121 protein-coding genes and 3 tRNA genes (2 of these 124 only partly in view) are annotated in these 110,025 nt (G+C 61.5%); 69 read left to right on the forward strand and 55 right to left on the reverse strand.

Translation table 11 applies throughout. The annotated features are described in order from the left end of the window. The 5 genes from AB8A33_RS12115 to AB8A33_RS12135 form a co-directional block, all read right to left on the reverse strand. Positions 1-312 carry the beginning of a carbamoyltransferase C-terminal domain-containing protein gene (locus AB8A33_RS12115; protein WP_439092989.1) on the reverse strand. 1,749 nt of this gene lie to the left of the window's left edge, so only the first 312 of its 2,061 coding nucleotides appear in the window; its start codon is at positions 310-312; its stop codon lies beyond the left edge, outside the window. A gap of 159 nt (positions 313-471) precedes the next feature. Further along, positions 472-1,830, reverse strand: a complete 1,359-nt coding sequence (locus AB8A33_RS12120; protein WP_439092991.1) for a M23 family metallopeptidase — start codon at positions 1,828-1,830, stop codon at positions 472-474. A gap of 91 nt (positions 1,831-1,921) precedes the next feature. Beyond that, a complete protein-coding gene (locus AB8A33_RS12125; protein ID WP_439092992.1) occupies positions 1,922-2,716 on the reverse strand; it encodes a peroxiredoxin in 795 nt (264 codons plus the stop codon). A gap of 20 nt (positions 2,717-2,736) precedes the next feature. Then, the gene (locus tag AB8A33_RS12130; RefSeq protein ID WP_158005733.1) at positions 2,737-2,877 is read right to left on the reverse strand and encodes a hypothetical protein; all 141 of its coding nucleotides are present in this window, start codon (positions 2,875-2,877) and stop codon (positions 2,737-2,739) included. Positions 2,878-3,072: 195 nt separating this feature from the next. Beyond that, on the reverse strand, positions 3,073-3,633 hold the full coding sequence (locus AB8A33_RS12135) for a hypothetical protein (protein WP_439092993.1): 561 nt from the start codon (positions 3,631-3,633) through the stop codon (positions 3,073-3,075). Here AB8A33_RS12135 and AB8A33_RS12140 point away from each other — a divergent pair. Continuing rightward, positions 3,589-6,822: a YhdP family protein gene (locus tag AB8A33_RS12140; protein ID WP_439092994.1), complete on the forward strand. Its 3,234-nt coding sequence runs from the start codon at positions 3,589-3,591 to the stop codon at positions 6,820-6,822. The two genes, AB8A33_RS12135 and AB8A33_RS12140, sit on opposite strands and share 45 nt — an antisense overlap. Before the next feature lie 45 nt (positions 6,823-6,867). Here the strand turns inward: AB8A33_RS12140 and AB8A33_RS12145 are convergent, their stop codons facing one another. Continuing rightward, positions 6,868-7,611: an IclR family transcriptional regulator gene (locus AB8A33_RS12145; protein WP_439092995.1), complete on the reverse strand. Its 744-nt coding sequence runs from the start codon at positions 7,609-7,611 to the stop codon at positions 6,868-6,870. A gap of 238 nt (positions 7,612-7,849) precedes the next feature. Here AB8A33_RS12145 and AB8A33_RS12150 point away from each other — a divergent pair, with 238 nt between their 5' ends. Next, the gene (locus AB8A33_RS12150; RefSeq protein ID WP_439092997.1) at positions 7,850-9,073 is read left to right on the forward strand and encodes an ABC transporter substrate-binding protein; all 1,224 of its coding nucleotides are present in this window, start codon (positions 7,850-7,852) and stop codon (positions 9,071-9,073) included. A gap of 105 nt (positions 9,074-9,178) precedes the next feature. Next, positions 9,179-9,949 (forward strand): SDR family NAD(P)-dependent oxidoreductase, encoded by a 771-nt coding sequence (locus tag AB8A33_RS12155; RefSeq protein WP_439092999.1) that lies wholly within the window; start codon positions 9,179-9,181, stop codon positions 9,947-9,949. A gap of 75 nt (positions 9,950-10,024) precedes the next feature. Here AB8A33_RS12155 and AB8A33_RS12160 read toward each other — a convergent pair whose 3' ends face one another. The 5 genes from AB8A33_RS12160 to tyrS all read right to left on the reverse strand — a co-directional run bounded on the left by AB8A33_RS12160 (position 10,025) and on the right by tyrS (position 18,124). Continuing rightward, on the reverse strand, positions 10,025-11,719 hold the full coding sequence (locus AB8A33_RS12160) for a methyl-accepting chemotaxis protein (RefSeq protein ID WP_439071820.1): 1,695 nt from the start codon (positions 11,717-11,719) through the stop codon (positions 10,025-10,027). 171 nt (positions 11,720-11,890) lie between these two features. Beyond that, positions 11,891-13,585, reverse strand: coding sequence for a methyl-accepting chemotaxis protein (locus AB8A33_RS12165; RefSeq protein ID WP_439093000.1), 1,695 nt, complete (start codon positions 13,583-13,585; stop codon positions 11,891-11,893). A gap of 167 nt (positions 13,586-13,752) precedes the next feature. Beyond that, positions 13,753-15,447: a methyl-accepting chemotaxis protein gene (locus AB8A33_RS12170; RefSeq protein WP_439093002.1), complete on the reverse strand. Its 1,695-nt coding sequence runs from the start codon at positions 15,445-15,447 to the stop codon at positions 13,753-13,755. Positions 15,448-15,570: 123 nt separating this feature from the next. Continuing rightward, on the reverse strand, positions 15,571-16,788 hold the full coding sequence (locus AB8A33_RS12175) for an MFS transporter (RefSeq protein ID WP_439093003.1): 1,218 nt from the start codon (positions 16,786-16,788) through the stop codon (positions 15,571-15,573). 85 nt (positions 16,789-16,873) lie between these two features. Next, a complete protein-coding gene (gene tyrS / locus AB8A33_RS12180; RefSeq protein WP_092143456.1) occupies positions 16,874-18,124 on the reverse strand; it encodes a tyrosine--tRNA ligase in 1,251 nt (416 codons plus the stop codon). A gap of 157 nt (positions 18,125-18,281) precedes the next feature. Between tyrS and AB8A33_RS12185 the strand changes: the two genes are divergently transcribed. From AB8A33_RS12185 to AB8A33_RS12195, 3 genes are all read left to right on the forward strand, one after another. After that, positions 18,282-19,391, forward strand: coding sequence for an anhydro-N-acetylmuramic acid kinase (locus AB8A33_RS12185; RefSeq protein ID WP_439095919.1), 1,110 nt, complete (start codon positions 18,282-18,284; stop codon positions 19,389-19,391). 148 nt (positions 19,392-19,539) lie between these two features. Beyond that, on the forward strand, positions 19,540-19,704 hold the full coding sequence (locus AB8A33_RS12190; RefSeq protein ID WP_439093005.1) for a hypothetical protein: 165 nt from the start codon (positions 19,540-19,542) through the stop codon (positions 19,702-19,704). Then, complete coding sequence (locus AB8A33_RS12195; protein ID WP_439093007.1) at positions 19,701-21,224, forward strand: porin; 1,524 nt, start codon at positions 19,701-19,703, stop codon at positions 21,222-21,224. Before AB8A33_RS12190 ends, AB8A33_RS12195 begins: the two co-directional genes overlap by 4 nt. A gap of 107 nt (positions 21,225-21,331) precedes the next feature. Here the strand turns inward: AB8A33_RS12195 and AB8A33_RS12200 are convergent, their stop codons facing one another. Next, entirely contained in the window at positions 21,332-21,979 is a 648-nt protein-coding gene (locus AB8A33_RS12200; RefSeq protein WP_068736626.1) for an alpha/beta hydrolase, read from the reverse strand. A gap of 319 nt (positions 21,980-22,298) precedes the next feature. On the opposite strand from AB8A33_RS12200, the gene AB8A33_RS12205 reads away from it, so the two are divergent. The 8 genes from AB8A33_RS12205 to AB8A33_RS12240 all read left to right on the forward strand — a co-directional run bounded on the left by AB8A33_RS12205 (position 22,299) and on the right by AB8A33_RS12240 (position 30,065). Beyond that, positions 22,299-23,465, forward strand: coding sequence for a cysteine desulfurase family protein (locus AB8A33_RS12205; RefSeq protein WP_439095920.1), 1,167 nt, complete (start codon positions 22,299-22,301; stop codon positions 23,463-23,465). Between the two features lie 108 nt (positions 23,466-23,573). Beyond that, complete coding sequence (sufB, locus tag AB8A33_RS12210) at positions 23,574-25,055, forward strand: Fe-S cluster assembly protein SufB (RefSeq protein ID WP_371421650.1); 1,482 nt, start codon at positions 23,574-23,576, stop codon at positions 25,053-25,055. Positions 25,056-25,210: 155 nt separating this feature from the next. Further along, positions 25,211-25,969 carry a Fe-S cluster assembly ATPase SufC gene (sufC, locus tag AB8A33_RS12215; RefSeq protein ID WP_439093008.1) on the forward strand — a complete coding sequence of 253 codons (759 nt, stop codon included), beginning with the start codon at positions 25,211-25,213 and terminating at the stop codon, positions 25,967-25,969. An 11-nt stretch (positions 25,970-25,980) separates the two neighbouring features. After that, positions 25,981-27,300 carry a Fe-S cluster assembly protein SufD gene (gene sufD, locus AB8A33_RS12220; protein WP_439093010.1) on the forward strand — a complete coding sequence of 440 codons (1,320 nt, stop codon included), beginning with the start codon at positions 25,981-25,983 and terminating at the stop codon, positions 27,298-27,300. Then, on the forward strand, positions 27,297-28,541 hold the full coding sequence (locus AB8A33_RS12225) for a cysteine desulfurase (RefSeq protein ID WP_439093011.1): 1,245 nt from the start codon (positions 27,297-27,299) through the stop codon (positions 28,539-28,541). Before sufD ends, AB8A33_RS12225 begins: the two co-directional genes overlap by 4 nt. Then, entirely contained in the window at positions 28,538-28,939 is a 402-nt protein-coding gene (locus AB8A33_RS12230; RefSeq protein WP_439093013.1) for an SUF system Fe-S cluster assembly protein, read from the forward strand. The genes AB8A33_RS12225 and AB8A33_RS12230 overlap by 4 nt, the downstream gene beginning before the upstream one ends. Positions 28,940-29,001: 62 nt before the next feature. After that, complete coding sequence (locus tag AB8A33_RS12235; RefSeq protein ID WP_439093015.1) at positions 29,002-29,412, forward strand: HesB/IscA family protein; 411 nt, start codon at positions 29,002-29,004, stop codon at positions 29,410-29,412. A gap of 176 nt (positions 29,413-29,588) precedes the next feature. Next, positions 29,589-30,065 (forward strand): TfoX/Sxy family protein, encoded by a 477-nt coding sequence (locus tag AB8A33_RS12240; protein WP_439093016.1) that lies wholly within the window; start codon positions 29,589-29,591, stop codon positions 30,063-30,065. A gap of 134 nt (positions 30,066-30,199) precedes the next feature. On the opposite strand, the gene AB8A33_RS12245 is transcribed toward AB8A33_RS12240, so the two are convergent. The 5 genes from AB8A33_RS12245 to AB8A33_RS12265 all read right to left on the reverse strand — a co-directional run bounded on the left by AB8A33_RS12245 (position 30,200) and on the right by AB8A33_RS12265 (position 36,103). Further along, positions 30,200-31,267 (reverse strand): GGDEF domain-containing protein, encoded by a 1,068-nt coding sequence (locus AB8A33_RS12245; RefSeq protein ID WP_439093017.1) that lies wholly within the window; start codon positions 31,265-31,267, stop codon positions 30,200-30,202. 123 nt (positions 31,268-31,390) lie between these two features. Beyond that, positions 31,391-32,902 (reverse strand): DEAD/DEAH box helicase, encoded by a 1,512-nt coding sequence (locus tag AB8A33_RS12250; protein WP_439093018.1) that lies wholly within the window; start codon positions 32,900-32,902, stop codon positions 31,391-31,393. A gap of 377 nt (positions 32,903-33,279) precedes the next feature. After that, positions 33,280-34,656 (reverse strand): MFS transporter, encoded by a 1,377-nt coding sequence (locus AB8A33_RS12255; RefSeq protein WP_439093020.1) that lies wholly within the window; start codon positions 34,654-34,656, stop codon positions 33,280-33,282. A gap of 119 nt (positions 34,657-34,775) precedes the next feature. Continuing rightward, a complete protein-coding gene (locus tag AB8A33_RS12260; protein WP_439093021.1) occupies positions 34,776-35,390 on the reverse strand; it encodes a TetR/AcrR family transcriptional regulator in 615 nt (204 codons plus the stop codon). Between the two features lie 407 nt (positions 35,391-35,797). Next, the gene (locus AB8A33_RS12265; protein ID WP_439093023.1) at positions 35,798-36,103 is read right to left on the reverse strand and encodes a hypothetical protein; all 306 of its coding nucleotides are present in this window, start codon (positions 36,101-36,103) and stop codon (positions 35,798-35,800) included. 230 nt (positions 36,104-36,333) lie between these two features. Between AB8A33_RS12265 and AB8A33_RS12270 the strand changes: the two genes are divergently transcribed. From AB8A33_RS12270 to AB8A33_RS12280, 3 genes are all read left to right on the forward strand, one after another. Next, entirely contained in the window at positions 36,334-37,830 is a 1,497-nt protein-coding gene (locus AB8A33_RS12270; RefSeq protein WP_439093024.1) for a caspase family protein, read from the forward strand. Then, positions 37,827-38,228: a nuclear transport factor 2 family protein gene (locus AB8A33_RS12275; protein ID WP_439093026.1), complete on the forward strand. Its 402-nt coding sequence runs from the start codon at positions 37,827-37,829 to the stop codon at positions 38,226-38,228. The genes AB8A33_RS12270 and AB8A33_RS12275 overlap by 4 nt, the downstream gene beginning before the upstream one ends. A 73-nt stretch (positions 38,229-38,301) precedes the next feature. Beyond that, the gene (locus AB8A33_RS12280) at positions 38,302-39,534 is read left to right on the forward strand and encodes an FAD-dependent oxidoreductase (protein ID WP_439093028.1); all 1,233 of its coding nucleotides are present in this window, start codon (positions 38,302-38,304) and stop codon (positions 39,532-39,534) included. 6 nt (positions 39,535-39,540) lie between these two features. Here the strand turns inward: AB8A33_RS12280 and AB8A33_RS12285 are convergent, their stop codons facing one another. The 5 genes from AB8A33_RS12285 to AB8A33_RS12305 form a co-directional block, all read right to left on the reverse strand. Beyond that, positions 39,541-40,311 (reverse strand): SDR family NAD(P)-dependent oxidoreductase, encoded by a 771-nt coding sequence (locus AB8A33_RS12285; protein ID WP_439093029.1) that lies wholly within the window; start codon positions 40,309-40,311, stop codon positions 39,541-39,543. An 18-nt stretch (positions 40,312-40,329) separates the two neighbouring features. Next, positions 40,330-41,100: an SDR family NAD(P)-dependent oxidoreductase gene (locus tag AB8A33_RS12290; RefSeq protein WP_439093031.1), complete on the reverse strand. Its 771-nt coding sequence runs from the start codon at positions 41,098-41,100 to the stop codon at positions 40,330-40,332. A 90-nt stretch (positions 41,101-41,190) separates the two neighbouring features. Further along, entirely contained in the window at positions 41,191-41,382 is a 192-nt protein-coding gene (locus tag AB8A33_RS12295) for a hypothetical protein (protein ID WP_439093033.1), read from the reverse strand. Between the two features lie 78 nt (positions 41,383-41,460). After that, on the reverse strand, positions 41,461-43,509 hold the full coding sequence (gene parE, locus AB8A33_RS12300; RefSeq protein WP_439093035.1) for a DNA topoisomerase IV subunit B: 2,049 nt from the start codon (positions 43,507-43,509) through the stop codon (positions 41,461-41,463). 102 nt (positions 43,510-43,611) lie between these two features. Then, positions 43,612-43,992 carry a hypothetical protein gene (locus AB8A33_RS12305; RefSeq protein ID WP_439093037.1) on the reverse strand — a complete coding sequence of 127 codons (381 nt, stop codon included), beginning with the start codon at positions 43,990-43,992 and terminating at the stop codon, positions 43,612-43,614. Between the two features lie 343 nt (positions 43,993-44,335). Between AB8A33_RS12305 and AB8A33_RS12310 the strand changes: the two genes are divergently transcribed. The 5 genes from AB8A33_RS12310 (at position 44,336) to argC (ending at position 49,105) form a co-directional block, all read left to right on the forward strand. Further along, on the forward strand, positions 44,336-44,866 hold the full coding sequence (locus tag AB8A33_RS12310; protein ID WP_439093039.1) for a DedA family protein: 531 nt from the start codon (positions 44,336-44,338) through the stop codon (positions 44,864-44,866). 148 nt (positions 44,867-45,014) lie between these two features. Further along, a complete protein-coding gene (locus tag AB8A33_RS12315) occupies positions 45,015-46,004 on the forward strand; it encodes an MBL fold metallo-hydrolase (RefSeq protein WP_439093041.1) in 990 nt (329 codons plus the stop codon). Between the two features lie 145 nt (positions 46,005-46,149). After that, positions 46,150-47,139 carry an MBL fold metallo-hydrolase gene (locus AB8A33_RS12320; RefSeq protein WP_439093043.1) on the forward strand — a complete coding sequence of 330 codons (990 nt, stop codon included), beginning with the start codon at positions 46,150-46,152 and terminating at the stop codon, positions 47,137-47,139. A gap of 224 nt (positions 47,140-47,363) precedes the next feature. Continuing rightward, positions 47,364-48,047 (forward strand): FMN-binding negative transcriptional regulator, encoded by a 684-nt coding sequence (locus AB8A33_RS12325; protein ID WP_439093045.1) that lies wholly within the window; start codon positions 47,364-47,366, stop codon positions 48,045-48,047. Further along, positions 48,047-49,105, forward strand: a complete 1,059-nt coding sequence (gene argC, locus AB8A33_RS12330) for an N-acetyl-gamma-glutamyl-phosphate reductase (protein WP_439093047.1) — start codon at positions 48,047-48,049, stop codon at positions 49,103-49,105. The genes AB8A33_RS12325 and argC overlap by 1 nt, the downstream gene beginning before the upstream one ends. Positions 49,106-49,288: 183 nt before the next feature. Here the strand turns inward: argC and AB8A33_RS12335 are convergent, their stop codons facing one another. After that, on the reverse strand, positions 49,289-50,323 hold the full coding sequence (locus AB8A33_RS12335) for a glutamine synthetase beta-grasp domain-containing protein (RefSeq protein WP_439093049.1): 1,035 nt from the start codon (positions 50,321-50,323) through the stop codon (positions 49,289-49,291). Positions 50,324-50,826: 503 nt separating this feature from the next. Here AB8A33_RS12335 and AB8A33_RS12340 point away from each other — a divergent pair. Continuing rightward, a complete protein-coding gene (locus AB8A33_RS12340) occupies positions 50,827-51,027 on the forward strand; it encodes a DUF2735 domain-containing protein (protein WP_439093051.1) in 201 nt (66 codons plus the stop codon). A 113-nt stretch (positions 51,028-51,140) separates the two neighbouring features. On the opposite strand, the gene AB8A33_RS12345 is transcribed toward AB8A33_RS12340, so the two are convergent. The 3 genes from AB8A33_RS12345 to AB8A33_RS12355 all read right to left on the reverse strand — a co-directional run bounded on the left by AB8A33_RS12345 (position 51,141) and on the right by AB8A33_RS12355 (position 54,396). Next, positions 51,141-52,082 (reverse strand): glutaminase, encoded by a 942-nt coding sequence (locus AB8A33_RS12345; protein ID WP_439093053.1) that lies wholly within the window; start codon positions 52,080-52,082, stop codon positions 51,141-51,143. 24 nt (positions 52,083-52,106) lie between these two features. Then, a complete protein-coding gene (locus AB8A33_RS12350; protein WP_439093055.1) occupies positions 52,107-52,508 on the reverse strand; it encodes an MAPEG family protein in 402 nt (133 codons plus the stop codon). Positions 52,509-52,656: 148 nt separating this feature from the next. Beyond that, entirely contained in the window at positions 52,657-54,396 is a 1,740-nt protein-coding gene (locus AB8A33_RS12355; RefSeq protein WP_439095921.1) for a PHA/PHB synthase family protein, read from the reverse strand. A 339-nt stretch (positions 54,397-54,735) separates the two neighbouring features. On the opposite strand from AB8A33_RS12355, the gene AB8A33_RS12360 reads away from it, so the two are divergent. The 7 genes from AB8A33_RS12360 (at position 54,736) to recJ (ending at position 61,990) form a co-directional block, all read left to right on the forward strand. Next, entirely contained in the window at positions 54,736-55,056 is a 321-nt protein-coding gene (locus AB8A33_RS12360) for a hypothetical protein (protein ID WP_439063946.1), read from the forward strand. A 93-nt stretch (positions 55,057-55,149) separates the two neighbouring features. Next, the gene (locus tag AB8A33_RS12365; protein WP_439093057.1) at positions 55,150-56,370 is read left to right on the forward strand and encodes an LL-diaminopimelate aminotransferase; all 1,221 of its coding nucleotides are present in this window, start codon (positions 55,150-55,152) and stop codon (positions 56,368-56,370) included. A 76-nt stretch (positions 56,371-56,446) separates the two neighbouring features. Beyond that, positions 56,447-57,769: a homoserine dehydrogenase gene (locus AB8A33_RS12370; protein ID WP_439063945.1), complete on the forward strand. Its 1,323-nt coding sequence runs from the start codon at positions 56,447-56,449 to the stop codon at positions 57,767-57,769. A 74-nt stretch (positions 57,770-57,843) separates the two neighbouring features. Next, the gene (gene glpX / locus AB8A33_RS12375; RefSeq protein ID WP_439063944.1) at positions 57,844-58,842 is read left to right on the forward strand and encodes a class II fructose-bisphosphatase; all 999 of its coding nucleotides are present in this window, start codon (positions 57,844-57,846) and stop codon (positions 58,840-58,842) included. Positions 58,843-58,852: 10 nt separating this feature from the next. After that, positions 58,853-59,305 (forward strand): GNAT family N-acetyltransferase, encoded by a 453-nt coding sequence (locus AB8A33_RS12380; RefSeq protein ID WP_439063943.1) that lies wholly within the window; start codon positions 58,853-58,855, stop codon positions 59,303-59,305. 79 nt (positions 59,306-59,384) lie between these two features. Beyond that, complete coding sequence (locus AB8A33_RS12385) at positions 59,385-60,104, forward strand: haloacid dehalogenase type II (protein ID WP_439063942.1); 720 nt, start codon at positions 59,385-59,387, stop codon at positions 60,102-60,104. 47 nt (positions 60,105-60,151) lie between these two features. Beyond that, the gene (recJ, locus tag AB8A33_RS12390) at positions 60,152-61,990 is read left to right on the forward strand and encodes a single-stranded-DNA-specific exonuclease RecJ (RefSeq protein WP_439063941.1); all 1,839 of its coding nucleotides are present in this window, start codon (positions 60,152-60,154) and stop codon (positions 61,988-61,990) included. 44 nt (positions 61,991-62,034) lie between these two features. Here the strand turns inward: recJ and AB8A33_RS12395 are convergent, their stop codons facing one another. Then, positions 62,035-62,784 (reverse strand): GntR family transcriptional regulator, encoded by a 750-nt coding sequence (locus AB8A33_RS12395; protein ID WP_439063940.1) that lies wholly within the window; start codon positions 62,782-62,784, stop codon positions 62,035-62,037. A gap of 135 nt (positions 62,785-62,919) precedes the next feature. Between AB8A33_RS12395 and AB8A33_RS12400 the strand changes: the two genes are divergently transcribed. Genes AB8A33_RS12400 through AB8A33_RS12410 form a run of 3 tightly spaced genes read left to right on the forward strand, consistent with a single transcriptional unit; the run spans position 62,920 to position 66,678 of the window. Then, on the forward strand, positions 62,920-64,269 hold the full coding sequence (locus AB8A33_RS12400; RefSeq protein WP_439063939.1) for a class-II fumarase/aspartase family protein: 1,350 nt from the start codon (positions 62,920-62,922) through the stop codon (positions 64,267-64,269). Between the two features lie 30 nt (positions 64,270-64,299). Then, positions 64,300-65,280 carry a tripartite tricarboxylate transporter substrate-binding protein gene (locus tag AB8A33_RS12405; RefSeq protein ID WP_439093059.1) on the forward strand — a complete coding sequence of 327 codons (981 nt, stop codon included), beginning with the start codon at positions 64,300-64,302 and terminating at the stop codon, positions 65,278-65,280. Positions 65,281-65,289: 9 nt separating this feature from the next. Continuing rightward, the gene (locus tag AB8A33_RS12410; protein ID WP_439093061.1) at positions 65,290-66,678 is read left to right on the forward strand and encodes a class II fumarate hydratase; all 1,389 of its coding nucleotides are present in this window, start codon (positions 65,290-65,292) and stop codon (positions 66,676-66,678) included. Between the two features lie 9 nt (positions 66,679-66,687). Here the strand turns inward: AB8A33_RS12410 and AB8A33_RS12415 are convergent, their stop codons facing one another. Continuing rightward, the gene (locus AB8A33_RS12415; protein ID WP_439093063.1) at positions 66,688-67,917 is read right to left on the reverse strand and encodes a lytic murein transglycosylase; all 1,230 of its coding nucleotides are present in this window, start codon (positions 67,915-67,917) and stop codon (positions 66,688-66,690) included. 180 nt (positions 67,918-68,097) lie between these two features. Next, complete coding sequence (efp, locus tag AB8A33_RS12420; protein WP_068736546.1) at positions 68,098-68,664, reverse strand: elongation factor P; 567 nt, start codon at positions 68,662-68,664, stop codon at positions 68,098-68,100. Positions 68,665-68,802: 138 nt separating this feature from the next. Between efp and epmA the strand changes: the two genes are divergently transcribed. The 3 genes from epmA to AB8A33_RS12435 are packed head-to-tail and all read left to right on the forward strand — an operon-like array spanning position 68,803 to position 71,271. Further along, complete coding sequence (epmA, locus tag AB8A33_RS12425; protein WP_439093065.1) at positions 68,803-69,855, forward strand: EF-P lysine aminoacylase EpmA; 1,053 nt, start codon at positions 68,803-68,805, stop codon at positions 69,853-69,855. Continuing rightward, positions 69,852-70,952: a lysine-2,3-aminomutase-like protein gene (locus AB8A33_RS12430; protein ID WP_439093067.1), complete on the forward strand. Its 1,101-nt coding sequence runs from the start codon at positions 69,852-69,854 to the stop codon at positions 70,950-70,952. Before epmA ends, AB8A33_RS12430 begins: the two co-directional genes overlap by 4 nt. A gap of 40 nt (positions 70,953-70,992) precedes the next feature. Further along, positions 70,993-71,271 carry a hypothetical protein gene (locus AB8A33_RS12435; RefSeq protein WP_439093069.1) on the forward strand — a complete coding sequence of 93 codons (279 nt, stop codon included), beginning with the start codon at positions 70,993-70,995 and terminating at the stop codon, positions 71,269-71,271. 23 nt (positions 71,272-71,294) lie between these two features. Here AB8A33_RS12435 and AB8A33_RS12440 read toward each other — a convergent pair whose 3' ends face one another. Continuing rightward, positions 71,295-71,870: an HdeD family acid-resistance protein gene (locus AB8A33_RS12440; RefSeq protein ID WP_068736541.1), complete on the reverse strand. Its 576-nt coding sequence runs from the start codon at positions 71,868-71,870 to the stop codon at positions 71,295-71,297. Positions 71,871-71,993: 123 nt separating this feature from the next. Next, complete coding sequence (locus AB8A33_RS12445; RefSeq protein ID WP_439093072.1) at positions 71,994-73,019, reverse strand: PrsW family glutamic-type intramembrane protease; 1,026 nt, start codon at positions 73,017-73,019, stop codon at positions 71,994-71,996. A 157-nt stretch (positions 73,020-73,176) separates the two neighbouring features. Between AB8A33_RS12445 and AB8A33_RS12450 the strand changes: the two genes are divergently transcribed. Further along, positions 73,177-73,437, forward strand: coding sequence for a hypothetical protein (locus AB8A33_RS12450; protein WP_068736902.1), 261 nt, complete (start codon positions 73,177-73,179; stop codon positions 73,435-73,437). Between the two features lie 3 nt (positions 73,438-73,440). Here AB8A33_RS12450 and AB8A33_RS12455 read toward each other — a convergent pair whose 3' ends face one another. Continuing rightward, the gene (locus AB8A33_RS12455; protein WP_439093074.1) at positions 73,441-73,731 is read right to left on the reverse strand and encodes a hypothetical protein; all 291 of its coding nucleotides are present in this window, start codon (positions 73,729-73,731) and stop codon (positions 73,441-73,443) included. 198 nt (positions 73,732-73,929) lie between these two features. Here AB8A33_RS12455 and AB8A33_RS12460 point away from each other — a divergent pair, with 198 nt between their 5' ends. Then, positions 73,930-74,523: a DedA family protein gene (locus AB8A33_RS12460; RefSeq protein WP_439093076.1), complete on the forward strand. Its 594-nt coding sequence runs from the start codon at positions 73,930-73,932 to the stop codon at positions 74,521-74,523. A 25-nt stretch (positions 74,524-74,548) separates the two neighbouring features. Here the strand turns inward: AB8A33_RS12460 and AB8A33_RS12465 are convergent, their stop codons facing one another. From AB8A33_RS12465 to AB8A33_RS12480, 4 genes are all read right to left on the reverse strand, one after another. Further along, positions 74,549-74,926, reverse strand: a complete 378-nt coding sequence (locus AB8A33_RS12465; protein WP_439093078.1) for a hypothetical protein — start codon at positions 74,924-74,926, stop codon at positions 74,549-74,551. Between the two features lie 99 nt (positions 74,927-75,025). Next, complete coding sequence (locus tag AB8A33_RS12470) at positions 75,026-75,262, reverse strand: hypothetical protein (RefSeq protein ID WP_439093080.1); 237 nt, start codon at positions 75,260-75,262, stop codon at positions 75,026-75,028. 133 nt (positions 75,263-75,395) lie between these two features. After that, complete coding sequence (locus tag AB8A33_RS12475; RefSeq protein WP_439093082.1) at positions 75,396-75,863, reverse strand: hypothetical protein; 468 nt, start codon at positions 75,861-75,863, stop codon at positions 75,396-75,398. Between the two features lie 229 nt (positions 75,864-76,092). After that, positions 76,093-76,167, reverse strand: a tRNA-Glu gene (locus AB8A33_RS12480). A 328-nt stretch (positions 76,168-76,495) separates the two neighbouring features. Between AB8A33_RS12480 and AB8A33_RS12485 the strand changes: the two genes are divergently transcribed. Together AB8A33_RS12485 and AB8A33_RS12490 are read left to right on the forward strand one after the other, a co-directional pair. Then, positions 76,496-76,750, forward strand: a complete 255-nt coding sequence (locus AB8A33_RS12485; RefSeq protein ID WP_439093084.1) for a PilZ domain-containing protein — start codon at positions 76,496-76,498, stop codon at positions 76,748-76,750. Positions 76,751-76,762: 12 nt separating this feature from the next. Continuing rightward, complete coding sequence (locus tag AB8A33_RS12490) at positions 76,763-76,915, forward strand: hypothetical protein (RefSeq protein WP_158550335.1); 153 nt, start codon at positions 76,763-76,765, stop codon at positions 76,913-76,915. Between the two features lie 21 nt (positions 76,916-76,936). Here the strand turns inward: AB8A33_RS12490 and AB8A33_RS12495 are convergent, their stop codons facing one another. From AB8A33_RS12495 to AB8A33_RS12510, 4 genes are all read right to left on the reverse strand, one after another. Next, entirely contained in the window at positions 76,937-77,584 is a 648-nt protein-coding gene (locus AB8A33_RS12495) for a glutathione S-transferase family protein (RefSeq protein ID WP_439093085.1), read from the reverse strand. Positions 77,585-77,914: 330 nt separating this feature from the next. After that, on the reverse strand, positions 77,915-78,364 hold the full coding sequence (locus tag AB8A33_RS12500) for a VOC family protein (RefSeq protein WP_439093086.1): 450 nt from the start codon (positions 78,362-78,364) through the stop codon (positions 77,915-77,917). Between the two features lie 139 nt (positions 78,365-78,503). Further along, a complete protein-coding gene (locus AB8A33_RS12505; protein WP_439093087.1) occupies positions 78,504-78,722 on the reverse strand; it encodes a hypothetical protein in 219 nt (72 codons plus the stop codon). Positions 78,723-78,833: 111 nt separating this feature from the next. Beyond that, complete coding sequence (locus AB8A33_RS12510; RefSeq protein WP_439093088.1) at positions 78,834-79,355, reverse strand: PAS domain-containing protein; 522 nt, start codon at positions 79,353-79,355, stop codon at positions 78,834-78,836. 178 nt (positions 79,356-79,533) lie between these two features. On the opposite strand from AB8A33_RS12510, the gene AB8A33_RS12515 reads away from it, so the two are divergent. The 3 genes from AB8A33_RS12515 (at position 79,534) to AB8A33_RS12525 (ending at position 80,570) form a co-directional block, all read left to right on the forward strand. Then, positions 79,534-79,659 carry a hypothetical protein gene (locus AB8A33_RS12515; RefSeq protein ID WP_439093089.1) on the forward strand — a complete coding sequence of 42 codons (126 nt, stop codon included), beginning with the start codon at positions 79,534-79,536 and terminating at the stop codon, positions 79,657-79,659. Between the two features lie 208 nt (positions 79,660-79,867). Further along, positions 79,868-80,053, forward strand: coding sequence for a hypothetical protein (locus AB8A33_RS12520; protein ID WP_116662218.1), 186 nt, complete (start codon positions 79,868-79,870; stop codon positions 80,051-80,053). Between the two features lie 295 nt (positions 80,054-80,348). Next, a complete protein-coding gene (locus AB8A33_RS12525) occupies positions 80,349-80,570 on the forward strand; it encodes a hypothetical protein (RefSeq protein WP_439093090.1) in 222 nt (73 codons plus the stop codon). 32 nt (positions 80,571-80,602) lie between these two features. On the opposite strand, the gene AB8A33_RS12530 is transcribed toward AB8A33_RS12525, so the two are convergent. Continuing rightward, entirely contained in the window at positions 80,603-80,770 is a 168-nt protein-coding gene (locus AB8A33_RS12530; RefSeq protein WP_439093091.1) for a hypothetical protein, read from the reverse strand. 254 nt (positions 80,771-81,024) lie between these two features. On the opposite strand from AB8A33_RS12530, the gene AB8A33_RS12535 reads away from it, so the two are divergent. Next, positions 81,025-81,198, forward strand: coding sequence for a DUF3606 domain-containing protein (locus AB8A33_RS12535; protein ID WP_081422012.1), 174 nt, complete (start codon positions 81,025-81,027; stop codon positions 81,196-81,198). 104 nt (positions 81,199-81,302) lie between these two features. Here AB8A33_RS12535 and AB8A33_RS12540 read toward each other — a convergent pair whose 3' ends face one another. Then, positions 81,303-81,668, reverse strand: a complete 366-nt coding sequence (locus tag AB8A33_RS12540) for a PRC-barrel domain-containing protein (RefSeq protein ID WP_439093092.1) — start codon at positions 81,666-81,668, stop codon at positions 81,303-81,305. 97 nt (positions 81,669-81,765) lie between these two features. Continuing rightward, positions 81,766-82,017, reverse strand: a complete 252-nt coding sequence (locus AB8A33_RS12545; RefSeq protein ID WP_439093093.1) for a hypothetical protein — start codon at positions 82,015-82,017, stop codon at positions 81,766-81,768. A 246-nt stretch (positions 82,018-82,263) separates the two neighbouring features. On the opposite strand from AB8A33_RS12545, the gene AB8A33_RS12550 reads away from it, so the two are divergent. Then, the gene (locus tag AB8A33_RS12550) at positions 82,264-82,479 is read left to right on the forward strand and encodes a hypothetical protein (protein ID WP_439093094.1); all 216 of its coding nucleotides are present in this window, start codon (positions 82,264-82,266) and stop codon (positions 82,477-82,479) included. Further along, positions 82,476-82,796, forward strand: a complete 321-nt coding sequence (locus AB8A33_RS12555) for a hypothetical protein (protein WP_439093095.1) — start codon at positions 82,476-82,478, stop codon at positions 82,794-82,796. Before AB8A33_RS12550 ends, AB8A33_RS12555 begins: the two co-directional genes overlap by 4 nt. Before the next feature lie 126 nt (positions 82,797-82,922). Here the strand turns inward: AB8A33_RS12555 and AB8A33_RS12560 are convergent, their stop codons facing one another. After that, on the reverse strand, positions 82,923-83,108 hold the full coding sequence (locus tag AB8A33_RS12560) for a hypothetical protein (protein ID WP_139069921.1): 186 nt from the start codon (positions 83,106-83,108) through the stop codon (positions 82,923-82,925). A 223-nt stretch (positions 83,109-83,331) separates the two neighbouring features. Continuing rightward, a complete protein-coding gene (locus AB8A33_RS12565) occupies positions 83,332-83,571 on the reverse strand; it encodes a hypothetical protein (RefSeq protein WP_315842182.1) in 240 nt (79 codons plus the stop codon). Positions 83,572-83,781: 210 nt separating this feature from the next. On the opposite strand from AB8A33_RS12565, the gene AB8A33_RS12570 reads away from it, so the two are divergent. The 3 genes from AB8A33_RS12570 (at position 83,782) to AB8A33_RS12580 (ending at position 84,713) form a co-directional block, all read left to right on the forward strand. After that, positions 83,782-83,988 carry a hypothetical protein gene (locus tag AB8A33_RS12570; protein WP_089264246.1) on the forward strand — a complete coding sequence of 69 codons (207 nt, stop codon included), beginning with the start codon at positions 83,782-83,784 and terminating at the stop codon, positions 83,986-83,988. 162 nt (positions 83,989-84,150) lie between these two features. Then, on the forward strand, positions 84,151-84,399 hold the full coding sequence (locus AB8A33_RS12575) for a DUF6719 family protein (protein WP_139212548.1): 249 nt from the start codon (positions 84,151-84,153) through the stop codon (positions 84,397-84,399). Between the two features lie 116 nt (positions 84,400-84,515). After that, entirely contained in the window at positions 84,516-84,713 is a 198-nt protein-coding gene (locus tag AB8A33_RS12580; RefSeq protein ID WP_068736505.1) for a DUF3606 domain-containing protein, read from the forward strand. A 123-nt stretch (positions 84,714-84,836) separates the two neighbouring features. On the opposite strand, the gene AB8A33_RS12585 is transcribed toward AB8A33_RS12580, so the two are convergent. Continuing rightward, the gene (locus AB8A33_RS12585) at positions 84,837-85,310 is read right to left on the reverse strand and encodes a hypothetical protein (protein ID WP_439093096.1); all 474 of its coding nucleotides are present in this window, start codon (positions 85,308-85,310) and stop codon (positions 84,837-84,839) included. 144 nt (positions 85,311-85,454) lie between these two features. Here AB8A33_RS12585 and AB8A33_RS12590 point away from each other — a divergent pair, with 144 nt between their 5' ends. The 5 genes from AB8A33_RS12590 (at position 85,455) to AB8A33_RS12610 (ending at position 88,557) form a co-directional block, all read left to right on the forward strand. Next, positions 85,455-85,694, forward strand: coding sequence for a hypothetical protein (locus AB8A33_RS12590; RefSeq protein WP_439093097.1), 240 nt, complete (start codon positions 85,455-85,457; stop codon positions 85,692-85,694). Positions 85,695-86,034: 340 nt separating this feature from the next. Next, complete coding sequence (locus tag AB8A33_RS12595; protein ID WP_439095922.1) at positions 86,035-86,196, forward strand: H-NS family nucleoid-associated regulatory protein; 162 nt, start codon at positions 86,035-86,037, stop codon at positions 86,194-86,196. Between the two features lie 103 nt (positions 86,197-86,299). After that, positions 86,300-87,061 (forward strand): SIR2 family NAD-dependent protein deacylase, encoded by a 762-nt coding sequence (locus AB8A33_RS12600; RefSeq protein WP_439093098.1) that lies wholly within the window; start codon positions 86,300-86,302, stop codon positions 87,059-87,061. 193 nt (positions 87,062-87,254) lie between these two features. Then, a complete protein-coding gene (locus AB8A33_RS12605; RefSeq protein WP_439093099.1) occupies positions 87,255-87,914 on the forward strand; it encodes a cold-shock protein in 660 nt (219 codons plus the stop codon). 202 nt (positions 87,915-88,116) lie between these two features. Further along, the gene (locus AB8A33_RS12610) at positions 88,117-88,557 is read left to right on the forward strand and encodes a DUF192 domain-containing protein (protein WP_439095923.1); all 441 of its coding nucleotides are present in this window, start codon (positions 88,117-88,119) and stop codon (positions 88,555-88,557) included. A gap of 21 nt (positions 88,558-88,578) precedes the next feature. On the opposite strand, the gene AB8A33_RS12615 is transcribed toward AB8A33_RS12610, so the two are convergent. Both AB8A33_RS12615 and AB8A33_RS12620 read right to left on the reverse strand, forming a co-directional pair. After that, a tRNA-Pro gene (locus tag AB8A33_RS12615) sits at positions 88,579-88,655 on the reverse strand. 91 nt (positions 88,656-88,746) lie between these two features. Continuing rightward, on the reverse strand, positions 88,747-89,931 hold the full coding sequence (locus AB8A33_RS12620) for an OpgC domain-containing protein (protein ID WP_439093100.1): 1,185 nt from the start codon (positions 89,929-89,931) through the stop codon (positions 88,747-88,749). Between the two features lie 263 nt (positions 89,932-90,194). Between AB8A33_RS12620 and AB8A33_RS12625 the strand changes: the two genes are divergently transcribed. From AB8A33_RS12625 to AB8A33_RS12640, 4 genes are all read left to right on the forward strand, one after another. Continuing rightward, a complete protein-coding gene (locus AB8A33_RS12625; protein WP_089264254.1) occupies positions 90,195-90,500 on the forward strand; it encodes an ETC complex I subunit in 306 nt (101 codons plus the stop codon). Positions 90,501-90,666: 166 nt separating this feature from the next. Continuing rightward, positions 90,667-92,271, forward strand: coding sequence for a carboxyl transferase domain-containing protein (locus tag AB8A33_RS12630; protein ID WP_439093101.1), 1,605 nt, complete (start codon positions 90,667-90,669; stop codon positions 92,269-92,271). Positions 92,272-92,273: 2 nt separating this feature from the next. Continuing rightward, complete coding sequence (locus AB8A33_RS12635; protein WP_439093102.1) at positions 92,274-94,286, forward strand: acetyl/propionyl/methylcrotonyl-CoA carboxylase subunit alpha; 2,013 nt, start codon at positions 92,274-92,276, stop codon at positions 94,284-94,286. Positions 94,287-94,318: 32 nt separating this feature from the next. After that, complete coding sequence (locus tag AB8A33_RS12640) at positions 94,319-95,215, forward strand: hydroxymethylglutaryl-CoA lyase (RefSeq protein ID WP_439058422.1); 897 nt, start codon at positions 94,319-94,321, stop codon at positions 95,213-95,215. Between the two features lie 27 nt (positions 95,216-95,242). Here AB8A33_RS12640 and dctP read toward each other — a convergent pair whose 3' ends face one another. After that, positions 95,243-96,265, reverse strand: coding sequence for a TRAP transporter substrate-binding protein DctP (gene dctP / locus AB8A33_RS12645; RefSeq protein ID WP_439093103.1), 1,023 nt, complete (start codon positions 96,263-96,265; stop codon positions 95,243-95,245). A 252-nt stretch (positions 96,266-96,517) separates the two neighbouring features. On the opposite strand from dctP, the gene AB8A33_RS12650 reads away from it, so the two are divergent. Then, positions 96,518-96,760 (forward strand): pentapeptide MXKDX repeat protein, encoded by a 243-nt coding sequence (locus AB8A33_RS12650; RefSeq protein ID WP_439093104.1) that lies wholly within the window; start codon positions 96,518-96,520, stop codon positions 96,758-96,760. 126 nt (positions 96,761-96,886) lie between these two features. After that, positions 96,887-97,375, forward strand: a complete 489-nt coding sequence (locus AB8A33_RS12655) for a cupin domain-containing protein (RefSeq protein ID WP_175368972.1) — start codon at positions 96,887-96,889, stop codon at positions 97,373-97,375. A 57-nt stretch (positions 97,376-97,432) separates the two neighbouring features. Here the strand turns inward: AB8A33_RS12655 and AB8A33_RS12660 are convergent, their stop codons facing one another. Next, complete coding sequence (locus AB8A33_RS12660; protein ID WP_089264260.1) at positions 97,433-97,774, reverse strand: DUF6481 family protein; 342 nt, start codon at positions 97,772-97,774, stop codon at positions 97,433-97,435. A gap of 308 nt (positions 97,775-98,082) precedes the next feature. Between AB8A33_RS12660 and AB8A33_RS12665 the strand changes: the two genes are divergently transcribed. The 3 genes from AB8A33_RS12665 (at position 98,083) to AB8A33_RS12675 (ending at position 99,198) form a co-directional block, all read left to right on the forward strand. After that, on the forward strand, positions 98,083-98,244 hold the full coding sequence (locus AB8A33_RS12665) for a hypothetical protein (protein WP_439093105.1): 162 nt from the start codon (positions 98,083-98,085) through the stop codon (positions 98,242-98,244). Between the two features lie 137 nt (positions 98,245-98,381). Beyond that, positions 98,382-98,561: a hypothetical protein gene (locus AB8A33_RS12670; protein WP_439093106.1), complete on the forward strand. Its 180-nt coding sequence runs from the start codon at positions 98,382-98,384 to the stop codon at positions 98,559-98,561. Between the two features lie 136 nt (positions 98,562-98,697). Further along, positions 98,698-99,198, forward strand: coding sequence for an FKBP-type peptidyl-prolyl cis-trans isomerase (locus AB8A33_RS12675; protein WP_439093107.1), 501 nt, complete (start codon positions 98,698-98,700; stop codon positions 99,196-99,198). A gap of 15 nt (positions 99,199-99,213) precedes the next feature. On the opposite strand, the gene AB8A33_RS12680 is transcribed toward AB8A33_RS12675, so the two are convergent. Together AB8A33_RS12680 and AB8A33_RS12685 are read right to left on the reverse strand one after the other, a co-directional pair. Then, entirely contained in the window at positions 99,214-100,221 is a 1,008-nt protein-coding gene (locus AB8A33_RS12680) for a TRAP transporter substrate-binding protein (RefSeq protein WP_439093108.1), read from the reverse strand. A 53-nt stretch (positions 100,222-100,274) separates the two neighbouring features. Beyond that, positions 100,275-101,168 (reverse strand): FkbM family methyltransferase, encoded by an 894-nt coding sequence (locus tag AB8A33_RS12685; protein WP_439093109.1) that lies wholly within the window; start codon positions 101,166-101,168, stop codon positions 100,275-100,277. 117 nt (positions 101,169-101,285) lie between these two features. On the opposite strand from AB8A33_RS12685, the gene AB8A33_RS12690 reads away from it, so the two are divergent. Beyond that, positions 101,286-101,429, forward strand: a complete 144-nt coding sequence (locus AB8A33_RS12690) for a hypothetical protein (protein WP_439093110.1) — start codon at positions 101,286-101,288, stop codon at positions 101,427-101,429. A 6-nt stretch (positions 101,430-101,435) separates the two neighbouring features. Here the strand turns inward: AB8A33_RS12690 and AB8A33_RS12695 are convergent, their stop codons facing one another. Further along, the gene (locus AB8A33_RS12695; protein WP_439093111.1) at positions 101,436-101,864 is read right to left on the reverse strand and encodes a DUF1801 domain-containing protein; all 429 of its coding nucleotides are present in this window, start codon (positions 101,862-101,864) and stop codon (positions 101,436-101,438) included. 398 nt (positions 101,865-102,262) lie between these two features. On the opposite strand from AB8A33_RS12695, the gene AB8A33_RS12700 reads away from it, so the two are divergent. The 4 genes from AB8A33_RS12700 to AB8A33_RS12715 are packed head-to-tail and all read left to right on the forward strand — an operon-like array spanning position 102,263 to position 107,304. Beyond that, positions 102,263-103,351: a hypothetical protein gene (locus tag AB8A33_RS12700; protein ID WP_439093112.1), complete on the forward strand. Its 1,089-nt coding sequence runs from the start codon at positions 102,263-102,265 to the stop codon at positions 103,349-103,351. A gap of 40 nt (positions 103,352-103,391) precedes the next feature. After that, positions 103,392-106,166, forward strand: a complete 2,775-nt coding sequence (locus AB8A33_RS12705) for a xanthine dehydrogenase family protein molybdopterin-binding subunit (RefSeq protein WP_439093113.1) — start codon at positions 103,392-103,394, stop codon at positions 106,164-106,166. Beyond that, positions 106,163-106,693, forward strand: coding sequence for a (2Fe-2S)-binding protein (locus AB8A33_RS12710; protein WP_439093114.1), 531 nt, complete (start codon positions 106,163-106,165; stop codon positions 106,691-106,693). The genes AB8A33_RS12705 and AB8A33_RS12710 overlap by 4 nt, the downstream gene beginning before the upstream one ends. Continuing rightward, positions 106,690-107,304 carry an Isoquinoline 1-oxidoreductase subunit gene (locus tag AB8A33_RS12715; protein WP_439093115.1) on the forward strand — a complete coding sequence of 205 codons (615 nt, stop codon included), beginning with the start codon at positions 106,690-106,692 and terminating at the stop codon, positions 107,302-107,304. Before AB8A33_RS12710 ends, AB8A33_RS12715 begins: the two co-directional genes overlap by 4 nt. Before the next feature lie 1,194 nt (positions 107,305-108,498). Here the strand turns inward: AB8A33_RS12715 and AB8A33_RS12720 are convergent. Next, a tRNA-Arg gene (locus AB8A33_RS12720) sits at positions 108,499-108,575 on the reverse strand. Between the two features lie 270 nt (positions 108,576-108,845). Continuing rightward, a complete protein-coding gene (locus AB8A33_RS12725; protein WP_439093116.1) occupies positions 108,846-109,199 on the reverse strand; it encodes a hypothetical protein in 354 nt (117 codons plus the stop codon). Positions 109,200-109,707: 508 nt separating this feature from the next. On the opposite strand from AB8A33_RS12725, the gene AB8A33_RS12730 reads away from it, so the two are divergent. Continuing rightward, positions 109,708-110,025 carry the 5' end (the start) of an alpha-2-macroglobulin family protein gene (locus AB8A33_RS12730; protein WP_439093117.1) on the forward strand. The gene runs 4,902 nt beyond the window's last position, so the window shows 318 of its 5,220 coding nt (coding positions 1-318); the start codon lies at positions 109,708-109,710; the stop codon falls past the right edge of the window.

Genomic DNA, 110,025 nt, shown 5'->3' on the forward strand with positions numbered 1-110,025 from the left:
CGTCAACCATGCATCGATATCGGCGACGTCACGGCCCATTGCCTGCAGCGTCGCGCGCATCGCATCGAGTGCTGCGCGCGGATATTGCGTGGTGTGTTTGTCGCCCGAGAAACGCTCTTCTTCGTTGTTGATGATGAGGCGCGGACCGTGAGCCTGCGTGACTTCAACCAGCGCCACGCCGGAATTGTGCGTGCCGGGCAGTCCGAGGCCGGCGAGTAGAACTGTTTCGCCGCGCGCCAGCTTGGCGCGGAGCTCCGAGATGCGACGGACCGTGAAATGGGAGTCGTTGGCGTGAAAACCTGCGAGCGTCATCACCCAGGTCGCGACCCGACGTGTGGCGCGGAAGCAGAACCGGCCGAGGCGGGGGAAACGGGGACCAATGCGTCGGGGGGATTTCAACGGGCTGCCTCGGATTGACGGAGACCCGCTTCAACCACAGTCGGGGCAGGGCAACAATGCCCGGCATCCGGCTCAACCGGCGTTGAGGCGGACGCCGGCGCGGAGAAATTTCTGCGGATCGACGGCTTCGCCATCGATACGGGTTTCATAATGCAGATGCGGGCCGGTGGAGCGGCCGGTCGAACCCACCAGGCCGATGACCTGGCCAATCTTGATGACATCGCCGACCTTGACGTTGATCGCGGACATATGGCCGTAGCGGGTCGACAAGCCGTTGCCGTGGTCGATCTCGACCATGCGGCCATAGCCGCCGGCATAGGCCGCGGAGACGACGCGGCCATTGGCCGTGGCACGGATCGGATCGCCGGTGGCGCCGCGGAAATCGAGGCCGGTATGCATCGCAGGACGGCCGAGGAACGGATCGCTGCGTACGCCGAAACCTGAGGTGAACTCGACCTCGCCGACGACGGGCTTGCGATAGGGCACCAGAGCCATCGTGCGGTTCAGCTTGTCCATCTGCGCACGGGTTACGTGGATGCGATAAAGCTGGCGTTCGAACGGATCGGCGCTCGATGACAGTTTGACCGGCACGAACGGGCCACCCATCGGCGCGCGCGGTGTGGCGGATTCGAGTTTCGCCATATTGAGCCCGAGGTCCGAAATCGCGCCACGCATGCGACGAACCTTGGAGTCCATGGATTCTTCGGCCGCGGCGAGTGTCGCAATCTGGCGGCTCTCGACCTGATCGAGCGAGGCCTGCAGGCGACCGATCACATTGTCGACGCCGCCGAGTTTGGCGAACTGGTTCGGTTGCTGGGCGGTGAGAGCAGGGGTGCGGGACTCAAGCCGCGCCTCGCGATCCGGCGGTGCCACGAAGGTCACAGTGTCGCTGATCGGCGATGGCTTGGGGATCGATGTCGTAGGCTCGATCGCGGCTCCACGGGGCGGCGGCTTGCCGATCGAACCTGTAACAGACAGATCGGGCATGGCGCCGAGCGCCGTGGCACGCGACTCCAACGTGGTCTGCCGGCGCATGACCTGATCGAGCTTCTGGTCGAATTGCTCCTGGTCCAGCATCTGGCGGCTGGTGGTGCGGTCGATCTTGGCGCGGAGTTCGGCGATGCGATCTTCGTAGGCGTATTGCATGTCAGCCTGACGCGCGATGAGCTTGGTCAGCACGTCGTCGCGAAAGGCAAAGTAAGTGGCTGTGGCCGCAGACCATGCCCCCAGCACGGTCACCGTACCGACGACGATCCAGAACACCACAGGCCCGATGCGGACCTGCTTGCCGCGATGGGCGATCGTGTAATCGCTTTGATTGGGTTTGGAGGCGGGCGCCTTGACCGGCCCGACGCGGCGCGCCTGTGGCCGTCCATGGTCGTGTGCGTGGTGCTGAGGATACTCGGCATATTGGGTAGGGCGGTTCGACATCAGCACTCCTGATGCCAGCCGGAGACTCGTCGGCTGGCTCAACGGAGGCGATTTGAGCCCTTCATGGTTAATTTTGAGCAAATGACATTGATCAAATCCGACGTGCCTCTTCGAACACCGCGTCTGCGTGCCCGTCCACTTTGACGCCGCGCCAGATCTTCGCGACGTTGCCTTTTGCATCGATCAAAACCGTGGTGCGAAGAACGCCTTCGAAGATTTTGCCGTACATCGATTTTTCGCCCCAGGCGCCATAGGATTTCAGCATTGTCTGTGCGGCGTCGGAGAGTAGCGGGACACCCAGAGCGAATCTGTCGCGGAATGACTCCTGCGCTTTCAGCGGATCGGCCGAGACGCCTAGCACGGCGGTGTTTGCAGCCTGAAAGTCGGCGGACAACCGGGTGAAGTCGATGGCTTCTTTGGTGCAGCCGGGCGTGCTGGCACGGGGGTAGAAGAAGATCACCAGCTTCTGGCCGGCATAGTCCGACAGCGAGACCGTGGCGCCACCATCGCGGGGCAACTGGAAGGCCGGAGCCTTGGCCCCCTCGGCTGCGACACGAGGCGCCGGTGCGATTTTCTCGGGAGTTGCTTTCGGTGCCGCCACGGAGGGCGGCGCAGGCTTCGCAACTGCTTTGGGCGACGCCTTCGCGGCGATCGTCTTAGTCGCTGGAGCCTTTTTGGCGACAGGAGCCTTCGCGACTTTGGCGGCTGGCTTGGCTAGCGCCTTGGACACGGCTTTCGCCACAGGCTTGGCTTGCTTGGCGGCAGCCTTCTTGGCTGGGGACTTTGCCGCAGCCTTGGCAGGCTTCTTCGCCTTTGAGGGAGAAGCAGTCTTGGCCGTTTTCTTGGCGGCGGCCTTGGCGGGTTTCTTGCTGGCTTTCTTGGCCATGGATGTTCCTTTCTTCGCGTTCAGCGGTTCAATTGGGCGGCGCGCCCGACGAGGCGCTTGGCCGCAGTTTCCAGCGTCAGTCCGGCTTTCGCGCCCGATGCGTTTTCTGCCACTGTACAGATGGCCCGTTTCGAGGGATTCTTGCGCGATTTCTTGGACATACGCCTTCCTTTCGTCGCTTTCGGCGGCTCAGTGTGATGACATTGCAAAGCACCGACGACCGGGTGGCGGCACGTTGCAGTGCAAATGCGCTGGCCCAAATATGCTGGTCTCGGAGTATGGTTACAAAGGATTCGACGCAACACACGTTCCGTGCGCCATAGGGGCGCCGCAACGACCGCACGACGAGTTATAATTCAAACCGAGGATTGGCAGCGATGCCGGCAGAAGAGCGCTCGTCGGTTGTCGATGCGCGCAGGGCCGGTGACGATCATTCTCATAGTCAGCGCCAGCACCGAGAGGCAATGGCCAGAAATAAGCCGCCACAAGCGTATCGACCGCGCGCCGATGACGAGTCCTTGCAATGGGATGATGCCGATTGGGATCATCAGCATGACGAGGCCGGGCATCACCGTGCACGCCGCTTGCTGTCCAAGAAAGATAGTGGCTGGCACCGTTTCGGCGATCGGCTCGTTGCGGTTCGCGATTGGCTGTCCGGCGGTCGATGGGTCAAGCGGATTGCGGCTATCCTCGGCATCCTTCTGATTATTTTTGGCGTTTGCTTTGGCGCCTTGTGGGTCCGGCTGGGCGCAGGCCCGATCAATTTCGACATGGCCACACCGTGGCTGGTCGACGCGATCCAGGACAATATCGGGCAGGGTAATACGGTCGAAGTTGGCGGCACGCAGATCGAACGCGCCGGGCGGGTCCGGATGGCTGTGCGGATCCGCGACATCGTCGTCCGCGATCGTGAACACGCCGTCGTGGCCAGTGCCCCGAAGGCCGAAGTCCGGCTCTCCGCAGCTGCCATGATGATGGGCCGCTTGCGCGCCGAAAGCCTCAACCTGGTCGATGTCGTGCTGGCTGTGCGCATTACGCCGGATGGGCAGGTGACCGTGTCGACGGGCGAGAATGCTCGCCCGATCGCGACGGGTGTCGCGTCGCCACGCACACCAGGGTCGTGGCTCGGTCCGGGCAGGCAACCGGAGCTGACCTTCCCGCGGCAGCCGCAGCCGCCGGTGGTCCAGATTCCGCAGCCCCCTGCCGACAAACGCGAGGCATCCACCGGCTTGCTGGCGGGTCTCGATTGGCTCGACAGCCTGACCCTGTCGGGTCTTGATGGACAGAACCTCAACGAGATCGGTCTGAAGAACGGCAAGCTGGTGGTTGATGACCAGCAGCGCGGCAATACGTGGGACTTCAACAATATCAGCCTGACCCTGCGCCGACCGAGCGGCGGCGGCGTCATGATGACCATCGGCGAGGGCGGCAAGGCGCCATGGACACTCGGCGTCACGGTCGGTGCGCCAGCCAATGGCGTGCGTGCGGTCAGTCTGCGTGCCGACAAGGTCTCGACCCGGAATATCCTGCTTGCGCTGCGCATGAAGGATCTCACTTACAGCGCCGATCTACCGCTGACCGGTGAGTTGAGAGGCGAAATCGGGCGCGACGGCCTCCCGACCTATTTCCGCGGCAAGCTCACAGCAGGCGCGGGCAATATCATCGATAACGATACGCCGGATTATCCGATGCCGATCGATCAGGCGGAGGTGAGCGTCGAGTGGGATGCTGGCCGCCGTGTGCTGCTGGCGCCGTTCAAGTTCGTGTCCGGTGAAAACCGCGTCACTTCGCTTGCCCATGTCGAGCCCCCTAATGGCGCGACCGACTCGTGGCAGGCAGGGATCAGCGGCGGCACCATCGTATTGGGCGGAGGTCCGGGCGAAGCGCCGCTGATCTTCAACAGTATCGACATCGGCTTGCGTTTCGATTCCGACAACCGCCGCGTTTTGCTGACGCGGGCGAATATCAGCAACGGCGAGATCGGCGTTGCTGGCACCGGCAGCATTGACTACGCGGGCGAGCCGCGCATGACCCTCGGCTTTGCAGGAACGCCGATGTCCGCTTCGGCGCTCAAGCGCATGTGGCCGATCCTGATCGTGCCGGAAGTGCGCGAATGGGTCACCGAACGTATCGAGGGCGGGCAGCTTCAGAGCATCGAGATCGGGGTCAATTCGCCGACCAAGAACCTGACACGGCGCGGGCCGCCGATTCCCGATGAGGGGCTGTCGGTGAAGATCCTCGCCAATGGCGTGGCGTTGCGTCCGGTGGACGGCATGCCGGTGATCCGCGACGGCGATCTGCGAGCGCGCGTCACGGGACGGACCGCGACCGTGACCATCGGTCAGGCAAACTCCGAGACGGCGGCCGGACGCAAGCTCAATCTCAGCGATATCGTGTTTGAAGTTCCGGATATGGCACCGAAGCCATCGCCGGCTCGCGTGCGCTTCAAGCTGGAGGGACCGGTGGCGGCCGTGGCTGATGTCCTCAACTCCAACCGTCTGAGCGAAGTCACCGGCAACATGCTCGACCCGGCAGCCACCAAGGGCAATGTGACCGCGCAGGTCGCCATGGGCATGCCTATCCAGCACGAACTGACCAAGGCCGATACGACCTACAACATCACCGCGGATTTGATGGCATTTTCTGCGGACAAACTGGTGATGAATCAGAAGCTCGAAGCCAATTCGCTGAAGGTCACAGCGAACAATCAGGGCTATCAGGTCAAGGGTGACGTCAAGATCAACGGGCAGGCGGCATCGCTCGACTATCGCAAACCAACCGATGGCGATGCCGATGTGCGTCTCAACGCGACACTCGACGATGCAAGCCGCGCGCGGCTCGGTGTGGACCTCGGACCGGCGGTGGTCGGCAATCTCCCGATTAAGGTTGTCGGCAAGATCGGCTCCGGGGACCGTGACAGCAAGCTCGGGGTCGACGCCGATCTGACGCCGTTGAAGCTCGACAACATCCTGCCGGGCTGGATGAAGCTACCCGGCAAGAGCGCTCGCGCTGTCTTCAACGTCGTGAAGAAGGGCGACACAACCCGTCTGGAAGACATCGTCGTCGATGGCGGTGGGGCTTCGATCAAGGGCTCCGTCGAAGTTGATCAGAACGGTGACCTCGTCGGTGTGAACTTCCCGACTTATTCACCGTCCGAAGGCGACAAGACGTCATTGAAGGCTGACCGTAGTCCGGATGGCGTATTGAAAGTCACAATGCGTGGCGACGTGTTCGACGGTCGCGGCTTCCTGAAATCGGCAATTTCCGGCAAGGATGGGGATCCCAAGAGCAAAACCAAATCGGTCGACTTCGATATTGATGTGAAGCTCGGCGCTGTTGCCGGTTACTACGGCGAGGCCGTTCGCAGCGTCGATGCCAAGATTTCGCGGCGCAACGGTACGATCCAGAAATTCTCCCTGAGCGGAAAGCTTGGGCGCGACACGCCGCTGACAGGCGATATGCGCGGACGCTCCCAGGGTGCCGGCCGTGATGTCATTTATATCGAAACCAACGATGCCGGCGCCTTCCTCCGCGCGACCGACACCTATTCCAAGATGTCGGGGGGCCAGCTCGCACTGGCGATGGATCCGCCGTCGTCGGACACCCGTGCCAAGGAAGGCCTGATCAACATCCGCGACTTCAACGTCAAAGGCGAGGCGCAACTGGCCAGTGTTGCCGGAGGCGGGCAGAACGCGGCGCAGAGCAGCGTCGCCTTCTCGCGACTACGTGCCGAATTCACGCGACAGAACGGTCAGCTCACCATTCGGGATGGCGTCGTCAAAGGCCCGACCGTCGGCGCGACCATCGAAGGCAGTATCGACTACCCGCTCAATCAGGTGCGCATGAGTGGCACCTTCGTGCCAATGTATGGGCTGAACAACATGTTCGGCCAGATCCCGATCGTCGGACTGTTTCTCGGTGGCGGCAGCAATGAAGGCTTGATCGGCGTCACTTATGAAGTCGTCGGTACGCCCGGTGCGCCGGTGCTGCGCGTCAATCCGATCTCGGCCATGGCACCGGGTGTGTTCCGCAAGATCTTTGAATTCGGCACCGGCAAGCAGAACAATTCGATCGAATTCCCGAACCAGAACAACAACAGCAACTAACGACGTTTGTGGCTCAAGCGCAGTGCTCGCCGCATTGTGCGGGGCTTAGTTTGACGCGAGTTCGGATGCGAAGCGCTGCATCAGATGCTGGATGATGGCGGCCGTTTCGGGACGTCGCGTCAGGCAACGCGATGTCGGACCGGCAACCACCAGCGACAATCGGCGATGTTGCACCGGCAAGGGCACGGCGACGCCCGCGAGGTCAGCGATATATTCCGATGAACTCTGCTGATAGCCGCGCTCAGCCGCCTCTCTGAGTTCGTCTTCGATCGCCTCTGCCGTCGTCGGCGTGGTGTGGGAGAAGGCTTCGAACTTGATCTTGCGATAGATCGCCTTGCGTTCCTCGGGCGAATGCTGCTCGAGAATGGCGCGGCCGACCGAACTCGCATGGACCGGTACGCGGTCGCCGATCTGGGCGAAGTAGCGCACCGAATGCGTGGACTCGACGACATCCAGAAAGATCGCAGACGTTCCGGCGAGGGCGGCGATGGCCGTCGTCTCGCCGGTTTGGTCGGCAATCTCGGTGACCAGTGCATGGGCCGCGTCCGGGAGCGGCTCGGCATCCGCAACAGTGCGGGCGAGAGTGAGCCAGCGCGGGCTGGGATAGTAGCCGTTGCGCGCACGGGGCTCATAGAGCCACCCCTTGTCGGCGATGGTGCCGACGAGATTGAACGTGCTCGAGCGCGGCCAGCCGAGGTCATCCGAAATTTCGGCCAGCGTCGCAGGGCGTTTGCGCCGAGCGAAATACTCCATCAGTTCCAAGACGTTCGCAGCTTGTCTGACCAGCATTGAAATTCTCGTTCTTCCATTTGGGCACGCCACGAATGGCGAACTGTCCGCGTTTCCGCACGGTCTGGTTGGCCTCTGTATCGCTGAAATGGCTTTGAAAGCCATCCACATCGGCAACGCTGGTCTTGACTTACAATTCACATATAGGTCTTATAAATTCATAAACAAGAATTATTCACGTGATCGTCGGTTGGCGCCTTGCCAGGGTGAATCGCGGAATTTGTCAGGGGAGGAATAAATGACCATTCGTAATGCTCTTGCCGTGTCCGTCGTGGCGCTGTCGCTTGGGCCGTTGTCCGCGCCGATGGCTTCAGCGCAGACGCCGGTGAAGCTTGGCGTTCTCGCCGATATGTCAGGTATTTTCTCGGATATCGGGGGCATGGGTTCGTTCGATGCCACCAGGATGGCCGTTGAGGATTTCAACAAGCTTCCGGGCGCCGACAAGTTCAAGGTCGAGGTGATCCAGGGCGATCCGCAGAACAAGCCGGACATCGCCCGCAACATTGCGCGCAAGTGGTACGAGACCGAAGGCGTCGATGTCCTCGTGGATATTCCGACCAGCGCCACCTCGCTGGCTGTCGCGCCGCTCACGGCGGAGCTCAACAAGGTTGCGCTGTTCACGGCATCCGGCACGTCGGATCTGACGGGCAAGGCCTGCACCCCGAACTCGGTGCATTGGACCTATGACACCTGGGCGCTGGCGCACGGCACGGCAGACGCCATGACCAAGGCCGGCGGCAAGAGCTGGTTCTTCCTTACTGTCGACTTCGCGCTGGGCGCTTCGCTGGAGCGTGATGCTACAGCCGTCATCAATGCCAATGGCGGCAAGGTGCTCGGCGGCATCAAGCACCCGACCGACTCCAACGACTTTGCATCCTATCTCCTACAGGCCCAGGCCTCCAAAGCGGAGGTCATCGCGCTGGCGAATGCCGGAGGCGACACCGTCAAGGCGATCAAGCAGGCGTCTGAATTCGGCATCGTGCAAGCGGGCCAGAAGCTCGCCGGCATGCTGATGTTCATCTCGGACATCCACTCGCTGGGCCTCAATACGGCGCAAGGCCTGCAGCTCACTGAGGGCTTTTACTGGGATCTGAACGAGCAGACCCGCACCTTTGGCGAGCGTTTCGCCAAGCGCAATAACGGCCGCTATCCCAGCATGAACCAGGCGGGCGCCTATTCGGCGTCGCTCACCTATCTGAAGGCGGTCGCCAAAGTTGGCTCGCCGAAGGATGGCGCCGCGGTCGTGAAGGCGATCCGCGAGATGGGCACGTTCGACGATCCACTGTTCGGCAAGACCACGTTGCGCGAAGATGGCCGCGTGCTGCACGACATGTATCTGCTGCAGGTCAAGAAGCCCGCTGAATCGAAGAAGCCGTACGATTACTACAATGTTCTGGCGACGATCCCGGCCGATACCGCATTCCGTCCGCTCAAGGACGGCGGCTGCCCGCTGATCAAGTAACGGCTGCAACAACGAACGATGAGAACGCGCAGATGTCGGTGACCCCGCGCTGCGCGTTTTTCATCGTCTGAACTGCAATTTCAAAACCACTATAAGGACAACAGAATGCGTCTCGCCAATAAACTCGCCGCCGTCACCGCTGCTGCATCGGGCATGGGACGCGCCGGCGTGGAACTGTTCCTCAAGGAAGGCGCCAGGGTCGCCGCCATTGACGTCAATACGGACGCGCTGGCGCAGCTCAAATCCGACATGAAGAAGCTGGGTTATGAGCTCACCACCATCCAGGCCGATCTGTCGAAGACCGAACAGATGAAGAGTTCAATTAACGACGCGGCTGCAGCGCTCGGTGGCATCGATATCCTGTGGGCCCATGCCGGCACGCCCGGCCCGGCAGGCGTCGAGAATCTCGATCTCGCGGCCTACGAATTCGCGATGTCGCTCAATGTCACCTCCGCCACGCTGGCGGCCGGCGAAGTCATCAAGCACATGCGCAAGCGTGGCGGCGGTTCGGTGATTTTCACCTCGTCGGTGTCGGGCATCGTCGGTTCGATGATGAGCCCGATCTATTCGGCTGCTAAGTTCGCTGTGGTCGGCCTCACCAAGTCGCTGGCGCAGGCGTTCGCTCCCGATCAGGTCCGCGTCAACGTGATCTGCCCGGGTCTTGCAGATACGCCGATGAAGCTCGGCTTCACCGGCCGCTCGGGCGTTGCAGCGGAAGCTGCGGTCAACGAGGCTAAGCTGTTGGCGGCGGTGCCCATGGGCCGCCTCTGCAAGGCCGAGGATGTAGCGCATGCCGCGCTGTGGCTCGCGTCCGACGATGCCTCCTTCATCACGGGCGTTGCGTTGCCGGTGGACGGCGGCTTCACCGCGCGCTGATCGGCAGTCATTCCCAAAATAGCGAAGGGCGCGGTCATCGCTGACCGCGCCCTTCGTGCTTGAGGGATATCTGCGTCAGGCGGCGCGAACGCCGGCGAGGAAGGTTTTGACTTCGCCGGACAGTTGTTCGGCCTGTTTCGACAGGCCGGTTGCCGCACTCAGCACCATGCCCGCAGCGTTGCCGGTCTCGTGTGCTGCCGAGCTGACACCGCCGATATTGGTGGTGACGTTCTGGGTCGCCTGCGCCGTCTGCGTCACGTTGCGAGCAATTTCGGCAGTCGCCGTACCTTGCTCCTCAATGGCAGAGCCGATCGTGGTGGCGATGGCGCTGACTTCTTCGATCGTGGCAGTGATGCCCTGAATTGCGTCGACGGCTTCTTTGGTTGCGCTCTGGATCTGGGCGATCCGGGTGCTGATCTCCTTGGTGGCATCGGCGGTCTGGCCGGCCAGGCTCTTTACCTCGGTGGCGACCACAGCGAAGCCGCGGCCGGCATCGCCGGCACGTGCGGCTTCGATGGTGGCGTTCAAGGCGAGGAGGTTGGTCTGGGCGGCGATGGTCTGGATCAGCTCGACCACATGTTCGATCTGCTGCGCGCCATCGGCCAGGGCCCGTACGATGGTGTCGGTGCGCCGGGCACTGTCCACGGCATGCGTCGTGATTTTTGCGGATTGCGCCATTTGACGGGCGATCTCGCTGATCGACGACGACAGTTCCTCGGCGGCAGATGCGACCGTCTGGACGCGGGTGCTGGCTTCAGTTGCGGCCGAACTCACCATCGTGGCCTGCTGGTTGGTGCGGTCGGCCGTCCCCGTCATGGACTGTGCGGTGGCTTCCAACTCGGTCGAACCCGATGCCATCAGCCCGACAAGCTGGCCGACGGATGCGTCGAAGCGATTGGCGAGGGCGATCAGGGCATCGCGCTTCTCGGTTTCGCTCATCTGCTTGAGCTTGGCCTGCTCGGCTTCGAGAGACCGCGCCGTCAGTGACGTCTGCCGAAGCATTTCCAGCGTCTCCGCCATGCGGCCGATTTCGTCACCGCGATCGGTCTCCTCAACCTTCGCGTCGAGCGCGCCGTTGGCGATGTCATGCATGCGTGACTGCAACCGGCGAAGTGCGCCCAGAATGTCGCTGGAAATCAGCCAGGACAGCAGTGCCATCAAGGCGAGCACGCCGGCACCGATGGCGCCGAGGCGCATCAGCAGGGCGTTCATGTCGGCATCGAGGTCGTCGACATAGACGCCGATGCTGATGACGACGTTCCACGGCGCGAATTTGCGGGCGAATACGACTTTCGGTCGGGGCTCATCCTGGCCGGGACGCGGATACAGATAGGTCGCGGTCGCACCTTCAGGCTTGCTGTTGGCGGCGGCGATGACGGCGGATGCGATCAGGACGCCATTGGAATCCTTGCCGTTGGTGATGGTGCCTTCGAGCTTCGGCAGCGTGCCGTGAACCATCACGGTGGAGTCGGCGCGATAGGCGAGCACGTAGCCCTGTCCCTTGTCGAACAACATGCGCCTGCTGCGCAGGCGAAGCTGATCTTCAGCTTCCGGCAGCTTCATCCTGCCGGCTTCAACCTCGTCCTGCAGCGATTGTGCGAGCCCGGTGACGAGATCAACGGCGGTGCGGAGCTGCAAAATCCGATCCTCCATCATCCGCTTCTGGCTAAGCGAAGCGGCGACCGCGATGACCGCGCAGACCGCAATGGCGGAGACCGCGACCATGCTGACGAGCTTGGTGCGGATGGTGAAGTTACTGAGCAGACTCATCTGGACCTCGGCATGAGAGTGACCAGACAATAATACCGCCAACCTGCTTACCAATGGTAAATCACGGGTTGCACTGCGTACCTTTCGGCATGCGCTGCTTCGGTCAGGTCCTGAAATGAAAAAGGCGCAGTCATTGCTGACCGCGCCTGACATTCAATGGGGTCGTCGTGCTTAGGCGGCGCGCACGCCCGCTAGGAAGGTGGTGACTTCGCCTGACAGTTGCTCGGCTTGTTTCGACAGACCGGTTGCTGCACTCAACACCATGCCGGCGGCATTGCCAGTCTCATGCGCTGCCGAGCTGACACCGCCGATATTGGTGGTGACGTCCCGCGTGGCCTGCGCCGTCTGGGTGACGTTGCGGGCGATCTCCGCCGTTGCAGCGCCTTGTTCTTCGATGGCCGAGCCGATCGTGGTGGCGATGGCGCTGACTTCTTCGATGGTGGCGGTGATGCCCTGGATTGCATCGACCGCTTCCCTGGTAGCACTCTGGATCTGCGCGATGCGGGTGCTGATTTCCTTGGTTGCGTCAGCGGTCTGGCCGGCCAGACTTTTCACTTCGGTCGCCACGACGGCGAAGCCACGGCCCGCATCGCCGGCGCGGGCGGCTTCGATCGTGGCATTCAGCGCCAGCAGGTTGGTCTGGCCGGCAATCGTCGAGATCAGTTCGACCACATGCTCGATCTGTTGTGCGCCGTCAGCAAGGGCGCGAACGATGGTGTCGGTGCGGCGGGCGCTATCGACGGCGTGGGTCGTGATCTTGGCCGACTGCGCCATCTGACGCGCGATCTCGGCGATTGACGATGACAGTTCTTCGGCGGCCGCGGCCACAGTCTGGACGCGGGTGCTGGCCTGCGAGGCAGCGGTGCTGACGATGCCGGCCTGGTCATTGGTGCGGGCGGCTGTGCCGCTCATCGACTGCGCGGTGGCTTCGAGCTCGGTGGAGCCCGATGCCATCAGGCCAACCAGCTGACCGACCGAGGAGTCGAAACGATCGGCGAGGGCGATCAGCGTATCGCGCTTCTCGGCTTCGCTCATCTGCTTCAGCTTGGCTTGTTCGGCTTCCAGCGTTCGTGCCGTGAGCGAGGTTTGGCGCAGCATCTCCAGCGTCTCGGCCATGCGACCGATTTCGTCGCCGCGGTCGGTTTCGCCGACTTTCTCGTCCAGCGCGCCATTGGCAATCGCATGCATACGGGCCTGCAAGCGGCGCAGTGCGCCGAGGATATCGCTAGCGATCAGCCAGGACAGCAGCGCCATCACGGCGAGCACGCCAGCGCCGACAGAACCAAGGCGAACAAGCAGGGCGTTCACGTCGGCATCCAGGTCGTCGACATAGAGCCCGATGCTGAAGGTGACGTCCCAAGGTGCATAGTAGCGTGCGAAGACCATCTTGGGGACAGGTTCTGTCTGACCCGGTCGCGGATAGTAGTAGAAGGTGCTGCCGCCGGTCGGCGTCTGACGCGCGGCTTCGATGACTGCCCTGGACATCACGACGCCATTCGAGTCCTTGGCGCCCCTGTTCGTGTCTTCGAGTTTGGGGTTACCGCCATTCACAAACTGGACGCCGTCAGATCTGTAAGCGAGGAGATAGCCCTGCTTGTTGCCGAAGGTCATGTTGCGCGCCAGCGCGCGATAGCGCAGCTGGGCATCGGCGAGGCTGGTCTTTCCGGCGGTGACGTCTTCCTGCACGGCATCTGCCAGGGTCACCATCAGCTCGGCCGCGGTCTTGAGCTGCTCCATGCGATCCTGCTGCATGCGCTTCTGGCTGAGCGAAGCGGCAACGGCAATAACGGCGCAGACCGAAGCGACGGACACCAGCACCATACTGGTGAGCTTGGTGCGGATGGTGAAGTAACTGAGCAGACTCATCTGGACCTCTGAATGTGGCTAGCCGGACGATAATACCGTAAATCTGCTTACCAATGGTGAATCACAAGTTGCGACGCGGGGCTGCGTGTATCGCTTGGGCAGGCGCTGAAAGCAGAAAGGCGCGGCCATTGCTGACCGCGCCTTCATGCAAGGGATGTTCGTCGCGCCTAGGCGGCGCGCACGCCAGCGAGGAACGTTGTGACTTCGCCTGACAGTTGCTCGGCTTGTTTCGACAGACCGGAAGCAGCGTTGAGCACCATGCCGGCAGCGTCGCCGGTCTCGTGCGCGGCCGCAGTGACGCCACCGATGTTGGTAGTGACGTCCTGCGTCGCTTGCGCCGTCTGGGTGACGTTGCGGGCGATCTCTGCGGTCGCTGCGCCTTGCTCCTCAATGGCGGAGCCGATCGTGGTGGCAATGGCGCTGACCTCTTCGATCGTCGCGGTGATACCCTGGATCGCGTCGACCGCTTCCCTGGTAGCACTCTGGATCTGCGCGATGCGGGTGCTGATCTCCTTGGTTGCGTCAGCGGTCTGACCGGCGAGGCTCTTTACTTCGGTCGCGACGACGGCGAAGCCACGGCCTGCATCACCGGCGCGGGCGGCTTCGATGGTCGCGTTCAGCGCCAGCAAGTTGGTCTGGCCGGCGATGGTGGAGATCAGTTCGACGACGTGCTCGATCTGTTGAGCACCGTCGGCGAGGGCACGCACAATGGTGTCGGTGCGGCGGGCGCTGTCGACGGCGTGGGTGGTGATCTTGGCCGACTGCGCCATCTGACGCGCGATCTCGCCGATTGACGATGACAGTTCCTCGGCGGCGGCGGCGACCGTCTGCACGCGGGTGCTGGCCTGCGAGGCAGCGGTACTGACGATGCCGGCTTGGTCATTGGTGCGGGCCGCGGTGCCGCTCATCGACTGTGCAGTGGCTTCGAGCTCGGTGGAGCCCGATGCCATCAGGCTAACCAGCTGACCGACCGTGGAGTCGAAGCGATCGGCGAGGGCAATCAGCGCGTCGCGCTTCTCGGCTTCGCTCATCTGCTTCAGCTTGGCCTGCTCGGCTTCGAGGGAGCGGGCGGTCAGCGAGGTTTGGCGCAGCATTTCCAGCGTTTCCGCCATGCGCCCGATTTCGTCGCCGCGATCGGTCTCGCCGACATTCTGGTCGAGCGAGCCATTGGCGATCTCATGCATGCGGGCCTGCAGGCGGCGCAGCGCACCGAGAATGTCGCTGGCGATCAGAAAGGACAGCAGCGCCATGACGCCGAGCACGCCAGCGCCGAGCGAACCCAGCCGGACCAGCAGAGCGTTCACGTCGGCATCGAGATCGTCAACATAGAGGCCGGAGCTGAGCGTGGCGTCCCACGGCGCGAAGTGGCGCGCATAGACCATTTTGGCGGTGGGCTCGGTTTGGCCCGGCCGTGGATAGAGATAATAGGTCATGCCGCCGGTCGCGCTCTGCTTGCCGGCGTCGATGATCGCTTTCGAGATCAGGACACCATTGGAGTCTTTGGCGCCAGTGTTCTTGTCTTCGAGTTTAGGATTGCCGGCATTGACGAGGATGACGCCGTCGGGGCGGTAGGCAACAAGATAACCCTGCTTGTTGCCGAACGTCATATTGCGCGCGCGCATACGAAACTGCATCTGTGCGTCGGCGAGGCTGAGTTTCCCGGCCGCCACTTCCTCCTGCAGGCTTTCGGCCATGCCGAGCATCAGGTCGGTCGCCGTGTGAAGCTGCTCCATGCGGTCCTGCTGCATGCGCTTCTGGCTTAGCGACGCGGCCACTGCGATGACGGCGCAGATGGACGCTGCGGACACCAACACCATGCTGGTGAGCTTGGTGCGGATGGTGAAACGGCTAAGCAAACTCATATTGACCTCTAGTCGGTGCAAAACTGGCAAAAAAATACCAGCGAGTCGCTTACCAATCGTGAAAGTTGACAAACTCAGATAGATCGTTCGCTGTGCGAACTGTTGCGCCGAGAGGTTTGGGCGCTATTGGCGCAATGCTGGGACGACGAGAAACGGGATCATGCCGATCACGACGCTGATCAAGGCAAAGGCAAGCAGCGAGTTGTAGCTCTGGGTCCAGTCATGCAGCAGGCCGCCGGTCCATGAACCGAGCGCAGATCCAAGCCCGCTGCCGAAGGTGATCGTCCCATAGATCGTGCCGACCCGCTTGCCGCGGAAGATCTTCATCGCGGTCGCTGTCAGCAGCGGTCCACGCGAGCCGATCATGCTGCCGAAGCAGACAACGAAGCCAGTAAGCAGCGCATAGTTCGGATACCACTGCAGGAGCCAGAGCATGACGATACCGAGGAGCGACAGGCTGTAGCTGAACAGAATGGACGGTCGTCGACCGATCACGCCGTCAAGCCAACTGACGCCGAGCATGCCGAACAGCAGCACCACGCCGCTAAAGCCCCAGGCGGTCGCCGCCTGCAGCGGCGGGAAACCGACATCGATCAGATAGGCAACGACCTGCGGCGAGATCGCATACATGCCGATGGCGGTGAAGAAGAAGGTCCCGAACAAGGCCCAGAATGCGTGGTGGCGCATGGCGCTGATCAGGGTCCAGCCTTCGTCGATGAGCGTCTCGCTTGTCTGCCGTTTCTCGAGATGCGGTGAGCCCGCGCCGAACCTGCGCCACGGCAGAAACAGCAAGGGTATCAGCAGCGCCAGGACGCTAAAGCCGAAGATGCGATAGGCGCCACGCCATTCGACGTGATCGATCAGCAACTGGGCGATAGGCAGCATCAACAACACGCCAGCTCCGGTCGCCGAATACACGACGGACATCGCGGTCGGCAGCCGCTTGCCGAACCAGCGTCCGAGCAGCAGGGAGTTAGGCACATTGCCGATACAGGCTATCGCGAAACCCAGGCAGAGACCGAGCGCGAGCTGAAATTGCCAGAGTTTCTCTGCATAGGCTGCTGCGAGCAGCGAGCCACCAAGCAGGGCGATGCCGGTCAGGAACACGGTGCGCGGACCGGAGCGGTCGAACAACCGTCCGACTAGCGGTCCCGCAAGGCCGACGCAGAGCGCGATGAGCGAATAGATCGAGACGACCTCGGCGCGGTCCCAGCCGAAGGATTGCGAGATCGGGAGCAGAAAGACCGTGAAGCTTTCCTGCAGGCCGCGTCCCAGCACGGACAAGGTGAAACAGACACCGAGAACAGTCAGTCCGGTGCGTTGGGACGTCTTCAAATCCATCTGGCTTCTTCTTCACGGCGTTTGCGACAGCTACGCCATGGAGCGCGTTTCGCAGTGCATGAACAAGTGCGCTAGACGAATGTGGCTATGCAGGCTTGAGCAGGATGTGCCGCTTCTTTCCGAGCGAGAGCTTGATGACACCTTCCGTCAGCAGTGCGGGGGTCAGCATCATCTTCTCGTCGGTCACCGCAACATCGTTGACGCGCAAGCCGCCGCCTTTGATCTGCCGCCGCGCTTCGCCGTTCGACGCGACGAAACCGGCATTGACGAAGGCCGCGAGGACACCGACGCCTGCTTCAAGTTCAGCTTGCGGAATATTGACGGTCGGCAAGCTGTCGGCGAGCGCGCCTTCCTCGAAGGTCTTGCGTGCCGTCTCCGCAGCGGCATTTGCTGCATCGCGGCCGTGCACCACGGCCGTCGCTTCGGTGGCGAGAATCTTCTTCGCCTCGTTGATCTCCGAACCGCCCAAGGCCGCGAGCTTGGCGATTTCGTCGAGTGGCAGACGCGTGAAGACCTTGAGGAAACGGCCGACGTCTGCGTCTTCGGTGTTGCGGAAATACTGCCAGAAATCATAGGGGCTGAAGAGGTCGCCATTGAGCCAGACGGCACCGGAGGCCGATTTGCCCATCTTCTCGCCGGACGACTTCGTCAGCAGCGGCGTGGTCAGCGCATAGAGCTGCGGACCGCCCATGCGATGGCTGAGATCGACGCCGTTGATGATGTTGCCCCACTGGTCGGAGCCGCCCATCTGGAGCAGCGTGCCATAGCGGCGGTTGAGCTCGACGAAGTCGTAGCCCTGCATGATCATGTAGTTGAATTCCAGAAACGACAGCGACTGGTCGCGATCGAGGCGCAGCTTCACGCTATCGAAGGACAGCATGCGATTGACCGAGAAGTGGCGGCCGACGTCGCGCAGGAATTCGACATAGTTCAGCTTCAGGAGCCAATCGGCATTGTTGACCATCAGTGCGTCGGTCGGGCCGTCGCCATAGGTCAGCATCTTGCCGAAGATCTTCTTGATGCCTTCGATATTCTCCGCGATTTTCTCGACCGTCAGCAATTGTCGCTGGTCGTCCCGGAACGATGGGTCGCCGACCATGGAGGTGCCGCCACCCATCAGCGTGATCGGGCGATGGCCGGTCTGCTGAAACCAGTACAACATGGTCACCGAGATCAGATTGCCGATATGCAGACTGGTCGCCGTGGCGTCATAGCCCACGTAAGCCGTGACCGGTCCCTTGCAGCAGGCGGCATCCAGCGCCTCGGCATCGGAGACCTGGTGAATCAGGCCGCGGCTCTGCAGGACGTTGAGAAAATCGGACTTGTAGGTGGTCATCGGTTTACGGCTCGGTTGGGATAATTTTACGCTGTCTCAATGGATTGGCGGCAAGGTGGGAGGCGTGCTGGCCGCCCCAAAGTGCCTGTGGCATTATAAGATTGGGCGCTTCGACACAAGTTTTGACCGGAAATGAGGGCTTTGCCGCGTGCCTGATATGCTGACCGCGATCGGACTAATGAGCGGAACCTCGCTGGACGGGGTCGATGTCGCCCTGATTGAGACTGACGGCGAACGGGTCGGGTCGTTTGGCCCGTCGGGGTATCGGCCATACAGCGAGGCTGAGCGTGCCGTGTTGCGCCAGGCGCTGGCCGAGGCCGTGCAACTGAGTCGGCGCGATATCAGGCCGGGCAGTCTGGCCGAGGCGGAGCGGGTGGTGACATCGGCCCATGCCGAGGCCATCGAGGCGTTTCTGACCGATCACGGCATCGCACGAGACAGCATCGACATCGTCGGCTTTCACGGACAGACGGTGCTGCATCGTCCCGTCGATCGACTCACCGTACAGATTGGCGACGCGGCGAGGCTGGCCGGGATGGTCGGCCTGCCGGTGATCCACGACTTGCGCGCGGCTGACGTGGCTGCGGGCGGGCAGGGAGCGCCGCTGGTGCCGGTCTATCACCGTGCGTTGGCGCAGGGACTGCATCGCGACGGGCCCATTGCCGTGGTCAATATCGGCGGCGTGTCCAACGTGACTTACATTGATGGCGATATCGCGTTGATTGCCTGCGACACCGGTCCGGGCAATGCGCTGCTCGATGATTTCGTGTTGCGCGCAACGGGGCAGCCGTTCGATGCGGATGGCGCATTGGCGGCGCAGGGCCGCGTCGATGATGCGTGGATCGCGAAGGGATTGCAGAATCCGTTCTTTGCGGCCGCACCGCCAAAATCGCTCGATCGCAATCACTTTACGGCACTGGTGCTGGAAGACGTTACGCCAGCGGACGGCGCAGCGACCTTAACGGCGTTCACCGCTGCGACCATCGCCAGCGTTGCGCCGCTGTTGCCTAAGCCGCCGCTTAGCTGGGTGATTACCGGCGGCGGCGCACGCAATCCGACGATGCTGAATATGCTGCGGCAGCGATTGCCGGCTGCGACAGTCGAGAGCGTAGATGTGCTGGGTTGGTCCACCGATGCGATGGAGGCGCAGGCTTTTGCATTTCTGGCAGTGCGTTCGCTCTTGGGCTTGCCGTTGAGTTATCCGGCAACAACCGGCGTGCCGGCGCCGATGACAGGCGGCGTGAAAGCGGACTATCTCGCGAGCTAGTGCGAAGTTCGCCGTAGCTAGGGCGATTCGACTCACCCACGAATCAAGTTGATCGCGACCAACGGCGTCGATGCTTGTGGTCGTCGCCACTGACACGGATGCGTGATGGCATCACCAGATCTCGTGATCAGTTCGGTACGGAAATGCCGTGGCTTTGGCGATTCTGTTGCCGAAAGCACACAGCCGCAAAATGATGCTGCGACAATCGACCGCGCTCATTGTTTCGCAACATGATCTTCCACAACTCTGCCTCATGAATGGCACGCCCGGGGCAATCGCGCGTGCCGATACGATCGGTCTGGAGGCGACATGACCATGATGAAGCAAATGATCCTTGGCTCGGCAGCGGCGTTGCTGGCAGCGAGCACCGCCCAAGCGGCGGACCTTCCGGTGAAGGCCAAGGCTGTCGAATATGTGAAGATCTGCTCGATCTACGGTGCCGGCTTCTACTACATTCCGGGCACCGACACTTGCATCAAGATCGGCGGCGCGATCCGCCTCGATACCACCTTTAACGGTGGCCCGTACGACGCGCCGTTCTGGCAAGGCGGTGCCGGCGGCAACAATCTCTGGACCAAGGACTATTACCTAACCCGCGAGCGTATCAACATCACGACCGACACGCGCACGGCGACCGAATACGGTATGGTTCGTACCTATGCGAACATGCAGCTCGATTTCACGCAGAACCGCGACAGTATCGCTGGCGGCTTCACGGAAGTAGACTTTGCATTCATCCAGTTCGCGGGTTTTACCTTCGGTAAGGCCGTCTCGAATTTCGATCCGCAATGGGCTCTCACCAAGCCCTGGATTTCGTCGGGCTTCCTTGCGGGCTCGAGCAATACGACCGGCATTCCGCAGATCGCCTACACAGCCGAATTCGGCAACGGCTTCTCGGGCACCATCGCGCTGGAGAATGCATCGCCCTATCGCAATGCCGGCCTCTACAACACCTCGACCTTTATCGTCGCGCCGGGCGCGGGGTCGTTCACCGGTGCCTTCTACGGCAACAATTCGAACACGTTCTTTGGCAACGCCACGGGCGGCAACCATATTCCCGATGTCGTTGGCAACCTCCGACTCGATCAGAAGTGGGGTTCGCTGCATTTCGCGACGGCCATGCATACGTCGACGGCCGGCTTCTACGGGGCAAATGAATCCTTCGGGCATCCTGACGATGTCTACGGCTTTGCCGTCAGCGGTGCGGTGGAATTCAAGGTCTTGCCAACCGGTGCAAACGACAGCCTGAAGATCGAAGCGTCCTATGCCAAGGGCGCTGCGCGTTACGCCTTCACCGGCGGTTCGCTCGAAACGTCCGGCGGCGGCCGTTTTGCCAAATTCAATGGCAACACGGTTGGCTTCGGCTATGTGCTCGATGGTGTGTATTCGCCGGGAAGCTCGATCCAGCAGAGCGATGCCTGGGAAGTGAGTGCCTTCTATGAGCATTACTGGAACACGGCATGGCGCACCTCGGTGTTCGGCAACTACAGCCATATCTCCTATGGCGATGCCGGCAACGCGATGCTCGCCGCGGCATTCAGCCCGGCCGGCGGCCGCCTGGGAACGAGTAGCTCGTCCAATCCGGGCTCTACGGCTGGCAGCATTACTGGCACGACCAACAATTTCGATTTCGGGATAGCTCAGGTCGGCACGCGAACTGCATGGACCCCCGTCCAGAACCTGACCCTGTCGGCTGAATTCACCTATAGCCGCTTCGATCAGAATCTCGACGGCACCTATACCGGCACGGCAACGGGCAAGCCCAATCAGGCCTACCAGATCAAGGATCAGAATCTTTACAACGGCTCGGTCCAGATCCTACGCTCGTTCTGATCCCGATCAGGACCTAAAACTGAAACTGAAAGCCCTCGGCCAGATCTGGCCGAGGGCTTTTTTGTTGGCAGATATGAAGCGACCGTCGCGAGGCCGATCGACGCCTCTCAGCGCACGTTGGCGAGGCGCATGTCGAGATAGCCGGTCACGGATTCCATCAGCGGCTCAAGCTTGTTGTCGAAGAAGTGGTTCGCGCCGGGAATGATGTGCTGATCGATTACAATACCCTTCTGGGTCTTCAACTTCTCGACGAGCGTGTTGACGTCCTTCGGCGGCACGACCGCGTCCTTCTCGCCGTGTACGATCAGACCCGATGACGGGCAGGGTGCGAGGAACGAGAAATCATACAGATTGGCTGGCGGTGCGATCGAAATGAAGCCTTCGACCTCGGGGCGGCGCATCAGGAGCTGCATGCCGATCCAAGCGCCAAACGAAAAGCCGGCGACCCAGCAGGCGCGCGCTTCAGGATTGATGGTCTGTGCCCAGTCGAGCGCTGCTGCCGCGTCCGACAATTCACCGGTGCCGTGGTCGAACGAGCCCTGGCTGCGACCCACGCCGCGGAAATTGAAGCGCAGTACCGAGAAGCCGCGATGCACGAAGGCGTAATAGCACTGATAGACGATCTGGTGGTTCATGGTGCCCGCGAATTGCGGATGCGGATGCAGCACCATGGCGATCGGCGCGTTCTTCTGCTTGGCCGGATGATAACGGCCTTCGATACGGCCTGCGGGACCGGTGAAAATAACTTCGGGCATAGTGATCCTTAGGTCCCGTTCTTGGCGTGATCAGCCGGTTTCGCGCAGGGCTCGGCGAGAATGGCTCGGAGGGGACCCTGCGAGGGAAGGGGCGATCGGGCACCGTCAGGTTGATGGCGGGCGGCGCCGGGTGAAGTTGAGGCCGCGTTCTACCATGAGCGCAGGGGCGAAAAGCAAGCATATTGAACGCGTCGACGGCTCCGACGCGCGTTGCGGTGGGCGCATTTGGCGAGCAATTGGGCTAAGAGTGACGGCGCGCAGCACTGGAAAACGTCCAACGCGACCATCAAGGCTCCAAGCCCTTCAAGGTAAAGCAGAATTGGCCAAAGACCGGGTCTATCTCGACTGGAATGCGACAACACCGCTGCGCCCGGAGGCGCGGGCAGCGATGGTGGCCGCGTGGGATTTGGCTGGTAACCCGTCATCGGTTCATACCGAGGGCCGCCAGGCCCGCAGGATCATCGAGGATGCCCGTGCGATGGTCGCGGGCGCGGTGGGTGTAGATTCGCGAAACGTCGTGTTCACCTCGGGCGGAACTGAGGCCAATGTACTGGCGCTGACGCCTGGATTGGTGCGCAATCCGGGCGTGCCGGTGCGGCGGCTGATCGTATCAGCGGTGGAGCACGCCTCGGTGCTGGCGGGCGGCCGCTTCGCTGCGGAAGACTTGCAGGTGCTGGGTGTGGACCGCGATGGCATCGTGAGGCCTGACGATTTGCGGGTGCTGCTGGCTGATGGGAAGCCCGCGCTGGTTTCCGTAATGCTGGCCAATAATGAAACCGGCGCCCTTCAACCGATTCCTGAGCTTGCCGGCATGGTGCATGACGCGGGTGGCTTGTTGCACGTCGATGCGGTGCAGGCGCTCGGAAAGATAACTATAAATATCAGTCAATTGAATGCAGATCTTCTATCAATTTCTGCGCATAAAATTGGCGGCCCGAAGGGCGTTGGCGCGCTGGTCATGGCCAACGGTGTCGCCGGGCTTGAGGCATTGCTCCGCGGCGGCGGGCAGGAACTAGGGCGTCGGGCGGGTACCGAGAATGTGCCCGGAATCGCCGGCTTCGGCGCCGCAGTAACGGCCGCTATGGCGTCGCTGGAGGACATGAATAGGGTCGAAAAACTGCGTCAGCGGCTTGAGGCGGGCTTGCAGCAATCCAGCAACGGGCTTGTGTTCGCCCAAGATGTGCCGCGTCTGCCCAATACGGTTCTGTTCGGTGCCCCCGGATTGCGCGCTGAGACCGCCGTGATTGGATTTGATCTCGAAGGTATCGCAGTATCGTCTGGTTCGGCCTGTTCTTCTGGTAAGGTGCAGCCGTCTCACGTGCTCGAAGCCATGGGTTTCGGGCCGGAGCTGACCCGGAGTGCCGTGCGTCTCAGTCTGGGCTGGTCCAGCACCGAAGCGGACGTTGATCGGTGTCTGGAGGCTTGGCGAAAGCTCTCGGGTACACTACTTAAACATAGCGATGAAACAGAGCTTGAACGGTTCTAAGAGGGGTGATTTCCCCACGGGAACATCGTAAAGAACCCTGACAAGTTTTGAGTTTCACGTTTCTGGATTGATCCACCGCGGTCCTTGAAACCGCGAGCGGAGGATAAAATGGCTGCCGTACAGGAGACAGTCGATCGGGTTCGCCAGATCGACGTCGATCAATATCGTTATGGATTCGAGACCATCATCGAATCCGAGAAGGCTCCAAAGGGCCTCTCCGAAGACACCGTCCGTTACATCTCCGCTAAAAAGAACGAGCCAGCCTGGATGCTGGAATGGCGTCTTGAGGCGTATCGCCGCTGGCTGACCATGGAAGAGCCGAAGTGGGCGCGGGTGGAGTATCCGAAGATCGACTTCCAGGATCTCTATTACTATTCGGCGCCGAAGCCGAAGAAGACGATCGGCTCGATCGACGAGATCGATCCCGAAATTCTCGAGACCTACAAGAAGCTCGGCATTCCGCTCCGTGAGATCGAGGCGCTGGAAGGCGTCGTTCGTCCCGAGGGTGAGCGCAGGATCGCCGTCGACGCCGTGTTCGATTCGGTGTCGGTCGCGACCACGTTCCAGAAAGAGCTGAAGCAGGCTGGCGTGATCTTCATGCCGATCTCGGAAGCCATCCGCGAACATCCCGATCTGGTGAAGCAGTATCTCGGCACGGTCGTGCCGACCTCGGATAACTTCTACGCCACGCTGAACTCGGCCGTGTTCTCCGACGGTTCGTTCGTCTATGTGCCGCCGGGCGTGCGTTGCCCGATGGAACTGTCGACCTATTTCCGCATCAACGAGCGCAATACCGGTCAGTTCGAACGGACGCTGATCATCGCCGACAAGGGCGCTTACGTCAGCTATCTCGAAGGCTGTACAGCGCCGCAGCGCGACGAGAACCAGCTACACGCGGCTGTCGTCGAGCTGGTCACGCTGGATGACGCCGAGATCAAGTATTCGACCGTGCAGAACTGGTACCCCGGCAATTCCGAGGGCAAGGGCGGCATCTACAATTTCGTCACCAAGCGTGGCGACTGCCGCGGCGACAATTCCAAGATCTCCTGGACCCAGGTGGAGACCGGTTCGGCGATCACCTGGAAATATCCGTCCTGCATCCTGCGCGGCGACAATTCGCGCGGCGAGTTCTACTCGATCGCGATTTCGAACGGCTATCAGCAGGTCGATAGCGGCACCAAGATGATCCATCTCGGCAAGAACACCACGAGCCGGATCATCTCCAAAGGCATCGCCGCCGGCAAGTCGCAGAACACCTATCGCGGCCTCGTCACCGCGCATCGCAAGGCGACGAACGCACGTAACTTCACGGCCTGTGACTCGCTGCTGATTGGCGATCAGTGCGGCGCGCATACCGTGCCGTATATCGAGGCGAAAAACGCCTCGACGCTGTTCGAGCACGAGGCGACCACCTCGAAGATCTCCGAAGACGTGCTGTTCTACTGCATCCAGCGTGGCCTGAGCCAGGAAGAGGCCGTCGGCCTCGTGGTCAATGGTTTCGTGAAGGACGTGTTGCAGCAGCTGCCGATGGAATTCGCAGTGGAAGCGCAGAAGCTGATTTCGATCTCGCTCGAGGGATCGGTGGGCTAAGTCCCGCCATCGCGGATGCCCGCACAGCGGCGCTTCCAGGATGTCGGCAAAATTGAAAACCATCCTTAGAGGCTCGCCACGATTGGTGAGCACTCCTGCCTGAACCCGAGTGCGTTCAGGCGAGGGTGACGATGATGATCAAAGGATAAAGACTGATGACTGCATTGCTTGAAGTGAAGGACCTGCAGGTTCGTGTCGAGGATCGCGAGATTCTCCATGGGCTGACGATGACCGTGAATGGCGGCGAAGTGCATGCCATCATGGGACCGAACGGTTCGGGCAAATCCACGCTCAGCCACGTCATCGCCGGCAAGCCCGGTTATGAGGTGACCGGCGGCGAGATCCTGTTCAAGGGCGAAGACCTGCTGGAAATGGAGCCAGATGAGCGCGCCGCCAAGGGCGTGTTCCTGGCGTTCCAGTATCCCGTGGAAATTCCCGGCGTGACGACAATGAACTTCCTGCGCACCGCGGTGAATGCGCAGCGCAAGGCGCGCGGCGAATCCGAATATCTGGTGCCGGACTTCCTCAGGAAGGTTCGTGAAGTTGCTGCTTCGCTGAACATCCCGATGGATATGCTGAAGCGCGGCGTCAATGTTGGCTTCTCCGGCGGTGAGAAGAAGCGCAATGAAGTGTTGCAGATGGCACTGTTCCAGCCGAGCCTGTGCATCCTCGACGAGATGGACTCCGGTCTGGACATCGACGCGCTGCGCGTCGCGGCTGACGGCGTCAACGCGCTGCGCAGCCCGGATCGCGCCATGGTCGTGATCACGCATTATCAGCGCCTGCTGAACTACATCGTGCCTGATGTGGTGCATGTGATGTCACAGGGCCGCGTCGTGAAGTCGGGCGGCAAGGAACTGGCGCTCGAACTCGAGGCGACCGGCTACGCGCAGTATGAAGAAGTGGCAGCCTGAGTGAGACAATCATGAATGTAGCTCTCGCAAAGACGACAACGGGCGCGGTGCTGGACGGCACGTTCGCTGCCGCGCGCGGCCGGCTGCCGGGCGTCGGCACGGTGGCCGAAACGCGCCAGCAGGCGTTTGACGATTTCGCCCGCACGGGCCTGCCGACCCGGCGCATCGAAGAGTGGAAATATACCGACCTGCGCAAGCTGCTCGGCGACGTGGCGCCTTTGGCACCCGCGCCAGATCAGGCTGCGCTGGCCCAGGCTGCAAAGCTGGTCGAGACGCTTGGCACGGGCGATACGCAGAAGCTCGTCATCGTCGACGGTGTCTTTGCGGCGGGTCTTTCCGATCTGACATCGGGTGGCGGCGTAACCGTGCACGCGCTCAGCGCCATGCTCGACGATGCCACCAGTGCCACGCGAGCTGACCTGTTGCGCTCGCGTATTGTCGATCCGATGATCGCGCTGAATGCCGCTTTTGCGACCGATGGCATGTTGATCGATATCGCCGACGATGCCGCTCCGGCCCGGCCGCTGCACATCGTGCATGTGGCGACGCGCCCGAGCGTGGCCGCCTTCACGCGGTCGCTTGTTCGCATCGGCAATCGTGCGCGTGTGACGCTGGTCGAAAGCTTTATCGCGACAGAGGCTGCGAAGTCCTATCAGGCCCATGACGCTGTCGTGATCTGGATCGGTGACGATTCCGATCTGCAGCATGTGCGCGTGATGGAAGACGCCGGCGACGCCGCGAATATCGCAACGGCCATTGTCACAGTCGGCGCGCGGACCAAGTTCAACACGTTCAGCCTGACCACTGGCGGTGGCGTCAGCCGCTATCAGAGCTTCATCACGCTGGCTGGTGTGGATTCGGAGTTGTCGACCAACAGCGTTCATCTGCTGCGCGACAAGCAGCATGGCGACTGCACCTTCGTGATCGAGCACGCGGCGCCGAATTGCCTCAGCCGAGAGCTGTTCCGCGCCGTGCTCGACGATCGCGCGCATTCGGTGTTTCAGGGCCGCATCAACGTCCATCAGATCGCGCAGAAGACCGACGGCAAGATGATGTCACGGGCACTGCTGCTGTCCGACGAGGCGGAGATCGACAACAAGCCTGAGCTCGAGATATTCGCTGACGACGTGCAGTGCGGCCATGGCGCGACCATAGGCGCGCTGGATGACAGTCTGCTATTCTATCTGCGGGCTCGCGGCCTGCCGGAAAAGGCTGCGCAGGCGCTGCTGATCCAGGCCTTCGTTGGTGAAGCGCTGGAGTCGATCGTGAATGACGATCTGCGCGACGTCGCGATATTGGCAGCGGAGCGCTGGCTGGAGACGCGCGCATGACATTGCATCCCGCAGTCTCGAACGGGTCGTACGACGTCGCTCGCGTCCGCGAGGATTTTCCGGCGCTCGGGATGAAGGTCTATGGCAAGCCGCTGGTCTATCTCGACAACGCGGCATCGGCGCAGAAGCCCTATGCCGTGCTGGATCGCATGACCGAGGCTTACAAGTCCGAATATGCCAATGTGCATCGCGGGTTGCACTATCTCGCCAATGCGGCAACCGAGGCCTATGAGGGCGCGCGCATCAAGGTGCAACATTTCCTCAACGCCAAGCGGCCAGAAGAGATCATCTTCACCCGCAACGCTACCGACGCGCTCAATCTGGTGGCGTCCTCCTGGGGTGAGAACATCAAGGCTGGCGACGAGATCGTGCTCTCGATCATGGAGCACCACTCCAACATCGTACCGTGGCACTTCCTGAGGGAGCGGCAGGGGGCCGTCATCAAATGGGCGCCGGTCGATGACGAAGGCAATTTCCTGATCGACGAATTCGAGAAGCTGCTGACCGACCGCACCAAGATCGTCGCCATCACCCATATGTCCAACGCGCTCGGCACACTGGTGCCGGTCAAAGAGGTCGTGAAGCTTGCGCATGCGCGCGGCATTCCGGTTGTGGTGGACGGCAGCCAGGCTGCCGTGCATCTGCCGGTGGACGTGCAGGACATCGACGCCGACTTCTACATCTTCACCGGCCACAAGCTGTATGGGCCGACCGGGATCGGCGTGCTGTACGGCAAATACGATCACCTCGTTGCGATGCGGCCCTACGCCGGCGGCGGTGAGATGATCCGCGAAGTGTCCAGGGAGTGGGTCACCTATGGCGATCCGCCGCACAAGTTCGAGGCCGGTACTCCGGCCATCGTCGAGGCCATCGGTCTCGGTGCGGCCATCGATTACGTCAATTCGATTGGCAAGGAGCGGATTGCCGCCCATGAGCACGACCTCCTGACCTATGCCCAGGACCGGCTGCGCGAGATCAATTCGCTGAAAATCTTCGGCACCGCCAAAACCAAGGGTCCGGTGATCTCGTTCGAGATCAAGGGCGCCCACGCTCACGACATCGCCACCGTGATCGACCGGCAGGGCGTCGCTGTCCGTGCAGGAACCCACTGCGTGATGCCGCTTCTGGAGCGATTCAATGTGACGGCCACGTGCCGCGCATCATTCGGAATGTATAATACCCGCGAGGAGGTTGACCACCTCGCACAGGCGCTGATCAAGGCACGGGAGTTGTTTGCATGAGTGACATTGCAGAAGCCAAAACGCCGGACGCCACCCCCGAGGCTGAGAAGCTCTCTCACATGCAGACCACCTCGGCGCTCGATCCCGCCGAAACCGAACGTTTAGGCACCGAGATCGTCGCCGCGCTGAAGACCGTGTTCGACCCGGAAATTCCGGCTGACATCTACGAGCTCGGCCTGATCTACAAGGTCGACATCAAGGACGATCGCTCAGTCCAGGTCGAGATGACGCTGACGACGCCGAACTGTCCCGCCGCCGAAGAGCTTCCGACCATGGTGGAGAATGCCGTGGCCAGCGTGCCCGGCGTTGGCTTGGTCAAGGTCGAGATCGTCTGGGAGCCGACCTGGACGCCGGACCGGATGACCGACGAGGCACGTCTCGTTCTGAATATGTGGTGAGCGTCGCGTCTCGTTCTCAATATCGCCGTTGGCGGCCTTGAACCGCCCAAGGGACTGAACACATGACTGAGATGACCCCGAACCCGACCATACCGGCTGCGAAGCCGAAGCCGCGTCCCCGTCCGCAGGTGATGCGCCTGACCGATGCTGCCGCAACGCGGATCCGGCAACTGACAGAGCGTGCGGATTCCGAGATCGTCGGCCTGCGTGTCGGCATCAAGAACGGCGGCTGTGCCGGCCAGTCCTACACCGTCGAATATGCCCATGACATCAAGCCAACCGACGAAATCGTCGAAGATAAGGGCGTGAAGATCCTGGTCGATCCCAAGGCCGTGCTGTTCCTGCTCGGCACCGAGATGGACTACAAGACCGACCGCATGCAGGCCCAGTTCGTGTTCAACAACCCGAACCAGATCTCGGCCTGCGGCTGCGGCGAGTCCGTGCAACTGACGCCGGCGAAGATCGACGGCTGAGAGCTGTCATTTCATAACTAGAACGCTGTCATGCCCGGGCTTGTCCCGGGCATCCATCTTTGGGCTCCGTGAAAGCGAAGAAAGTTGGACGGCCGGGACCAAGCCCGGCCATGACTTAGGGAGGGGGTGTTGCGTCACAGCTTCCATGCGCGCCTTCCTGGCCCTACACTTCTTCGATGGACCGCGATTTCCTCAGTGAACTTTTCGCCGGCTTTGGCTCGGTGACGATCCGGCGGATGTTTTCCGGCTTTGGCATTTCCGCCGATGGCATCAACTTCGCGCTGGTGCTGCGCGGCGCGATTTATCTGCGCGCCGACGAGAACTCGATCCCGCGTTTCGAGAGCGAAGGCTCAAATTGTTTTCAGTACGAGATGCGCGGCAAGCTGCGGATGATCGGATCTTACTGGCAGCTGCCAGAACGGCTTTACGACGATCCCGATGAAGTCACCGAATGGGCGAGGGTCGCGCATGCCGCAGCGATCCGAGCGTCGCTGGCAAAAGCAGGCAAGAAGCGGGCAACGAAGAAAGCGACGAAGGCTAAGGTCGTGAAGAAGACCGCGGCGAAAAAGAAGGCCGCCAAGAAGGCTGCGGTTAAGAAGGTCGCCAGCAAGAAAGCCGGTAAAGCCGCAAAGAAGCGCAAATCCGCATCCTGAGGAGCCGTTGCGCGGCGTCTTCCTTGCGAATGGTGAAGCCATTCGCTGGGGATGGCCACGGGCGCCGGCGCGCGACCTCATGGTTCGAGACGCGCGAAGACGCGCTCCTCACCATGAGGACGGAGTGCGGGGCATCACGCCACCTGAAATTGCAGCTCTGCCGAATATTCCGGATCGACTTCGCAGATCACGCGGTTGCGGCCGCTGCGCTTCGCTGCATAGAGACAGGCATCGGCACGGCCAATGAGCGATTCCATATCGTCGCCGATCTGCAGCATCGAGACGCCGACGGAAATCGTGACGCGTCCCAGGATTTCGCCAGTCGATTTTTTCTTCAGCTCCTTTGACATCACGGCGCGGCGGATGTGATCGGCCACGGTGAGCGCCTGACGCAGCGGCGTGTTCGGCAGCACCACGGCGAATTCCTCGCCGCCATAGCGCGCGGTGATATCCTGGCCCTTGATGGTCTGCTTCAATGACTGGCCGACAAGACGCAGCACCTGATCGCCGGTGAGATGGCCGTAATTGTCGTTGAAGGACTTGAAGTGATCGATGTCGAGCATCAGGAGCGACAAAGGTTCGCCGCGCTTCACCGCGGTATCGATTGCTGCCATCAGCGCACGGTCGAAATATTTGCGGTTGCCGAGCGCGGTGAGGGGATCGGTCAGACTCTCGGCGCGGATCGCCTCGAGGCTCTGTTGCAGCGTGTAGACCTCGCTCTTCGAGGACAGTAGCCGTTCTTCCAGCGCCTTGTTCGTGTCGTGTACTTCACGGGTGGATTTGACGAGACTCTCGATCACGGCTTTCACCGCAGCAGGATCGTGCGCCCGCGACAAATCCTTGCTGGCGCCATCCAGACTGGCATTGAAGTTCGTGGTCATGCCCAGCGCATCGGTGATCAGCGCCATCACGTCGTCGATCTCGCCGATGACGCGGGCGCCCACCTGATCGATGCGATCGGTGGTCCGAATCTGCGAGAGATAGGTGTCGTGGATCAGGTCGAGATCGGCTTCGGTCAGGCGGCCATTGCGGGCCAGCGTCTCATTGATGACCTTGTTGAGCGCCGAATTGTAGCCAGTCGCATAGACGTACCAGATCTCATAGTTGCGCGGAATCGCCGTCTGGCGCAGCGATCGGATTTGGCCCAGCGCGACTTCGGCAAAGGCCAAAGTCCGCTCTTGTTCGTCCAGGATTCCGGTCACGTTCTGTGCCCTCGCGGATGGCGGGTATGCGCCGTCCTCTGAAATGCAAATTTGTTAAAAATATCGCATTCAGATTAGGGGACGAGAGTGAACGGCAAGTAAACGTTCCTGGCGCTATACTACCTATGCGCGTGCCCGGACCGGACGCAACAGGAAGGCTGGCAGGTGCGAATGATCCGCCGGCTCGTTGTCTTCGCGGCGCGGACGTGGCGCTTCGGCGCGGCCGATGGAAGGGGGGCGCTGCGCCTGCGGGGCTGCCGCCGCCACGACCGGTGCTGCCAAAGCGGCTTCCGCGGGTTGCGGCTGCGGGCTGCGCTCGCCGCCTTCCGAACGACCACCTTCACGGCGCGGGCCACGCTCACGGCGCGGTTTACGATCACGTCCGCCTTCGCGGGGCTGATCGTTGCGGCTGCCGCGCGGATGTTCGGCATTGGCTTCGCGATTGCCGGTCCGGTTGCGCGACTGGCGCGACGCCTCAGCGGTTTCGCCTTCGACAGGCTCGGAGATCGCTATGGAGCTTTCGACCTTGGGGATCGACTGGCCGATCAGTTTTTCGATCGCCAGCATGGACTTCTGGTCGGATGGGCACACCAGCGAAATCGCGGAGCCGGTGCGGCCGGCGCGGCCGGTACGGCCGATGCGGTGCACGTAGTCGTCGGAATGATGCGGTACGTCGAAATTATAGACGTGGCTGACGGCAGGAATATCGAGGCCGCGGGCGGCGACGTCGGAAGCCACCAGGATCGGCAGCTCGCCCTTGCGGAACTGGTCTAGCGCGGCCGTGCGGGCCGACTGCTCCATGTCACCATGCAGGGCGCCGACACTGAAACCGTGCTTCTGGAGCGACTTGGCGAGCAACGCGACTTCACGCTTGCGGTTGCAGAAGATGATCGCATTCTTGAGGTCGGTGGCTTCGCGAAGAAGGGCCCGGAGCACTTCGCGCTTCTCGTGCGGCTCGCGGCCGACGGCCACTTGCGACTGGGTCACGGTGACAGCGGTGGAGGCGGGCTTGGAGACTTCGATCTTCACCGGATTATGCAGGAAGGTCTCGGTGACGCGGCGGATTTCGGCGGGCATGGTCGCCGTAAAAAAGAGGGTCTGACGGGTAAACGGCACCAGCTTGCAGATGCGTTCGATGTCGGGGATGAAGCCCATGTCCAGCATGCGGTCGGCTTCGTCGATGACCAGCAATTCGACGCCGGTGAGCAGCAGTCCGCCGCGTTCGGTATGGTCGAGCAGGCGCCCCGGCGTGGCGATCAAGACGTCAACGCCGCGGGTCAATTTGGTATCTTGGTCGCCGAACGAGACGCCGCCGATCAGCAGCGCCACGTTGAGTTTCTGGCCGACGCCGTATTTGTCGAACTGCTCTTTGACCTGTGCGGCGAGTTCGCGGGTCGGTTCGAGAATGAGCGTGCGGGGCATGCGGGCGCGGGCTCGGCCCTTTTCCAGCATGGTCATCATCGGGAGAACGAAGGCAGCGGTTTTGCCGGTGCCGGTCTGGGCGATGCCGAGCACGTCTTTACGCGCCAGCACATGAGGAATCGCCTGTTCCTGAATGGGGGTTGGGGTGGTGTAACCGGTGGCCGCAACGGCGGCGAGAACCTTGTCGGACAGGCCGAGATTGGAAAAGGACATTGAGCCTCTGTATGGGGGCATGATCTGATCCGGTATCCGGATGATCACAGTTCGGAATCACGCCTCAGGTGGAAACCGCCGCTTGGATTCTCGGAGAATACTGCAGCGCTTATCCCCGGAGCGGCACGCAAACATGCACGGAGATCGCTGGGCGCTGACAGGCGGCTTACTCAAGATATCGCGCTTCGATACCGGGCCGCGTCGAGCCGGAACATAGGCTGGAATCGGCCAAAGTCAATCCGCCACACCCTGGAACATCCCAAAAAGCTTAATGTTTTAGCGGAAAAGGGCCAAAACCGGGATATTGGCGGGGGCTTGGGGCCCCGCCGGACGGCCGCTACCCGACGTCGCGTGTGACGTCGATGCAACGCTGACCGCTAGTCGACCGGCCTGCGTTCGCGGCCGGGTGGACCGGCAATGGCGATGAGCGCGCCGCTCAGCAACAGCGCGGTCGAGATCACAGTGAACATCGCGATCGCACCGTAGCTGCCGAGCAGCGGCAGCAGCGCGATCGGTACCAGCGCCGATACGACGCGGCCGAGGCCCCATGCGCCAGCGGTGGCCGAGGCACGCAGATGCGTCGGCAGCAGCTCGACAGCGTAGAGGCTAAGCACGGCGCTGTAGACGGCACTGGCGAGGTTGAACACGATTCCGGTGACGATGAGTGGCGTCAGCACCGTGCTGACAGCAAAAGTCAGCCCGGTTGCGATCATCACCACGGCACAGGCGACCAGAGCGAGGCGCCGCGGGATACGATCGACGAAGGTCGATGCCGCCGCGATGCCGATCGATGGACCGAACATTGTGAGTCCAGCGAACAGCAAGGACTCGCTGACATGAAATCCCTTCTGCACCATTACAGCGGCGCTGAGCAGCGGGAAACCGATCGTGGCCCAGGGCCCGAGTACATAGAGCGCGGCAAGGAGTGCCGTGCGGCGCAGGCTGATCCGATCGCGGGCGAGTGCCCGGAAACCGCTGGATCCCACGGCTACAGTTTCAGGAGCGGAGATCGCTGGCGGTGACGGCTGACCCGCGGATGCCTCGAAGCGGCGGCAGACGGCATCGGCCTCGGCGTCGCGTCCGATCGATGCGAGCCAGCGCGGCGATTCCGGCACCAGAAAGAATAGCAGGGCTGTCAGGGTCGAGCACGCGCTGCCGAAGATCAAGGCCCAGCGCCAGCCTTCGATGCCCCATGGCGCGATGGGCGTCAGCCAGCGGATCATCAGGATGATCGCCGGTGCGCCGAGAAAGGCCAGCGCGCCGCACAGCATCATCAAAAGGCCGCGCCGCCGGGGCGGCAGCAGGTCTGACAGATAGGCTGATGTCAAAGGCGGGTAGCCGCCGATGGCGAGGCCGGAGATGAAGCGGAAGGCCGTCATGGTTGCCACATCGCGACTGGCGGCGACGGCCAGCGAACTTAGCGCCAGGACGGCAAGCGCGCTCTGCAGCGCGATCTGGCGGCCATAGCGATCCGCAATCCAGCCGAACACAGGCGCACCAACGGCGCCGCCGGCAAAGACCGATGCCAATAACAGGGAGAGCTCGCCGCGCGAGATGCTGTAAGGCGGTGCGAGGAAGATGCCGGAAAAGGCGTTGCTGAGCGCCACTTCGGCAATGTCAGCGAACAGGCCGAAGGCACAGAGCGCGAATATGCCGAGGTGAAGCGGTGAGACCGGCAGCCCGTCCAGGCGTGCCGCAATAGTCGGCACGGCTGCGCTCGCTGGCGCCCCGTGCGTCCGCACCTGGTCGTTCATCTGAAGCCCCGCATCTCACAGCGGCAACGCGATGCGCGTCATCCGCAGCCCGCGCGGACCATATGTCGATGCAACGCGATGAGTCGAGAGGAGGGTATGTGGCGGCGAACCGCAGCGCCTCAGATCTGCGTCGGCGTTGCCGCGCAGCCATACAGGATCATCTCGCAGGTCTGGCGATAGCGCGCCGAGAAGTCATTCGCTGCGATCGGAGGGAGTGCCTGGTTGACAGCCCGTCCTCCGTCGGCCAGCGCCTGCGCGATCTGTGCGGCCGTAAAACGGCCGGTCAGGATCAGCAGCTTGTTATAGTGGAAATCGACGATCAGCTTTTCCAGCTCGGCCTGGAAGGTGATGGCGGACTCGATCATGAGATCGCGGCAGCGCCGAAAGGCTTCCGCATTGAGTTCGACGGTATGCGGTGAGAATGTCAGCATCCGGCGGGTTTCGCCGTATCTCAGGTCGATGATCGTTGCGAAGATGTCGAGTGCGCTGCCGCCGCTTTCCCGGATCTTCTGGCCGGCCTCAAGCGCCTGCGCGATCGCGACTTCATTGCGATGGCCGATCGAGGCACGAAATGCCTCTTCCTTGTTGCTGAAATAGTAATAGAGCGCGCGTTGCGTGAAGCCGCATTCTCTGGCGAGACCGACCATCGACAGACCGGCATAGCCGTGGTCGAGAAATGCCTTGTTGACCCGAAGCAGCAACTCGTGCCCGGGCGTAATCATCTTCTTTGCCATTGGTCGTCAGATATCCAGTCGTAGCAGGCTTCGGGCGGGTGATTAAAACTGCCTGAAATCTTACAGTCTAAAAAATCCCATCCTCAAATCGCCAAGCTACGGAGGGAACGCAAAGTTCCTGAGGCGCGCTTCCTGACGTTGGTCGCCTGTAGCAGGAGTAGCAATTTGATTAGCTAGCTCCCCGGATCTCGTCCGAACCTTATGATATGTCGCTTAGCATAGTTCAGGGCAAACATGTCGAGGATTAGCCCTGTATTCTTTATCCACAAGATCGCGAGATTGAGCGCGCTGTCTGTCGCCGACCTCGTTGGTACCTCCGCCGACCATGCATGGTCGGCGTTTATCCGTACAACTTTACCGAATCAGGCCTATCGGCTGGCGTCCGAGGACATGATACCGGCGCTGGATCACTTGCCGTAGGTGCCAAGTTGCATGCCGAGATTCTGCATCACGAAAACATTCATGCGCAGATGCACCTCGCTACCGCTCTGCAGGCGGGCGTCGATCTCATAGGTCGCCGGGTCGACCTGGCGAATAGCAATGATTTGGGTGATGGCCAACACGTCCGGTGTGGTCTGCGCCGGTTTGGCGGCCACCTGTGCGTGTTTTGGTTTGGCGGCCGGTGCAGCCTTGGCTGCAGGAGCGGGGGCTGCATCCTGGGCGAGTGCGATGGTAGGAAGCAGCAGTGCGGCTGCGAGGACCAGTGACTTCACGTCGATCTCCTGACTTTGATTTGGCTCGGGCTAATGGAGATTAAGGCAGAATTTGTGGCAGCGGCGCCGTAATGTGAGGGCAGATGATCTACTTGTGTGGGCAAGACAAAATTACCTGTAACGGCTAGACCTCCGTTTGAACCGGCCGCCGTTTTGCCTCGACCAAGGCAGACAATCACGCGGTCGAGCCACCATAGAGATAAATGCTCTGGCGGGGCGGGGATAGAACAATGCGACGGTTTTTGATCCTGCTGGCGCTGGCGGCGGCAGCACTTTCGGCGGCGCCGGCTTTTGCCGCGAAACGCGTGGCACTGGTGATTGGCAACAACGACTACCGCAACGTGCCGAAGCTGCAGAAGGCCGTGAACGATGCCCGCAGCATCGGCGATGCCCTCAAGAGTCTCGGCTTCAGCGTCATGGTGGCCGAGAACCAGACCCGGCAGGCCTTCAGTCAGTCGTTGCTCGCTTTCGATTCGACGATCGAAAAAGGCGACACAGCTTTTTTCTTTTTTGCTGGCCACGGCTTCGAGATCGCCGGCCAGAATTTCCTGCTGCCGACGGACGTTCCTGCCGCCACCGAGGGTCAGGAAGAACTGGTGCGCGACTCCGCAATCCTCGCTGACCGTATCGTGACGCGCCTGCAGATGCGCGGTGCGCGGACGTCGATTCTGGTGTTCGATGCCTGTCGTAACAATCCATTCGAGCGCGCTGGCACCCGCGCGGTAGCCGGCAGCGGCGGCCTCGCCCCGATGACGACGCTTCCGGAAGGCGTCTTCTCGATCTTCTCTGCAGGGCCGCGGCAGACCGCACTGGATCGTTTGTCGAACAACGACACCGATCCGAATTCGGTTTTCACGCGCGCATTCATCAAGGAGTTGCAGGAGCCATCGCTGAACCTCGTGCAGGTCGCGCAGCGCACCCGGCGGACCGTCAGCGAGATGGCAGAGACCGTGAAACACCGCCAGGTGCCGGTGTATTTCGACCAGATGGTCGATGACGTCTTTCTCAATGGTGTGGCGCTTAAGCAGGCCGATGCGCGGCCGGCCGAACCGCTGCAGCAGGTCGCTGCGCTGCCGCCTGTCAACGTTCCGCAACTGCCGCCGGCCAACGATGCGGTGAATGCACCGATCGCCAGCTTCTCGCGCCACAATGGCGGCTGGACCGTGATGTTCTCGATCGCCGATCCGACGCTGGGAATCTCCTGGCGGATGGGCGAGGCGGGTAGCTTCCGCGAGACCGGCTTCATGGACACGCTCGATCCGCGCACGCGCAAGCGGATGCCGAATCCGGCGATCCAGCTCGATGCCGATGCTGCGGCGGCGACGATCTATCTGCGTTACGTCGATGCGAATGGCGAGATGCAGGGACCGTTTCCGATCCGCTTCGATCCGGAAGCTGCGCTGGTTCGCGATCAGCGCAAGATTCTCGACATGACGGCGGGGAGCTGGCTTGCTTTCGGCGGCTACAACACACCGTTGATGTACTATACGCACCTGATGTCGTATCGCTGTGCCATTCGCGAAGCCCGCGTGGGTGTCGATAGTGCTATGCCGGACAAGGTTCTGAAATTCCCGCCTTGCGATCTGCTCGACCCGATCGCGACACCAGCTGGCGCCGAGCCTTACATCAAGATCCCTGCGGCCACGAAGTTCGTTTCAGTCGAATTGACCTTCCGCGACGGCAGCGTATCGGAAATCAAGAGCTTTCGACGTTCTGGAAATCGATGAGCATGATCGACACCGCCGCGCGAACCAAAGTCATCGCCGACATCAAAGAGCTCGAAGAACGCCGCCGCGTCGCGATGCTCGCGGCAGATGTTGCGACGCTGGACAAGCTGTTCGCCGAGCAGATGGTTTACACGCATTCCAATGCGGCGACCGACAACAAGGCAGAGTATCTCGACAAGCTTGGTGAACGGCATTTCGACTATCGCAAACTCGCATTCCTTGATCAGGAAATTCGGCTCGCCGGTGACGCGGCGCTGGTGACGGGCCGCATGACCGGTGAGGTGGTCATTGCCGGGGCTTTGAGAAAGCTGAACGGCCAGACGACGGTGGTATGGATCAAGCAGGATGCTCGCTGGCAGTTGCTGGCTTTCCAGAGCACGCCGATCCCCGCAGTCTAGAGGCGCTGCGTTTTCCGTTGACGGAAACCCGCCGTCTCGCTCAAGTTGCAATCTGAAGCTTGAGGAGAAGCGAATGACTGCAGGCGCGAACGAGACCTCGCTGACTACGCGCTGCTGCATCGTTGGCGGCGGCCCTGCCGGGATGATGCTCGGCTATCTGCTCGGCCGCGCCGGCATCGACACGATTGTCCTTGAGAAACACGCCGATTTCTTTCGCGATTTCCGCGGCGACACCGTGCATCCATCGACGCTGCAGGTGATGGACGAGCTTGGCCTGATCGACGACTTCCTTAAGATCAAGCACGACCGCATTCAGAAAATGGACGGGTTCTTCGGAACGCATAAGCTACGTATCGCTGACATCAGCCGCACCAGCGCGAAATATCCGTTCATCGCCTTCATGCCGCAGTGGGACTTCCTCAATTTCCTGCGCGACAAGGCGCAACGCTATCCGCATCTCAAGGTGATGATGAACACCGAGGCGACCGATCTCATCTGGTCGGGCGAGCAGGTGGCTGGCGTCAAGGCCATCACGGAGCAGGGGCCGGTCGAGATCCATGCCGATCTGACCGTGGCCTGCGATGGCCGGCATTCGATCGTGCGACCGGCGGCGAAGCTGGAGGTCGAAGACATCGGCGCGCCCATGGACATCTTGTGGTTTCGCGTTGCCAAGGGGGCGGAGACCGAGAGCGTGTTCGCGCGGCTTGAGCCTGGCAAGATGATGGTGACCATCGACCGCGGCGATTACTGGCAGTGCGCTTATGTGATCGCCAAAGGACGCTATGAGGAGATCAAGGCGCGCGGGCTGGATGCTTTCCGTGCCGAGACGGCACGTCTGGCGCCGACCCTGGGCGCGCATATCGGTGATCTCAAGAGCTGGGACGACGTCAAGCTACTGACCGTGGCGATCAATCGGCTGAAGCGTTGGACCCGGCCGGGGCTGTTGTGCATTGGCGACGCCGCGCATGCGATGTCGCCGGTTGGCGGCGTCGGTGTGAACATTGCGATTCAGGATGCAGTCGCGACTGCTAACCTGCTGGCGGAGAAGCTTGCGAAGGGACCAGTGACCGAGGACGATCTCGACGCCGTACGGCGCCGCCGCGAATTCCCAATGCGCGCGACACAGGGCATGCAGGTCGTGATGCAGAACAACATTATCAGCCGGGCGCTGGCTTCCGGTGGTCAGCCGTTGACGCCGCCGCTGATCATGCGTCTCGTCAGCGCGTTTCCACCGCTGCAGGGACTGACCGCGCGCTTCCTGGCGATTGGCGTACGACCCGAGCACGTGCAGTCGCCGGAAGCGTAGGAGAGGCTATCCCTGCACCGAGAAGCCGCCGTCCACGGGGATTGCCGTTCCGGTGACGAAGTCCGACGCGCGCGACGACAGGAACACCGCAATGCCCGCGAAATCACCCGATGCGCCCCAGCGGCCGGCGGGCGTTCGTGCCAGCACCTTATCGTGGAGACCATCGATTTCACGGCGCGCATTCTGTGTCAGTTCGGTATCGATCCAGCCCGGCAGAACGGCGTTGCACTGAATATTGTGAGGTGCCCAGGCGACGGCGCAGGAGCGGGTGAACTGCACGATACCGCCTTTGCTGGCGGCATAGGCCGGCGCGAAAGACGCGCCGAAGATCGACAGCATCGACCCGATATTGATGATCTTGCCGCCGCCCGCGGCCTTCATCGCCGGATGCGCCGCCTGCGAACAGACGAAGGCGCTGGTGAGATTGGTCTTGATCACGCTGTCCCATTCGTCGAGTGCGATCTCGTGCGGCGGCTTGCGGATGTTAATGCCGGCATTGTTGATGAGGATATCGATCCGGCCGAGTTCTGTCAGCACGCGTGCGATCATTCCATCGACAGCGGTCTTGTCGGTCACATCGGCCGCAATGGCGACCGCCCTGGCGCCGCTCTTGGTCAACTCCGCGACGGCATCGTTGGACTTGGTCTGGTTGCGTCCGACCACGGCGATGGCGGCGCCGGCCTGCGCCAGACCCCGCGCCATGCCGAGCCCGATGCCGCCATTGCCGCCGGTGACGATGGCCACTTTGCCGGAGAGATCGAACAGTCCTGCAGTCATGGTGTTGTCCTCATTGCATCAGCCTTGAATTGAAAAGCCGCCATCGACCGTGAGCGCGGCACCGTTGACGAAGTCGGAAGCTGCGCTGGCCAAGAACACGGCCGCGCCCGCAAGATCATCAGGCCTGCCCCAGCGCTGCGCCGGTACACGCCCGAGAATGCGATCGTGCAGTTCGGGTCGGATGTCCTTGGCGCGCTTGGTCAGGTCGGTGTCGATCCAGCCGGGGAGAATGGCGTTGGACTGGATGTTGTCTGCAGCCCAGGCAGTCGCCAACGCGCGGGTGAATTGCAGGATGCCGCCCTTGCTTGATGCGTAGTTCGCCGCGCCGCCGGCGCCGAGCGTGGCCAACACCGAGGCGATATTGATGATCTTGCCGCGGCCGGCGGCTTTCATCGCCGGGTAGACAGCCTGTGCACAGATGAAAGGCGCGGTCATGTTGACGTCGATGACCTTCTGCCAGTCCGCCAGCGCCATCTCTTCGATTGGCGCGGACAGGCTGATGCCGGCGTTGTTGACGAGGATGTCGATGCGGCCAAACGCATTCAACGTCGCGGACACCATCTGCGCGATCGAGCTGGGATCGGTAACATCGGTCGTTAGCGCGAGCACCGGATGTCCGGACGTCTCCAGTTCGGCTTTTGCCGAAGCGGCATTATCGCGGTTGCGATCGGCGATCACGACGGTAGCACCGGCAGTCGCCAGCCCGCGTGCCATGCCGAGGCCAATGCCGGTGTTGCCGCCGGTAACGATGGCGACCCTGCCGGTGAGATCGAAAGGATTGCTGGTCAAGATGTCCGCCCTGCATGATTGTTCCTGACGCGTTCTGTGGCGCGTCTGGGACGGATCATCGCAAGACTGGCGGCAAGATGGAAGAGGGCGTCAGCGCCGCACGAGCGCCAGTCCCATCAGTCCGACGCCAAGCGCGGCGAGAGCAGCGCCGTAATAGGCCCACTGAATCTGGCTGATCATGAAGCTCGATTTTGGCCAGTTCACGAGGCCGGTGCCCTGACCGATCCAGAGCGTGCCGATCAGGAAAGCGAGAATGCCGAGGGTGAGGAATGGTGCGCGCATGAAGGTAGATACGCGCATCGTCGCCGATAGTTTCAACGTCCGTGCGGGCATCGCGTGGAGGCGATGCCCACTGAAATTTCAGACGTCCAGAAGCTCTTCGTTGGCGAATTCCGCCTTGTCCGAGATGAACGCAAAGCGCGCTTCTGCCTTGGTGCCCATCAGGCGCTCAACGGAATCAGCAGTGCCGTCGCGGTCTTCCGGCAGCAGCTGCACGCGTAGCAAAGTGCGGCGCGCCGGGTCCATGGTGGTTTCTTTCAGCTGCGCCGGCATCATTTCGCCGAGGCCTTTGAAGCGGCCGACATCGACCTTGGCATTGGCGTTGAACTCGCTCTTCAGCAATGCATCCTTGTGTGCGTCGTCGCGCGCATAGACGGTCTTGCTGCCATGGGTGAGGCGGTAGAGCGGCGGCACCGCGAGATACAGATGCCCTTCATCGATCATCTTTGGCATCTGCCGGTAGAAGAAGGTGATCAGCAGTGACGCAATGTGGGCGCCGTCGACGTCGGCGTCGGTCATGATGATGATGCGCGAATAGCGCAGGTCTTCTTCGCGGTAATGCGCGCCGGTGCCGGCGCCGATTGCCTGCATGAGGTCTGATATCTGCGCGTTGGCCGTCAGCTTTTCCTTGGTCGCCGAGGCGACGTTGAGGATCTTGCCGCGCAGCGGCAGGATCGCCTGGTTCTTGCGATCCCGCGCCTGCTTGGCGCTGCCGCCTGCCGAGTCGCCCTCAACGATGAACAGCTCGGAACCCTCGGTCGCGGTATTGGTGCAGTCGGCCAGCTTGCCGGGCAGGCGCAGCTTCTTCACCGCGGTCTTGCGCGAGGTCTCCTTTTCGGCACGGCGGCGCAGACGTTCGTCGGCGCGCTCCAGCACGAATTCGAGCAGCTTGTTGGCCTGTACCGGATTGCCGGACAGCCAGTGATCGAACGGATCCTTGATGGCCTGTTCGACAATCTTCTGGGCCTCGGCGGTGGCGAGGCGATCCTTGGTCTGGCCCTGGAATTCCGGCTCGCGCACGAATACCGAGAGCATCACGGCGGCGCCGACCATCACGTCTTCCGAGGTGATGGTGCCGGAGCGCTTGCCCTGGCCGACGCGTTCGGCGTGGTCCTTCAACCCGCGCAGCATCGCGCTGCGCATGCCGGCTTCATGGGTGCCGCCATCGGGCGTCGGCACGGTGTTGGTATAGGACGACATGAAGCCGTCAGCGTCGGCAGTCCAGGCGACAGCCCATTCGCAGGCGCCATGGGCGCCGTTGCGGCCAGACTTGCCGGAGAAGATTTCCGGATGCACCAGCGTATCGGCATGGATCGCCGCGGCGAGATAGTCCTTGAGGCCGCCGGGGAAGTGGAATTCGTCCTCGGCCGGAGTGTCCTCGAGGCCCTTGAGCAGTTCCGGATCGCACTTCCAGCGGATCTTCACGCCGCCAAACAGATAGGCCTTGGAGCGCGCCATCTTGAACAGACGCTGCGGCTTGAAGGCTGCCTTGGCGCCGAAGATGTCGGTATCCGGCTTGAAGCGCACGCGGGTGCCGCGGCGGTTATGAACCTTGCCGAGATCCTCAAGCTTGCCTTGGGGAATGCCGCGGGCGAACGTCATCTTGTAGAGCTGCTGGTTGCGCGCGACCTCGACCTCGAGCAGCGAGGAGAGGGCGTTGACCACGGAGACACCGACGCCGTGCAAACCGCCCGAGGTCTCGTAGACCTTGGAGTCGAATTTGCCGCCGGCATGCAGCGTGCACATGATGACTTCGAGGGCGGACTTCTTCGGATGTTTCGGATGCGGATCGACCGGGATGCCGCGGCCGTTGTCCGACACCGACAGGAAGCCGTCGGCGGTGAGTTCCACCTCGATGAAGGTCGCATGGCCAGCCAGCGCCTCGTCCATCGAGTTGTCGATCACTTCGGCGAACAGGTGATGCAGCGCCTTTTCGTCGGTGCCGCCGATATACATGCCCGGGCGACGCCGGACCGGTTCGAGGCCTTCGAGGACCTCGATGTCCGCGGCCGTATAGCCGTCTTCAGCATTGGCGGAGCGAGTGGACGCCTTCGGTGCCGCAGCCGATTTTGGCGCGCTGGCGCCGCCAAAAAGATCGACTTTCGCGTTTGATTTCTGTGCCTTGGCCATATGTCTTAAAGTCTTGTCTCGGGTGGCGTCGCGCGGGGCGCGGCGAATCGTTGCTGTGACTATGCCACGTTCAGGTTGGCAATGTGGCTGCGACCTCGGGGCTCATGCGGCCATGCCGGAGCGCTCGGTGCGTAGCACAATCACGACGAACAGGGCCATGGCCGCGAGCATGATCAGTGAACCGATGATCGGAATGGCCATATATGCATGGTTGGCGAGCAGGGTGATGCCGATGCCGACGGGGAACATGATGCCGCCAACGATGTGCATCGTGCCTTGGACCTTGGCCAGCAGCGAGCGTCCGGCCACGGGAATCAGGCGGTAATACAAACCGAACAGGAAGAGCAGCACACCGCCAACGAGGTTGAGATGCGCATGCGCGGGGCTCAGCAGGAAGTCCTGGCGAATGCCCATTACGATGCCGGCGACCATGCCGATCAGCAATACCAGCGCGCTCACGCACATCATCAGCGATCCGATCATCTTCAGTCCTTTGCGTATTTTGATTGTCGAACCCGACAGTAAGCGGACCCACAGCGGTAAAATCGCCATCGGGGAGATGGTCTGTAATCTTGGTCACCGGAGTCGGCGCAAGGTTCAGGAGTACCGTGAGGTTTTTTGCTCGCATGTCTGGTGGCGGTCGGTCGGAGCATCCATTGCGTGTGGAGAAGGCCGCCGTTGGACTCATTGGGCGCCGCATCGAACCCTCAGATGTTGTGACTTGATGTGATCGGTGCAGCCGGATTACCTGTGACGGGCGTTTGAAGGTTAAAGCGGTTCGCGGCCGATCAGGCCGGTGCCAGAACCGCAAAGGAACACTCTCCATATGGAAGGCTGGATGCACGCGTTGATCGAATTCGTGCGCCAGAACCAGGTCTGGGCGGCGCCGATCGTTCTCCTGCTAGCCTTCGGGGAATCGCTCGCCTTCATCTCGCTGCTGCTGCCCGCCTGGGGCGCGCTGGTGGCGATCGGCGCACTGGTCGGCGCGAGCGGGATCAGCTTCTGGCCGGTGTTAATTGCCGGCGCTCTCGGCGCGGCGCTCGGCGACTGGCTCTCTTACTGGTTCGGCTTCAAATACAAGGACCAAGTGGCGCAGATCTGGCCGCTCTCCAAATTTCCCGACCTGCTTCCGCGTGGCGAAGCCTTCGTCAGGAAGTGGGGTGTGCCCAGCATCTATATCGGCCGATTCTTCGGCCCGTTGCGGGCCTCGGTGCCGCTGGCAGCCGGCATTTTCGAAATGCCCTATTGGCGTTTTCAGGTCGCCAACTTCACCTCGGCCTTTATCTGGTCGGGCGTACTTCTCCTGTTTGGCGATGGCTTGTCGATGACCGTGGAATGGCTCTGGAAGCTGAAGTAGTCCGGCGGGGAATAACCGCCGCACCCGGGTGTTCAACGGGCTGACATGTCGCGGTGTCTGAATGCCGCGACATCTCGCAGAAGTCATCGAACGCTGGTAAATAGTTCCGCCAGCCCCCGCCTGTCACTGCTTCACCCCGGAGAACATCATGGACTTGTCACGCCGCCACGCCCTTGCCGGAGCCGCCGCGCTCGCCGCATCTCCATTGCTTACCGCAGGCTCCGCCAAAGCGTCTGCTCCACCTGCCGACAAGCAGGCACCGAGCTTCTATCGCTACAAGGTCGGCGATGCCCAAGTGAATGCGATCTCCGACGGCGCCAACACCTTTCCGCTGGCCGACACTTTCGTGCTCAACGCCAAGAAGGATGAGGTCAACGCCGCGCTCGACAAGGCCTTCCTGCCGAAGGACAAGATGACCATCCATTTCGCGCCGCTCGTGATTAACACTGGTGGCAAGCTGGTGGTGATCGATACCGGTAACGGCCCCGGAGCGCTCGCTGCCACCAAGGGCAATGTCGGCCAGTTCGCCAACAACATGGCCGCCGCGGGTATCGACGCCAAGGCGATCGACATGGTGGTGATCTCGCATTTCCACGGCGATCACGTGAACGGGCTTCTCGCTGCCGATGGCACGCCGGCTTTTCCGAATGCCGAAGTCCTCGTCCCGGCCGCTGAGTGGAAGTACTGGAACGACGACGGCGAACTGGCCAAGGCTGCCAATGACCGCATGAAGGGTCTGTTTGCCAGCAACCGCAAGCTCTTCAACGATGGGCTGAAGAAGAAGGTCACGCCCTATGAGTGGGGCAAGGACGTCGCGCCAGGCCTGCTAGCCGTGGAGTCGGTCGGCCATACGCCGGGCCACACTTCGTTCGTGCTGTCGTCCGGCAGCGACAAGCTGTTCATTCAGTCCGACGTCACCAATCATCCGTCGCTGTTCGTCACCAATCCCGGCTGGCATCTGATGTTCGACCAGGACCCGGCGCAGGCGGAAACCACGCGTCGCAAGGTCTATGACATGCTAGTGGCCGAGAAGATGCGTGTGCAGGGCTTCCACTATCCATTCCCGGCCAATGGCTTCGTCGAGAAAGACGGCAGCGGTTATCGATTGGTGCCGGCCCCATGGAGCCCGGTGATCTAAACGAAGCCTGGCAATTTCCCGGCCTGCGCTGCAGCGCAGGCCGGCTGGCCTCGCAAAGACCCATCGCCTCCGCCGGCGCGTCGTGCCAGTCTCTGCGCCGGAATCGCGCCAACAGCGACCACGCAAAGCGACGGGAGAAGACCTCATGGATTTGTCACGACGGCATGCACTGGCCGGCGCCGCCGCGCTCGCCGCATCTCCATTACTCGCCACAGGCTCTGCCAGGGCCTCAGCTCCGCCGGCGGACAAGCAGGTGCCAAGCTTCTATCGCTACAAGGTCGGTGATATCCAGGTGAACGCCATCTCCGATGGCGCGGCGACGTTTCCGCTGGCCGATACCTATATTTCCAACGCCAAACGCGATGATATCAATGCCGCGCTTGCCAGGGCATTTCTGCCGACAAACCAGATTACCAACTTCTATGCGCCATTGGTGATCAACACCGGCGGCAAGCTGGTGGTGATCGACACCGGCAACGGGCCGGGCGCCTTTGCGGCAACCAAGGGCAATGTCGGGCAGTTCACCACCAACATGATGGCGGCGGGGATCGATCCAAAGATGATCGACATGGTCGTGATCTCGCACTTCCACGGCGATCATGTGAACGGCCTGCTGACGGCGGACGGCGTGCTGGCGTTTCCTAATGCCGAAGTGCTGGTGCCAGCGACCGAGTGGAAGTTCTGGATGGACGATGGCGAGATGAGCCGTGCCACCGGCGATCGCATGACCGGTCTGTTCAAGAACAACCGGCGGGTGTTCGAGGCCGGGTTGAAGAAGAAGGTTACGCCCTATGAATGGGGCAAGGACGTCGCGCCGGGGTTACTGCCTGTCGCCTCGATCGGGCACACGCCGGGCCACACGTCCTATGTGCTGTCGTCCGGATCGGACAAAATCTTCATCCAGTCGGACGTCACCAACCTTCCGGCGCTATTCGCCGCCAATCCCGGCTGGCACGTGAATTTTGATCAGGACCCGGTGCAGGCCGAAGCTACCCGCCGCAAGGTCTATGACATGCTGGTCGCCGACAGAATGCGCGTGCAGGGCTTCCACTATCCGTTCCCGGCTAACGGTTTTGTCGAAAAGGACGGCAACGGCTACCGCGTCGTGCCCGCGCCGTGGAGCCCAGTTCTCTGAGGTCTGTGTTCTGACGATCTTGACGGATCGCGGACGCGGCCCTATGACCGCGTCCATGATCAAGACAGCGACCAGCATCATCGCCCGCCGCCGCATTCTCGCGGCAGGTGGAGATATGCGCGCTTAAGCGTTTTTGATCTCTCACTGCCGCCGGATCCGGTCCGCGGCAGTCCCCCTGAAGCATGATCTGATCCGACGGCCCCTCACAAGAGCAGGAGCCCGTCATGTATACCCCGCCAAAATTCCAGCCCGACCGCGCCAAAGCTCTGGCGTTCGCCGAGGCGCGCGGATTCGGCACGGCCTGTGCGTGGAACGGCCGCAAGCCGATCGCCTCGGCACTGCCGTTCTGTCTCGATTATGGCAATGACGGCACGCCTCGTGTGGCCTTTCACGTGGCGCGGCATAATCCGCTGGTCAAACTGGCAGACGGTGCGTCGCCATGGGTCATGGCGGTGAACGGCGCGGATGCCTATGTGTCGGCCGATTGGTATGCCTCGCCGGACCAGGTGCCCACCTGGCTCTATCAGGCGGTGCATCTGACGGGGACCGTACGGCTGTTGCCGGATGGGGAGCTTGGCTCCCACCTTGACGCGCTCAGCACAAGGTTCGAAAGCTGGCTCGCGCCGAAGCCGATCTGGACGTCGGCAAAGATGACGGCCGGACGGCTGGAGGCGATGAAGAAGGCGATTGTCGGTCTGGTGATGTCGGTGGAAGAGGTCGAAGGCAGCTTCAAACTGAACCAGCACAAGTCCGATGTGGATCATGTAGCTGTCGCGACTGCGTTGGGGCAGCAGCCCGATGCCGGCGCCCGGTTGCTGGCCAAAGAGATGCAGGCACTGCGTCCGCATGTGTTCGCGGATGATGTGTCACAATTGAATGTTATGGCGAGTCTCGAAGGAACGATGTGATGAGCACGAAGAAGAAAATCGGCATTCTCGGCGCGTCCGGTTACACCGGTGCCGAACTGGTGCGGCTGCTGCTGCGCCATCCCAAGGTCGAGCTCGTGCTGCTGACGGCCGACCGGCGCGCCGGGCAGGCGATGGGCGATGTGTTCCCGCAATTCGCGCCCTATGAGCTGCCGACGCTCGTGAGCATCGACTCGGTCGATTGGACGACCATCGGCCTCGATCTGGTGTTCTGCGCGCTTCCGCACGCGACCACGCAGAAGGTGCTGCAGGATCTTCTGGACAAGGCGCCGGAGACCAAAGTGGTCGATCTCTCTGCCGACTTCCGGCTCGAGGACGCTGCTGCCTATGCCAAGTGGTACGGCCACGAGCATCATGCGCTGGAGCTGCAGAAGGAAGCCGTCTACGGCCTCGTCGAGCTTTATCGGCGTGACATCAAAAAGGCGCGGCTCATCGCCAATCCCGGCTGCTACACATCATGCGCGATCCTGCCGCTGGTGCCGCTGCTGAAGGCGCGCGCCATCGAGACCGATGAGATCGTGATCGACGCCAAGTCCGGCATGACCGGAGCAGGGCGTTCCGCCAAGGAAGAGATGCTGTTCTCCGAAGTGTCCGAAGGCTTCAACGCCTATGGTGTCGGCCATCACCGGCACATGGCAGAACTCGATCAGGAGTTCTCCAAGGCTGCCGGCAAGGAGGTGGTCGTGAGCTTCACGCCGCATCTGCTGCCGCAGAACCGCGGCATTCTCTCGACCATCTATGTGCGGGGGCGGCGCGGCAAGACGGCGCAGGATCTCCACGAGGTGCTTGTGAAGCAGTATGAGAAGGAGCCGTTCGTACACATCCTGCCATTTGGCAAGACGCCGCATTCGCGGCATGTGCGCGGCTCTAACATGACCTTCATCGGCGTTGCCGCTGACCGTATCCCGGGCCGCGCTATCATCGTCTCGACGCTCGACAACCTCACCAAGGGCGCGTCGGGGCAGGCGGTGCAGAACATGAATCTGGTGCTCGGTTTTGTCGAGACGCTCGGCATCGATCAGCCGGCGATGTTCCCGTAAGCTGAAATCTTAGTGTTGTACTCCGTCATGCCCGGCCTCGTGCCGGGCATCCACGTCTTGGCGATAAGAACGAAGACGTGGATTGACCGGGACAGGCCTGGCCATGACGGCAAGGGGCGTTAGCCAAAACAAAACGGCCCGAACTTTCGTTCGGGCCGTTCGTCATTCAGATGCAGGCGCAGCTTACGCGGCGGCCTTCTTGTCGGCTGGCACTTCGGAGATCGTCTTCAGGATCTGCGAAGCGATCTGGTAGGGGTCGCCCTGGGAGTTCGGACGGCGGTCTTCCAGATAGCCCTTGTACTCGTTCTTCACGAAGGAGTGCGGGACGCGGATCGAGGCGCCGCGGTCCGCGATACCGTAAGAGAACTTGTTCCACGGAGCGGTCTCGTGCTTGCCGGTCAGACGCTTGTCGTTGTCCGGGCCGTAGACGTTGATGTGGTCCATCAGGTTCTTGTCGAACTGGGCCATCAGAGCTTCGAAGTAAGCCTTGCCGCCGACCGTACGCATGTATTCGGTCGAGAAGTTGGCGTGCATGCCGGAGCCGTTCCAGTCGGTATCGCCGAGCGGCTTGCAGTGGAATTCGATGTCGATGCCATACTTTTCCGTCAGACGGAGCAGCAGGTAGCGCGCGATCCACATTTCGTCAGCGGCTTTCTTGGAGCCCTTGCCGAAGATCTGGAATTCCCACTGGCCCTTCGCCACTTCGGCGTTGATGCCTTCGTGGTTGATGCCGGCTTCGAGGCAGAGGTCGAGATGTTCTTCGACGATCTCGCGGGCAATTGAACCGACGTTCTTGAAGCCGACGCCGGTGTAGTAGGGGCCCTGCGGCGCGGGATAGCCATCCTCGGGGAAGCCGAGCGGACGGCCGTTCTCGTAGAAGAAGTATTCCTGTTCGAAACCGAACCATGCGCCGGCATCGTCGAGAATGGTGGCGCGCTTGTTGGTCGAGTGCGGGGTGACGCCATCCGGCATCATGACTTCGCACATCACCAGAGCGCCGTTCTCACGGGCAGCGTCCGGATAGATCGCAACCGGCTTCAGCACGCAATCGGAGCTGTGGCCTTCGGCCTGCATGGTCGACGAACCATCGAAGCCCCACAGCGGGAGCTGTTCGAGGGTCGGGAAATCTTCGAATTCCTTGATCTGCGTCTTGCCACGCAGGTTCGGAACCGGCGTGTAACCGTCGAGCCAAATATACTCGAGCTTATACTTTGTCATGCGGGTCTCTCATGAGTTGGCGATGCGTAGGGCGTGAACCCTGAGCTTGCTGGCGCGCGGATGCGGGATCCGCCCGCCAGCGGCGCTGCATATAAAGCACGTAGTATGCCAACTTGCCGCGGTGCAACGTTTTTGTGACGAAAAGTGCGGCGCGTCCCCAACCGGGCTGCCATTCGCTTTCGGGAGAGGGCATCGGAGGTCGGGAATCGGTCAGGATTCGTGAATTTTTCAGAGGAATTCGGCCGCGCGCTAAAACACCGGCTGCCCAATTCCCTTGCAGGCGATTTTTGACCGGAACTTTTCTGCCTTTCAGACGCTCAAATGAGAGGTCAGGCGCCGCGTAGGCGGCTTCAAAACCTGCGCGCCCAAAGCGCACGTCCACCGAGTGCGCATATTGTAGCCATTTGGATGCTTCTTACGAGGCAGTCGGCACAAAAGAAGGGCGCCTCTGTTACAATGATGATCCAAAAGGAAAAAACAGATCAGAGGAAGGAAGAGAAGCGATGCCGACATCTCAAACGCATCACCCCCATACCGCTAAAATCTACCAATTCCCAGTTGGTGGCCGTGCATCGGTCGGCCCGCGGGGACGGCTCAGCAAGCCGTTGGACCTGCGTGCCTCGACCGTGAAAACCGTGGCCGACTATGACAGCTGGTACCACGAGGCTGCCATCCAGGAAGCCAAGCGGACCTACGAACATTGACGGTGCCTGGCCGGAAGCAAGGTTTACCGCCCCGGGCGCGGTTCATCGACGACGATCAAGGGCTGAAACAGCGATGTTTCAGCCCTTTTTCATGACCGGAAACCGGGTCGGCATCAGGTCCCGAAAATCGACCAGCCGAGCCGTTTGGTGAGTTCTTCGAGGGCGATGCGACCGAGATGCGAATTGCCGTGATGATCGAGGCCGGGCGCCCAGACGGCGATTGAAGCCTTGCCGGGCGCGACCGCGATAATGCCGCCGCCGACGCCGCTCTTGCCGGGTAGGCCGACGCGATAGGCGAATTCACCGGAGCCGTCGTAGTGTCCGCAGGTCAGCATCAGCGCGTTGATACGGCGCGCACGCTCCGACGACACCACCGAGAGCCCGGTCGACGGATTGCGGCCGGAATAAGCGAGGTAGCGCGTCGCCATGGCGAGCTGCCGGCACGACATCGCGATGGCGCAGTGATGGAAATAGACGCCGAGCGTGAAGTCGACGGGATTTTGGACGACGCCGAACGACTTCATGTAATTGGCCAGCGCAGTGTTGCGAAAGCCGGTGCGCTTCTCGGAGGCCGCGACCGCCTCGTCGATCACGATGCTGTCGTCGCCAGCCAGAAACTGCATGAAGCGCAGGATTTCGCCGATTGCCTCGCGCGGCTGATGGCCGGACAGGATGACATCAGTGACGGCGATAGCGCCGGCATTGATGAAGGGGTTACGCGGCACGCCGCGCTCGCGTTCGAGCTGGACGATGGAGTTGAATGGATTGCCCGACGGCTCGCGGCCGACATGCTTCCACAACCGGTCGCCGACCATGCCAAGCGCCAAGGTTAGCGTGAAAACCTTCGAGATACTCTGGATCGAGAACGGCACATCGGCATCGCCGCCGGTCGCCACCTGGCCATCCGCATCGATGACCACGAGCCCGAACTGGTTAGGATTGATGCCGGCGAGCTCCGGAATATAGCTCGCAACCTCGCCGCGGTCGGTGCGCTGCGCCATCTCGTCGGCGATTTCGGTGACGATTCTTTGCAGGTCTGGCGCGGGGTGACTCATTGCGTTGGACTAGCGTACCCGGCCTCAAACCGGAATACGCAGGATCGCGACCGCGAGCACGGCCTGAGCGAAGAAACCAACGAGGAAGGCCAGCGTGCGGAAGATGGGGAGACCCAGTGTGTAAACGACCAGATGCACGACGCGCGACCAGAAATAGACGGCGCAGGCCAGAACAGTGGTCGGGGTCGAAACGTCCGCAGCGTTCAGGATCAGCACCAGCGGCGCGAAGACGATGAGGTTCTCGACCGCGTTGTCATGGGCGAACAGTAGCCGGTTGGCCCAGTCGGCCAAAGGCTTGTCATTACGCGACGGGTTGGCCATCGCGCCGGTAACGCCGCGGACCATGATGCGGTTCAGCACATAGGGCACCCAGAGCAGGCCGGTGAGAATCACGGTCAGCGTCAGCCAGAACAATTCGCGCGTCATCCGGGTATCCTTTCGGTCGAAATTTCCGCGGAAAACGCGGAGATGGTCATGCAAAACACGCGCGCCGCAAGCCGTATGCGATGCGCGTTGGCTGAAACCATAGACGTTTGCTGTGACAACGCCAACCGAGCGCGAAGCACGCGAGCCGCTACGCCCGCACCCGCACATAACTGCCGGGGGCGTCTTCCAGTGGGGGGAAGGCGTCGGTGCCGACCTGACGGGCCAGAACCTCTTCGCCATCGATGCCGGAGAGCCATTCACGCCAGTTCGGCCACCATGAGCCAGCATGTTCCTGCGCGGTCTTCATCCAGTCGGCGAGATTGGTGGCGTGGGCGTTGTCGTTGGTCCAGTACTGGTACTTGCCGGAGGCCGGTGGATTCACCACACCGGCGATATGGCCGGAGCCGGACAGCACGTATTTCACCGGGCCGCCGAAGAATTGCGAGCCGTACAGCACCGATTGCGCCGGTGCGATGTGATCCTCGCGGGTGGCGAGATTGTAGACAGGCACCTTGACCTTCGAGAGATCAAGCCGGGTGTTGTCGAGGATCATGTTGCCGGTCGAGAGCTTGTTCTCGAGATAGCAGTTGCGCAGATAGAACGAATGGTTCGCCGCCGGCATCCGCGTCGCATCCGAATTCCAGTGCAGCAAATCGAAGGCCGAAGGCGGCTTGCCCTTGAGGTAGTTGTTGACCACGTAGGACCAGATCAGGTCGTTGGATCGCAGCATGTTGAAGGCCATGGCCATCTTGCTGCCTTCCAGCACACCCGCCGCCTGCATGTCCTTTTCCAGAGCCGAGATCTGATCCTCATCGACGAAGACCATGAGGTCGCCGGCATGGGTGAAGTCGACCTGCGCGGCCAGGAACGTCGCCGAGGCCACGCGGACGCGGCGCTTCTCGGCGAGCCAGGCCAGCGTCGAGGCGAGCAGGGTGCCGCCGACGCAATAGCCGATGGTGTGGACCGTCATCTCGCCGGTGACCTGCTCGATCACGTCCATCGCGGTCAGCGGGCCTTCCTTCATATAGTCATCGAAGGTCTTGGCGCCGAGCCGCTTGTCGGGGTTGACCCAGGAGATCACGAACACCGAGACACCCTGGTCGACGGCCCACTTGATGAAGGATTTCTCGGGCTTGAGATCGAGGATGTAAAACTTGTTGATCCAAGGCGGCACGATCAGCAGCGGCGTGCGCAGCACGTTCTCGGTTGCCGGCTGATACTGGATCAGCTGCATCACCTCGTTCTGGAAAATCACTTTGCCCGGCGTCGTCGCCATGTTGACGCCGACTTCGAGATTCTTCGGGTCGGACTGGCGAATGCGGATCGAGCCGCGGCCGGCCTCGATGTCTTCGGCCAGCATGGTCATGCCACGCATCAGGTTGCTGCCATTCGACGCGACCGTCTCGCGCAGCACTTCCGGATTGGTCAGCACGAAGTTCGACGGCGCCATCGCATTGGTGATCTGCTGGACGTAGAACTCCGCTTTCTTGCGGGTATGCGCATCGAGCCCCTCGGCATTCTTGACGAGGTCGTGGGCCCATTGCGTGGTCAGCAGATAGGCCTGCATGACGAAATCGAAGAACTGGTTCGATTTCCATTCGGGATCGCTGAAGCGCTTGTCGCGCGGCGGTGCCTCGATAGCGGGCGAGCTGGTTTCGCCGACCATCCGGCGCATCGCCGAGCCCCAGAGGTCGAGATAGGCCTTGCCGAGTTTCATCTGCAATTCGGCGGCGCGCTTGTCGTCGGACAGCCAGTAGTTGGCGACGATGCTGAATGTCTTGATCAGTTCGGTCAGCTCGTTCGGCGGCTTGTCGACGGTCTCGCCAGTCTGGCGTGGCTGCAGATAGGCGGCCAGCGCCTTGCCGCCATTCTCCATCGCCTTGGCCATGTTGAGCGCAAAAGCTTCGGGATTGAACGGCTTGTCGGTCTTGTCGCCCGAGGTCTTGTTTTCAGCAGCTTTGGCTTCGGCGGCAACTTCGGTCATGGCGCAACAACAGCTTCATTCCAGTCGGGCAACGGTACGTCACCACGCAAATCGATGATGGCACAGTTCGCGGGTTGCCGCAGGATTCGATGTGCTGCACCGCGTCAAACGTCTTGCTTCGGTCATATTGAAGATCCAAGCCTGCATCATGTTCCCCCGGCGTTAATCGTTTGTGACCAGATTGATCGGATGGTGCGCTGCAATGGGGATGAAATCGATTCTAATGCGATGTAGGGTTGTGGCGTGACGCGTAGAGGCACATTCAGGGTGATCGACGGTCGCAGCGCGCGGGCAGTGGCAACCGCCGCCCTGCTGGCGCTGGGCCTTGGCTTGCCGCTTGGCGGCTGCGCCTCGTCGATTGCCGACATGCCCATGGTGGGGACGCCGGCGGGCGCTCCGGCACGTCCGGCCGAGGTGGGCACCTATCTGCCGGTTCACGACCTGCCGACCACCCGCGAAGGCACCGCCATGGCGCCGGCGGACCAGGCCAAGATGCAGGCCGAACTGACTGCCGCCCGCGATCGCCAGGCCGTCGTGCTGCCGGCCAAACCGGCGGCCAAATAGTCAAAACTGCCCGTCGTGACTGGTGTCACCGGGCTTCCGTGATAAAAAGAAACGATTCAACCGCGCGCTGAAGCGGTTTTGGAGCCCGATCCCATGGAAGAATTCTACCGCATCCGCCGACTGCCGCCCTATGTGTTCGAACAGGTCAACCGGGCCAAGGCCGCCGCGCGGAACGCTGGCGCCGATATCATCGACCTCGGCATGGGCAATCCGGATCTGGCGACCCCGCCGCATGTGATCGAGAAGCTCAAGGAGACCTTGGGCAAGCCGCGCACCGACCGCTATTCTGCCTCGAAGGGCATCACCGGCCTCCGCAAGGCCCAGGCCGGCTATTACGAGCGCCGCTTTGGCGTGAAGCTCAATCCCGACACTCAGGTGGTGGCGACGCTGGGCTCCAAGGAAGGCTTCGCGAACGTCGCCCAGGCGATCACCGCGCCCGGCGACGTCGTGCTGTGCCCGAATCCAAGCTATCCGATTCATGCCTTCGGCTTCCTGATGGCTGGCGGCGTGATCCGCTCGGTGCCGTCCGAGCCGACGCCGGACTTCTTCGCCGCCGTCGAGCGCGCCATCATCCATTCGATCCCGAAACCGATCGCGCTGATCGTCTGCTATCCGTCGAACCCGACGGCGCAGGTGGCAACCCTCGATTTCTACAAGGACCTCGTGGCCTTCGCGAAGAAGCACGAGATCTACATTCTTTCGGACCTCGCTTATGCGGAGGTCTATTTCGACGACAAGAACCCGCCGCCCTCAGTGCTGCAGGTACCGGGCGCGATGGACGTCACCGTCGAGTTCAACTCGATGTCGAAGACCTTCTCGATGGCCGGCTGGCGCATGGGCTTTGCGGTCGGCAACGAGCGCATCATTGCCGCGCTGACGCGGGTGAAATCCTATCTCGACTACGGCGCGTTTACGCCCGTGCAGGTCGCGGCGACTGCCGCGCTGAACGGTCCGGACGACTGCATTCGCGAGATGCGTGATGTCTATCGCAAGCGCCGCGACGCGATGGTGGAATCCTTCGGCCGCGCTGGCTGGGACATTCCGCCGCCCTCGGCGTCGATGTTCGCCTGGGCGCCGTTGCCGGAGAAATTCCGCGAGGTCGGCAGCATGCAGTTTGCAACGCTTCTCGTTGAAAAGTCCGGTGTGGTTGTATCTCCCGGCGTCGCCTTCGGCGAGCATGGCGAAGGCTATGTCCGCATTGCGATGGTCGAGAACGAACAACGTATTCGCCAGGCTGCCCGCGGCATTCGCCGCTTCCTTGAAAGCGGTCTCGAAACGTTGCACAACGTGGTTCCTCTCGCCAACCGGCGATAGGCGTGATCCCGAAAGCCGGCAACCGGTTTTCGGACCGGTCATCGCTCAACAAGAATTCCGACAGGTCTGAAGCTTAATGGTCGCACCCCTCAAAGTGGGTATCGCGGGACTCGGCACCGTTGGTGCCGAAGTCGTCCGTCTCATCGAACAGCAGAACTCGATTTTGGCCGCGCGCTGCGGTCGTGGCGTCAAGGTGGTTGCTGTCACCGCGCGCTCCAAGATCAAGAAGCGCGGCGTCGATCTGCGCGGCATCGACTGGATGAAGGATCCGCTGGCGGTTGCTCAGCATCCGGATGTCGAGTGCTTCGTCGAATTGATGGGCGGTGTCGGTGATCCCGCTCTGTCATCGATCGAGGCGGCGCTCGGCGCCGGCAAGTCGGTCGTAACCGCGAACAAGGCACTGATCGCCAAGCATGGTCTGAAGCTCGCGGCATCGGCTGAGAAGCACGGCGGCGCGCTGAATTATGAGGCCGCCGTCGCGGGCGCCATTCCGATCATCAAGACGATCCGCGAAGGTCTCGCCGGCACCGATATCAATCGCGTCTACGGTATTCTCAACGGCACCTGCAACTACATCCTGTCCCGGATGGAGCTGGAGGGCCTGTCCTTCGAGGAATGCCTTAAAGACGCGCAGCGGCTTGGCTACGCCGAAGCCGAGCCGTCCTTCGACGTCGATGGCCACGACACCGCGCAGAAGCTGGCCATTCTCGCCAGCCTCGCATTCGGGACCAAGGTCGCGCAGAGCGCTGTTTCGGTCGAGGGCATTTCGTCCATCGCGGCTGAAGATCTGCGCGCCGCTGCAGAACTCGGCTATCGCGTGAAGCTGCTGGGCGTCGCCATGCGCACCGCGACCGGCATCGAACAGCGCGTGCATCCAACCATGGTGCCGCTGTCGTCCTCCATTGCGCAGGTCATGGGCGTCACCAACGCTGTCACCGTCGACGGTGCCGGCATCGCGCCGATTACGCTGGTCGGTCCGGGCGCTGGCGGCGCTGCGACGGCGTCTGCTGTTCTCGCTGATATCGCCGACGTCGCACGTAACGTGCGCACGTTGCCGTTCGGGCGACCAGTTGCGAAACTCAAGACCACCACCAAGGCGCCGATGGAGCGCCATGAAGGTGGTTATTATATCCGCCTGATGGCGCGCGATCTCGCCGGCACAGCTGCGCGCATCGCGACCCGTCTGGCCGAGCAGAAGATCTCGCTGGAGTCGATCGTGCAGCGCCATCCGAATGGCGGCATCGAGCCGGTCGGCAAGAGCACGAAATCGTCACCTGTGCCTGTTATCCTGATCACCTATGCGACCGCTGAAGACGCGATGCGCCGCGCCCTCCAGGCCGTACAGAGCGACAAGGTGATATCGGGCAAGCCGCAAGTTATCCGGATCGAGAAGAACTAAATCCACGCGTTGAGAGTTGTATGGGATCATCGATCCCTAGGGGTCGTCAGACCCGCCGTAGAAGGAGCCCGCCCATGTCGACCCATATTACCGTCCCACCGCAGCAACTGCTCGAGCGCATTCTGACGCTGGAGATCGTTCGCGTGACCGAGCGCGCGGCAGTGTCGGCTGCGCGGCTGCGTGGTCATGGGCAGGAAAAGGCGGCGGATCAGGCAGCGGTCGATGCGATGCGCCGCGAACTCAACAAGATGCCGATCGATGGCACCATCGTGATCGGCGAGGGCGAGCGCGACGAAGCGCCGATGCTCTATATCGGCGAAAAGGTCGGCATCAATGCGGGCCCCAAGGTCGATATTGCCGTCGATCCGCTCGAAGGCACGACGCTGTGCGCCAAGGACATGCCGGGCTCGATCGCCACCATGGCGATGGCCGACGGCGGCACGCTGCTGCACGCGCCCGACGTCTATATGGACAAGATCGCAATTGGTCCGGGCTACGCCAAGAACGTGATCGACATCGACGCATCGCCGGAAGAGAACATCAAGCGCCTCGCCAAGGCCAAGGGCGTACCGGTGTCGGCGATCACAGCCCTCGTGCTTGAGCGGCCGCGGCACGAAGCATTGATTGCAGCGATCCGCTCGACCGGGGCGGCGCTGCGTCTCATTCCGGACGGCGACGTCGCCGGCGTCATCCACACCACCGATCCCGCCAAATCCGGCATCGACATCTATCTCGGCATTGGCGGAGCACCGGAAGGCGTGCTGGCAGCTGCAGCACTGCGCTGCATCGGTGGCCAGATGCAGACTCGCCTGATCCTCGATACCGACGAGAAGCGCGAGCGTGCGGCGAAGATGGGCGTCACCGATCCGAAGATGATCTATGGCATCGAGGACATGGCGAAGGGCGACTGCCTGTTTGCCGCCACCGGCGTCACCGACGGCGCATTGCTGTCGGGCGTCAAGTTCCGCGGCGACGTCATCGAGACCGAGACCATCGTGATGCGTTCGGTCACAGGCACCGTGCGCATCATCAAGGGCGAGCATCGCCAGCTCGAAAAATTCCACCTGGATTGAGTTCGGTCACATGGCGAAGGCGAATGTTGAGATCCGCCCGGTTGGCCCCGACGAACGGGCCGCCTGGGAGCCGCTGTGGCAGGGCTATCTGACCTTTTACAAGGCGACGCTGCCACAGGTCGCGACGGACACGGCGTGGAAGCGTTTCCATGACGCAAACGAGCAGATGTTCCTGCTCGGCGCCTATGTGGATGGCAAGCTCACCGGCATCGTGCAGTTCCTGTATCACCGCTCATCCTGGACGCCGGGCAACTACTGCTATCTGCAGGATCTGTTCGTCGACAACGGCGCGCGGGGACTTGGCGTCGGTCGCGCTTTGATCGAAGCTGTCTACGCAAAGGCCAAGGCGGACGGCTGCAGCCGTGTGCACTGGCTGACGCAGAACGAGAATGTGCAGGCCAGAATTCTCTACGATCAGGTCGCGGACAATTCCGGATTTATGCAATACCGGAAGATACTCTAACTAAAGGCAATCCGAGCGCGCCAACATGCGCTCGGATTAATCGAACTAAAAACCAAGAAAACAAAATGGGGATGAGACCATGAGCGAGACCGATAACGTCAAGGCTCTGGTGTTCGACGTGTTCGGCACCGTGGTTGACTGGCGTTCCAGCCTGATTGCTGACTGTACCGCGTTCGGCAAAGCGCGCGGCATGACCGCGGACTGGACTGCGCTCGTCGACGCCTGGCGGCAGGCCTACATGCCGTCGATGGACGTGGTGCGTCATCATCCCGAGCGCGGTTTCGTCAAGCTCGATACGCTGCATCGGCAGTCGCTCGATGTGCTGGTCGCCAAATTCGGCATCAACGGGCTCTCGGACAACGATCTGCATTACATGACACTGGGCTGGCACCGGCTGCATCCGTGGGTGGACTCGGTCAGCGGTCTGACGCGCCTGAAGACCAAATACGTCATCAGCCCGTTGTCGAACGGCAATGTAGCGCTGCTGACCAACATGGCGAAATTCGCTGGCCTGCCATGGGACCTGATCATGAGCGCGGAACTGTTCGAACACTACAAGCCCGATCCGCAGGCCTATCTCGGCGCGGCCGCACTGCTCAATCTGAAGCCTGCCGAAGTCATGATGGTTGCGGCGCATAACAACGATCTCGACGCTGCGCAGAAGCTCGGTCTCAAGACCGCCTTCGTGCCGCGCGTCACTGAATATGGTCCGCACCAGAACCGCGATTTCAAGGCCGATGGCGCGTGGGACGTGGTAGCGGATGATTTCAATGATCTGGCGAAGCGGATGGGCTGCTGACGGCCTGAGATTTGCCGAAAGCGGCTGCGCGGCCTATTGCTGATCCCATGACGCCACCGACCATCATTCCCGTCGAATCCCAGCAGGCCTTTCTCGGCGTCACCGAATCCGCCACCGGGCGGATCTGGCGCGACCGGGTGGACCAGCGCGGCGCGGCGCGGGCGCTGGCCATGGTGCAGCGTTATCAATTGCCGGAGATGCTGGCGCGGCTGCTGGCCGGGCGCGGCGTCGAGCTCGATGCGGTCGAGGACTTTCTCGATCCCACCATCCGCAAGCTGATGCCGGACCCGTTCACCATCACGCAGATGGAAGCGGCGGCAAAGCGCATCGCGGATGCCGCGCAGCGCCGGGAGAAGGTGGCGATCTTCGGCGACTACGACGTCGATGGCGCGACGTCGTCGGCGCTGCTGGCCTGGCATCTGCGCCATTGCGGGCTCGATCCGCAGATCCACATTCCCGATCGCATCTTCGAAGGCTATGGCCCCAATGTGGATGCCATCAAAACGCTGGCCGGCAAGGGCGCCACGCTGCTGGTGACTGTCGATTGCGGCACGACGAGCTTCGAACCTCTGGCCGAGGCCAAGAAGCTCGGCATGTCCGTGGTCGTCATCGATCACCATCAGACCGGCGAGGAATTGCCTGACGTCGATGCCGTGGTGAATCCGAACCGGCTCGACGATATTTCCGGTCTCGGTCATCTCGCCGCCGTGGGCCTCGTGCTGATCACGCTGGTCGCCGTCAATCGCGAATTGCGCAAGCGCGGCTTCTGGACCGCGGAGATGCCGGAGCCGGATCTGCTCGGCATGTTGCATCATGTGGCGCTGGGCACTGTGGCCGACGTCGCGCCGCTGATCGGCCTGAACCGCGCCTTTGTCGCCAAGGGTCTCATCGCATTGCGTCGCCGCGATCATGTCGGGCATACCGCATTGATGGATGTGGCGCGTTTGAACGGTCCGCCGGAAGCGTGGCATCTCGGTTTTATGTTGGGACCGCGCATCAATGCCGGCGGCCGCATTGGTCGCGCAGACTTGGGCGTGCGGCTGCTGCTAGAAGGCGATATCTCCGAGGCCGCGAAGATCGCTGCCGAACTCGATCGGCTGAACATCGAGCGCCGTGTGATCGAGCAGGCCGCTGAAGCGCAGGCCGAAGCGGAGGCGCTGGCGTCATTGGGGCTTGAGGACAAAGGCTCCGTGATCGTTACGGCCAGTGAAGGCTGGCATCCCGGCGTCGTCGGTCTCGTCGCCTCGCGCCTGAAGGAAAAATTCTCGCGGCCCGCTTTTGCCATCGCGCTGGAGCCCGGCGGTATCGGCACGGGGTCTGGCCGTTCGATCTCCGGCGTCGATCTCGGCAAGGCCGTGCGACAGGCGGTCACTGACGGGTTGTTGATGAAAGGCGGCGGCCACGCCATGGCCGCGGGCATCACGCTACGCAAGGAGCGGCTCGGCGAATTCCGCGCCTATATCGAAAGCGCGCTGGCTGCGGATGTCGGCAAGTCCCGCAACGAGAAAGAACTGTTCATCGACGGCGCCGTCACCGCGCGCGGTGTGACGACGGATCTGGTGAATACGCTCAATCGTGCAGGACCATTTGGTGCGGCCAATCCCGAGCCGGTGATCGCGCTGCCGGCGCATCAGCTCGCTTATGTCGACGAAGTCGGTCAGGCGCATCTGCGGCTACGCTTCAAGGCGAGCGATGGCGCGATGGTCAACGGCATCGCGTTTCGTTCGGTCGGACAGAAGCTCGGCAATGCATTGCAGGAACTGCGCGGTCAGCCGGTGCATGTGGCGGGATCACTCACCGTGGATCGCTGGCAGGGTGCCGAACGCGTGCAGATGCGCGTGATCGATGTGGCGGCGCCGGATCCCGGGCCGAAGATGATCAGGTAGTCTCACCGCTTTCAACCTGTCGTCACCCGGCTTGACCGGCGCACTCATCCATTTGTGTCTTGTCGGCGCAGCAGTCTGGTCGAATATCGATACCGGTCCGCTGGATGAATGCTGAGCGAGACTTCCGCCAGCTCGCTTGACGCGAACAGATATTGCCGCCGGATCGACAGCGCATGCGCGCCGGTTTCTGCCTTCAGAGGCTCCGCCATCGTCTTCGAAACGCCCACAGCAGATATGTCCTGACGGATCTCGACGAACCGTCGTCCCGAGATCTTTTCGACGAGCGTGCCAAAGATTTCGTGATGCCCGCTCATCTTCGCGCGCACCTCGTCGGCAAAGGCGCCGTCGATATAGACATCGGTCCAGCAGATCGGTGGCTGTGTGACGTCGCCCGGAATCGTGCGCAGACTTGAGATGCACAACCAGCGCCGGCCGGGCTGGCATCCAAGCTGGCTGGCCAACTCGCTGTCCGCGACAATGTCGGCGACGCGCTGCACGTGGCGCTCTGTCTCGGTGCCGAACTGCTGCACCGCCTCGATCGTATTGAGTGCCTGCGTAAAGCCATCGCCACCCTTGGCCGGAGAGGCCGCTTCGACGCGGGTTCCGGCATTGCGTTTGCGGCTCACTAGACCAGACGCCTGCAGCTCCTGCATCGCCGCGCGCACGGTTGATCGGCTCACGGCGAACTGGTCCGCCAGCTCGAATTCTGTCGGCAGTACGGACCCGACGGGATGCCGGCCGTCTGCAATGGCCTCGGTAAGTGCTCGGGCCACGAACGCGTAACGCTTTTCCACCGTCGTCCCTCGACTCCTAAGCCCCTGATCGCAAGATGGAAACCTGATTGGCGACCATCTCGTCAAGGAAGGAGATTGACACGTAGTTTATGTTCGGACAATTTAATATGTACGAACATAATAAGAGGAAGCGTTATGGGCAGCACGGTTTTCGATTCGGTCCTGTTTCGGGACATGTTCGGCACCGCGGAAATGCGGGCGGTCTTCGCCGACGAAGCCCTGGTCGGCCGCTACATCGAGGCCGAAGTCGCGCTGGCCCGTGCGCAGGCTCGCATGGGCGTTGTCCCGAAGGATGCCGCCCAGGCCATCGAGGCCGCCGCCAAATCGATCCGGATCGATTTCGACAAGCTCCGCGCTGAGACCGAAATCGTCGGCTACCCGATCCTGCCACTTGTTCATCAGCTATCCGAGGCCGCCGGAGAGGCGGGCCGCTATGTCCATTGGGGTGCGACCACTCAGGACATCATGGACACCGCCAACGTCCTGCAGATCCGCGCGGCCCTGCAGATCGTTGCACGCGATCTACGCGAGGTCCGCGACATCCTGGTCGCGATGGCGCGCAAATATCGCGACACGCCGATGGCCGGGCGCACCCATCTGCAGCAGGCGCTGCCGGTCACCTTCGGCTACAAGGCCGCCGTCTGGCTCTCTTCCATCGATCGTCACATCGAACGCGTCGATCAGGCACTGCCACGCATCCTGCTCGGCGAGTTCTCCGGCGCCGCGGGGACGCTCGCGTCGGTGGGCGAGGGCGGGTTGGAGATGCAAAGACTGTTCTGCGAGGAGCTCGGCCTGCATCAGCCCTCGATCACCTGGCATGTCGCCCGCGACGGCATCGCCGAAGCGGTCACGCTGCTCGGTCTGATCACCGGTACGCTCGGCAAGATCGCCACCGACGTGATGCTGTTGTCATCGTCGGAATTCGGCGAAGTGTCGGAGCCTTTCGTGCCCGGTCGCGGCGCCTCATCGACGATGCCGCAAAAGCGTAACGCGATTTCCAGCGAACTGATGCTCGCCGCTGCCAAGGCGGTGCGCCAGCACGTCGCGACCATGCTCGACGGCATGATCCATGACCTGGAACGTGCAACGGGGCCGTGGCACCTCGAATGGGTGTCGTTGCCGGAGAGCTTCCTGCTCACCGCCTCGTCGCTGGCAAATGCCAAATTCATGCTGGCCGGACTCGTGGTTCACGAGAAGCGCATGCTGGAGAATCTGGATCTGACACGCGGTCTCATCGTCGCCGAAGCGGTGATGATGGCAGCGGCGCCGAAACTCGGCCGCCAGCATGCGCATGATGTGGTCTACGACGCCTGCCGCAAGGCGATCGAAGGCGGCGGACAGCTCGCCGACATTCTCGCCGAAGTGCCGGAAATCACCGAAGCGCTTGGCGGCAAGGACGCCATCCGTCGCCACTGCGATCCGGCCAACTATCTCGGCCTGTGCGGTCCGATGGTGGATCGCGTGCTGAGCATGAGCAAACGCTGAAACAACAAACACAACAGGGGAGGAATTTCGATGACGAAGAACATTTTGACGACCGCATTCGTGCTCGCCGGTGCGCTCCTTGCCGTTCCGGCCTCGGCCCAGGACTTTCCGACACGCACCATCACCATGAACATGCCGTATTCGGCAGGCGGTCCCGGCGACACGATCGCGCGGCTGCTGGCGCAGGGCATGAGCGGCCCGCTGAAGCAGCAGGTCATCGTCGAGAACACGACCGGCGCCGGCGGCTCGATCGGCAGCGCCAAGGTCGCGGCCTCGTCGCCGGACGGCTACAATCTGCTGCTGATCCATATCAGCCACGCGACCAATCCGGCGCTGTATCCAAAACTCAAATACGATCCGATCAAGGACTATGAGCCGATCGGTCTCGCTGTCGATCTGCCGTCGGTGTTCGTGGCACGCAAGGATCTCCCGGCAGCCAATCTCGCCGAGCTGATCGCCTGGATGAAGACGAATAAGGAGAAAGTGAATTACGCGCATGCCGGCATCGGATCGGCTTCGCATCTGTGCGGGCTCCTGCTCAATGCGGCGACCGGCACGCAGCCGACCCAGATCGCCTATCGCGGCGCGGGCCCGGCGATGAATGACATGATGAGCGGGCAGGTCGACGTGATGTGCGATCAGATCGTCAACGTTGTCGGCAATGTCGATGGCGGCACGATCAAGGGCTACGCCGTCACCAGCACCGAGCGGGCCCCGGCGCTGCCGAAGCTCCCCACCACCGCCGAGGGCGGATTGCCGGGCTTCACCTACACCGTCTGGTACGGCCTGTTCGCACCCAAGGGCACGCCCAAGCCGATCATCGACAAACTTGTTGCCGCACTGAACGTGGCGCTGAAGGACGAGACCGTGAAGAGCCGGCTTGCCGGGCTCGGCGTGCAGCCGGTGGCGCCGGAGAGGGCGACGCCCGAAGCGCTGGCCGCGCATCTAAAATCGGAGATCGACAAATGGACGCCGATCATCAAGGCGGCGGGCGTTGTCGGCGCGCAGTGAGCGAGAAGCGTGAGTGACGTTCGCATCGAACACGACTCCTTCGGCACCATCGCGGTGCCGAAGGATCGCTATTGGGGCGCGCAGACCCAACGCGCACTTGAGGTCTTCCAGGTCAGCGATGAGCGTTTCCCGGTCGCGCTGATCCGTGCATTCGCTCTGCAGAAGATCGCGGCGGTGCGCGCCAATCTGCAACTCGGGACGATCGCGCCGGAGATCGCGGCGCCGATCGAAACAGCGGCACTCGAACTTCAGCAAGGCCGGTTCGACGATCATTTTCCGTTGCCGATCTGGCAGACCGGCTCCGGCACCCAGACCAACATGAACGCCAACGAGGTGATCGCGAACCGCGCCAATGAATTGCTGGGCCAGCCGCTCGGGACCAAATCGCCGGTTCATCCCAACGATCACGTCAATTGTTCGCAGTCATCGAATGACAGCTTTCCGACCGTGATGCATGTGGCAACGGCGCTGGAATTGCGCAGGCGTTTGCTCCCGGCCTTACAGACGCTGCGCGATGATCTCCGCGCCAAGGCGGACGCGTTCTCCGACGTCGTGAAGATCGGCCGCACGCATCTAATGGATGCGGTGCCGATGACCATGGGGCAGGCATTCGATGCCTTCGCGCGCCAGACCGATCATGCGATCGATCGCATCGAAGCCGTGTTCCCGCGCCTGCTGATGCTACCGCAGGGCGGCACAGCCGTCGGCTCGGGGCTCAATGCGCCAAAGGGATTCGACAGCGCCTTTTGCGAGCACCTGAACGCATTGACCGGCGTTGCGTTCGTCCCGAACCCGAGCAAGTTCGAAGGCATGGGCGCACATGACGCGCTTGTCGAAGTGTCCGGCGCGCTCAATGGCCTTGCCGTCACGCTGCTGAAGATTGCGAACGACGTGCGCTTCCTCGGCTCGGGTCCGCGCTGCGGACTCGGTGAGCTCGTCATCCCGCATGACGGGCTGACGTCGTCGATCATGCCCGGCAAACGCAATCCCACCATCGCCGAAATGCTTGCGCAAGCCTGTTTTCAGGTGACGGGCAACAACGCTGTCGTCACCGCAGCCAGTGCGTCCGGCAATTTCGAGCTCAACGTTGCCAAGCCAGTCATCATCTACAACGTCTTGCAGTCCATCCGCATCCTCGCCGATGGCATTGATGTCTTTACGTCCCGATTGATCCGCGATCTCGACGTCGATCGGCGACAGCTCGCTGCGAATGTCGCCAACGCGCCGCTGCTCGCGACAGCTCTCAATCCGGTGATCGGTTACGACAAGGTCGCGCTCATCACGGCGAAGGCGCTGGACGATTCCATCACACCGCGCGAAGCAGCGATCGCGCTGGGACTGCTCTCGGGTGAAGACTATGATCGTTATGTCGATCCGCAGCGGATGGCGGGGATTTGACGGAACGGCTTAGCCGCCTAGCCGCAGTCGCGCGAGGACCTTCAGCCCACCATAGCCATCCGCCGGCAGCAGACCCGTCTTCGTCTGATAGTCCTTCACGGCCTTCATCGTGTCGTTGCCGACGCGGCCATCGGTGCCGCCGGTGTCGAAGCCGGCACGGGTGAGGCGGGTCTGCACTTCCTGCACTTCGGCGAGTGTCAGCGCGCGTTCCGAGCCGGGGAACGGCTGGAGGAAAGGCGGCGCGCCGAGAATGCGATCGCCGAGATGGCAGATCGCCAGCGCATAGTTCATCGACGGATTGTAGCTGCGCACGGCATAGAAGCCCTGACCGAGCAGGAAGGCCGGGCCGCCTTGCACCGGCACCCACAATTTGGCGTTCGCATTCGGCTGCGGAAACGGCTGGCCGTCGGCGCGCGTAACGCCGACAGCGGACCATGCTGCAAAACTGCGATTGCTATCCGATGACGCCGCGCCATTGGCGCGGACCTCATAGCCCCAGTGCTCGCCGCGTGGATATTTGCCGCGATTGACGAGGAAGCGTGCGCTGGAGCCGAGCGCGTCGTCAGGCTTGCCGAACGGCGAGACGCGGCCGTCGCGGTCATAGTCGATGCCGACATTGAGCCAGACTTCCGGCATCCATTGCGTGTGGCCCATTGCGCCGGCCCAGGAGCCGCGCATCTCGTCCGGTGTGCCCCAGCCCTTGTCGACGATCTTCAACGCGTTGATCAGTTCGGTTTCCCAATAGGCGCGGCGGCGCGGTTCGTTCCACGCCAGTGCGGCCAGCGACGGAAATACCGGACGCATGTGGTTCTGCTGCACTATCGGATCGCCATAGGCGGACTCGACGCCCCACAACGCCAGCAGCGTGCCGCGCTCGACGCCGAAGTCGCGCTCGATGCGGTCGAACACACCTTCGTTCTTGCGCAGTGCGTCCTTGCCGGCGGCGATGCGCCAGTCGGAGGCGCGGCGATTGATGTATTGCCAGAGCTGCTCGTGAAATTCCGGCTGCTTCTGCATCTTGGTGAACACGGACATGTCAGGCTCGATGCGGCCCATCACGCGCGAATAGGTCGCGTCGGAGACGCCTTTGGCAATTGCCTTTGCACGAAAGCCATCGCGCCACGCGTCGAAGCCCGCAGGCGCCGCAAAGGCGGTCCCGGGCATGGCCAGCAGCGCGCCGGCACCCAGGCCGGAGCGGAGCAGGCGGCGTCGGTCGATCAGGGAATCGTGCGTGGTCATGCCCCCATTGTAGCCGCATGACTTGCGCGGCGGCAGGGGCAATGCGTCGCGGCGCGGGGAGGCGGGCAACGTATTGAAGTCACAAATGAAAAAGACCGCCGGAAGCCGTTTTCGGACTTCCGGCGGTCTTGCGAAAAAGCTGCGGCCGACTTGCGGCAATCTTGCGACAGCCGGGAGCTTTTAGTCCTTGGCGCGCTCGATATAGGAGCCGTCTTCGATCAGCACCACGATGCGAGTGCCAGTGCCGACATGCGGCGGCACGTTGGTACGGACGCCGTTGGACAGCATTGCAGGCTTGTAGGACGACGAGGCGGTCTGGCCCTTGGTCACCGGTTCGGTATCGACGACTTCGAGGGTCGCGCGCTGCGGCATCTGGATCGCCACCGGAACCAGACCATGCAGCGACAGCTTCACGGTCATGTTCTCCTGCAGATAGGGCTCGGCATCGCCGATGACGTCCTTCTGCACCTGAACCTGGTCGTAATTGTCGTTGTTCATGAAGTGGAAGCCGTCGGCATCCTTGTAGAGGTAATTGAAGTTCTGGTCTTCAATCGTCGCCTTTTCCACCTGGTCAGTGGTCTTGTAGCGCTCCGAGATCTTCACACCGTCGCTGATTCGGCGCATTTCGATCTGGCTGACCGGGGTTCCCTTGCCGGGGTGGATGTTCTCCGCAGACAGAACCACGTAGAGCTTGCCTTCCTGCTCGATGACGTTGCCCTTGCGAATAGAACTGGCGATGACTTTCACAGATATGTTTCCTAGATTTCAAGCCCGGGACCGATCCGGACGTGTGTGTCCTGTGGCCAGCGAAGCGGTTTCGGGGGGCAACATACTGATTTCACGCGGCGAAGCCAGCGTTTTGCAACCCAAAAGGGCCGTTTGCTGATGACTGGAACTAACCGTCCGTCGCCCTGGTGGAGCCCGGCGCGGCACCAGGACCGCCGGGGCTTCCTGTTGGCGCGGGGCGCGATCACCCGGGCTGTTCGGTCGTGGTTCGAGGCTCAGGGCTTTCTGGAGGTCGAGACTGGCGTCCTGCAGGTCTCACCGGGCAATGAGACCCATCTGCATGCGCCAAAGACCGAACTCATCGACCGCGATGGCGAACGCTTGCTGCGGTATCTGCGGACCTCGCCGGAATTTGCCTGCAAGAAGCTTCTGGCTGCTGGCGAGGCCAAGATTTTCGAATTCGCCCGGGTGTTTCGCGACCGTGAGCGCGGCGACAAGCACCTGCCTGAGTTCACGATGCTGGAATGGTATCGTGCCGAGGAGAGCTATGAGGCTGTGATCGCCGATTGCTTGGCGATCATTGCATGCGCGGCGCAGGCGACAGGCATCAAGCAGTTCACGTTTCGCGGTCAGGTTGCCGCTCCGTTTGCCGAGCCGGAGATGTTGACCGTGGCAGCGGCGTTCATGCGCTTTGCGGATATCGATCTGCTTGCGAGCATTGATGGTGCCGAGGGTGATCGCGCCAAGCTGGCTGCTGCGGCGACCGGCAAGGTGCGGATCAGCGATGACGACACATGGTCGGATATTTTCAGCAAGATTCTGGTCGAGCATGTCGAGCCGCATCTCGGGCGGGGGCGGATGACCGTGCTGTTTGAATACCCGTCGCCGGAAGCCGCATTGGCGCGCACGAAAGCGGGTGATCCACGCGTCGCCGAACGCTTTGAGGTCTATGCGTGCGGCGTAGAACTCGCCAACGGCTTCGGCGAGCTGACCGACGCTGACGAACAGCGCCGCCGTTTCACGGAAGCGATGGATGAAAAAGAACGGCGCTATGGGGAGCGCTATCCGCTCGACGAGGAGTTTCTGGAGGCTGTGGCGGCCATGCCGCCTGCATCCGGTGTTGCACTCGGCTTCGACCGGCTGGTGATGCTCGCGTCGGGCGCGACGCGGATCGATCAGGTGGTGTGGACGCCGCCGGCAGGTGTGTCATGAACCGTCATGTGAAAGTTGCGACAACTCTGCGGCAAGCCAGCGACCTCATTGAAAATGGTCTCGCGCCAGCCTCGACGCTGGCTGATCTGGAGAAAGTCGCCGCGCGTTATGCGGTCGCGGTGACGCCGGCCGTTGCTGCACTGATCGACAGCAGCGATCCCGACGATCCGATTGCGCGCCAATACATTCCAAGTGTGGATGAACTGAACGCGCAGCCCGAAGAGAACGCCGATCCGATCGGCGATCACGCCCATGCGCCAATCGACGGCATCGTGCATCGCTATCCCGACCGCGTGCTGTTCAAGCTGGTACATGTCTGCGCGGTGTATTGCCGGTTCTGTTTCCGCCGCGAGATGGTGGGGCCGGGCAAGGAGACCGCGCTGTCACCTGACGCTTATTCAGCCGCGCTGGATTACATCCGCAGCCATGACGAGATCTGGGAGGTAATCCTCACCGGCGGCGATCCCCTGATGCTGTCGCCGCGGCGATTGAGCGAGATCATGGCGGACCTCGCTGCGATTCCGCATGTGAAGATCATTCGATTGCACACGCGCGTTCCTGTAGCCGATCCCGATCGCGTGAGCGCGGAGATGGTGGATGCATTGAAAGTCACGGGCGCGAGCACATGGGTGGCGCTGCATGCCAATCATCCGCGTGAGCTGACGGATGCTGCACGTGCGGCGTGCGCGCTAATGGTGGATGCCGGCATTCCCATGGTGAGCCAGTCGGTATTGCTGCGCGGCGTCAATGACGATGCGGCGACGCTGACGGCGCTAATGCGCGGTTTCGTCGAGTGCCGCATCAAGCCCTATTATCTGCATCACGGCGACCTTGCGCCCGGTACCGCGCATTTGCGTACCAGCATCGTGGAGGGACAGGCCTTGATGCGCGCCATTCGCGGCAATGTTTCCGGATTGTGCCAGCCGGACTATGTGCTGGATATTCCCGGGGGTTATGGCAAGGTACCGATCGGTCCCAAATATTTGTCCGAGAATTCTTCAATCAACCTCAAGCCTGACGGTGAAGCTTCCGCGGAATCGGGCTATCGTGTGGTGGATTACTGCGGCGACGTTCATATCTATCCACCGAAGCCGTAGCGATCGGCTTACACGCGCCACCTGGTGTCGGAGACAAAAAATGAAAACATTGTTCGTGATGACGGCAGGCCTGTTCGTTCTCGGCCATTCGCTGGCTCTGGCGCAGGATTCCTCCCGCAACCTGCCACCCAAGGGTCTGCGCTCGCAGCCGACCACACAGACCAACAGCGGCGCCGCTCTGCCCGAGGCTCCCGTCGGCCATCGCCAGCCGCGCCCGGGCGATCTGCCGCCGGAGACTGGCAAGAACGATCCGTCCCGCATCGACGCGCAGGATCGCGAACTTGATCGCATGATCAAGAATATCTGCAAGGGCTGCTGAGCCCCTGCAGACCATCGGCCGGATCAGGCCTTGTTACGCGCGGCCATAGCGAGGCCGATCAGCGACGCGCCGCCGATAACCAGATTGATGCCGACCATCAGGCCGATGGCCCAGGCTGCCGTGCCGGGCAGGCCCGAGATGATGATGAAGGCGATCACGATATCCATCAGGCCGGAGAAGGCCATCCAGCTCCAGCGCTCGGACAGTTCCTTGCGATGCTGGAGCGCGTACATGATGGTCGCGACGCCCTCTGCGAGGAAATAGACGCCAACCACGAATGTCAGTGTCAGCGTGCTTTCGGCCGGGCGCGTAAGCAGAATGATGCCTGCGCCGATGCCAAGGATTGCTGAAATCAGCGACCAGATGAAGCCTGGCGTCTGACGTGCCCAGAAGGTCATTAGCAGCGCTGCAACGCCCGAGATGAAGAACATCCAGCCCAGCATGACAGTGACGGCGATGCTGGCGACCTGCGGCACGATCATCGCGGCGAAGCCGAGGATTACCAGTACGATGCCCTCGATCAGAAATGCCTTCCAATGCGCGCGCACGGCGTCGCTCATCTTCGATTGCAACTCGGCGAGGTTGGGCGGCATGGTCATGGCGGCGATGTCCTGATCTGGCCGGCAGCATGCTGGCCGTGCTTCGCATTTATCCGCTCACATGCGGAAGCGTGCAAGTTTGTTGATCGGGAATAACTCGAATGTCGCGCGAGGTCTTGAACGTTACGACTGCACGGTCATGGCCGGCGCAGCCGTGCGCATGCGGTTGCGGCCGAGAATATAGGCCGTCGTCGTCAGCACCAGCAGCACGGCGCCGATGGCGATCGATGCCAGACCGAGCGGGATCAGCACCATGGTGACGTTGCGCGCCGGGTTGGTGAACCAGTGATGAATCGAAGTCAGTAAAAAGGCAGTGCCGGCAAAGCCCGCGCCGCCGCCGGCAACCAGCAGCGCCCACATGCCGCGCAACTGGCTGAGCCGCTCGCGTGACACTTCGGTATGCGGCGCGTGATGCGCGCCGATCCGCCGGACCAGCCGTGCGGCGAGGGCAATGGTGCCGAAGCCGATCACCACGCCGGCGGCCTCCAGCACGCGGCGCATCACGCCGACGATTTCCGGATGTCGCTGCAGCGTCAGCAGAGGAAGATCGAAACAGGCATGCAGCGTCACCGGCGCCAGAACGATCAGCATGGGCGTGCGAATGAAAGCCCAGCCGTCGCGGCGATGGGCGCCGAGTGCGCGGCCGGAGCGGGCGATGGCGATATAGGCGCCGGCGATAACGCCGAGCGCGCCGTGAAACGGCACGGTCAACACGCTGCGCAGCACCGCGAGCGTCCGCCACATCTCGGGGTATTGCAGGAGATAGACGAGATTCTCGTAGGCCGCGAAGCCGAGGCCGGCGGCGGCGCCATAAACCACCGTGTCCATTGGATCGGCCGTGCGGGCGCGCTGGGTGGACACCGCGATGATGACGAAGATCTTCACGATCTCCTCCGGCGCGGCGACGCCAAACACAGCGTGGAGCACCATGGCCAGGGTCGGGTTGTCCGTAAGGCCCGGAATTGCCGCGAACAGCGCGCGGGCATAGCCGAGCAGGGAGATGCTGGCGGCCCCCAGCAGGAATGACGCCCAAACCAGCCCAGGCGGTCCCGGCCGTTCATCGGCAGCAATCACCAGCCACAGCACCAGCAGAGCTGGTGCCACGGCGGCGATACCGATCACGGTGGGGAGCGATTCGAGCAGGTACATGGAACCTAATTATAGACGGCCGGGCAGGCCGGAAAGAGTGACTCTTGCGGGAGCCGCCTGCGGCAAAAAAGGCGCTGCACGGCTGGAGGGAAGAGCAGGAACCAATCCGCGTCCGGTCGATTGGGCTGACACAGCTCATACTGCACGGGAAATGACCATGGCCGACGACGCAAAGACACCCCCCTACATCTACGAAGGCGTCGAGCCCGTGCCTGAGGCCAGGTCGACAATCACAGAGACGATCACGGATGTGAAAGAAGCGGTGACAGAGACCGCGCATCGCATCGGCGGGGCCATCGAGTCCGGTAAAAAGCCGGGAATGCCGTTGAGCATCCTAGCGAATGTCGCGCGCGAAGCGCCGCTGGGATCGCTGTTGGTTGCTTTTCTGCTCGGCGTCGCCGTGGCGCGCCGACGCTAGGCGTCAGCGAATCCGGGCCGGCACCAGATTGACCGGCTTCGTGGTCCGTAGCGATGCCGGCTGATAGGCCGAAGCAGGCGCAAAGACCGACTTGCAGCCATCGCTAAGCTGCGACTTGTTGCGGATCATGCAAGCCGTGACGCGATCGACATCCGGGATCTCTGAACTACAGAGACGCATCGCATCGCCCGTGCAAAGCTGTTCCTGCTCGGCGCTGTAGGCGTAGCAGACGGTGGTCAGCATGCCGAATGCAAGAACGGTGGCGGCGGCGAGCTTGGCGGTGGTGAATGTCATCGTGTGTCCCTCGATCTTGTGTCCATCCGTGCGCCGATCGGCGCGTCGTTGGAGTGATGAGATAAAGGGCGTTCGCTTCAGGCAGTCTGCGTCGATGGAAGGAAACGGTTTCTTCGACCGCGGTTTTGTTTCATTGCTTGTTCCAGACGAAACATAGCCTAAACGAAACACAGCGCGCCGGTCGGAATCCCCTCCCTGATGGATATCATTCAGAAAATCTCGGCGCTGATCGCCGCGCAAGCCGATTGGGCTGGACCGCTTGGCTTCGTCATCGCCTTCTTCGGATGTCTGGTCGGCTCCAGTTTCGTCGTTCCGGCCGCGGCCATCGTGACGGCGACGGGCGTGCTGATCGGCGCCGGCGTGATATCCTGGACTTTTGTCCTCTGGGCCATCGGCGGCGCTGTGCTCGGCATGAGCGTGTCCTATGAGCTCGGCAAGCGCTACGGGCCGAGGCTGCTGGAGATGCGGATGCTCCAATCGCGTCAGCAACTGGTGGCGCGGGTGCGCCGGCTATTCGACCGCTATGGCATCGCGGCGATCATGGTCGGCTACCATATCGGGCCGGCGCGCGCGCTGGTCACCAGCGTCGCGGGTATCGCCGGCATGCCGCGTCTGAAGTTCGAAACCGCCAGTATCGTGTCAGCAATGGTCTGGATCGTCGATCACGCCTTGATCGGCGTCATTCCCGGCACGCTTATCGACGCCGACAGTCCATGGTTGCTCCCGGTGACATTTGGAGCGCCAGTCGTCGTGATCGTGCTGACCGTGATGTTGCTGCGCAAGGCGTTCTAGCGTCGAAGTCGAAGAGAACTTCGAGTTACGTTCCTGGCGGTCGAGGCCCCTGAAACTGAATACCGCATTTCTTGGTATTTGCGGATTGTTCGATAGCGACCATCTGCCCCTTCATCTGAGCCAGTTCTGCAGCGGTCTGTTTATCACCACCAACAAAAAAGGCTGCGGGCCAGAATATGACTACTGCTGCGGTCGTCGCGATCGTATCGTTCGTTCGCTTTTGATCCTGAGCTCCAGATAAAGCAGCGGCACGAGTCGACACAGCTTGAGCCTCCTGCGCAAGCTGTGCGCAAGTGTATTGCTGGTACATGACCGGAGATACATACGCCGGTGTAATTTCAGATGAACTTGAAGCGCAGCCGCCCAACATGGCAGCGAGTGCCACCATTCCCCATTTGCGCATTTTTAATCGTCTCCCCAGACCCTACTCATCCAAGCTCAACGAGAGGGTGAGGGCAAGCACTTTACACGCAAGTGTACCGGGGTACCCAATCCAGCAACTTCACGCCGCCTTCGAAATCTTCTTCTTAAGATGTCCGGTGTCGTGATCGCGGCGGATCTGGCTGAGTGAGGTGTCGTTCAGCTTCACCAGCACTTCGCTGAGCGTGAGCGTGTCGGGATGCCCGGCTGCGAAGAACTTGCCGTAGATTTTGCGCAATGTTGCCAGTGTGGTGCTGCCGTATTTTTCGGCTATCGCGCTGTCATGCGCGTGAAGGTGATCGCCACCGTCGTGCTTCATGTCTCGCTCCCTGCCGGGATCGCATAACCTTGCACCTTGAGCGATGCAGATTGCGTCCGGTGGAGCAGACTAGGCGTGGTGAGATCAACAGCACAAGCGGTTCGCATGTGCTTGGCGCAATCGACGGGATGGGTTAGCCGCGCGCGCCCGGGCGCTTGCGCTGCACAACGATCTTCATCTTCTGACGACCCTTGCTCGCCGCGGCGCGGGAGCGCGAGCGACGCGGCTGTTCACGCGCCGCGGGCTTGTCGTCAGTTGCCGAGGTGCTGGCAAAGGACTGCCGGAGATTGTCGAGCGTCGAGGTGAGGGCGCCGACCTGTTCATTGAGCTTGCGCGCTTCGTTCTGCTGCGCCGTCATCAGACGCTGCATGGTCTGCAACTGATCCTGCACGACCTGGAGCTGATCGATCGACTGCTGCTGGGTGGCCTCGATGCCCTTGGTCTTTTCGATCAGCTGTTCGGACGCCTGCGCGACACGGGCCTGTTGCAGGCGCGATGCGGTGAGCCGCTCCGGCTCCGGCGTTGCGCCGCTATAGCTGCGCCATGCGAAGATTCCGCCGATGCCAATCACGACCAAAAACAGGGCTGCAGCCGCAACCATGATCGGCTGCTGGCTAAGACGCCAGGTGTGACGGGGTTCGGACGCGTAACTGTGTTGGGAAGCGCTCGGCATGATTTCGACCATGAAGCTCGAAGTCCTATGGCGTGTGATCGTTCCAATCCGCGACAAACCATCCAGAACGCGTGGATTTGAGGAGGTTCGCGGCCAAGTTCAACGAAAATAAGGCTCGGGTGGCAATAACGTGGCCTGACCCGTGGCGGTGCGCGAATGGCGCTCCCTAGCGGAATCGAACCGCTCTCTCCACCGTGAAAGGGTGGCGTCCTAACCGATAGACGAAGGGAGCAAAAAACCCCGGTCGATCCAGCGGCCTGAAATCAGGCCAAGGATACCGCGGTTCTGCACGGCTATTTCTAAAATCGCCGCAACATCAAAGCTTTAGGGCTGATCTATCGCGGGCGGCACCGACCGAAAGCAAATCAGTTTGGTGCCAGCGGCCGAACGTATAGTGACGTTTGTTCGGGTCGGCAAGTGGGCGGTGAGGGATCAGGTGGATGATCCCCATGCGTGGCGCACGGACCTTGTGCACAGGACATTTCGAACTCTTCTGCACCTCTCAACGGTTCTTAAAGCATGCGGGCTTAAGGCTCTCTCCGGGGGCGTGGAGTGATGCGATGGCAGTGACGAAAAAACGCGACACACGCCGGTCCGTGCACCAGGCCGGATGGATCACGCTGGACGGTGGATTCGCGGCCCGGCAATGCAATGTGCTGGACCTCTCGACCTCCGGCGCGAAAGTCGTCGTCGACGATCCCACGTCGGTCCCCAACAAGATGAAGCTGGCTTTCTCGCGCGACGCGCGCACCGGGCGTACGTGTGAAGTGGTCTGGCGCCGCGGCAAGACGCTGGGCGTTCGCTTTATCGCGTAGGGCTCCACGATCGTGCGCCCCGATATCGTCATTCCTGTATTGATGGGCTGCGCGCTGCTGTGGTGGATCAGCCGTGGCATGAACTGGTCCACGCGCCTTATCGTGGCCGCGATCACGCTGGTGGTGATCATGGGCATCCTGCTGCTCGAACGCTCGCTGAACTAACGTTCAAGCGAACGCCTGCGCTCAGGAGAGCGGTGGCGCGACATAGATCTGGAAGCCCGGCCGGGCCGAGATCGCCTGATACCAGCGTTGCAGATGCGGAAGTGCAGGGCGGATAACGCCCTCGACGCCGAACCAGCGCCGCGCGTAGCAGCCGATGGCGAGATCGGCGAGGCTGAAGTCGTCGCCTTCCATCCAGGCACTTTCGGAGACTTGCCGGTCGATGATTTCCCACAGCGCCGCATTGGCATCCGCGGCCTTCTGCAGCGCGACCATGTCGCGGTCGGCGACAGGCGTCCGCACTAGTCCCCAGAACAACGGGCGCTCGGCCGGCTGCAGCGTCGTCAGCGTCCAATCGAGCCAGCGCTCCATCCTGGCGCGCACTTTTGGCGTGAATGGGTAGAGGGTCGATGTAGCGCCATAGGCCAGGGCGATATAGCGCATGATGGAATTGGATTCCCACAGCACGAAATCGCCTTGCACCAATGTGGGCACGCGGCCGTTGGGATTCATCGCCAGATAGTCGGCCTCGCCGTTGCGGCCAAACTGCATGCCGGCATCGACGCGGTCATAGGCGACGTCGAGCTCATGGCAGCACCACAGAACCTTTTGCACATTGACCGAATTGGCACGGCCCCAGATCTGCAGGGATGGGGTGGGAGTCTGTGGCACGATGAACCTCGCTGGCGGATAAGCGCCGCAGGTTTAGCCAGCAACGCGCCGCCATCGCAAGGCCGGTCTCGCGCCGAGATCTCACAAAGGAGCGAGCCGGCAAACGAAACAGGCCCCGCGTGAGCGAGGCCTGTTCATTGGTTCAGCTTGGGAGGCGTCAGCGACCGAAGAAGAGCCACAGCAGAATGATTACCGGAATCGGCACACCCAGCAGCCAGAGTAAAATTCCACGTCCCATTGTCTCAGCCTCCATGAAATCAGGTTCGCATTGACAACGCGACACGCCTCATGGAGTTCCGCAACTACACACGCAGCAGCGCATTTTGTGAGTTACCAATGCCCGGTGTTGGGCATTGACGACCACGGCTCTTGCGGCGGCAGCGCGTCGCCTTTCTGCAGAAGCTCGATGGAATGCAGATCGGGCGAACGCACGAACGCCATCTGGCCATCGCGCGGCGGACGATTAATGGTGATGCCGAGCTTCATCAGCCGATCGCAGGTCGCATAGATGTCGTCGACCTCGTAAGCGAGATGGCCGAAATAGCGATCCTCGCCGTATTTCTCTTCGTCCCAGTTGTAAGTGAGTTCGACCAGCGGCGCGCCGCGCCCTTTGGTCTTGGCCAGCAGCGCCTCGTCTTCGGCAGCGCACAAGAACACCAGCGTGAATTTCGCCTTGTCGTTATCGATGCGGCGGACTTCCTTGAGCCCCAGCGCATCGGCATAGAATTTCAGGGCAACGTCCAGATTGCGGACGCGAAGCATGGTGTGGAGGTAACGCATTGGAATGTCTCCGTGGGGTCGACACAGACGTGCAACTGCAAAGGCAGCGGTGCCTGCCATAGCAGCTTAATGCGAAAAATGGCAGATGTCGTAGCGACAACGACGGTGCATCTACGGGATTGTGAGGTTCACTGGCTTTTCAGGCGCTCACATCGACAATGGCCGGCGTATCGATCTCCTGCTTGTGCCAGACCGTCAGATCCTTGCGCGGCTTTTGCCACGCATATTCGTCACCACTTTTCTGAAGATGCTGAATGGCCGCGACATGTGCGTCGTCGGCGTTCTTTGCCTCGACGACGATCTCCACGGATTCCTCGATGGAGCGAACGACGACGACGCTAAAAAATTTCCTTGCCATGCGAGTATAACGAGGAGTGTAAGGCTACGTTCCCGCAGGCAATAAGCCGTTGGCTCGCCTGTCGCTTTATCGGCGACTTTGTCGTGAGGCGGGCAGTCGCAAAGGTCGTGGCTAGGTGGGAGCGATGCTGAGTTGATAATCGTCGATCTTTTCCCGGGTAATATCGACAATGGCACCGGGAAAGCGAACGGCGTTACCGGCAGCGTCGAGCGTGCACTTGCCGCGCGCATAGACCCAATGCGTGTCGCCGTGAGAGATGACGCGATATTCGCGTGAAAACACCTGACCTGTCGTCAGTGAGCGATTGATATCGGCGGTGACATCATCGATGTCGTCCGGATGAATGGCATTCAGCCAGTCTTTCAACGGCGGGCCCCGCGAGGCCAAATCCGCATTGACGCCAAACAGGCGGGCGAATTTGCTATCGGCATAAACGCGGTCGTTGGCGATGTCCCAGTCCCAGGTGCCGACCAGCCGATCGCGAATGGTAGTGTCGTCCTGATGGCGGGTGCCGGTTCGAGCCGCTTCGAGTGACGCGATGCGCAGGATCTGCGCTAGGATGGTTTGATGGTCGTTCTCCGCCGACGCGGCGAGCTCCCGGCAGATTTCCGAGATGGGCCGGCCGACAATCATGCAGCGCTCCCCATCATCGGATGCTCCGGGAACTTATTGGCCAACCGGTCGTAGTATTGCGTATATTGATAGGCATTCAATTCAACGTGCAGGGAAAGGTTCCGAAACCTTTCTGTACAACTTTGGAGTGTTACGCGTGTGGCGGTTTGGAAGAGCTTCGGACGAGGAGGCTTTAAAAATGGTTGTGACTTACCTCACCATCAATGAGCCGGAGCGCCGTCGCGAAATATTCGAACTCGCTGAGAAGTATGCGAAGGAGACCGCCGCTCCGCCGATCTCACAGGACAACGACGACAAGAAGTAACACACGGGCGAAGGCACGAACCGGGCAGGGCTGCCTCACGATGCGGTTCTGTAGTTTAGTTTGATCGCGGGAGTGCCGAAAATTAACAGTCCACAACAGCTTCGTTAAAATCCGCGCAGCCAAGTAACCTTCATCGGTTAGGTTAAAACCAGAGTATGATTGCGCGGAAATAAGGGTGAGCTATTCATTTCCTATCGAGGGAGTGACCATGTCCGCTTCGTTTCACAATGCCGACAAGCCGACGCATCGACGGGTGATGCTGGTAGGGTTTCTTTTCTGCGCAGCCTTTGTCGCCGTGAGCTTCTTTGCACGGCCGCAGCCGGCAACGGACCATGTCCTGCTGAAAGCCGACAAGCTCACTCGCACCGCCGGCCAGCCTGTGGCTGCCAACTGAACCGAGCGCTTTAGCGCTGGCTCGGTGTGGTGTTGGGTGTGAAGGGCATGATCACGCGTACGGGCTCTTGCGACGCAGGTCGCTCATAGGCGACACGCTGGACGCTTTTGCTTGCAATAGCGGGTGTCGGCTCGAGGAGCCACGGTACGAAGGCGATCACTCCGCAGACAAGCGCGACTGCGCTGAGCAGGAATACGCCATTATCTTCTTCTCTCTGTCCCATGCCACGGAAACACCGCACTGCGGCTTTCGTTCCGATGAGCTATACGACCGCATAAGAGCGGCGGGGAATGTCATGAGAATTGTCGTTGTTGGACTGCTGATCGCTGTCGTGCCGCTGCAGGCCTTCGCTGCGGCGTCGAAGAAACCGGCGGCAACGAAGCAGAGCATGAAGCCAGCACCGCGAAAGCCAAATATCTGTGCTCAATACGGTGCCGGCTTCGTGCAGGTTGAGGGGACGTCGACCTGCGTCAGGATCGGCGGGAGCGTCGGCATTGGTGGGGGCTTTTCGCGATAGAGCGCGGATCGCAGCCGGGACGGGAGGTTACCTCATACCTTCTTGTCGAGCTCGACCGGCGGCTCCGGCGGCTCGTGATGGTCGTCATAGGCCCGTTTTGCCTGCAACTGGTCCCATGCCCCCGTGCGCAATGACAGCCGCCCGTAAGGAGGCGGGTTCGGCCTCAGTTCGACGGTTTGAACGACAAGGGCTTTGGACATCATTCCCCATAATGCCGCCGGGGCGATTGGGTTCTCCGAGCTCTGGAAGTGCAGTTAAAGCCGGGTTGGCGGAATCTTCGGCATTTGAACGATTGCTTGTGGGGTAAGCGAGCGGCACCAGGAACAAGTCGCAGTAGTCCGTGTTTTGCACTCATCAGACGGCATAGGGCCGCATTGCGTGGACGAAGATTTCAATGACGCCGGCGAGCAGCTCACCACCTACATCAACCAGTTGATCGAAGAGGCTGACGACGATGGACGACCGGAAGAACAAGGGGCAGCCGGATCGCAGCAAGATCAATATGCACGAGGCGCATGAAGTGAAATACTGGACCCATCAGCTCGGCGTTTCCCGCGAGCAGCTGCAGGCGGCGGTGGAGAAAGTTGGCAATGCGGCCGCGGCAGTGCGCAAGGAACTGGCGCACTAGAGGGATGCAATTGACCAAGGGAAACTGACCAAGTGAACAAGCAAACAGCACCCGAAGGGGGGCTGTTTTCCTGTGTCCATGCCGCTGTCCATGCCGCGTGCGCGTCAGACGCTCATGGGAATGCCATAGTAGTCGTTCACTGCACGGGCCCGCGACGTGTCGGCCCAATTCCAACTGTTGTCGTTGCCGTATTTGGGGGCGTTCTCCAGCTGCTGCTGCGTCACGCCGGTGCGATAACCGCCCAGTGCGGTATCATATTTCAGCGACTGCCAAGGCAGGGGATAGTGATCATCACCGATCCCCAGAAAGCCGCCGAAGCTCAGGACGGCGTATGAGACCCTGCCGCTTTTCTTGTCGATCATCACGCGCTCGATGGAGCCGATCTTCTGGTCGTCAGCGCCGAACACTGCGGTGCCTTCGACCTTGTCGCTGCCAATCAGGTTACCTTGTTCACTTGCTTCGATGGGCATGCAGAGCCTCCTTTTTGGTTGGGTCTGGCCAACAGGTAAAAGGGAGAAACGTTCGTGCGTCGTTGCGGCGCAAATGTTTTGGGCGCGCCCAGCGTCCTCAGCGACTGGCCACGAGACGCAGGCGCGGCTTCAACGTATCCTGCAAGTCGTCAGCAAGCCTGAGGACCCGCGGATCGCTGGAGCGGGCCGCGCAGGTTGAGAACTGATTGACGGAGCGCATAAGAGCCTCGCGCTCTTCGCGCGTGCGTGTGACATGCGGACTCGACAGGCGCAGCACCATTTGACCCAGGCCGACGAGCAATTCGTCGAGCGCTTTGTCGATCTTCGCGATCTGTTCAATCATCGCCATTACTCCACTCGCACGCGTGTCCGTGCGACACCGCGTACATTCATGGAGAGGAAAGCGTCGGCTTTGCGAGCCGTTCCGATAACCGACCCCTCATGGTGAATGAAGCGTAAAGCCGGTGTGGGGCGCGTTAAGGCTTCACCCGGAGCTAATCGGCGCCTTGTCGCGGGGGAGCGCAGCCAAGCGACGCGTATAGGGTGACGGCTTCATTTTGCGATGCGTCACGGGAATCATCTTGTCGCGTCCGTTGTGTTCATCGAAGGCGCGAAGCCGCTCTCTGATGAATTCGGGGTGCGCCGCGTGAAAGGCCTGAAGCTGGCGTGCGAGCTGCGCACGGCGATAGCGAATGGGCATCATGACGCACTTCCGGTCTGGAACCCGAGCGGTGAAATCTTACAGGCCCTGAAACCAACAAAAAAGCTTGGCGTTATTTGGCCGGTGGTGAACAGAAAGGGTATCACATGAAAAAAGCAGCATTGATCCTGGCCACTGTCGCAGCCATCGGCACGACCGCCATTACGGCGCCTGCTGAAGCGCGCGGATGGGGTAGAGGTTGGGGACCGGGTCCCGCAATCGGCTTTGGTATTGCCGCAGGTGCGCTGGCCGCGGGGGCCTATGGCGCGTACGGACCGTACGGCTATGGACCAAGCTATTATGGCTACGGTCCTGGCTACGGCTATTACCGACCGCGCTATTACCGTCCAGCTTACTATGGGGGTTACTATGGTCCCGGCCCCTATGCCTATGGCCCGCGTTACTATCGCAGCTATGGTTATTGGTAGGGCTGAACACGGCCCGGAGCATTGCTTCGGGCCTATCGCGCTGCACGCGCAGTGACTCGCATTCAATAAAAAGCCCGCCAGATAATGGCGGGCTTTTTATTGGTCGCTGCTGCGAGCAGATCGTAGCTAGTGCCGCACGCGGCGCTCCTGACGGGGCGTCACGAACTCGTTCCAGTCGGTGGCCCGTACCTTTTCGATCGTGGTCTCGTAATAGTCTTCGCGTTCGCGCTGAAACTTCGCCTGTTTCTCGCGAAATTCTGCCACCCGGCGTTCCATGTCGGCGCGTGCCGCTGAAATTCTTTCTTCGTTCATTCTCTTCTCTTCGTTTCGCTCCCCAAGGAGAGCATCGATGCCGAATGCGGCATCAATCCGATCTTTGCAAGGCGACCGGTGGATAAGTCGAAGCGCGCGACGCTCACGCAAGCTGAGATCTCCCGCACCGAATCACCGGCAAAACAAAACCTCGCATCACCGCTGTGAAGCGAGGTTGGATGTTCCAGCGCAGACGTAACGCCGCCGACGCCAAAGGGTTCCGTTATTCAACACTCTCCAATGCGAGCGCCTGTTCGAAATCCCGCATCCGCGCGTTGACCCAGTCTTCGTCCTGACAACTCAACAGCAGCATTTCTCGTTCTGCCTTGCGGCAGAATTCCGGATCCGGATCGATGCTTTTCCAAAGGTCGATACGTGCCTGCAAATCCATGTCAGTCTCCCTGTTTTCCAGCCGCGTATGCCCCGCCAACCCGGCGATTCCTGTGACGTCGCGATAAAACATTGGCGAATGATGTTCGCTATTTGTTCTAGTTCAGGTCAACAGTTCTGTCCATCGGGATCTCGCTGCGGCAGATTGGAATGCACGGAAATTCTGCGGGGGAATGGTGCGATCAGGGGGGCCGATTTTGATCGCGATGGAGAGTGTCATTGTCATCGGCTATAAGGCCGCTCGATCGGGGCCTTTTGCTTCGGCGTCTGTCAGGAGAGCTGCATGAGCAAGCAGGCAATGCGCGAAGAGGCCGAGCGTCTGATCCGCGAGACTATGGAGCGCAAGGCGCTGGTAGTGAAGCAGGGCGACACACGGATTATGACGACCTGCGGCAAGTGCGGCGCGGCGAACAAGGTCTCGGCGCCGAAGGGCGTCGCGCGGGTGTCTTTCACCTGCAAGGAGTGCGGTCACGAGCAGGTCACGCTCTGACCCTATGCTGAAACCGGAAGTCGGCGCGAAAATTGCTTTGTGTTTCGCGATGGTCCGGGGCAATAATTGCAGTAACGGCTCGGGCAGGGCCGGCTGCAAAAATTGAAGGGCGTGAACGAATTACCCTTGGACCGGTGCGTATTTGCTGTGTTGGGGACGACCATGCGTTTTTGGGTTTTGGGGACTTTCGGAATTTCTCTGGTGGCGTTGGCCACACCATCTGCCGCTCAGTCCATTCGGACAGCTGAACCGCTCATCCTGGCGCCTTATGAAAGCGCGCTGGTCCAGGACGGGTCATGTGCGGCCGGCAAGATATTGAAGGTCACCGGCGCCATTCGCGGCCTGCGCCGCAAGAAGCTTTGCATCCCGCTTAATGAGATCCAGGCCTCACTGGGCTCGGTGGTTCAGTAACCGCTCGCGGCAAGGCTTGCTTTGGCTGGGCGGCTTTCCGAGATTGCATCAATCGCCTGTTAACGTTGGAGCGAGCGCTCGCTTGGGCTGTATGGGCGACGTGTTACGCTATCCCTATGATCAGTCTCGTCCCAGTCGCCGCCGTCCTGGCGTCCGAACGCGGCGTCCGGCCGGCGCCGGTGATCGATTCCAGCGACGCTTCTCAACGTGACTATTGGGCCTATCGGCTGAGCGTCTCGCCGACCGAATTGAACGCTGCGATCGAAAAGGTCGGGTCGTCGGTTGCCGCCGTGCGGCGACACCTCGGCAAATAACCCGGCCCGACAGACTGTCCGCTCAAACAGATCGTCCCCTCGAGTTGAAACCCCAAGGCGAAAGCCCCGCCGGGGGAGGACGGGGCTTTCTGAAAACAGAGCATCGGGGAAGCTGCTCCGGCTTTACAACCGGTCGCGTCCGGAATCGTTCCGCAGCGTTGTTCGGATACGCGTCTGCATGGCTTCGTAGTAAACGTCGCGCTCGTGGATCATCTGGGCCTGGCGAGCCTTGAACGAAGCAACGCGCTTGAGGATCTCCGCTCGCTCAGATGGGCCCGAATAGAGCGGATCTTTCCGGGCAGGAGACGGCGTGTTGGTTGGAGCTGCAACAGGAACGTCCTGCGAATTGCGCTCCGAGGTTTCAATTGCCGCATTCGTCGCATGTCCAATCAAAGCAGGGGCCGTCGAACTATCGGTGTCCGTGATAGCAGGCGAGATGAGGTTTTCCGTTGAACCGGATGCTTGCGACGGTGCGTGGCTCGGCGGTTGCCAGATGTTCAGCCGCTGGGCCGCGACCGGATGCGCCGCAGCGACCTCCTGTACGAATGCGAGCGTCTGCGCGACCAGTCGGTCACGCTCTTCTTTCCAAGATGCCATGACGCGTTTCCCCAATCCCGCGTGCATTGTCTGCGAAGTGCGAGCTCGACGTCAATTGAATTGCATCTCTTCGGTGGATGATCGCGCTGCCGTGCTTGCGGCGCATGGATGTTACCGCTAGTTCGGAACAAACGGGAGATTTCCATGGCCAAGATCGATCTGGACTCACTGAGCATCGAGGAACTTGCGGCACTGCGTGATCATGCATCCGACAAGCTGGCCGAAAAAGTTGCAGCGCGTCAGGCTGAGCTCGAAGCTGAGCTCGATAAGCTCGCGCAGTATGGGAAATCCGTGAAGAAGTCTCAGGCAACGCCGGTGGCAAAGCCGAAGAAGGACGACCTGTCGAAGAGCGAGCTCTCCGCCGACGTTTCGCGGGCTGCATAAAGATTTCGCAGATAGGTATTTAACTACTTGAGGACGGAGCGCATTTCAGCTTCGTCCCGATATTTCATTTTGATGTGGTGTTTTGACACCGCCGCCATTTTATTCAATTGACGCACGCTGGTGCATATTGCGCGCATTGGGGAAGGAGTGCGGACGTATTTGATCGGAGCCTATTTATGCCGACCCTTGATATCAAATCCCTTTCAGTTCCCTTTCAGTTCCCGAGCTCCTCGCATTGCGGCAGGATATCGACAAGCAACTGCAAGCCCACCGCGCCGAATTGCAGGCGCAACTCGCGCAGATCCGAAGCGTCGACAGCAGAACCAGCCACGTCTAAGGCATCAAGGTTCCGCCGAAGTATCGCCATCCCAAGACGGGAGAGACCTGGACCGGGCGCGGCGGTGTTGCGGGCTGGCTCGCCAAGGAGATCGCCGCCGGTCGCAAGCGGGAAGACTTTTTGATCGACAAGCCCGCCAGGAACGGACGCGCCAAAGCGAAATAGATCCGGGAAACGTGGCGACGAAGCAAAGCATGCGTGAGCTCGGGATGGCACCGGATCCCGGTCTGCGCCATTGTCGTCGGATCACTTCCTCTCGGACCTTCCAATGATTGCAACTGACCTTCGCACTGGTGTGGATCGTCTTGGCGAGATGATCGCCGAGGCCAGAACCATCGTGCCGTTTACCGGCGCGGGGATCTCGACCGAAACGGGCATTCCCGATTTCCGTTCGCCTGGTGGTTTGTGGACCCGCAATCAACCAATCCCGTTCGACGAATTCGTCGCCAGCCAGGACGCGCGCGATGAAGCCTGGCGCCGGCGCTTTGCGATGGAAGAGACATTCGCCGCGGCCAAGCCTGGTCGCGGCCATCGCGCACTCGCCTCACTCTACAAGGTCGGCAAGATTCCCGCTGTGATCACCCAAAACATCGACAACTTGCATCAAGCGTCCGGCTTCACAGCTGACGCTGTGATCGAGCTGCACGGCAATACGACCTATGCGCGCTGCATTGGTTGCGCGAGGCGCTATGAGCTCGACTGGGTGAAGACCAGATTGGATTCCGAAAGACAGGCGCCAGACTGCCCGGTATGCGGCGAGCCGGTGAAGACTGCGACGATCTCATTCGGTCAGGCGATGCCTGAAGATGAGATGCGTCGCGCAGCCGAGTTATCGCAGCACTGCGATCTATTCATTGCGATTGGATCGTCGCTCGTCGTGTGGCCCGCAGCGGGATTCCCGATGATGGCGAAACATGCCGGTGCACGCCTTGTCATCATCAACAATGAACCGACCGAGCAGGACGATCACGCTGACCTTGTCATTCGCCATGATATCGGCGAAACGCTCGGACCATTCGTCGGAAATTGATGCGCATCTGATTCGTTTGAGCGCAAGCTGTTCATAGCTGTCACTGTGTTCGTTTTTTGTCTTTGCTGATCAGGCGACAGTGTTATCTTCGAATCGAAAGATTCGCACCGCGCCATCGTGAATTAGCTTCGATGGGGCATGTGAGATGGCGCTGACAGGGCTGACAGCGCAAATGATAGTGGGATCCGGGGCCATGGGGTCGGACGCATTTGAGTCCAAGCGGTTGGGGGTACTGATTCCTGGAGCGGGTAGTCCGCGAGCAGGGAATGAGCACTCAGGCAACGCAAGCCGAGATGCACTCGACCCCTTCGCGGGTGTCGGCGAAGGCAACGCAGTCGATCTCGTCGAGATCAGCGGTGTCATCAAGTGGTTCGATGCCTCCAAGGGTTATGGCTTCATCATTCCCGATAATGGCGCAGCCGATGTGCTCCTGCATGTGACCGTGCTTCGCCGCGACGGCTACCAGACGGCCTATGAAGGTGCCCGCGTGGTCGTGGAATGCACCCAGCGGTCCAAGGGCTATCAGGCTTTCCGCGTTGTCTCGATGGACGAGTCGACTGCCATCCATCCCGCGCAGATGTTGCCGCCGCGCACCCATGTCAGCGTGACGCCCACCAGTGGCCTCGAGCGGGCGCAGGTGAAGTGGTTCAACCGGCTGCGTGGCTTCGGCTTCCTGAGCTGCGGCGAAGGCACCCCTGATATCTTCGTTCACATGGAAACCCTGCGCCGCTTCGGTATGACCGAGCTGCGTCCCGGCCAGTATGTGCTGGTGCGCTTTGGGCCCGGCTCCAAGGGCATGATGGCTGCCGAGATCCAGCCCGAAGGCGGTACGCCCGGCCTGTCGTCGCACTAAGCCGTCCGCGGTTTTCCAGATTTCTTGCAGGTTTCCTGTCCGCCCTGCCGTAACAGGGCCATCACGCGGCTGTGCATCACGACCGTCTGGCGCTGGCATACATCGTCAGGCTAGGGTCGCGCCGCCCGGCGTCTCGACCGGGCTCTTGCGTGGATTGCCCTTCATGAGTCTGTTTCGTTTTGCCGCCCGCTGCCGCCTCTCGATGCTGGCCGCGATTGCCGCTTTTGCCCTTGTAGCCCATCAGCCACCTGCCTCCGCCGCCGAGTTCCAGCCGCTCGAAATCGTCACCAAGTCAGGTGTGCGGACGTTCTCCGTCGAAATCGCCAAGACCGACGTGGAGCGGGCGACCGGGCTGATGTACCGCAAGGAGCTCGCGGACGGCCGCGGCATGCTGTTCGACTTCACGCCTGAGCAGCAGGTCTCCATGTGGATGAAGAACACCTTCGTGTCGCTCGATATGATCTTCATCACTGGCGACGGCCGGGTGCTCCGGATCGCAGAGAATACCGAGCCGCAATCCCTCAAGATCATTTCCTCGGGAGGCCCGGCACGGGCGGTCCTCGAAGTGGTCGCTGGTACTGCCAAAAAATATGGAATCGCTCCGGGAGACCAAGTGGTCCATCCCTTGTTCAAGAAGCGTTAAGTCTTTGAATTCAATGGGGGATGGTCGGGGCACTAGGATTCGAACCTAGGACCTGCGGTACCCAAAACCGCCGCGCTACCAGGCTGCGCTATACCCCGACGATGCGGTGTCGATACACGCTTAGGCGGGGGGCAGCAAGGCATCTGCCGGCGATTTCTCGCTTGTCCCGCACCACGCTCGATAACTGGCCTATTCTGCAGCCTTGGACGGCGGTGCCTGCTGCGCCGATGCAGCGGGGACGGCGGGTTTCGGCAGAGGCTTGTCCTGCTTTTTTGACCACGAGATGTAATAGGCCACACAGGTCATGATGCCGATTCCAGCGGCGCTGACGAACACCTGGGCCAGGAACGAGCCCGACGACATCATCAACTGGAAGTGGCCGACGAAGGACAGGAATACGCCGACGCAGAACACGGCGAGCGACTGCTGGCCGCATTTGATCAGCGGTTGGAACACCGGCCACTCCAGGCCTTTCCATTCCTTCGGCACGAAGCGGGTGACGAAGAAGGCGATGATCACGAAGTGCAGCACACGATAGGGCGCGAGGTTGGTTTTGTCGTTCGGATTGAACGCGTCGAACAACCAGTCCGGCATGATCATGTGGCCAGTGTCCGGGAAGCGACCGGCCATCGTCATGACAAGCGAGAACAAGAGATAGGCGATGCCGAAATACAGCAGCACCTTGGAGCGGATCACCGAGCGTGACTCGAGTGCGCCGCCGAGCGCGAACCACGCGCCGAATACGAATAGCAATTGCCAGGTGAACGGGTTGAAGTACCAGACGCCGTAAGGATAGGCGGGCAGATTCCAGCCGAACTGGCGCGCCGCGAAATACAGTGCTAGCGACGCCAGCATCGTGAGATCCGGTTTGCGCAGCATCATCCACAGCACCGGCGGGAACAGGCCCATCAGCACGATATAGAGCGGCAGCACGTCGAGATTGAGCGGCTTGAACTTGAGCAGTAGACCTTGCGTTAGCGTCTGGATCGGATTGTCGACCAGACCGGCAACGTTGAATTCGTTGATGATGTCGGGGTCGTTATAGCGCTGCGCCACATAGCCGATGGCGGCGATATAGATCACGAACAGGATGACGTGGGCGACATAGAGCTGCCAGACCCGCTTGGTCAGGCGGGTGGCGCCGACGATGAAGCCACGCTCCAGCATCATCTTGGCGTAGACGAAGGACGCCGTGTAGCCGGAGATGAAGACGAACAGATCGGCGGCGTCGGAGAAGCCATAGTTCCGGGTGGTGACCCAGTTCACCACATTGTCGGGGATGTGATCGAGGTAGATCGCCCAGTTGGCGATCCCGCGAAACAGGTCCAGCCGCAGGTCGCGGCCTTTGGGGGGAAGAATGGCGTGAATGTCCATGGGTGCCGCTTCAGGAGCCGTTCATGATGCCGAATTGCGAGATCAGATAGACCGCTTCGTGCCCCGATTGTCACGACGCCGTGGAACGAATATACACAATAACGAAGCCGCCAAACGACGGAATCACGGATCAAATTCGTGACAACTGGATATACCAGCCCCGCCGTTTTCACCAATTTGTCGCAGTGTCGCAGCTGACCAAGGCCGATCCCGAGACGCTAATCCCGAGACGAAGGCCCATCCTTAAAAGGCTATCGCATTCCATGACCGCACGTATCTTCAAAGCCCCCAAGAATGCCATGCAGGCCGGCCTCGCCAAGACCAAGGACTGGCAGCTCGATTACGAGCCGGAGCAGGCGCGGGTGATCGAACCCCTGATGGGCTGGACGTCGTCGGGTGACATGAAGCAGCAGCTGTCCATCCACTTCGACAGCAAGGAAGAGGCGGTTGCCTATTGCGAGCGCGAAGGCATTGCCTATCAGGTGATCGAGCCCAAGGTGCGCGCGCCCCGGACCATCGCCTATGCCGACAATTTTGCGTTCCGCCGCTCGGAGCCGTGGTCACACTGAAGACCGGATTGCGGGCAAATCAGCTCCCGTAACGCTCCTGATCTCACCCTGACCAGCACCGAAAGTTAGGGTTGCGTCCCGCCACGACGGGATGACACCATCATGGCAGGCCCGTTACCGGGCCGCCGTGCAAACAAGAAACAGACCCTGCAGGAAACGGAAGCCGATGTCGCTTCGCTCCACGATCGATCCCACCTCGGCCGAATTCAAACGCAATGTCGATGTGATGAAGGCGCAGGTCGCCGAGCTCAAGGACAAGCTCGGTGCGGTTGCCGGGGGCGGCGGCAAGGCGTCCCGCGCCAAGCACACCGCGCGCGGCAAGATGCTGGCCCGCGAGCGTGTCGATCTGATGATCGATCCCGGCACCGCCTTCCTCGAACTCTCGCCGTTGGCCGCCAACGGCCTCTATGGCGGCGATGTCCATTCCGCCAGCGTCATCACCGGCGTTGGCCGAGTGTCGGGCAGGGAGTGCATGATCGTCGCCAATGATGCGACCATCAAGGGCGGCACTTACTATCCGATGACGGTGAAGAAGCATCTGCGCGCGCAGGACATCGCGCGGCAGAACAATCTGCCGTGTATCTATATGGTGGACTCCGGCGGTGCGTTCTTGCCGCAGCAGGACGACATCTTTCCGGATGAGCGCCATTTCGGCCGCATCTTCTACAATCAGGCGCAGATGTCGGCGCAGGGCATTCCGCAGATTGCTGTCGTGATGGGCTCGTGCACTGCCGGCGGCGCTTATATGCCGGCGATGTCCGACGAGAGCATCATCGTGCGCAATCAGGGCACGATCTTCCTCGGCGGTCCGCCGCTGGTGAAGGCCGCAACCGGCGAAGTGGTGACAGCCGAAGAGCTCGGCGGTGCCGACGTGCATTCGCGGCAGTCTGGCGTCACCGATCACTACGCACAGAACGATGGCCACGCTATCGGCATCGCGCGAAAAATCGTCGCGACGCTGAAGCCACCACAGCGGGCCACACTGAACATGCGGCCGCCCCGCGATCCCTTATATGTGGCTGAAGAACTTTACGGCGTCATTCCAGCCGATGCGCGCAAACCGTTCGACATGCACGACATCATCGCGCGCATCGTCGACGGCTCCGAATTCGACGAGTTCAAGAAGCTCTACGGCACCACATTGATTTGCGGCTTCGCGCATATCTGGGGCTTCCCGGTCGGCATCATCGCCAACAACGGAATCCTGTTCAGCGAGAGCTCGCTGAAGGGCGCGCATTTCATCGAGCTCTGCTGCCAGCGCAACATCCCGCTGGTGTTCCTGCAGAACATCACCGGCTTCATGGTCGGCAAGAAATACGAAGCCGGCGGCATTGCGCGTGATGGCGCCAAGCTGGTGACAGCCGTCGCCACGGCCAACGTACCGAAATTCACCGTGGTGATCGGCGGCTCCTATGGTGCGGGCAATTACGGCATGTGCGGCCGGGCCTACAGCCCGCGCTTCCTTTGGATGTGGCCCAATGCCCGTATCTCGGTGATGGGCGGCGAGCAGGCAGCGATGGTGTTGAGTCAGCTGCGCCGCGACAATATCGAAGCCAAGGGCGGCACCTGGTCGACCGAAGAGGAGGAAGCGTTTCGCAAGCCGACACGCGACCAGTTCGAGACCCAGGGCAGCCCGTATTACGCGACGGCGCGCCTCTGGGATGATGGCGTGATCGATCCCGCAGATACGCGCCTCGTGCTTGGACTTGGTTTGTCAGCGTCGGCCAATGCGCCGATCGAGCCGACGCGCTTCGGCCTGTTCAGGATGTGATGATGGCCAAAGCCGAAATTTCAAAAGCTGTATATCGCCGCTTTCGCACGCTCTTGATCGCAAATCGTGGCGAGATAGCCTGCCGCGTCATCCGCACGGCGCGCGCCATGGGCTTGCGCACCGTCGCGGTCTATTCCGAGGCAGATGCCAACGCGCTGCATGTCGCGGAAGCCGACGAGGCGGTGTTGATCGGCCCGGCGCGTGCGCGCGACAGCTATCTCAGTATCGAGCGTATTCTCGAAGCGGCGAAGAAGACCGGCGCTGAAGCGATTCATCCGGGCTACGGCTTTCTCTCCGAGAGCGCAGAATTTGCGCAGGCCTGTGCCGATGCCGGACTGATCTTCGTGGGGCCGACGGCCGACATGATCACCGCCATGGGCTCGAAGTCGGGCTCCAAGGCACTGATGGAGAAGGCCGGCGTGCCGCTGGTGCCCGGCTTCCATGGCGAAGCGCAGGACGAGGCGACACTGGCCAAGGCGGCCGACAAGATCGGCTTCCCGGTGCTGGTGAAAGCGTCAGCTGGCGGCGGCGGCCGCGGCATGCGCGTGGTGCGCTCGGCGGCCGAACTGGCGCCGGCCATCGTTAGCGCGAAGCGCGAGGCACTGGCGGCGTTTGGCGACGACCGCATGCTGATCGAAAAATATGTCGACAATCCCCGCCACATTGAGGTGCAGATCGTCGGCGACAGCCATGGCAATCTGGTCTCGCTGTTTGAGCGCGAATGCACGCTGCAGCGCCGGCATCAGAAGGTGATCGAAGAGGCGCCGTCGCCGACGTTGAGCGATACGCAGCGCGAGGCAGTCTGCGTGGCGGCCCGCAAGGCGGCTGGCGCGGTGGACTATGTCGGCGCCGGCACCATCGAATTCGTCTCCGACGGCAAGGAGGTGTTCTTCATCGAGATGAATACGCGCCTGCAGGTCGAGCATCCCGTTACTGAACTGATCACTGGCGTAGATCTTGTCGAATGGCAGCTGCGTGTCGCCTTCGGCGAAAAGCTGCCGCTGACACAAGACCAGATCAAGCTCAACGGCCACGCCATCGAGGCGCGCGTTTACGCGGAGAACCCACACAAGAATTTCATGCCCTCGGTTGGCAAGATTCGCACCTGGCGGACGCCCGCTGAGACGAACGGCTTGCGCATCGATGCTGGCTATCGCGAGGGCGATGCGGTGTCGCCGAATTATGACGCCATGCTTGCCAAGGTGATCGCTTGGGCGCCAACGCGCGACGCGGCGATCAACCGGCTCAATCGCGGGCTGGAAGAAACCGATATTCGCGGCATCGTCACCAACACGCCGTTCCTGTCGGCGCTGGTCACCCATCCGGATGTGCGTGCCAACACCATCGATACTGGGTTCATCGAGCGTGAATTGAAGGTGTTGACGCCAGCCTCGGCGACGCCTGGCGATCTCGAACTATGCGCGGCTGTCGCCGCCATCGTCTCGAGCGAAGAGCAGGCAGTACGGGCCGCCGGTACCTCGCCCTGGCAGACGGCTGGCTGGATGCCGGTCGGGCGTCGCCAACGGGTATTCAAATTCAAGCATGGTTCGGACGAGCAGCGCGTGACGTTGAATTACGGCAGCGGTCCTGCAACGATTTTGATCGGCAATCGCGAGCTGGGATTTGAGACAGCTGCGGCCGATAACGGGCATTTCGATCTGACGCTGGACGGAGCGCGCTCGCGCATCGTTTCGGTGATCGAGGGCCACGAACTCTATCTGCGCACGCATCACGGCCGTTTCGACATGCACTGGGTCGATCCGTTCGGCGGCGACGATGAAGAGCAGGTCGGCGAGGACAAGATCGTTGCGCCGCTGCCGGGCACCGTGGTGGCGCTGCTGGCCGAGGAGGGCGCAATCCTTGAGAAGGGCGCTGCCATCCTTACCTTGGAAGTCATGAAGATGGAGCAGACCCTGCGCGCGCCGTTCGCCGGCGTGCTCAAGCGCATCAAGTGCAAGGTCGGCGATATCGTTGGAGAAGGCGTCGAGCTCGCGGAAGTCGAGCCGAGCGCCTGATCTTCTGAAAGACGTATGAGATTGAAATGAGCATGAGTGATCAGGTTCGCATCGTCGAGGTCGGCCCGCGCGACGGTTTGCAGAATGAGAAGACGCCGGTGTCGGTTGAGGACCGCATCGCCTTTGTGAAGGCACTGGTCGGGGCTGGCCTGCATACGGTTGAGGTAGGCTCGTTCGTGTCGCCCAAGGCAATCCCGAAAATGATGGGTTCGGATCAGGTATTTCTCGGCGTGCGCGATTTGCCCGGCGAATTCCATGTGCTGGTGCCCAACGAGAAGGGCTATGAGGGCGCGAAGGCGGTCGGCGCGAAAGTCATCGCGGTGTTCGCCTCGGCTTCGGAAGGCTTTTCGCGCGCCAACATCAATTGCTCGGTCGCCGAATCCATCGAGCGCTTCAAGCCTGTGATCGAACGCGCCAAGGCCGACGGCATCCGCGTGCGCGGTTACGTGTCCTGCGTACTTGGCTGCCCTTATGACGGCGACGTCGCGCCGCAGGCGGTCGTCGATGTCTCAAAGACGCTGTTTGATCTTGGCTGCTACGAAGTTTCGCTCGGCGACACGATCGGTGTCGGGACGCCGTCGAAAGCGCGGCAGATGCTGCGCGCCGTTGCTGGCTCGGTTCCCATGCCGAAGCTCGCAATGCACTTCCACGACACTTATGGTCAGGCGCTGGCCAATCTCTATGCCGGGATGGAAGAAGGCTGCCGCGTTGTCGACAGCGCTGCCGGCGGTCTCGGCGGCTGTCCCTACGCGCCTGGTGCGACCGGCAATGTCGGCACCGAAGATGTGGTCTACATGCTGGAAGGCATGGGCATCGCCACAGGCGTCGATATGAACAAGCTGCTGGCTGCGACCAACACCATCAGCGCTCTGATCGGCCGCCCGCCGGTCAGCCGTGTCGCTTCGGCACTCAACGCGAAGACGCGCTGAGGCCCGTCCGGCCGACAACGAGATACGTCAGGCCGGGACGTCCATTGCGAGCTTGAGGAGGTTCGCGGTCAATGGCGTCTTGGCGACGTAGTCCTTCCACGCCGTATCGCGCGCGATATCGCGCCACTTGCCGACGGTCGCAGCGTCGAGCGCGCTGACCTTGGCGCCAGCCTTCTCATAGACCCTGGACACCTCGACATCGTCCTGCTGCGCGCCCGCCTTGCCGAAGGCTTCCATCTCAGCGCCGACCGAGACCAGAATATCCTGGTGCGCTTTCGGCAACTTGTCGAACACCGCCTTAGACATCATCAGAGGCTCAAGCATGAACCAGTAGGACGCACCCGCGCCGGAGGTCAGATGCGTGGCAACTTCGCTCAGCTTGAATGAGATGAGGCTGGTCGATGACGTGATGCCGGCATCGCAGGCGCCGCTCTTCATTGCCGCGTAAATTTCGTTGGACGGCATTGAGAGTACATTTGCGCCGGCAGTCTGCAGCATCATGTTCATCTCGCGCGAACCGCCGCGCACCGTGAGACCCTTGGCGTCCTCAGGGACAACCAGTGGGCGCGAGCGGCTAGCCACACCGCCGGCCTGCCAGACCCAGGTCAGCAGCATGATGCCCTTGTCGGCGAGAATGTCGCTCAGTGCCTTGCCGATCGGTAGGTTCTTCCAGCGCAGGCCCTGATCGTAGGTTGAGACCAGACCAGGCATCAGGCCGATATTCGCCTCCGGCAGTTCATTGCCGGCATAGGGCAGGGGATAAAGGCTGAGATCGAGAGTTCCTTTGCGCATGGCGGAAAATTGCGCATCCGCCTTGATCAGCGATGAATCCGGATAAACCTCGGCAACGAGGTCGCCGCCACTCTGCTTGGCAATGGTGGCTGCGAAGGTGCGGACCAGACGGTCGCGGAAGTCGCCGTTGTCGATGGTGCCGCCGGGAAACTGGTGCGAAATCTTCAGGGTAGTCGCTGCCTGCGCCGTACCGATACCGCAACGGAGGATCGCAGGCACGGCGAGGGCCGATCCAAGGATGTGGCGGCGAGTCAGCATGCGTAACTCCTGAAAGTGGTCGTCTGGTGCCGGGCGGGACAAAATGCGCCCGCGTCCTTGTTGCTCCGTCACCGCGCGCCCCTTCGTTTATACATTCCGAACTGGCGGGCAAGTGATGTTGCGTCGCACGCAATGACTATCGGATGCGTCATCAAGACTTTTTTTGATGCGACGTAACAAGCCGCGCTCTCCGTACGTCTGGTTCATAGCGACAGACGTCGCGCTTCAGAAATGGATCAGAGGAAGAACATCATGACCATCTCCACCAGGTTTGCGCTTGGCGTGTCTGCCGCTGTCGTCTCGCTCAGTCTCGCGCTGGCACCTGCCGCGTTCGCTCAGGACAAGATGAGCAAGGATGACGGCATGAAGAAGGACACCATGTCGAAGGGTGATGGAATGAAGAAGGATGCCATGTCTCACGACGGCATGAAGAAGGACGATGGCATGAAAAAAGACGGCATGATGAAGAAGGACGATGGAATGATGAAGAAGTAACGTCTTCGCCGGCATCGTTGTGACGGGCCCGTCCATGCGACGGGCCTGTCATGTTGCGCTGCTCGTTGCTGGACCTGAAAACTCGGCATAGCCTCCGCGCATAAGAAAATGCCTGGGGAGGCCATGATGAAAAAAGAACGACGCGTCGTCGTTGCGGCGACTTGTCTGATCGCAGCAACACTGTTTCCGAGCGTAACGACATGGAGCGCCACCGATGAGATGGGCTTCGTGCGCATCAATCAGGGCGAAGAAGTCTGGAAGAACCCGTTCGGTGTTGGCGTCGAAGTCGCGACACTTTACGGAGATCCCTCAAAACAGGGCATCTATGTGCTGCGGATCAAGTGGCCGCCCGGCATCATGAGCAAGCCGCACAAGCATCCGGAAGATCGTCACGTCGTGGTGCTGTCGGGCACCTGGTACACCGGCACGGGCGAAGCCTTCGTGCCTGAGAAGTCGATCCCGATGAAGACCGGCGGCTACATGGTGCATCCCGCCGGTGCGGTGCATTGGGACGGGACACGGGAAGAGGGCGCGGTGATCCAGATCACCGGTTACGGCCCGAGCGGCAACAATTTCGTCAAACCCGACGAGCCGCAATTCGGCAAAACGAACTGACCTCGGACAATCAATTCAGGCAGCGTGCCATCGGATGATGGCACGCTGATCTCGTGCTTATTTACGCTTCTTGCGGGCGGCGTAGCGGGCGTCGCGGGCAGCTTTCTGCTGGGCTTCCAGCGCGGCCTGGGCAAGCGCGGCTTCTTCCTTTTCGCGCGCGGCCTGGGCTACAGCAGCGGCGGCTTCCTCGGCTTCACGGGCCTTCTGGACAGCCTTCTCAGCGTCGCGGATGGCCTTGGCTTCCGCGCGTGCGACGGCAGCGGCTTCGCGCTCGGCGGCGCGCGCCTTCACGGCAGGATCATCGGGCCCCGGTGCTGCCTTGAATTTGTTCAGAATGTTCTTCTTGGCTTCGATCGCAGCCTTCTGGCGATCCGCGAAGCTGGGTTCCTTAAATGACATGAACGAGGCCTTGTCGCTTTCTTTGGTTTGGGGTGGGTCATTGTCGGGTGCGGCAGCCGGGCAAACACCCAGGCAATGGCCGAAACTCGGCTGCGGTTTACAGCCGACAGCGCGGCAACGCATCAACTATCTGCGATTTACGGCAATCTTACGCATGATTTGCCAGCAAGGAGGCTGCGCGAGGCTGGGGCGGAGCTTGCGCCGGGGTGATCCGCGTATATCCGCACATCCCGGGAATCGGGCATGTTTTGGTCATCCGGCGATTTGGAGCGCGCGGAGCAGGCCGCCTGCGCGGCGCGAGGACTGACATGGATGCCCAGAAGACAGCCGTCGATGCCGTGGTCATTCTGACCGGCTGTAATCGCGACATGGTGACCCACTTCATTCGCGGTCTGTATCTGGCAGGCGTTCGCGACCCCAAGCGTTTGACTTTCAAAGGGCTGCAATTCGCAGCAGAAGCAGGCGCTTAGCAACATTTGTAGCCAAAATGGCCATGTTGCGGCTTTGCAGCGGCCGTGCTGCTGCCTTGAACCTGCGGTGCCCTCCGGCTGACTGATCAGGAACTTTCCGCGAAACGCGGAGTTCCTGTCGCCATCGGGAGTTATCCATGCAAGCAGCCATCGATCGCGTCATCCGCTCGTTCAGCTTCAAACATCCGGCCTCGCTCGCAGAGCCGATGTCCGACAGTCGCTCGATCCAGGCGAGCGATGAGGTGACAGAGTTGGCGACCCGGCTGCTCGAGAATTACAAGGGTCAGCTGGCCCGACGCAGCCCGAAGCCTGACTGAGGGCCGATTCAAGCATCCTCATTGACCGATCTCCATGGATCGCGGCTTCGGGATTTGGCATTGCCAGGACTTGCGTTGCGGTGCGATGAGGGGGCATGACTGCGCCGCTCGCAGACCCAACCATCCAGGAGACATGATGCGAAACTCCCAGCGTGCCGTTAGAGCCATGGCCGTCGCGCTCAGTGCGACCATGATCGTGGCCGTGTCCGACGTCTCCCTTTCTTCCGCCATGGCGCAAGCGCCTCAAAAACAAGCGCCGCAGAAAATGGCGCCAGCCGCAGGAAAAACCATGACCACAGCTTCAGGCCTCAAGATCGAAGACACCACCGTTGGCACCGGCGCAACGCCGGCCAAGGGACAGACCTGCGTGATGCATTACACCGGCTGGCTCTATGAGAACGGCGTCAAGGGCAAGAAATTCGACTCGTCGGTCGATCGCAACGAGCCGTTCGAATTCCCGATCGGCATGTCGCGTGTCATCAAGGGCTGGGACGAAGGCGTCGCCACCATGAAGGTCGGCGGCAAGCGCACGCTGATCATTCCGCCGGATCTCGGCTATGGCGCGCGTGGTGCCGGCGGCGTGATCCCGCCAAATGCGACGTTGATCTTCGACGTCGAACTGCTCGGCGTCAAATAAGCCCGATCAAACGACCTATGCCTGCGCGATCCTGCGCAACAACGTCCGTGACGCTTCCTCGCCGGCATAGATGTCGGCGAGGGGCGCTGCCTTCGCGATGAAGGGTGCCTTGTCCGGCTTGACGAATGTCACGCCCATCGCTTCGACCTGCAAGCGTGTTTGCGCCTCAAATGCGGTCCACAGCTCGTTCATGTGATGATAGGACAGGGCGGCGGCTTCGCGGATGATCTCCCGCTGTTTCGGCGTCATGCTATTGAGCCGGCCGGCGCCTACCAGCAGCACGTCCGGAATCATGGTGTGTTCGTCGAACGAGTAGTGCGTTGCGACTTCAGCATGCTTGCCGACAATCAGCGCAGCCACGCTGTTCTCTGCACCATCGACCAATCCCGACTTCAGTGCGACATAGACATTGCTCCATGACAGCTCGATGCCTTGGGCGCCGAACAGCTGCATCAGCTTGACCATGGTCTCCGATGGTTGGATGCGGATCTTCATGCCCTTGAGATCGTCGGGATGAAGGATCGGTTTCCGCCCATAGAAACTGCGCGCGCCGGCGTCGTAAAAGGTCAGGCCGGTGAGACCGGCCGATGTGGTCGAGGCCAGAATGTCGTTGCCGACCTCGTTGCTCGTGACTTTCAGCCAGTGCGCGCGATCGCGGAAAGTAAAGGGCAGGTTGAGAACCTTGTAGGCGGGATGGAAGCGTTCGAGCACGCTGGCGCTGACTTTCAGGAAATCCAGTTTGCCGGCCTGTACCTGCGACAGCAGGTCGACTTCCTGACCGAGCTGCCCGTCCGCAAACAGCGCGATGTCGAGTTCGCCCTGCGAACGCTCGCGCGCCAGATCTGCAAAGTGCTGCATTGCCGGGTGGACGGGATGGCTGGTCGGAAGACTATGGGCGAGGCGCATCTTCAGCGGCTCGGCGCGCAGCACAGCGGGGCAGGCGATTGCCAGTCCCGCAGTCAGCAAAAGGCGGCGCCGTGACAGCATGGTCTGACCTGTGGTCTGGCTGGAAAGATGATGCACGGATCGGCGCGGTCCCTGCGCCGGACGCAATGTTACGTCGGAACCCGGGAAGTTTAAAGTCTGCCGCCGGCTACTTTGGGGCGATTGGCCTGGAGCAGGGCGACATAGCGGTTCTTGGCATCGGGCGCGACCGCACCGCGGCTGGCCAGATGATGCACGCAATTCAGCGCCAGATCGAACGAGCCGTAGCAATGATGCGCGATCAGCGCGAGGTGCTTGAGCTGTTCGCTGTCCATCGCCTCGGCCTGGATGAAATCCCGGACATAGACGACGTCCGCCTCGACGAGTTGATTGATGGCGGCAGCAGGATTCGGCCCCATCATGGGCGCGATCATCTTCTTGTTGATGGCCGCGAACATGTGCGGAATGAAGCCGAGGCTGCGCAGTTCGAGATCGATGTCGCCGAACACCGGCTGTTTCTCATAGAGCGGCACGAAGGAGACTTCGGTCTGAATGGCGACGGCCTTTGCCAGTTTGGTGCGACCGTTCCTGAACACCGACAGTTCGCCACCCTGAATGTCGATCTTCAAGAGATCGATGTGCTCGATCTCGGCGATATCGTCGAGCCGCCGTGTATCGAGCGGGAGTCTGTCGACGACACGTCCGAGCTCGGTGAAGTTCGGAAAGTGCGTGAGTGTTTTGGGCTCAGGTTGCAGCAGGCTGGCAAAGCCGATGCCGCGGCAGATGTTCAGCGTATGGCTGCCGCCATCGCCGACGGCATAAGGAAGATAGGTCTCAAATGCGCCCTTGCGGGCCTGCAGTTGCGCCAATGCCTGCGGATGCGGATCGAAACCAGTGACGTGGCAAAGTCCGCTTTGCAGCATCGGCTTATAGGGCGGGTCACCGTCAATGGGATTGGCGCCGATATCGACGACAGCGGTCGGCCGCGCAGGCTGGAGCAGCGCGGATAATCCATCATCGTTGCGTCGAATCGCGCCGTGCCGCATGCGTACCTTTCCTGCGAATGGTGCGACAATGCGTGCTTCGGCCGACGTGGGCAGCGTGTCAGAGTGTCGCGCGACAATTCGAGCGATTGAGGTACTTGGCGCCGGGATGGAGGACGAATGAAAGACGAACAAAGGGATGGTACAGCGCATAGCCGCCCCATTCACCATTCGCCGCTGTTCTGGATCGGCGTTGTTCTGTGTCTGGCTGCGATCGTCATCTATGTGATGACCTACGACCTGTCGTGGCCGGTCGCCAGATAACGACGCTTACGCTTTCTTTGGCTTCTTCCTGGCTGAGGTGTTCAGCGCCACCGCAGCGCGGATAAGCGCCTGCAGCGCCTTTTCGTTGATTTTGTCGCCTTCGTGAATATCGATGGCGCGGCGGGTGTTGCCGTCGAGGCTGGCGTTGAACAGCCCTGACGGGTCATCGAGCGATGCGCCCTTCGCAAAGGTCATCTTCACGACCGCCTTGTAGGTCTCGCCGGTGCAGATGATACCAGCGTGTTCCCACACAGGCACGCCGCGCCACTTCCATTCCTCGACCACCTCGGAATCGGCCTGCCTGATGATCTTTCGGATGCAAGCGAGCATCTCGCCGCGCCAGTCACCGAGCTCCCTGATCTTTGCGTCGATCAGTTCGGAGGGAGAGGCTGCTTCGCGGACCTTCGTCGATTTGACAGACGTCTTTTTTGACATGTGCTCCCTCTCGGCAGCCGGCGCCATGCGGCTCGGTCGGTGGTTCTTACCTACCAACTGTATTTTATCTACCCATTCCAGAGGTAACTCGGCCCGTTTTGAGCGTCCAGTCTCGGCCAGCGCCTAACAAAGATCGTTGCTTCCTGCTGGGTTGCGCCGCGCGAACCAATTCCAGCGTCACCAAATCGCGTGTAGCTTCGGAGCATCAGCGCACTGCGTGATTCGTAGCTTTTTCCTTGATTCAGTTCATTCGCGTTCGACACCAATCCGCCCGTCACGGCGCTTGTTGTCATCAACTATGTCATGGCCGTTTTGAACAGCGGTCCGAGGCAGATTGTTAATACGTGCTGCGTTAGTCGTGACACGAGCCATCGCCAATATGTCGGGGGAATCCGGATATGACGTATCGCCACGCTGTCGTTCTTGCGGCTGCCTTGTTGGGCGCCGTCAGCGCCGTCCAGGCCCAGACCCTGCCGTCCTATATGGCGCCGATTTCCGGGCTGACCGCGACAACGCCGGCTGAAACGGCGACCAAAGATATGCTCGCGCTCAACACCGGCATGTTCGAGCTCTACGGCGAGGCAGGAAAGGTGTTCCGCACCAACATCCTCGCCAAACATCCCGTAATCCTCGGTCTGTTCTCCGGCGCCGGCGGCAAGTTCACGCTGTACCAGCCTGGCAAGCCGCCGCTCGACGCGCCCTCGGTGCCGATGGTCTATCAGCTGCTCAAGTCGGTGGGCCACAGCACCATGGCGCTGGCCGAGGTGGTCGGCCCTTATGTGAACAATCCCGACAACAAGTCCTGGCTCGGTTCGATGAAGGCCTATCGCAGCCGGATGCAGTCGGCGCTCGATGGCCTCGACCTCACGCCGATGCAGGCCGACTGGCGCGACAACAATCGCACCATTCTGCAGAACAATCTGGCTTTCATGGACGAATGCATCGCCAAGGGCGTCATTCCCTTCGATGTGCTGGAGGCGTTCGGCAAGAATCAGGCGCCTTATCTGGCCAAGAACGTTGCCTGGGCGGCGCAGACCCAGGTCAATCACTGGATGACGGTGCTGGGCGACTGGAAGAAGATGCTGGGTCCCGATTGGGACAAGGCCTATGCCGCCAGCAATACGATTTATGTGGCACGGCAGAACAACGTGCTGTTCAGCGTGCTGGCGCAGTTCTTCCCGCCGGAGGCCATCAACGATCGCCTGCTGTTGATCGAGACCGTGTCGTTCACCACCACGCAGGCCGATATGCTGGAGTCGCTGACCCGCATTATCGCCGATCGCTCGGTGGGCTCGCTGTTCTTCGGCAACTATCACCTGATGGATTATGAATTGATGGGGGGCGACGCCCGCGCAGCCATCATCGCCGAAAGCGCCAAGCGCGGCATGACGCCGTTCCTGCCGCCCGTGGTGCCGTTCGGCTCCAACCAGTGGCCGACGCTGATCACGACTGGACCGGGGCCGGCCACCATCGCCGATCTCAAGTAATCGGCGCGGCGGCGGACGGCTGTCGATCAGGGGTGGAAGCATGCGGACTTCGCGTCGCGAGTTCATGAAATGGGTATCGGCGGGCGGTATTTCGCTCAGCCTGTCACATCTAGCTGCGGCGGAGCCGGTGGCGTTCCCGGCACGCGAGACACTGCCGGGGCGGGGCAAGTTGAATCCCGCTATCGGCGGTGCCGGTCGTGTCGATGGCGTTGCCAAGGTCACCGGCTCGAAACTCTATGCGTCGGATTTCCGGGCGAATGACCTGCCGGGCTGGCCCGAGAAAACCTCGCATGCGATTTTGGTGCGCGCGCCCGACGCCACCCATGTCTATCTTGGCATGGACCTCGCGCGGCTGAGCGGAGCGCTGAAGCCAACGGTAATCGTCACCGCGGCGGATCTCGCCGAGGTCAACATCCGCGTGCCCGCCTATTATGAAGGCGATCTGTTCTGTCCCGTCGGGAAGACGCCGCTCTATATGGGCCAGCCCGTTGCGTTGCTGATCTTCGAGCAGTTCGACAGCTATGACCGGGCGCGGATCGCCTTGCGCGACGGCACCTTCGTGCAGTTTGGCGAGGAGACCGGCCCGATCGTAATGCCGAATTATGCGGCGTATCGTTTCACCCGCGTTGCCGGCGCCACGCCCGATGCGCCCGATGTCTACTCGCCAGTCCTTGCCGGCTGGGTCACGCCCGGCCGTACCCAGGCGTCCGCGCTGCCGGTATGGTCCTCGACCGCGCACAAGAACGAGGCCGGTTACGAGAAGGCTGCCGTGTACGGCGACAAAATCCGCGCCGAGATCACCGCAAGCGAAACGTCGGCTCTGGTACTGGACCGCATCTTCGATACGCAGTCTGTCGATCCGATGTTTATGGAGCCGGAATGCGGGCTGGGCTGGTACAGCGCAAAAGACAAGGCGCTCGAACTGGTGCTGGGCGTGCAGTCGCCCTATGAAGCGGCGGAATCAATCGCGTTTCTGCTTGGCGAAACCAAGGCGCCGTTCAAGCCGAGTGCGATCAACGCGCAATTCGCCTATGTGGGGGGCGGTTTCGGCGGCCGCGACCATACGCCATTCATTTTCTATGTGACGCTGGCGGCGATATTCTTCCCGGACCGTCCGGTGCGGCTGGCGCACGATCGGTATCAGCAATTTCAGGCTGGCATCAAACGCCACGCCATCAAGATGCGCTCGCGCATGTCTGTCGATCGCGCCTCTGGCAAGATCACGGCCTTCGCCGCCGATCACGTGCTCGATGGCGGTGGTCTCGCCAATTTCTCGGCCAATGTCGCCACCTGCGCCGCAACGGCCGCGATTGGTATCTATGACGTGCCGAAGGTCGATGTGACGACTGTGGCGGAGCATACCCGCGGCGTGACCGCGGGTTCGATGCGCGGCTACGGTTCGCTGCAGACCATGACCGCGCTGGAAGTTCTGATCGACGAGGCGGCGCTTGCGCTGAAGCTCGATCCCATCGACTTCCGGCGACGTAATGCCCTGAAGCAGGATGGCCGCACCATGACCGGCAATCCCTATATCGTCTCGGTGCGGAGCTTGGAGGTTCTCGACAAGCTCGAGCAGCACGCGATCTGGCAGCAACGAGCTGCAGAGAAGGCGCGCGCGGCCAGTAGCATACTGGTCGGCACCGGCGTCGCCTGTGTGACCAAGGACTACGGCACCGGCGGCGATAGTTCGAACGGTCGCGTTGAACTCAGCCCCGACGGCAGGATCGCGATCTTCTGCGACCATGTCGAGATGGGCAACGGCATCGGCACGGCGCTGGCCAATCGCGTAGCATTGCATCTCGGCAGCATCGCTGACGAGGTGGCTGTGTCGCAGGTCGGCGTGTTCGATGCGATGGAGCTGGTGACCTCCGGTGATTGCTACACCATGGACCAGAAGACCCAGGACAGAGCCGAGAAGGATCCGCGCTGGGTGCCGTCGATCAGTTCGGCCACCTCAGCCTCCATAGGCGCCCACGTCGGTACCCATGCCGCGGCGGAAGCAGCGCGGGTGATCTTCCGCTTCGGTCTGTGGCCGGCGGCGCTGGCGCTATGGAATATCGGCCCGCGCGATCCACGCGCCAAGGACTTTGCCAAGGCGCAGTGGAAGGACGGACAGCTCACGATGGCGGGCCTGCCGTCGCTGCCGCTGGACAAACTTGCCGCCGCGGCCCATGCGCGCAATCTGGTCACCGGCGCCGTGGCGCACGGGTTCTCGCGCTGGGCGTGGGCACGCGCACGTTTCCCCATTAATGGCGAGCAGTATCGCGCCGAGATCGACGGGCTCGCGCTGCGTCGTGGCGCCGGCAAGTTCACGCGCATCAATCGCGCCAGCGTGCTGTTTCCGCCGACCGATAACAACCGGATGGGCACGGCCTATACAGCGGCATGCGGCGCAACGGTGCGTGTCGAGATCGAGAAAGCGACCGGCGCGCTGCGCATCGCCAAAGCCTATACCGCATTCGAATGCGGGCAGGCGCTGGTGCCGGAGGTTGTTCTCGGCCAGGCACAGGGCGGCTTCGCCATGGGCGTCGGCTACGCGCTGCTGGAAACGCTGCCGCCGTTCGAGGGGGGCCCCGGTAACGGACAATGGAATCTCGGCCAGTACCTGGTGGCGCGAGGATCGGATCTGTCGCTGCGCGACGTGGAGATCGAGCTGATGCCGCCACTGACGCCGGACGAATTGCCGAAGGGCATGGCCGAGGTGGTGATGATCCCCATCGTGCCGGCATTGCTCAACGCCATCCATGACGCCATCGGTCACCGCTTTGCGGCGCTGCCGGTGACACAGGCCATGCTCAAGGGAGCGCTCGCGTGACGACACTGAGCATCACCATCAATGGACAGGTCCATGCGCCCACCGAGGTGCGCGACGATCTCTCCATGAACGACTTCCTGCGTGAATATCTGGGCATGACCGGCACCAAGTTCGGCTGCGGCGCCGCGCAGTGTCTGAGCTGTGTCGTGATCGTCGACGAGCCCGACGGCACCTGCCACACCAATCCGACCTGCGTGACCTCGGCGGCGAGCTTCCACGGAAAGTCCATTCGCACGGTCGAGGGCCACGCCAAGAACGGCGAACTGTCGCCGCTGCAGAAGGCCTTCATCAGGCATTTCGCGTTCCAGTGCGGTTACTGTACCGCCGGTTTTCTCAATGAAGGGCAGGTGCTGCTCGAGCAGCTGGCAAAGACGCCTGTGCCGCGCGGGGGCCTTGAAGAGCGGATCGCCGAGGCGCTCGACGGGCATCTGTGTCGCTGCACCGGCTACTTCAAATATCATGAGGCCGTGCTCGACGTGATCCTCAGCGACGCGAAGCGCTATCTCATTCAGGAGCCGCGCGGATGAGAGCCGAGACGCGCGTCAAAATATTGGTTGTCGTCGCGACGCTTGGGATGAGCATGCTCACGGCCTATGCGGCCGGGCAGGGTACGTCGAAAGGGCTGGCTAGTCTGGAGAGCTTCAATGGCATCGCCGATATCAATGCACGCTCGGCGGCGATCTTCACCGAACTCGGCAAGGTGCTGACGCATCCGCGCTGCGTGAACTGCCATCCCGCCGGCGACATGCCGCGGCAGGGCGATACGCGTCGTCTGCATCAGCCGCCGGTGACGCGTGGGCCCGATGGCCACGGCACCGCGGCGATGCGCTGCAACTCCTGTCACAAAGATGCCAATTTCGAACCCGGCCGCATCCCCGGTCATCACGAATGGCACCTCGCGCCGCGCGAGATGGCATGGGAGGGCAAGACCGTCGCAGAGATCTGCGCGCAGATCAAAGACCCCGCACGCAATGGCGGCCGCAAAGTCGAGGATCTCATCGATCATATCGGCAAGGATACGCTGGTCGGCTGGGCCTGGGCACCGGGTTACGGACGTGCGCCTGCGCCGGGCACGCAGGCGGAGGCGGGCGCTCTCGTGGAAGCTTGGGCAAAGACGGGCGCAGCCTGTCCGGGCTGATGCCACGACGCCATTTCATTGGACAGGATGGCGATTCCGGCGGGATTCGAACCTGCAACCCACGGAGTGGAAGCCCGCTATACGAGCAGAGAAATCGTGGAGATGCGGTGACCGTGTACTATCGACGTACTGCGCGACGAGCAGTTGGTCGATCTCTTTCGAAAACCAGCGCGAGTTCTAATAAGCGCAACCCGACGTAACGTCGTCACCCCGGAGAATCAACATGACCATTCGCTGCTCTTGCGGCGGCGTTGCCTTAGCGTAGCACCGCTTCAACATTGGATGCGCAATCCTCTTCGATACTACAATGTGTCCAGTTACCGCTCGTCCTTGTTCTCGCGCGATTTAGATCTTTCAGAAAGGAAAACAAGGAACTGAAGGACACACCGTAAGTTTGAAGACCGCTTTTGAAAGTTGGTCATTTCATTCATACGGAGTAACGCTATGTCGAAAAGCGCATTGCTTGCTTGTGCGATTATCTGCTTTGCATCACAGGCTGAAGCCCGCAAGGGAAGTCATCACCGAGCGCGCGCGTGGTGTGGGACATACCTCAGCAAATACCTTCATCAATCCGATCGACGTCTTGCTCGTGCTCGCGAATGGGCGCGCGTTGGTTCGAGCGCCGGAGGCCCGGGCATTGGAGTAGTTGTGGTCTGGCCACATCATGTCGGGATCATAACGGGGCAAGCTTCCAACGGCGAATGGATAGTACACAGTGGCAACGATGGCGGCGCGATAAGAACTCGTCCTCGATCAGTTTCGCGCGCTATCGCTTTCCGTCGCGTTTAACGACATCGTTAGAGTCGCCACGCGTTCTTAGTCACTCCCGGTAAGTGGGTCTCACTTCAGCATTCACCGGCGAAGCACGGCACTAGCGCGCCGTTTGCCAACGTGCAGCCGACGATGATGGTTGTGATCGACATAGGACTGCACAAGCGACTTGGTGAATGCTTGAGAGGTATTGAACATTTGCCGTCGTCTCAAGCGCGAGGCGCGCCAAGATCATCCCGATGTCTTCCCAGGCATGATCGTTTCGGGAGAACGATTTAGGAATCTCGTGTTGCGCGCCCTCAGCGGGGCTAGACGGGAAAACCTGAAATCAAAGGGGGTTAGCAATTACACGGCGCAACACGGAAATCGGCAAAAGAACGAACGCGATACGCTGTCATGTTATTGATGTGATGAGAAAATTGCTGGCGATCCCAGCAGGATTCGAACCTGCAACCCACGGAGTAGAAATCCGTTACTCTATCCAGTTGAGCTATGGGACCGGCGCGTCGTCATATCATCGTCGGTATGGCTTGGACAGACCGAGTGAATTGGCCGGATTCGGACACGGTTTTCAAGCGTTTGGGCGGTCGGTGAGCTGGCCTTTCTCTTGCTGATTGAGCGGTGAAGCCGCGATTTCAGCCAGAAAGTGTGCCGACTTGATCCGCTTTTCGTCCCAAAACCGAACGTCCGTCTGTGCCTTTGACGTGGCTTCGATTCCTGTCCCGTTCGGGGATCGTCTCGCAGATTCGGCTTCGGCAGACTGGCGGACCTTAAGGCTCCGACGGCGGGGGCCGCGATGGTGGCTTGCCGTCCTTGCCATTGTCATCGGCGATGCCGCGCTGGCCGGTCTCGCCTGGCTCGCCGTCGACGTCATCCTCAAATAGCTGCTCCGGGAAGCCATATTGCCTGGTCACGAAACGGCCGGCCATATAGGAGATCTGGCACGCGATCAGGCATCCTGTCGTGACGGCAATGCCGCCCAGCGCTGAAAATCCCTGGCTCCATGTCATGACGGCGGACAGGACGGCGACCAGCACGGTCGTCACGATAATGAGCCACACGGGGCCGACGAGTCCGACGGCGAGGCCCGCCAGTGAACTTGTCGCCAAAAGAAGTTCGATCATGATGCGATGCACCCAGAAGGACCGAGCGGTCGGGTGATCTCCGTGATCATCCGATGCCGCAAAGCGCACCCATCTGACCGCAGTTGTAAGTCTTGGGTACCGATGATCTCCGGTCGTCCCCAGCAGGCTGCTTTTAGTCTTAACGTGTCGCGTTTGATTAAAACGCGCGGAGCGACGACGGGTCCGGCCGGCCGTTCATGCGCGTCCGGCGCGTTGTAAAACTGTCACCAAAATCGCCAGCGCGCGCTCGAACCGTTTCCCGCACAGGCGCGACCAATCGGCGGTAACGTGGCTTTGCTTTCGGCAAGGCCCGCCGCCATGATGCGCCGTGACTTGCGAGTGGCGCTGCGATTTGAGTTACCCAGGTTCGTCACATGATGTTGCCGGCAATCGTCGTGTCTCGTGTTGCGCTGGTCGGGAGACTCGCGAACAAGCTGGCCATGAGTCCGTCACCATTTTTACGCACATTCGAATCCAGGCGGCATTCGTCCGTGCAGGGGAGTTGTCCATGATTGGTCTGGTTCGCGCCGTTAGTGTCTGCGCCACGCTGGCGTTCGGCCTCGTCTCGGCTCACGCGGCCGACAAGGCTTTCCGGCGGGATGAACTGGTGGATTCCGCGATCAAGCTCGAGGCGCAGATCAAGAAGGAGGCCGGACCCATCGCCAAGAGCGCGGCAACACTGCGCACCGATGCGGACGCCGCCTTTAAACGCTCCGATTTCCGCGCCGGTCTGCAGACGCTTGGCCAGATCGTGGCGATTGCGCCCGATGACAGCGCCAACTGGCTGCGGCTCGCCAAGACGATCTTCCAGATCCGCCCGGCAACC

This window comes from Tardiphaga sp. 813_E8_N1_3, assembly GCF_051811025.1.
In the GTDB taxonomy this organism is placed as follows: domain Bacteria; phylum Pseudomonadota; class Alphaproteobacteria; order Rhizobiales; family Xanthobacteraceae; genus Tardiphaga.

Coding starts and splice junctions, on each gene's coding strand:
- AB8A33_RS12120 (WP_439092991.1), bottom strand. CDS start 1,830: ATGTCGAACCGCCCTACCCAATATGCCGAGTATCCTCAGCACCACGCA.
- AB8A33_RS12125 (WP_439092992.1), bottom strand. CDS start 2,716: ATGGCCAAGAAAGCCAGCAAGAAACCCGCCAAGGCCGCCGCCAAGAAA.
- AB8A33_RS12130 (WP_158005733.1), bottom strand. CDS start 2,877: ATGTCCAAGAAATCGCGCAAGAATCCCTCGAAACGGGCCATCTGTACA.
- AB8A33_RS12140 (WP_439092994.1), top strand. CDS start 3,589: ATGGCTGTGCGGATCCGCGACATCGTCGTCCGCGATCGTGAACACGCC.
- AB8A33_RS12145 (WP_439092995.1), bottom strand. CDS start 7,611: ATGCTGGTCAGACAAGCTGCGAACGTCTTGGAACTGATGGAGTATTTC.
- AB8A33_RS12150 (WP_439092997.1), top strand. CDS start 7,850: ATGACCATTCGTAATGCTCTTGCCGTGTCCGTCGTGGCGCTGTCGCTT.
- AB8A33_RS12155 (WP_439092999.1), top strand. CDS start 9,179: ATGCGTCTCGCCAATAAACTCGCCGCCGTCACCGCTGCTGCATCGGGC.
- AB8A33_RS12160 (WP_439071820.1), bottom strand. CDS start 11,719: ATGAGTCTGCTCAGTAACTTCACCATCCGCACCAAGCTCGTCAGCATG.
- AB8A33_RS12165 (WP_439093000.1), bottom strand. CDS start 13,585: ATGAGTCTGCTCAGTTACTTCACCATCCGCACCAAGCTCACCAGTATG.
- AB8A33_RS12170 (WP_439093002.1), bottom strand. CDS start 15,447: ATGAGTTTGCTTAGCCGTTTCACCATCCGCACCAAGCTCACCAGCATG.
- AB8A33_RS12175 (WP_439093003.1), bottom strand. CDS start 16,788: ATGGATTTGAAGACGTCCCAACGCACCGGACTGACTGTTCTCGGTGTC.
- tyrS (WP_092143456.1), bottom strand. CDS start 18,124: ATGACCACCTACAAGTCCGATTTTCTCAACGTCCTGCAGAGCCGCGGC.
- AB8A33_RS12185 (WP_439095919.1), top strand. CDS start 18,282: ATGCTGACCGCGATCGGACTAATGAGCGGAACCTCGCTGGACGGGGTC.
- AB8A33_RS12195 (WP_439093007.1), top strand. CDS start 19,701: ATGACCATGATGAAGCAAATGATCCTTGGCTCGGCAGCGGCGTTGCTG.
- AB8A33_RS12200 (WP_068736626.1), bottom strand. CDS start 21,979: ATGCCCGAAGTTATTTTCACCGGTCCCGCAGGCCGTATCGAAGGCCGT.
- sufB (WP_371421650.1), top strand. CDS start 23,574: ATGGCTGCCGTACAGGAGACAGTCGATCGGGTTCGCCAGATCGACGTC.
- sufC (WP_439093008.1), top strand. CDS start 25,211: ATGACTGCATTGCTTGAAGTGAAGGACCTGCAGGTTCGTGTCGAGGAT.
- sufD (WP_439093010.1), top strand. CDS start 25,981: ATGAATGTAGCTCTCGCAAAGACGACAACGGGCGCGGTGCTGGACGGC.
- AB8A33_RS12225 (WP_439093011.1), top strand. CDS start 27,297: ATGACATTGCATCCCGCAGTCTCGAACGGGTCGTACGACGTCGCTCGC.
- AB8A33_RS12230 (WP_439093013.1), top strand. CDS start 28,538: ATGAGTGACATTGCAGAAGCCAAAACGCCGGACGCCACCCCCGAGGCT.
- AB8A33_RS12235 (WP_439093015.1), top strand. CDS start 29,002: ATGACTGAGATGACCCCGAACCCGACCATACCGGCTGCGAAGCCGAAG.
- AB8A33_RS12240 (WP_439093016.1), top strand. CDS start 29,589: ATGGACCGCGATTTCCTCAGTGAACTTTTCGCCGGCTTTGGCTCGGTG.
- AB8A33_RS12250 (WP_439093018.1), bottom strand. CDS start 32,902: ATGTCCTTTTCCAATCTCGGCCTGTCCGACAAGGTTCTCGCCGCCGTT.
- AB8A33_RS12255 (WP_439093020.1), bottom strand. CDS start 34,656: ATGAACGACCAGGTGCGGACGCACGGGGCGCCAGCGAGCGCAGCCGTG.
- AB8A33_RS12260 (WP_439093021.1), bottom strand. CDS start 35,390: ATGGCAAAGAAGATGATTACGCCCGGGCACGAGTTGCTGCTTCGGGTC.
- AB8A33_RS12270 (WP_439093024.1), top strand. CDS start 36,334: ATGCGACGGTTTTTGATCCTGCTGGCGCTGGCGGCGGCAGCACTTTCG.
- AB8A33_RS12275 (WP_439093026.1), top strand. CDS start 37,827: ATGAGCATGATCGACACCGCCGCGCGAACCAAAGTCATCGCCGACATC.
- AB8A33_RS12280 (WP_439093028.1), top strand. CDS start 38,302: ATGACTGCAGGCGCGAACGAGACCTCGCTGACTACGCGCTGCTGCATC.
- AB8A33_RS12285 (WP_439093029.1), bottom strand. CDS start 40,311: ATGACTGCAGGACTGTTCGATCTCTCCGGCAAAGTGGCCATCGTCACC.
- AB8A33_RS12295 (WP_439093033.1), bottom strand. CDS start 41,382: ATGCGCGCACCATTCCTCACCCTCGGCATTCTCGCTTTCCTGATCGGC.
- parE (WP_439093035.1), bottom strand. CDS start 43,509: ATGGCCAAGGCACAGAAATCAAACGCGAAAGTCGATCTTTTTGGCGGC.
- AB8A33_RS12305 (WP_439093037.1), bottom strand. CDS start 43,992: ATGATCGGATCGCTGATGATGTGCGTGAGCGCGCTGGTATTGCTGATC.
- AB8A33_RS12310 (WP_439093039.1), top strand. CDS start 44,336: ATGGAAGGCTGGATGCACGCGTTGATCGAATTCGTGCGCCAGAACCAG.
- AB8A33_RS12315 (WP_439093041.1), top strand. CDS start 45,015: ATGGACTTGTCACGCCGCCACGCCCTTGCCGGAGCCGCCGCGCTCGCC.
- AB8A33_RS12320 (WP_439093043.1), top strand. CDS start 46,150: ATGGATTTGTCACGACGGCATGCACTGGCCGGCGCCGCCGCGCTCGCC.
- AB8A33_RS12325 (WP_439093045.1), top strand. CDS start 47,364: ATGTATACCCCGCCAAAATTCCAGCCCGACCGCGCCAAAGCTCTGGCG.
- argC (WP_439093047.1), top strand. CDS start 48,047: ATGAGCACGAAGAAGAAAATCGGCATTCTCGGCGCGTCCGGTTACACC.
- AB8A33_RS12335 (WP_439093049.1), bottom strand. CDS start 50,323: ATGACAAAGTATAAGCTCGAGTATATTTGGCTCGACGGTTACACGCCG.
- AB8A33_RS12340 (WP_439093051.1), top strand. CDS start 50,827: ATGCCGACATCTCAAACGCATCACCCCCATACCGCTAAAATCTACCAA.
- AB8A33_RS12345 (WP_439093053.1), bottom strand. CDS start 52,082: ATGAGTCACCCCGCGCCAGACCTGCAAAGAATCGTCACCGAAATCGCC.
- AB8A33_RS12350 (WP_439093055.1), bottom strand. CDS start 52,508: ATGACGCGCGAATTGTTCTGGCTGACGCTGACCGTGATTCTCACCGGC.
- AB8A33_RS12355 (WP_439095921.1), bottom strand. CDS start 54,396: ATGGCCAAGGCGATGGAGAATGGCGGCAAGGCGCTGGCCGCCTATCTG.
- AB8A33_RS12365 (WP_439093057.1), top strand. CDS start 55,150: ATGGAAGAATTCTACCGCATCCGCCGACTGCCGCCCTATGTGTTCGAA.
- AB8A33_RS12370 (WP_439063945.1), top strand. CDS start 56,447: ATGGTCGCACCCCTCAAAGTGGGTATCGCGGGACTCGGCACCGTTGGT.
- glpX (WP_439063944.1), top strand. CDS start 57,844: ATGTCGACCCATATTACCGTCCCACCGCAGCAACTGCTCGAGCGCATT.
- AB8A33_RS12380 (WP_439063943.1), top strand. CDS start 58,853: ATGGCGAAGGCGAATGTTGAGATCCGCCCGGTTGGCCCCGACGAACGG.
- AB8A33_RS12385 (WP_439063942.1), top strand. CDS start 59,385: ATGAGCGAGACCGATAACGTCAAGGCTCTGGTGTTCGACGTGTTCGGC.
- recJ (WP_439063941.1), top strand. CDS start 60,152: ATGACGCCACCGACCATCATTCCCGTCGAATCCCAGCAGGCCTTTCTC.
- AB8A33_RS12400 (WP_439063939.1), top strand. CDS start 62,920: ATGGGCAGCACGGTTTTCGATTCGGTCCTGTTTCGGGACATGTTCGGC.
- AB8A33_RS12405 (WP_439093059.1), top strand. CDS start 64,300: ATGACGAAGAACATTTTGACGACCGCATTCGTGCTCGCCGGTGCGCTC.
- AB8A33_RS12415 (WP_439093063.1), bottom strand. CDS start 67,917: ATGACCACGCACGATTCCCTGATCGACCGACGCCGCCTGCTCCGCTCC.
- epmA (WP_439093065.1), top strand. CDS start 68,803: ATGACTGGAACTAACCGTCCGTCGCCCTGGTGGAGCCCGGCGCGGCAC.
- AB8A33_RS12430 (WP_439093067.1), top strand. CDS start 69,852: ATGAACCGTCATGTGAAAGTTGCGACAACTCTGCGGCAAGCCAGCGAC.
- AB8A33_RS12435 (WP_439093069.1), top strand. CDS start 70,993: ATGAAAACATTGTTCGTGATGACGGCAGGCCTGTTCGTTCTCGGCCAT.
- AB8A33_RS12440 (WP_068736541.1), bottom strand. CDS start 71,870: ATGACCATGCCGCCCAACCTCGCCGAGTTGCAATCGAAGATGAGCGAC.
- AB8A33_RS12445 (WP_439093072.1), bottom strand. CDS start 73,019: ATGTACCTGCTCGAATCGCTCCCCACCGTGATCGGTATCGCCGCCGTG.
- AB8A33_RS12450 (WP_068736902.1), top strand. CDS start 73,177: ATGGCCGACGACGCAAAGACACCCCCCTACATCTACGAAGGCGTCGAG.
- AB8A33_RS12455 (WP_439093074.1), bottom strand. CDS start 73,731: ATGACATTCACCACCGCCAAGCTCGCCGCCGCCACCGTTCTTGCATTC.
- AB8A33_RS12460 (WP_439093076.1), top strand. CDS start 73,930: ATGGATATCATTCAGAAAATCTCGGCGCTGATCGCCGCGCAAGCCGAT.
- AB8A33_RS12465 (WP_439093078.1), bottom strand. CDS start 74,926: ATGCGCAAATGGGGAATGGTGGCACTCGCTGCCATGTTGGGCGGCTGC.
- AB8A33_RS12470 (WP_439093080.1), bottom strand. CDS start 75,262: ATGAAGCACGACGGTGGCGATCACCTTCACGCGCATGACAGCGCGATA.
- AB8A33_RS12475 (WP_439093082.1), bottom strand. CDS start 75,863: ATGGTTGCGGCTGCAGCCCTGTTTTTGGTCGTGATTGGCATCGGCGGA.
- AB8A33_RS12485 (WP_439093084.1), top strand. CDS start 76,496: ATGGCAGTGACGAAAAAACGCGACACACGCCGGTCCGTGCACCAGGCC.
- AB8A33_RS12500 (WP_439093086.1), bottom strand. CDS start 78,364: ATGCGTTACCTCCACACCATGCTTCGCGTCCGCAATCTGGACGTTGCC.
- AB8A33_RS12505 (WP_439093087.1), bottom strand. CDS start 78,722: ATGGCAAGGAAATTTTTTAGCGTCGTCGTCGTTCGCTCCATCGAGGAA.
- AB8A33_RS12510 (WP_439093088.1), bottom strand. CDS start 79,355: ATGATTGTCGGCCGGCCCATCTCGGAAATCTGCCGGGAGCTCGCCGCG.
- AB8A33_RS12515 (WP_439093089.1), top strand. CDS start 79,534: ATGGTTGTGACTTACCTCACCATCAATGAGCCGGAGCGCCGTCGCGAA.
- AB8A33_RS12520 (WP_116662218.1), top strand. CDS start 79,868: ATGTCCGCTTCGTTTCACAATGCCGACAAGCCGACGCATCGACGGGTG.
- AB8A33_RS12525 (WP_439093090.1), top strand. CDS start 80,349: ATGAGAATTGTCGTTGTTGGACTGCTGATCGCTGTCGTGCCGCTGCAG.
- AB8A33_RS12530 (WP_439093091.1), bottom strand. CDS start 80,770: ATGTCCAAAGCCCTTGTCGTTCAAACCGTCGAACTGAGGCCGAACCCG.
- AB8A33_RS12535 (WP_081422012.1), top strand. CDS start 81,025: ATGGACGACCGGAAGAACAAGGGGCAGCCGGATCGCAGCAAGATCAAT.
- AB8A33_RS12540 (WP_439093092.1), bottom strand. CDS start 81,668: ATGCCCATCGAAGCAAGTGAACAAGGTAACCTGATTGGCAGCGACAAG.
- AB8A33_RS12545 (WP_439093093.1), bottom strand. CDS start 82,017: ATGGCGATGATTGAACAGATCGCGAAGATCGACAAAGCGCTCGACGAA.
- AB8A33_RS12555 (WP_439093095.1), top strand. CDS start 82,476: ATGAAAAAAGCAGCATTGATCCTGGCCACTGTCGCAGCCATCGGCACG.
- AB8A33_RS12560 (WP_139069921.1), bottom strand. CDS start 83,108: ATGAACGAAGAAAGAATTTCAGCGGCACGCGCCGACATGGAACGCCGG.
- AB8A33_RS12565 (WP_315842182.1), bottom strand. CDS start 83,571: ATGTTTTATCGCGACGTCACAGGAATCGCCGGGTTGGCGGGGCATACG.
- AB8A33_RS12570 (WP_089264246.1), top strand. CDS start 83,782: ATGAGCAAGCAGGCAATGCGCGAAGAGGCCGAGCGTCTGATCCGCGAG.
- AB8A33_RS12575 (WP_139212548.1), top strand. CDS start 84,151: ATGCGTTTTTGGGTTTTGGGGACTTTCGGAATTTCTCTGGTGGCGTTG.
- AB8A33_RS12580 (WP_068736505.1), top strand. CDS start 84,516: ATGATCAGTCTCGTCCCAGTCGCCGCCGTCCTGGCGTCCGAACGCGGC.
- AB8A33_RS12585 (WP_439093096.1), bottom strand. CDS start 85,310: ATGGCATCTTGGAAAGAAGAGCGTGACCGACTGGTCGCGCAGACGCTC.
- AB8A33_RS12590 (WP_439093097.1), top strand. CDS start 85,455: ATGGCCAAGATCGATCTGGACTCACTGAGCATCGAGGAACTTGCGGCA.
- AB8A33_RS12600 (WP_439093098.1), top strand. CDS start 86,300: ATGATTGCAACTGACCTTCGCACTGGTGTGGATCGTCTTGGCGAGATG.
- AB8A33_RS12605 (WP_439093099.1), top strand. CDS start 87,255: ATGGGGTCGGACGCATTTGAGTCCAAGCGGTTGGGGGTACTGATTCCT.
- AB8A33_RS12610 (WP_439095923.1), top strand. CDS start 88,117: ATGCTGGCCGCGATTGCCGCTTTTGCCCTTGTAGCCCATCAGCCACCT.
- AB8A33_RS12620 (WP_439093100.1), bottom strand. CDS start 89,931: ATGGACATTCACGCCATTCTTCCCCCCAAAGGCCGCGACCTGCGGCTG.
- AB8A33_RS12625 (WP_089264254.1), top strand. CDS start 90,195: ATGACCGCACGTATCTTCAAAGCCCCCAAGAATGCCATGCAGGCCGGC.
- AB8A33_RS12630 (WP_439093101.1), top strand. CDS start 90,667: ATGTCGCTTCGCTCCACGATCGATCCCACCTCGGCCGAATTCAAACGC.
- AB8A33_RS12635 (WP_439093102.1), top strand. CDS start 92,274: ATGGCCAAAGCCGAAATTTCAAAAGCTGTATATCGCCGCTTTCGCACG.
- AB8A33_RS12640 (WP_439058422.1), top strand. CDS start 94,319: ATGAGTGATCAGGTTCGCATCGTCGAGGTCGGCCCGCGCGACGGTTTG.
- dctP (WP_439093103.1), bottom strand. CDS start 96,265: ATGCTGACTCGCCGCCACATCCTTGGATCGGCCCTCGCCGTGCCTGCG.
- AB8A33_RS12650 (WP_439093104.1), top strand. CDS start 96,518: ATGACCATCTCCACCAGGTTTGCGCTTGGCGTGTCTGCCGCTGTCGTC.
- AB8A33_RS12655 (WP_175368972.1), top strand. CDS start 96,887: ATGAAAAAAGAACGACGCGTCGTCGTTGCGGCGACTTGTCTGATCGCA.
- AB8A33_RS12660 (WP_089264260.1), bottom strand. CDS start 97,774: ATGTCATTTAAGGAACCCAGCTTCGCGGATCGCCAGAAGGCTGCGATC.
- AB8A33_RS12665 (WP_439093105.1), top strand. CDS start 98,083: ATGGATGCCCAGAAGACAGCCGTCGATGCCGTGGTCATTCTGACCGGC.
- AB8A33_RS12670 (WP_439093106.1), top strand. CDS start 98,382: ATGCAAGCAGCCATCGATCGCGTCATCCGCTCGTTCAGCTTCAAACAT.
- AB8A33_RS12675 (WP_439093107.1), top strand. CDS start 98,698: ATGCGAAACTCCCAGCGTGCCGTTAGAGCCATGGCCGTCGCGCTCAGT.
- AB8A33_RS12685 (WP_439093109.1), bottom strand. CDS start 101,168: ATGCGGCACGGCGCGATTCGACGCAACGATGATGGATTATCCGCGCTG.
- AB8A33_RS12690 (WP_439093110.1), top strand. CDS start 101,286: ATGAAAGACGAACAAAGGGATGGTACAGCGCATAGCCGCCCCATTCAC.
- AB8A33_RS12695 (WP_439093111.1), bottom strand. CDS start 101,864: ATGTCAAAAAAGACGTCTGTCAAATCGACGAAGGTCCGCGAAGCAGCC.
- AB8A33_RS12700 (WP_439093112.1), top strand. CDS start 102,263: ATGACGTATCGCCACGCTGTCGTTCTTGCGGCTGCCTTGTTGGGCGCC.
- AB8A33_RS12705 (WP_439093113.1), top strand. CDS start 103,392: ATGCGGACTTCGCGTCGCGAGTTCATGAAATGGGTATCGGCGGGCGGT.
- AB8A33_RS12715 (WP_439093115.1), top strand. CDS start 106,690: ATGAGAGCCGAGACGCGCGTCAAAATATTGGTTGTCGTCGCGACGCTT.
- AB8A33_RS12725 (WP_439093116.1), bottom strand. CDS start 109,199: ATGATCGAACTTCTTTTGGCGACAAGTTCACTGGCGGGCCTCGCCGTC.